Source organism: Microbacterium sp. RD1, from assembly GCF_052220165.1.
Lineage (GTDB): Bacteria > Actinomycetota > Actinomycetes > Actinomycetales > Microbacteriaceae > Microbacterium.
Genome location: NZ_JBQPOL010000001.1, coordinates 1,678,161 through 1,790,940 on the forward strand (window position 1 = coordinate 1,678,161; position 112,780 = coordinate 1,790,940).

Annotated in this window: 110 protein-coding genes and 3 tRNA genes (2 of these 113 only partly in view); 62 read left to right on the forward strand and 51 right to left on the reverse strand. The window is 70.3% G+C overall.

Features of this window, described 5'->3' with window-relative positions:
• From ACTU3I_RS08180 to ACTU3I_RS08215, 8 genes are all read left to right on the forward strand, one after another.
• Positions 1–492: the 3' portion of an alpha/beta hydrolase gene (locus tag ACTU3I_RS08180; protein ID WP_442925166.1), read on the forward strand. It extends 1,032 nt beyond the left edge of the window; 492 of the gene's 1,524 nt are visible here — the last part of the coding sequence; its start codon lies beyond the left edge, outside the window; it ends in the stop codon at positions 490–492.
• A gap of 71 nt (positions 493–563) precedes the next feature.
• A tRNA-Thr gene (locus tag ACTU3I_RS08185) sits at positions 564–639 on the forward strand.
• 24 nt (positions 640–663) lie between these two features.
• Positions 664–1,056 carry a hypothetical protein gene (locus tag ACTU3I_RS08190; RefSeq protein ID WP_442925167.1) on the forward strand — a complete coding sequence of 131 codons (393 nt, stop codon included), beginning with the start codon at positions 664–666 and terminating at the stop codon, positions 1,054–1,056.
• 40 nt (positions 1,057–1,096) lie between these two features.
• Positions 1,097–3,382, forward strand: a complete 2,286-nt coding sequence (locus tag ACTU3I_RS08195) for an MMPL family transporter (RefSeq protein ID WP_442925168.1) — start codon at positions 1,097–1,099, stop codon at positions 3,380–3,382.
• Positions 3,383–3,489: 107 nt separating this feature from the next.
• The gene (locus ACTU3I_RS08200; RefSeq protein ID WP_442925169.1) at positions 3,490–4,332 is read left to right on the forward strand and encodes a helix-turn-helix transcriptional regulator; all 843 of its coding nucleotides are present in this window, start codon (positions 3,490–3,492) and stop codon (positions 4,330–4,332) included.
• Between the two features lie 115 nt (positions 4,333–4,447).
• Positions 4,448–5,392, forward strand: coding sequence for an SDR family oxidoreductase (locus ACTU3I_RS08205; protein WP_442925170.1), 945 nt, complete (start codon positions 4,448–4,450; stop codon positions 5,390–5,392).
• 42 nt (positions 5,393–5,434) lie between these two features.
• The gene (locus tag ACTU3I_RS08210) at positions 5,435–6,013 is read left to right on the forward strand and encodes an isochorismatase family protein (protein ID WP_442925171.1); all 579 of its coding nucleotides are present in this window, start codon (positions 5,435–5,437) and stop codon (positions 6,011–6,013) included.
• 5 nt (positions 6,014–6,018) lie between these two features.
• Complete coding sequence (locus ACTU3I_RS08215; RefSeq protein WP_442925172.1) at positions 6,019–7,551, forward strand: hypothetical protein; 1,533 nt, start codon at positions 6,019–6,021, stop codon at positions 7,549–7,551.
• Positions 7,552–7,564: 13 nt separating this feature from the next.
• Here the strand turns inward: ACTU3I_RS08215 and ACTU3I_RS08220 are convergent, their stop codons facing one another.
• Positions 7,565–8,905, reverse strand: coding sequence for an ATP-binding protein (locus ACTU3I_RS08220; RefSeq protein WP_442925173.1), 1,341 nt, complete (start codon positions 8,903–8,905; stop codon positions 7,565–7,567).
• Positions 8,902–10,149: a Glu/Leu/Phe/Val family dehydrogenase gene (locus tag ACTU3I_RS08225; protein ID WP_442925311.1), complete on the reverse strand. Its 1,248-nt coding sequence runs from the start codon at positions 10,147–10,149 to the stop codon at positions 8,902–8,904. Before ACTU3I_RS08225 ends, ACTU3I_RS08220 begins: the two co-directional genes overlap by 4 nt.
• 520 nt (positions 10,150–10,669) lie before the next feature.
• On the opposite strand from ACTU3I_RS08225, the gene ACTU3I_RS08230 reads away from it, so the two are divergent.
• The 11 genes from ACTU3I_RS08230 (at position 10,670) to ACTU3I_RS08280 (ending at position 25,003) form a co-directional block, all read left to right on the forward strand.
• The gene (locus tag ACTU3I_RS08230) at positions 10,670–12,703 is read left to right on the forward strand and encodes a hydantoinase/oxoprolinase family protein (protein WP_442925174.1); all 2,034 of its coding nucleotides are present in this window, start codon (positions 10,670–10,672) and stop codon (positions 12,701–12,703) included.
• A gap of 1 nt (position 12,704) precedes the next feature.
• Positions 12,705–14,399 carry a hydantoinase B/oxoprolinase family protein gene (locus ACTU3I_RS08235; protein ID WP_442925175.1) on the forward strand — a complete coding sequence of 565 codons (1,695 nt, stop codon included), beginning with the start codon at positions 12,705–12,707 and terminating at the stop codon, positions 14,397–14,399.
• Between the two features lie 38 nt (positions 14,400–14,437).
• Positions 14,438–15,439 (forward strand): sugar ABC transporter substrate-binding protein, encoded by a 1,002-nt coding sequence (locus ACTU3I_RS08240; RefSeq protein ID WP_442925176.1) that lies wholly within the window; start codon positions 14,438–14,440, stop codon positions 15,437–15,439.
• 91 nt (positions 15,440–15,530) lie between these two features.
• Complete coding sequence (locus ACTU3I_RS08245) at positions 15,531–17,021, forward strand: sugar ABC transporter ATP-binding protein (protein ID WP_442925177.1); 1,491 nt, start codon at positions 15,531–15,533, stop codon at positions 17,019–17,021.
• 10 nt (positions 17,022–17,031) lie between these two features.
• Entirely contained in the window at positions 17,032–18,018 is a 987-nt protein-coding gene (locus ACTU3I_RS08250) for an ABC transporter permease (protein WP_442925178.1), read from the forward strand.
• 56 nt (positions 18,019–18,074) lie between these two features.
• The gene (locus ACTU3I_RS08255) at positions 18,075–19,355 is read left to right on the forward strand and encodes a hypothetical protein (protein ID WP_442925179.1); all 1,281 of its coding nucleotides are present in this window, start codon (positions 18,075–18,077) and stop codon (positions 19,353–19,355) included.
• Positions 19,352–20,443: a DUF917 domain-containing protein gene (locus tag ACTU3I_RS08260; protein ID WP_442925180.1), complete on the forward strand. Its 1,092-nt coding sequence runs from the start codon at positions 19,352–19,354 to the stop codon at positions 20,441–20,443. Before ACTU3I_RS08255 ends, ACTU3I_RS08260 begins: the two co-directional genes overlap by 4 nt.
• Entirely contained in the window at positions 20,440–21,912 is a 1,473-nt protein-coding gene (locus tag ACTU3I_RS08265; RefSeq protein ID WP_442925181.1) for a PucR family transcriptional regulator, read from the forward strand. The genes ACTU3I_RS08260 and ACTU3I_RS08265 overlap by 4 nt, the downstream gene beginning before the upstream one ends.
• Positions 21,913–21,939: 27 nt before the next feature.
• Positions 21,940–22,407, forward strand: coding sequence for a GAF domain-containing protein (locus ACTU3I_RS08270; RefSeq protein ID WP_442925182.1), 468 nt, complete (start codon positions 21,940–21,942; stop codon positions 22,405–22,407).
• The gene (locus tag ACTU3I_RS08275) at positions 22,404–23,618 is read left to right on the forward strand and encodes an amidohydrolase family protein (protein WP_442925183.1); all 1,215 of its coding nucleotides are present in this window, start codon (positions 22,404–22,406) and stop codon (positions 23,616–23,618) included. Before ACTU3I_RS08270 ends, ACTU3I_RS08275 begins: the two co-directional genes overlap by 4 nt.
• Entirely contained in the window at positions 23,615–25,003 is a 1,389-nt protein-coding gene (locus ACTU3I_RS08280; protein ID WP_442925184.1) for a M17 family metallopeptidase, read from the forward strand. The genes ACTU3I_RS08275 and ACTU3I_RS08280 overlap by 4 nt, the downstream gene beginning before the upstream one ends.
• A gap of 37 nt (positions 25,004–25,040) precedes the next feature.
• On the opposite strand, the gene ACTU3I_RS08285 is transcribed toward ACTU3I_RS08280, so the two are convergent.
• A complete protein-coding gene (locus ACTU3I_RS08285; RefSeq protein ID WP_442925185.1) occupies positions 25,041–25,409 on the reverse strand; it encodes a RidA family protein in 369 nt (122 codons plus the stop codon).
• 116 nt (positions 25,410–25,525) lie between these two features.
• Here ACTU3I_RS08285 and ACTU3I_RS08290 point away from each other — a divergent pair, with 116 nt between their 5' ends.
• Positions 25,526–26,479, forward strand: a complete 954-nt coding sequence (locus tag ACTU3I_RS08290) for an ornithine cyclodeaminase family protein (protein ID WP_442925186.1) — start codon at positions 25,526–25,528, stop codon at positions 26,477–26,479.
• A 1-nt stretch (position 26,480) separates the two neighbouring features.
• Here ACTU3I_RS08290 and ACTU3I_RS08295 read toward each other — a convergent pair whose 3' ends face one another.
• The 6 genes from ACTU3I_RS08295 to ACTU3I_RS08320 form a co-directional block, all read right to left on the reverse strand.
• Positions 26,481–28,148, reverse strand: a complete 1,668-nt coding sequence (locus ACTU3I_RS08295) for an alpha-amylase family protein (protein WP_442925187.1) — start codon at positions 28,146–28,148, stop codon at positions 26,481–26,483.
• Complete coding sequence (locus ACTU3I_RS08300) at positions 28,145–29,110, reverse strand: TIGR03885 family FMN-dependent LLM class oxidoreductase (RefSeq protein WP_442925188.1); 966 nt, start codon at positions 29,108–29,110, stop codon at positions 28,145–28,147. Before ACTU3I_RS08300 ends, ACTU3I_RS08295 begins: the two co-directional genes overlap by 4 nt.
• A 78-nt stretch (positions 29,111–29,188) precedes the next feature.
• Positions 29,189–29,491 (reverse strand): hypothetical protein, encoded by a 303-nt coding sequence (locus tag ACTU3I_RS08305; protein WP_442925189.1) that lies wholly within the window; start codon positions 29,489–29,491, stop codon positions 29,189–29,191.
• Positions 29,488–30,057: a hypothetical protein gene (locus tag ACTU3I_RS08310; RefSeq protein ID WP_442925190.1), complete on the reverse strand. Its 570-nt coding sequence runs from the start codon at positions 30,055–30,057 to the stop codon at positions 29,488–29,490. The genes ACTU3I_RS08305 and ACTU3I_RS08310 overlap by 4 nt, the downstream gene beginning before the upstream one ends.
• Before the next feature lie 21 nt (positions 30,058–30,078).
• Positions 30,079–30,873 (reverse strand): MOSC domain-containing protein, encoded by a 795-nt coding sequence (locus ACTU3I_RS08315; RefSeq protein ID WP_442925191.1) that lies wholly within the window; start codon positions 30,871–30,873, stop codon positions 30,079–30,081.
• Positions 30,874–30,913: 40 nt separating this feature from the next.
• Positions 30,914–31,084: a hypothetical protein gene (locus tag ACTU3I_RS08320; RefSeq protein ID WP_442925192.1), complete on the reverse strand. Its 171-nt coding sequence runs from the start codon at positions 31,082–31,084 to the stop codon at positions 30,914–30,916.
• 172 nt (positions 31,085–31,256) lie between these two features.
• Between ACTU3I_RS08320 and ACTU3I_RS08325 the strand changes: the two genes are divergently transcribed.
• Positions 31,257–33,038, forward strand: a complete 1,782-nt coding sequence (locus ACTU3I_RS08325; RefSeq protein WP_442925193.1) for a sensor histidine kinase — start codon at positions 31,257–31,259, stop codon at positions 33,036–33,038.
• Positions 33,039–33,055: 17 nt separating this feature from the next.
• On the opposite strand, the gene ACTU3I_RS08330 is transcribed toward ACTU3I_RS08325, so the two are convergent.
• The 12 genes from ACTU3I_RS08330 to ACTU3I_RS08385 all read right to left on the reverse strand — a co-directional run bounded on the left by ACTU3I_RS08330 (position 33,056) and on the right by ACTU3I_RS08385 (position 48,144).
• A complete protein-coding gene (locus ACTU3I_RS08330; RefSeq protein WP_442925194.1) occupies positions 33,056–36,742 on the reverse strand; it encodes an SCO7613 C-terminal domain-containing membrane protein in 3,687 nt (1,228 codons plus the stop codon).
• Complete coding sequence (locus ACTU3I_RS08335; RefSeq protein ID WP_442925195.1) at positions 36,739–36,978, reverse strand: helix-turn-helix domain-containing protein; 240 nt, start codon at positions 36,976–36,978, stop codon at positions 36,739–36,741. Before ACTU3I_RS08335 ends, ACTU3I_RS08330 begins: the two co-directional genes overlap by 4 nt.
• On the reverse strand, positions 36,978–37,445 hold the full coding sequence (locus ACTU3I_RS08340; protein ID WP_442925196.1) for a DUF2975 domain-containing protein: 468 nt from the start codon (positions 37,443–37,445) through the stop codon (positions 36,978–36,980). Before ACTU3I_RS08340 ends, ACTU3I_RS08335 begins: the two co-directional genes overlap by 1 nt.
• Before the next feature lie 108 nt (positions 37,446–37,553).
• On the reverse strand, positions 37,554–38,981 hold the full coding sequence (locus ACTU3I_RS08345; protein ID WP_442925197.1) for a DUF222 domain-containing protein: 1,428 nt from the start codon (positions 38,979–38,981) through the stop codon (positions 37,554–37,556).
• A gap of 164 nt (positions 38,982–39,145) precedes the next feature.
• Positions 39,146–39,703: a hypothetical protein gene (locus ACTU3I_RS08350; protein ID WP_442925198.1), complete on the reverse strand. Its 558-nt coding sequence runs from the start codon at positions 39,701–39,703 to the stop codon at positions 39,146–39,148.
• Positions 39,704–39,871: 168 nt separating this feature from the next.
• Positions 39,872–40,756, reverse strand: a complete 885-nt coding sequence (locus ACTU3I_RS08355; RefSeq protein WP_442925199.1) for an alpha/beta fold hydrolase — start codon at positions 40,754–40,756, stop codon at positions 39,872–39,874.
• Positions 40,757–40,802: 46 nt separating this feature from the next.
• Positions 40,803–42,221, reverse strand: coding sequence for an MFS transporter (locus ACTU3I_RS08360; protein ID WP_442925200.1), 1,419 nt, complete (start codon positions 42,219–42,221; stop codon positions 40,803–40,805).
• A 46-nt stretch (positions 42,222–42,267) separates the two neighbouring features.
• Positions 42,268–43,605, reverse strand: a complete 1,338-nt coding sequence (locus ACTU3I_RS08365) for an MmgE/PrpD family protein (RefSeq protein ID WP_442925201.1) — start codon at positions 43,603–43,605, stop codon at positions 42,268–42,270.
• Positions 43,602–44,954 (reverse strand): lyase family protein, encoded by a 1,353-nt coding sequence (locus tag ACTU3I_RS08370; RefSeq protein WP_442925202.1) that lies wholly within the window; start codon positions 44,952–44,954, stop codon positions 43,602–43,604. Before ACTU3I_RS08370 ends, ACTU3I_RS08365 begins: the two co-directional genes overlap by 4 nt.
• A complete protein-coding gene (locus tag ACTU3I_RS08375; protein WP_442925203.1) occupies positions 44,951–45,862 on the reverse strand; it encodes an NAD(P)-dependent oxidoreductase in 912 nt (303 codons plus the stop codon). The genes ACTU3I_RS08370 and ACTU3I_RS08375 overlap by 4 nt, the downstream gene beginning before the upstream one ends.
• A gap of 28 nt (positions 45,863–45,890) precedes the next feature.
• Complete coding sequence (locus tag ACTU3I_RS08380) at positions 45,891–47,375, reverse strand: aldehyde dehydrogenase (protein ID WP_442925204.1); 1,485 nt, start codon at positions 47,373–47,375, stop codon at positions 45,891–45,893.
• 64 nt (positions 47,376–47,439) lie between these two features.
• The gene (locus tag ACTU3I_RS08385; protein WP_442925205.1) at positions 47,440–48,144 is read right to left on the reverse strand and encodes a FadR/GntR family transcriptional regulator; all 705 of its coding nucleotides are present in this window, start codon (positions 48,142–48,144) and stop codon (positions 47,440–47,442) included.
• A 669-nt stretch (positions 48,145–48,813) separates the two neighbouring features.
• Here ACTU3I_RS08385 and ACTU3I_RS08390 point away from each other — a divergent pair.
• The 5 genes from ACTU3I_RS08390 (at position 48,814) to ACTU3I_RS08410 (ending at position 53,141) form a co-directional block, all read left to right on the forward strand.
• On the forward strand, positions 48,814–49,794 hold the full coding sequence (locus ACTU3I_RS08390) for an ABC transporter substrate-binding protein (protein WP_442925206.1): 981 nt from the start codon (positions 48,814–48,816) through the stop codon (positions 49,792–49,794).
• Entirely contained in the window at positions 49,791–50,576 is a 786-nt protein-coding gene (locus ACTU3I_RS08395; protein ID WP_442925207.1) for a class I SAM-dependent methyltransferase, read from the forward strand. Before ACTU3I_RS08390 ends, ACTU3I_RS08395 begins: the two co-directional genes overlap by 4 nt.
• Positions 50,573–51,634: a FecCD family ABC transporter permease gene (locus tag ACTU3I_RS08400; RefSeq protein ID WP_442925208.1), complete on the forward strand. Its 1,062-nt coding sequence runs from the start codon at positions 50,573–50,575 to the stop codon at positions 51,632–51,634. Before ACTU3I_RS08395 ends, ACTU3I_RS08400 begins: the two co-directional genes overlap by 4 nt.
• Positions 51,631–52,419 (forward strand): ABC transporter ATP-binding protein, encoded by a 789-nt coding sequence (locus tag ACTU3I_RS08405; protein ID WP_442925209.1) that lies wholly within the window; start codon positions 51,631–51,633, stop codon positions 52,417–52,419. The genes ACTU3I_RS08400 and ACTU3I_RS08405 overlap by 4 nt, the downstream gene beginning before the upstream one ends.
• 134 nt (positions 52,420–52,553) lie before the next feature.
• Positions 52,554–53,141, forward strand: a complete 588-nt coding sequence (locus ACTU3I_RS08410) for a YdeI/OmpD-associated family protein (RefSeq protein ID WP_442925210.1) — start codon at positions 52,554–52,556, stop codon at positions 53,139–53,141.
• Positions 53,142–53,234: 93 nt separating this feature from the next.
• On the opposite strand, the gene ACTU3I_RS08415 is transcribed toward ACTU3I_RS08410, so the two are convergent.
• Positions 53,235–53,307, reverse strand: a tRNA-Lys gene (locus tag ACTU3I_RS08415).
• 359 nt (positions 53,308–53,666) lie between these two features.
• On the opposite strand from ACTU3I_RS08415, the gene sigK reads away from it, so the two are divergent.
• From sigK to ACTU3I_RS08435, 4 genes are all read left to right on the forward strand, one after another.
• Positions 53,667–54,269, forward strand: coding sequence for an ECF RNA polymerase sigma factor SigK (gene sigK / locus ACTU3I_RS08420; protein ID WP_442925211.1), 603 nt, complete (start codon positions 53,667–53,669; stop codon positions 54,267–54,269).
• Complete coding sequence (locus ACTU3I_RS08425; protein ID WP_442925212.1) at positions 54,266–55,033, forward strand: anti-sigma factor domain-containing protein; 768 nt, start codon at positions 54,266–54,268, stop codon at positions 55,031–55,033. Before sigK ends, ACTU3I_RS08425 begins: the two co-directional genes overlap by 4 nt.
• 137 nt (positions 55,034–55,170) lie before the next feature.
• The gene (locus ACTU3I_RS08430) at positions 55,171–55,809 is read left to right on the forward strand and encodes a DNA-directed RNA polymerase subunit beta (RefSeq protein WP_442925213.1); all 639 of its coding nucleotides are present in this window, start codon (positions 55,171–55,173) and stop codon (positions 55,807–55,809) included.
• A 368-nt stretch (positions 55,810–56,177) separates the two neighbouring features.
• A complete protein-coding gene (locus ACTU3I_RS08435) occupies positions 56,178–57,062 on the forward strand; it encodes an aminodeoxychorismate lyase (protein WP_442925214.1) in 885 nt (294 codons plus the stop codon).
• 131 nt (positions 57,063–57,193) lie between these two features.
• Here the strand turns inward: ACTU3I_RS08435 and pstB are convergent, their stop codons facing one another.
• The 7 genes from pstB to ACTU3I_RS08470 all read right to left on the reverse strand — a co-directional run bounded on the left by pstB (position 57,194) and on the right by ACTU3I_RS08470 (position 65,217).
• Positions 57,194–57,973: a phosphate ABC transporter ATP-binding protein PstB gene (gene pstB, locus ACTU3I_RS08440; protein ID WP_442925215.1), complete on the reverse strand. Its 780-nt coding sequence runs from the start codon at positions 57,971–57,973 to the stop codon at positions 57,194–57,196.
• Positions 57,974–57,995: 22 nt separating this feature from the next.
• Positions 57,996–59,090: a phosphate ABC transporter permease PstA gene (gene pstA, locus ACTU3I_RS08445; protein WP_442925216.1), complete on the reverse strand. Its 1,095-nt coding sequence runs from the start codon at positions 59,088–59,090 to the stop codon at positions 57,996–57,998.
• A gap of 1 nt (position 59,091) precedes the next feature.
• Positions 59,092–60,045 (reverse strand): phosphate ABC transporter permease subunit PstC, encoded by a 954-nt coding sequence (gene pstC / locus ACTU3I_RS08450; RefSeq protein WP_442925217.1) that lies wholly within the window; start codon positions 60,043–60,045, stop codon positions 59,092–59,094.
• 80 nt (positions 60,046–60,125) lie between these two features.
• Positions 60,126–61,223, reverse strand: coding sequence for a phosphate ABC transporter substrate-binding protein PstS (locus ACTU3I_RS08455; protein WP_442925218.1), 1,098 nt, complete (start codon positions 61,221–61,223; stop codon positions 60,126–60,128).
• A 142-nt stretch (positions 61,224–61,365) separates the two neighbouring features.
• Positions 61,366–62,304, reverse strand: a complete 939-nt coding sequence (locus tag ACTU3I_RS08460; protein ID WP_442925219.1) for an NUDIX hydrolase — start codon at positions 62,302–62,304, stop codon at positions 61,366–61,368.
• Positions 62,301–64,469 carry an RNA degradosome polyphosphate kinase gene (locus ACTU3I_RS08465; RefSeq protein WP_442925220.1) on the reverse strand — a complete coding sequence of 723 codons (2,169 nt, stop codon included), beginning with the start codon at positions 64,467–64,469 and terminating at the stop codon, positions 62,301–62,303. Before ACTU3I_RS08465 ends, ACTU3I_RS08460 begins: the two co-directional genes overlap by 4 nt.
• 52 nt (positions 64,470–64,521) lie before the next feature.
• Positions 64,522–65,217 carry a response regulator transcription factor gene (locus ACTU3I_RS08470; RefSeq protein ID WP_442925221.1) on the reverse strand — a complete coding sequence of 232 codons (696 nt, stop codon included), beginning with the start codon at positions 65,215–65,217 and terminating at the stop codon, positions 64,522–64,524.
• A 115-nt stretch (positions 65,218–65,332) separates the two neighbouring features.
• Between ACTU3I_RS08470 and ACTU3I_RS08475 the strand changes: the two genes are divergently transcribed.
• The 3 genes from ACTU3I_RS08475 to ygfZ all read left to right on the forward strand — a co-directional run bounded on the left by ACTU3I_RS08475 (position 65,333) and on the right by ygfZ (position 67,482).
• Positions 65,333–65,623 carry a hypothetical protein gene (locus ACTU3I_RS08475; RefSeq protein ID WP_442925222.1) on the forward strand — a complete coding sequence of 97 codons (291 nt, stop codon included), beginning with the start codon at positions 65,333–65,335 and terminating at the stop codon, positions 65,621–65,623.
• A gap of 168 nt (positions 65,624–65,791) precedes the next feature.
• Positions 65,792–66,391: an FABP family protein gene (locus ACTU3I_RS08480; protein ID WP_442925223.1), complete on the forward strand. Its 600-nt coding sequence runs from the start codon at positions 65,792–65,794 to the stop codon at positions 66,389–66,391.
• A 2-nt stretch (positions 66,392–66,393) separates the two neighbouring features.
• Positions 66,394–67,482, forward strand: a complete 1,089-nt coding sequence (gene ygfZ / locus ACTU3I_RS08485) for a CAF17-like 4Fe-4S cluster assembly/insertion protein YgfZ (protein ID WP_442925224.1) — start codon at positions 66,394–66,396, stop codon at positions 67,480–67,482.
• Between the two features lie 67 nt (positions 67,483–67,549).
• On the opposite strand, the gene ACTU3I_RS08490 is transcribed toward ygfZ, so the two are convergent.
• Entirely contained in the window at positions 67,550–68,362 is an 813-nt protein-coding gene (locus tag ACTU3I_RS08490; RefSeq protein WP_442925225.1) for a class I SAM-dependent methyltransferase, read from the reverse strand.
• Between the two features lie 40 nt (positions 68,363–68,402).
• On the opposite strand from ACTU3I_RS08490, the gene ACTU3I_RS08495 reads away from it, so the two are divergent.
• Positions 68,403–69,152 (forward strand): phosphoglyceromutase, encoded by a 750-nt coding sequence (locus tag ACTU3I_RS08495; RefSeq protein ID WP_442925226.1) that lies wholly within the window; start codon positions 68,403–68,405, stop codon positions 69,150–69,152.
• Positions 69,153–69,211: 59 nt separating this feature from the next.
• Here the strand turns inward: ACTU3I_RS08495 and phoU are convergent, their stop codons facing one another.
• Positions 69,212–69,886, reverse strand: a complete 675-nt coding sequence (gene phoU, locus ACTU3I_RS08500; RefSeq protein ID WP_442925227.1) for a phosphate signaling complex protein PhoU — start codon at positions 69,884–69,886, stop codon at positions 69,212–69,214.
• A gap of 167 nt (positions 69,887–70,053) precedes the next feature.
• Between phoU and ACTU3I_RS08505 the strand changes: the two genes are divergently transcribed.
• Both ACTU3I_RS08505 and ACTU3I_RS08510 read left to right on the forward strand, forming a co-directional pair.
• Complete coding sequence (locus tag ACTU3I_RS08505) at positions 70,054–71,265, forward strand: sensor histidine kinase (RefSeq protein ID WP_442925228.1); 1,212 nt, start codon at positions 70,054–70,056, stop codon at positions 71,263–71,265.
• Complete coding sequence (locus ACTU3I_RS08510; protein WP_442925229.1) at positions 71,262–71,945, forward strand: response regulator; 684 nt, start codon at positions 71,262–71,264, stop codon at positions 71,943–71,945. Before ACTU3I_RS08505 ends, ACTU3I_RS08510 begins: the two co-directional genes overlap by 4 nt.
• Before the next feature lie 21 nt (positions 71,946–71,966).
• Here ACTU3I_RS08510 and ACTU3I_RS08515 read toward each other — a convergent pair whose 3' ends face one another.
• Positions 71,967–72,446 carry a DNA modification methylase gene (locus tag ACTU3I_RS08515; RefSeq protein ID WP_442925230.1) on the reverse strand — a complete coding sequence of 160 codons (480 nt, stop codon included), beginning with the start codon at positions 72,444–72,446 and terminating at the stop codon, positions 71,967–71,969.
• A gap of 154 nt (positions 72,447–72,600) precedes the next feature.
• Here ACTU3I_RS08515 and ACTU3I_RS08520 point away from each other — a divergent pair, with 154 nt between their 5' ends.
• Both ACTU3I_RS08520 and ispD read left to right on the forward strand, forming a co-directional pair.
• Entirely contained in the window at positions 72,601–73,083 is a 483-nt protein-coding gene (locus ACTU3I_RS08520; protein WP_442925231.1) for a CarD family transcriptional regulator, read from the forward strand.
• A 20-nt stretch (positions 73,084–73,103) separates the two neighbouring features.
• Positions 73,104–74,306: a 2-C-methyl-D-erythritol 4-phosphate cytidylyltransferase gene (gene ispD, locus ACTU3I_RS08525; RefSeq protein ID WP_442925232.1), complete on the forward strand. Its 1,203-nt coding sequence runs from the start codon at positions 73,104–73,106 to the stop codon at positions 74,304–74,306.
• 83 nt (positions 74,307–74,389) lie between these two features.
• Here the strand turns inward: ispD and ACTU3I_RS08530 are convergent, their stop codons facing one another.
• Together ACTU3I_RS08530 and ACTU3I_RS08535 are read right to left on the reverse strand one after the other, a co-directional pair.
• Positions 74,390–74,851 carry a GNAT family N-acetyltransferase gene (locus ACTU3I_RS08530; protein WP_442925233.1) on the reverse strand — a complete coding sequence of 154 codons (462 nt, stop codon included), beginning with the start codon at positions 74,849–74,851 and terminating at the stop codon, positions 74,390–74,392.
• Positions 74,851–75,768, reverse strand: coding sequence for a DMT family transporter (locus tag ACTU3I_RS08535; protein ID WP_442925234.1), 918 nt, complete (start codon positions 75,766–75,768; stop codon positions 74,851–74,853). The genes ACTU3I_RS08530 and ACTU3I_RS08535 overlap by 1 nt, the downstream gene beginning before the upstream one ends.
• 61 nt (positions 75,769–75,829) lie before the next feature.
• Between ACTU3I_RS08535 and cysS the strand changes: the two genes are divergently transcribed.
• Positions 75,830–77,251, forward strand: coding sequence for a cysteine--tRNA ligase (cysS, locus tag ACTU3I_RS08540; protein WP_442925235.1), 1,422 nt, complete (start codon positions 75,830–75,832; stop codon positions 77,249–77,251).
• Complete coding sequence (gene rlmB, locus ACTU3I_RS08545; protein WP_442925236.1) at positions 77,244–78,242, forward strand: 23S rRNA (guanosine(2251)-2'-O)-methyltransferase RlmB; 999 nt, start codon at positions 77,244–77,246, stop codon at positions 78,240–78,242. The genes cysS and rlmB overlap by 8 nt, the downstream gene beginning before the upstream one ends.
• A 24-nt stretch (positions 78,243–78,266) precedes the next feature.
• On the opposite strand, the gene ACTU3I_RS08550 is transcribed toward rlmB, so the two are convergent.
• Positions 78,267–79,688, reverse strand: coding sequence for an amidohydrolase family protein (locus ACTU3I_RS08550; RefSeq protein WP_442925237.1), 1,422 nt, complete (start codon positions 79,686–79,688; stop codon positions 78,267–78,269).
• A 299-nt stretch (positions 79,689–79,987) separates the two neighbouring features.
• Between ACTU3I_RS08550 and ACTU3I_RS08555 the strand changes: the two genes are divergently transcribed.
• A complete protein-coding gene (locus tag ACTU3I_RS08555; protein ID WP_442925238.1) occupies positions 79,988–80,695 on the forward strand; it encodes an SDR family NAD(P)-dependent oxidoreductase in 708 nt (235 codons plus the stop codon).
• A gap of 66 nt (positions 80,696–80,761) precedes the next feature.
• Here the strand turns inward: ACTU3I_RS08555 and ACTU3I_RS08560 are convergent, their stop codons facing one another.
• A complete protein-coding gene (locus ACTU3I_RS08560) occupies positions 80,762–81,655 on the reverse strand; it encodes an NAD(P)-dependent oxidoreductase (RefSeq protein WP_442925239.1) in 894 nt (297 codons plus the stop codon).
• On the reverse strand, positions 81,652–83,034 hold the full coding sequence (locus ACTU3I_RS08565) for a M24 family metallopeptidase (RefSeq protein ID WP_442925240.1): 1,383 nt from the start codon (positions 83,032–83,034) through the stop codon (positions 81,652–81,654). Before ACTU3I_RS08565 ends, ACTU3I_RS08560 begins: the two co-directional genes overlap by 4 nt.
• Positions 83,035–83,270: 236 nt before the next feature.
• On the opposite strand from ACTU3I_RS08565, the gene ACTU3I_RS08570 reads away from it, so the two are divergent.
• Entirely contained in the window at positions 83,271–83,957 is a 687-nt protein-coding gene (locus ACTU3I_RS08570) for a helix-turn-helix domain-containing protein (protein ID WP_442925241.1), read from the forward strand.
• Between the two features lie 11 nt (positions 83,958–83,968).
• On the opposite strand, the gene ACTU3I_RS08575 is transcribed toward ACTU3I_RS08570, so the two are convergent.
• Positions 83,969–85,024, reverse strand: a complete 1,056-nt coding sequence (locus ACTU3I_RS08575) for a zinc-dependent alcohol dehydrogenase (protein WP_442925312.1) — start codon at positions 85,022–85,024, stop codon at positions 83,969–83,971.
• 5 nt (positions 85,025–85,029) lie between these two features.
• Entirely contained in the window at positions 85,030–85,341 is a 312-nt protein-coding gene (locus ACTU3I_RS08580) for a Dabb family protein (RefSeq protein ID WP_442925242.1), read from the reverse strand.
• 144 nt (positions 85,342–85,485) lie between these two features.
• Between ACTU3I_RS08580 and ACTU3I_RS08585 the strand changes: the two genes are divergently transcribed.
• Positions 85,486–86,514, forward strand: a complete 1,029-nt coding sequence (locus ACTU3I_RS08585) for a ketopantoate reductase family protein (RefSeq protein ID WP_442925243.1) — start codon at positions 85,486–85,488, stop codon at positions 86,512–86,514.
• A 127-nt stretch (positions 86,515–86,641) separates the two neighbouring features.
• A complete protein-coding gene (locus ACTU3I_RS08590) occupies positions 86,642–87,283 on the forward strand; it encodes an NAD(P)-dependent oxidoreductase (protein ID WP_442925244.1) in 642 nt (213 codons plus the stop codon).
• Here the strand turns inward: ACTU3I_RS08590 and ACTU3I_RS08595 are convergent.
• Together ACTU3I_RS08595 and ACTU3I_RS08600 are read right to left on the reverse strand one after the other, a co-directional pair.
• Entirely contained in the window at positions 87,280–88,587 is a 1,308-nt protein-coding gene (locus tag ACTU3I_RS08595; RefSeq protein WP_442925245.1) for a DUF4032 domain-containing protein, read from the reverse strand. The genes ACTU3I_RS08590 and ACTU3I_RS08595 overlap by 4 nt on opposite strands.
• Positions 88,588–88,655: 68 nt before the next feature.
• Positions 88,656–89,759, reverse strand: a complete 1,104-nt coding sequence (locus tag ACTU3I_RS08600) for an ABC transporter ATP-binding protein (RefSeq protein ID WP_442925246.1) — start codon at positions 89,757–89,759, stop codon at positions 88,656–88,658.
• Positions 89,760–89,976: 217 nt separating this feature from the next.
• On the opposite strand from ACTU3I_RS08600, the gene ACTU3I_RS08605 reads away from it, so the two are divergent.
• From ACTU3I_RS08605 to ACTU3I_RS08625, 5 genes are all read left to right on the forward strand, one after another.
• Entirely contained in the window at positions 89,977–90,954 is a 978-nt protein-coding gene (locus ACTU3I_RS08605; protein ID WP_442925247.1) for a DsbA family protein, read from the forward strand.
• Between the two features lie 53 nt (positions 90,955–91,007).
• Positions 91,008–91,238, forward strand: coding sequence for a hypothetical protein (locus ACTU3I_RS08610; RefSeq protein WP_442925248.1), 231 nt, complete (start codon positions 91,008–91,010; stop codon positions 91,236–91,238).
• 337 nt (positions 91,239–91,575) lie between these two features.
• Positions 91,576–91,648: transfer RNA gene (locus ACTU3I_RS08615), tRNA-Thr, on the forward strand.
• Between the two features lie 149 nt (positions 91,649–91,797).
• Positions 91,798–92,232 (forward strand): hypothetical protein, encoded by a 435-nt coding sequence (locus tag ACTU3I_RS08620; RefSeq protein WP_442925249.1) that lies wholly within the window; start codon positions 91,798–91,800, stop codon positions 92,230–92,232.
• A gap of 83 nt (positions 92,233–92,315) precedes the next feature.
• Positions 92,316–93,263 carry a DMT family transporter gene (locus ACTU3I_RS08625; protein ID WP_442925250.1) on the forward strand — a complete coding sequence of 316 codons (948 nt, stop codon included), beginning with the start codon at positions 92,316–92,318 and terminating at the stop codon, positions 93,261–93,263.
• Here the strand turns inward: ACTU3I_RS08625 and ACTU3I_RS08630 are convergent.
• Complete coding sequence (locus tag ACTU3I_RS08630; protein WP_442925251.1) at positions 93,260–93,823, reverse strand: nitroreductase family protein; 564 nt, start codon at positions 93,821–93,823, stop codon at positions 93,260–93,262. The two genes, ACTU3I_RS08625 and ACTU3I_RS08630, sit on opposite strands and share 4 nt — an antisense overlap.
• A complete protein-coding gene (msrB, locus tag ACTU3I_RS08635; RefSeq protein ID WP_442925252.1) occupies positions 93,820–94,227 on the reverse strand; it encodes a peptide-methionine (R)-S-oxide reductase MsrB in 408 nt (135 codons plus the stop codon). Before msrB ends, ACTU3I_RS08630 begins: the two co-directional genes overlap by 4 nt.
• Before the next feature lie 63 nt (positions 94,228–94,290).
• Here msrB and ACTU3I_RS08640 point away from each other — a divergent pair, with 63 nt between their 5' ends.
• The 5 genes from ACTU3I_RS08640 (at position 94,291) to groL (ending at position 98,291) form a co-directional block, all read left to right on the forward strand.
• Entirely contained in the window at positions 94,291–95,280 is a 990-nt protein-coding gene (locus ACTU3I_RS08640; protein ID WP_442925253.1) for a DUF2332 family protein, read from the forward strand.
• Positions 95,281–95,289: 9 nt separating this feature from the next.
• Positions 95,290–95,535, forward strand: coding sequence for a DUF3263 domain-containing protein (locus ACTU3I_RS08645; RefSeq protein ID WP_442925254.1), 246 nt, complete (start codon positions 95,290–95,292; stop codon positions 95,533–95,535).
• A 29-nt stretch (positions 95,536–95,564) separates the two neighbouring features.
• Complete coding sequence (locus ACTU3I_RS08650; protein WP_442925255.1) at positions 95,565–96,158, forward strand: LytR C-terminal domain-containing protein; 594 nt, start codon at positions 95,565–95,567, stop codon at positions 96,156–96,158.
• 130 nt (positions 96,159–96,288) lie between these two features.
• On the forward strand, positions 96,289–96,489 hold the full coding sequence (locus tag ACTU3I_RS08655) for a cold-shock protein (protein ID WP_442925313.1): 201 nt from the start codon (positions 96,289–96,291) through the stop codon (positions 96,487–96,489).
• A gap of 182 nt (positions 96,490–96,671) precedes the next feature.
• Positions 96,672–98,291, forward strand: coding sequence for a chaperonin GroEL (gene groL / locus ACTU3I_RS08660; RefSeq protein ID WP_442925256.1), 1,620 nt, complete (start codon positions 96,672–96,674; stop codon positions 98,289–98,291).
• Positions 98,292–98,418: 127 nt separating this feature from the next.
• On the opposite strand, the gene ACTU3I_RS08665 is transcribed toward groL, so the two are convergent.
• The 6 genes from ACTU3I_RS08665 to ACTU3I_RS08690 all read right to left on the reverse strand — a co-directional run bounded on the left by ACTU3I_RS08665 (position 98,419) and on the right by ACTU3I_RS08690 (position 105,042).
• Complete coding sequence (locus tag ACTU3I_RS08665) at positions 98,419–98,706, reverse strand: WXG100 family type VII secretion target (RefSeq protein WP_442925257.1); 288 nt, start codon at positions 98,704–98,706, stop codon at positions 98,419–98,421.
• A gap of 135 nt (positions 98,707–98,841) precedes the next feature.
• Positions 98,842–100,470, reverse strand: coding sequence for a sensor histidine kinase (locus ACTU3I_RS08670; protein WP_442925314.1), 1,629 nt, complete (start codon positions 100,468–100,470; stop codon positions 98,842–98,844).
• A gap of 132 nt (positions 100,471–100,602) precedes the next feature.
• A complete protein-coding gene (locus tag ACTU3I_RS08675) occupies positions 100,603–101,295 on the reverse strand; it encodes a response regulator transcription factor (protein WP_442925258.1) in 693 nt (230 codons plus the stop codon).
• A 56-nt stretch (positions 101,296–101,351) separates the two neighbouring features.
• Positions 101,352–103,001, reverse strand: coding sequence for a DNA repair helicase XPB (locus ACTU3I_RS08680; RefSeq protein ID WP_442925259.1), 1,650 nt, complete (start codon positions 102,999–103,001; stop codon positions 101,352–101,354).
• 50 nt (positions 103,002–103,051) lie between these two features.
• Positions 103,052–104,773 carry a helicase-associated domain-containing protein gene (locus tag ACTU3I_RS08685; RefSeq protein ID WP_442925260.1) on the reverse strand — a complete coding sequence of 574 codons (1,722 nt, stop codon included), beginning with the start codon at positions 104,771–104,773 and terminating at the stop codon, positions 103,052–103,054.
• 2 nt (positions 104,774–104,775) lie between these two features.
• Positions 104,776–105,042 (reverse strand): multidrug ABC transporter ATPase, encoded by a 267-nt coding sequence (locus tag ACTU3I_RS08690; RefSeq protein ID WP_442925261.1) that lies wholly within the window; start codon positions 105,040–105,042, stop codon positions 104,776–104,778.
• Between the two features lie 107 nt (positions 105,043–105,149).
• Here ACTU3I_RS08690 and ACTU3I_RS08695 point away from each other — a divergent pair, with 107 nt between their 5' ends.
• Together ACTU3I_RS08695 and ACTU3I_RS08700 are read left to right on the forward strand one after the other, a co-directional pair.
• Positions 105,150–105,533 carry a cold-shock protein gene (locus ACTU3I_RS08695; RefSeq protein WP_442925262.1) on the forward strand — a complete coding sequence of 128 codons (384 nt, stop codon included), beginning with the start codon at positions 105,150–105,152 and terminating at the stop codon, positions 105,531–105,533.
• A complete protein-coding gene (locus tag ACTU3I_RS08700) occupies positions 105,517–106,095 on the forward strand; it encodes a DUF3027 domain-containing protein (RefSeq protein WP_442925263.1) in 579 nt (192 codons plus the stop codon). Before ACTU3I_RS08695 ends, ACTU3I_RS08700 begins: the two co-directional genes overlap by 17 nt.
• Positions 106,096–106,200: 105 nt before the next feature.
• Here ACTU3I_RS08700 and serC read toward each other — a convergent pair whose 3' ends face one another.
• Positions 106,201–107,313 (reverse strand): phosphoserine transaminase, encoded by a 1,113-nt coding sequence (serC, locus tag ACTU3I_RS08705; RefSeq protein ID WP_442925264.1) that lies wholly within the window; start codon positions 107,311–107,313, stop codon positions 106,201–106,203.
• A 106-nt stretch (positions 107,314–107,419) separates the two neighbouring features.
• Here serC and ACTU3I_RS08710 point away from each other — a divergent pair, with 106 nt between their 5' ends.
• The 3 genes from ACTU3I_RS08710 (at position 107,420) to ACTU3I_RS08720 (ending at position 110,037) form a co-directional block, all read left to right on the forward strand.
• Positions 107,420–108,121: a metal-dependent transcriptional regulator gene (locus ACTU3I_RS08710; RefSeq protein WP_442925265.1), complete on the forward strand. Its 702-nt coding sequence runs from the start codon at positions 107,420–107,422 to the stop codon at positions 108,119–108,121.
• 238 nt (positions 108,122–108,359) lie between these two features.
• On the forward strand, positions 108,360–109,220 hold the full coding sequence (locus ACTU3I_RS08715) for a M23 family metallopeptidase (RefSeq protein WP_442925266.1): 861 nt from the start codon (positions 108,360–108,362) through the stop codon (positions 109,218–109,220).
• 319 nt (positions 109,221–109,539) lie between these two features.
• Complete coding sequence (locus tag ACTU3I_RS08720; protein WP_442925267.1) at positions 109,540–110,037, forward strand: HNH endonuclease; 498 nt, start codon at positions 109,540–109,542, stop codon at positions 110,035–110,037.
• A 141-nt stretch (positions 110,038–110,178) separates the two neighbouring features.
• Here ACTU3I_RS08720 and ACTU3I_RS08725 read toward each other — a convergent pair whose 3' ends face one another.
• The gene (locus ACTU3I_RS08725; RefSeq protein ID WP_442925268.1) at positions 110,179–110,676 is read right to left on the reverse strand and encodes a MarR family winged helix-turn-helix transcriptional regulator; all 498 of its coding nucleotides are present in this window, start codon (positions 110,674–110,676) and stop codon (positions 110,179–110,181) included.
• 39 nt (positions 110,677–110,715) lie between these two features.
• On the opposite strand from ACTU3I_RS08725, the gene ACTU3I_RS08730 reads away from it, so the two are divergent.
• From ACTU3I_RS08730 to ACTU3I_RS08740, 3 genes are all read left to right on the forward strand, one after another.
• Positions 110,716–111,603, forward strand: coding sequence for a DMT family transporter (locus ACTU3I_RS08730; protein ID WP_442925269.1), 888 nt, complete (start codon positions 110,716–110,718; stop codon positions 111,601–111,603).
• A 127-nt stretch (positions 111,604–111,730) separates the two neighbouring features.
• Complete coding sequence (locus ACTU3I_RS08735) at positions 111,731–112,456, forward strand: hypothetical protein (RefSeq protein ID WP_442925270.1); 726 nt, start codon at positions 111,731–111,733, stop codon at positions 112,454–112,456.
• A 1-nt stretch (position 112,457) separates the two neighbouring features.
• Positions 112,458–112,780, forward strand: the 5' portion of a protein-coding gene (locus ACTU3I_RS08740) for a DNA polymerase Y family protein (RefSeq protein WP_442925271.1). Its footprint extends 1,267 nt past the window's final position; the window shows 323 of its 1,590 coding nt (coding positions 1–323); the start codon lies at positions 112,458–112,460; its stop codon lies off the right edge, out of view.

A 112,780-nucleotide genomic window follows, 5' to 3' on the forward strand; every position in this document is an offset into this window, starting at 1 on the left:
ACCGATCTCGAGGACGGCGACCCCGCCCTGATGTTCCAGGCCGCCGACGCGTACAACGGCCGTGCGGACGGCGGCTATGCGAACAACTCCACCGAGGCCTTCACGGCGTACAACTGCGTCGACTACCCCGACGAGCCCGAGGAAGCGCACGTGGCCGCGGAGGAGCGTGTCCGCTCCGCCGCGCCGACCACGGCCGACTACTGGTTCGGGCCGGATGTGTGCGCCGCCTGGCCGGTCCCGCCGACGGGCGTGCGCGAGCCCGTCTCCGCCGATGGGGCAGCGCCCATCCTCGTCATCGGCTCGACCGGCGACCCGGCGACACCGTACGAGTGGGCCCAGTCGCTCGCCCAGCAGCTCTCATCCGGGGTGCTCATCACGCGCGTCGGGGAGGGGCACACCGGATACAACGCCGGCAGCTTTTGCGTCGACGACGCGGTCGACGCGTACTTCCTCGAGGGCGCCGTCCCCGACCGCGACCTGGTCTGCGAGTGAGTCCGGCCGTGTTCGCGACCCCTGTCGCGAACAGGTAAGATCGGTGATCGTGCATCGCGCGAGCGAGGCGCGCCACCTTAGCTCAGTCGGCAGAGCGATTCACTCGTAATGAATAGGTCAAGGGTTCGATTCCCTTAGGTGGCTCCACTTCCCCCACACCCGGAGTGGACCATGACGAACGCGCTCGAGGCGGTCGTCGAGATCTTCTCGTGGGTCGGAATCGGCGCCGGCGTCCTCCTCGGCGGGATCGCCCTGCTCGTCCTGCTGGCCGATGGCAGGTGGGCGCCCGTGCGCGGATTCATCGAGCACGAACCCGAAGGCGCGGTCATCCGCTGGTTCGATGAGGACGGCGACGTGAACTCCGCCCCGCTGACACCCGAGCAGGTCGCCGCGCTCGGCGACGGCGACGCCGCCGACGTCTACGCCCTCCGGGGGGCTCCGGACCGGATGCGGATTACCCGCCGATCACCGGCGCTGCGGGGCCTCGCGGGGCTGGCAGGCGTCTTCCTCGGGGTCGGGGTGCTCGCCCTCGTCGTGTCGATCGTGCTGCTCTTCGTGGAGTGACCGGATAGCGCGGAGGGATATTGCTAGATAAGCTAGCTATATGTCCGCGCCTCGCACCGCCCCCTCACGCCCCCCGCGATGGCTTCGCGTTCTGCTGCCCGCGGCGCTCATCCTGATCTGGGTCGCCGGGGGCGCCGTCGGAGGCCCGTACTTCGGCAAGGTCGACGAGGTCGCGACGAACGACCAGTCGACCTTCCTTCCGCAGTCCGCCGACGCGACGCAGGTGAACGAGCGCCTGCCCGACTTCCTGGGCGAGGGCAGCATCCCGGCCGTCGTGGTCGTCGAGGGCGGCACCGCGCTGACAGAGGAGCAGCTCACCGACCTGCAGGCGCTGGCGGACGATCTCGCGGCCGTCGAAGGGGTCCTGGACGAGGTGTCGCCGCCCATCGTGAGCGAAGACGGCCAGGCGGTGCAGATCTTCGTGCCGATCGACGGCTCCGGCGAGGTGCGGGAGACGGTTGTCGAACTGCGCGACGTGGTCGCCGCCGACGTTCCGGAGGGGCTCGAGGCGTGGGTCACCGGACCGGCCGGATTCACCGCCGATCTCGCGGAGGGCTTCCTCGGCATCGACGGACTCCTCCTCCTCGTCGCGCTCGGCGCCGTGTTCGTGATCCTCGTGATCGTCTACCGCTCGCCGCTGCTGCCGATCCTCGTCCTCATGACATCCCTGTTCGCGCTGTGCGTGGCCCTGCTGACGGTGTGGTGGCTCACGAAGGCCGAGATCGTGGTGCTCAACGGGCAGGTGCAGGGGATCCTCTTCATCCTCGTGATCGGCGCGGCGACCGATTACGCCCTGCTGTACGTCGCCCGATTCCGTGAGGCGATCGCCGAGGGGCGCGCGAGATGGGACGCGATGTGGCGCGCGTGGCGGGGGGCCTGGGAGCCGATCCTCGCATCGGGCGGCACGGTCATCGCGGGGCTCCTGTGCCTCCTGCTGTCCGATCTCGCGAGCAACCGCGCTCTCGGACCCATCGCCTCCATCGGCATCGTGTTCTCGATGCTGTCGGCCTTGACGTTCCTCCCCGCGCTTCTCGTGGCCTTCGGCAAGGCGGCGTTCTGGCCGTTCATCCCGAAGAGGCCCGCGGCCGAACTCGCGGACGATCTCACCGGGCCCGTCACCGGCGTGTGGGCTCGGCTCGCCCGGTTCCTCACGCGCCGCGCACGCCCGGTGTGGATCGTCAGCACGGTCGTCCTGCTCGTGGGCTGCGTCGGTGTGACCCAGCTCCAGGCCGAGGGGGTCCCGACGAGCGAGTTCGTCCTCGGATACTCCGAGTCGCGCGACGGGCAGCAGGTGCTCGCCGACCACTTCGCCGCCGGATCGGGCAGCCCCGCGTACGTGCTCGCGGGCGAGGGGAAGGCATCCCACGTCCTGGCGGCTCTCGAAGACGCCGACGGTGTCGACAGCGTGTCGATCGTCGTCGAGGACTCGGCCACCGGCCAGGCACCCGTCGCGCTCGAAGACGGCGAGCTTGCCGTCACGGCGCTCGGTCCTCCCGGAACCCCGGCTCCGGAGCCGACGGTGTCGGCTGGCGAGGTCCTGTTCGCGGTGACGCTGTCGGATGCCGCCGACTCGGATGCTGCGGAGCAGACGGTGCGGGAACTGCGCATCACGTTGGCCGACCGCGGTGCGGGTGCGGCGCTCGTCGGCGGTGAGACCGCCATCGACGTCGACACGAACGACACGTCGATCCGCGATCGCACGGTCATCATCCCGGTGATCCTGCTCGTCGTGCTCGTCATCCTCATGCTGCTGCTGCGAGCGATCCTCGCGCCGCTGCTGCTGATCCTGAGCACCGTGCTGTCGTTCGGGACGGCCCTCGGAGTGAGCGCCCTGGTGTTCACCTCTGTGTTCGCGTTCCCCGGCGCCGATCCGGCGGTTCCGCTGTACGGCTTCGTCTTCCTCGTCGCCTTGGGCATCGACTACAACATCTTCTTGATGTCGCGGGTGCGGGAGGAATCGCTCACGCACGGAACCCGCGCGGGCATCCGGCGCGGGTTGGTGTCCACCGGCGGCGTCATCACCTCGGCGGGTCTCGTGCTCGCGGCGACCTTCGCGGCGCTCGGGGTCATCCCGATCCTGTTCCTCTCCCAGATCGCGTTCATCGTCGCGTTCGGCGTGCTGCTGGACACGTTCATCGTGCGCTCCCTCCTCGTGCCGGCACTCGGTCTCGATATCGGACGGGCGATCTGGTGGCCGTCGAAGCGGCTGTGGCGCGAGGGCCCCGAGACGGGTGGCGGAGCCGCGGCCGGGAGCGCTCCCCACGACACGAACTCAGGCTCCGAGCTCGCCGCAGCCCCGACACGCCGATCGCTGCGGCGGCGGTGACCGAGCCTGCCTGAGTACGTGCACGGGGGAGGGGTGGATCGAGAAGTCGTGGTTGCCGTCGCCGGCCTGCGCTAGACACGGAGGGTGACAGCAAAGCGACCCTCGCCGTGATCGACCGCACCGCACTGGCGGACTTCCTCCGGCATCGGCGCGAGTCGCTGCAGCCGGAGGACGTCGGGCTCTCGCGGGGCCCCCGTCGGCGCACGCGCGGGCTTCGCCGCGAGGAAGTCGCCGCCCTCGCCCACATGTCGACGGACTACTACGCCCGGCTCGAACGCGCCACCGGGCCGCAACCGTCCGAGCAGATGATCGCATCCATCGCGCAGGGTCTCCATCTGTCGCTCGATGAGCGCGACCACGTCTTCCGCCTCGCCGGTCACCGTCCGCCGGTCCGAGGCTCCTCCAGCGATCACATCAGCCCGGGGTTGCTGCGGATCTTCGATCGCCTCAGCGACACGCCCGCCGAGATCGTGTCCGAACTGGGCGAGAGTCTTCGTCAGACGCCGTTGAGCATCGCCCTCACGGGCGACAGCTCGCGGTACACCGGCTCGGCGCGCAGCTTCCCCTACCGGTGGTTCGCCGACCCGGCGGTGCGTGCGGTCTACGCGCCGGAGGACCACACGCGGATGTCGCGCTTGTACGCCTCGGGGCTGCGGGAGCTCGTCGCCGCGCAGGGCCCGGCGTCCCGCGCCGCGCAGCTCGCGGAGGCGCTCCAGCGCGAGAGCCCGGAATTCCGCGCGTTGTGGGACACGCAAGAGGTGGGCGTGCGGCCGACCGAGCTGAAGCGCTTCCGGCATCCGGCCGTCGGCGCCCTCGAGCTGTACTGCCAGACGCTGCTGGATCCGGATCAGTCCCATCGGCTGCTCGTCTACACGGCGGTGCCGGGGAGCGAGAGCTACGAGAAACTGCAGTTGCTCGCGGTTGTCGGCGCCGAGCGGATTCTCGCCTGACCCGCCGACGCTGATCCGGGAGCCGTGGATCGTCAGGTCCTGGATGCCGCGGACCCGGCGTTCGAGCATGGAGGGACAGGTCGCCACAGCGACTCCCGACACGAAGGAACCCCGCATGCCTCGTCGATACGACATTCCCCTCCCCGATCTGACCGGCACGCGCGCGGTCGTCACGGGCGCGAGCGACGGGATCGGCGCGGTGCTCGCCCGCCGGCTCGCCCAGGCGGGCGCGGAGGTGATCCTGCCCGTGCGATCCGAGGCCAAGGGCGCGGCCGTGATCGACGCCATCCGCCGGCAGGTCCCCGGTGCGGCCGTGACGCCACGGCCGCTGGATCTCGCTTCGCTCGACTCCGTGTCGCGGTTCGCCGCGGGGCTGGTCTCCGAGGGCCGGCCCATCCACCTCCTGATCAACAACGCGGGCGTGATGCGTCCGCCGCAGCGACAGGAGACCTCCGACGGCTTCGAACTGCAGTTCGGCGTCAATCATCTGGGCCATTTCGCGCTGACGCTGGGGCTTCTGCCGCTGCTGCGCGAGGGGCGGGCGCGGGTCACTTCGCAGACCAGCGTCGCCGCGCGGCGGGGGAGTGTCGCCTGGGACGACCCCGACTCCGAGCGCAGCTACGACGTCATGAAGGCGTACGCCTCGTCGAAGATCGCGGTGGGACTGTTCGCCCGCGAGCTCGACGCCCGCAGCAGAGCCGCCGGATGGGGCATCTCCAGCAACCTCGCACACCCGGGGATCTCCCCCACGAACCTCCTCGCCGCACAGCCCGGAATGGGGCGGCGCCGGCCGTCGCCGGCGCGGCGGGTGATCGGGCTGCTGTCGTGGCTCGGCGTCGCCGGTACCCCCGAGAGTGCGGCCCTGCCGGCGCTCCTGGCCGCCACCGATCCCCGGGCGGCGGGTGATGAGTTCTACGGCCCCGCGCGGACGGTCGGCGGGCCGCCGACGCGGCAGGAACTGTGGGGGCCGCTGTGGAGCAGAGACGACGCCCGACGCGTCTGGGAGCTCTCCGAGCGGATGCTGTCCTCCACCGCGTACGCTCCCTCCGCTCTCGGCTGACCACACGCGGCCTCCGCCGACGGCCGCAGGTACGCTCGGAGCATGACGCGCGCCCTGTTCATCGTCGACGTGCAGAACGACTTCACCGAGCGCGGTGCGCTGGGGGTCGCCGGCGGCGACGAGGTCGCCGCGCGCATCACGCGCTTCCTCGCCGCGCACGCGGACGACTACGCCCTCGTCGTCGCGTCACGGGATTGGCACGACGGCGACAACGACAACGGCGGGCATTTCTCGGACACCCCCGACTTCGTCGACACGTGGCCGGTGCACTGCGTCGCGGGAACGTTCGGCGCCGAGTACGACGAGGTCTTCGACACGGCCGGCATCACCCATCACCTCAAGAAGGGGCAGGGGAAGCCGGCGTACTCCCTGTTCGAGGGGGTCGGCGACGACGGCGAGACGGCGACGCAGCTGCTGGAAGACCACCGCATCCGCGATATCGACGTGGTCGGGCTCGCGACGGACTACTGCGTCCGCGCATCGGCGCTGGACGCGCTCGCCGCCGGGCGTCGTGTCCGCGTGTTCACCGACCTCGTTGCGGGGGTGCATCCCGAATCGAGCGCCGCAGCGCTCGAGGAGATCCGCGCCGCGGGTGGCGAGGTCGTCGAGTCCGCACGCTGATCGCCGTGGCCGGTCGCGACATCCGCCCCTGGTGGGAGTCGGAGGGGGCGGGGTGGGGGGCCGCCCTCGCCCTCAGCATCGGGGTGATGGCCGTGGTCGCCTCGGTCAGCGCCGACCTGCTCTTCACCGACGGCGACTCGCTGATCGTCGCGATGGTCGCGCGCTCCCTCGCTCTCGGCGAGCCGCAGGACTGGGCTCTGTCGCCCGTGCTGTTCCTTCCCGAGACCGTCCTCTACGCGGTGCTGTCGCTCCTGGGCCTCGGCATGCGGGCGACGCTGCTCCTCAACGGTATCGTGAACCTCCTCGCCCTCTACGGGGCGCTGCGCGTGGTGAGCGGTCGCCGGGGTCCCGGCCGCGCGCCCGTGGCCGGGGCGCTCGCGGCCTTCACGGTGCTCGCCGTGCTTGCGGTGCTGGAGGGCACCGCGAGGCGCGACGGCGCGCAGTTCGTGACCCTGTTCACCACGACGACGTACTACTCGGCCACCGTGGTCGCCATGATCTTGAGCGTCGGGATCGTCGCACGGGCCTTCGCGCGCGACACCGCGACGCCGTGGGGGGCGGGTGCGCTCCTCGCGGTGATCTCCGCCGTGTCGGTGCTGTCCAATCCGCTGTTCGCGGCCTGGGCGACCCTCCCTCTCGTGCTCGTCCTGAGCGTGCTCGCGATCGCGCGGCGGAGCGGGTGGCCCGGGACGCTCATCCTCGGCGGAGGGCTCGTGGCCGGGGCGATCGGAGGATATGCCGCACGCGGCATCTTCGCCGGGACGATCGTCGCCCAGAGCGGCAACTACCTGCGATTCGGCGAGCTCGGACGCTCGGCGGGTGCGTACGGCCAGGCCCTCGCGGATCTGTTCTCCCGCGTCAACGGCGTCGTCTGGCTGCTGATCGTCGCGGCGCTGTGGCTCGGATGCCTGCCCCTGCTCACCCGGGCGTGGCGGGGCCGGGACCTCTCGGGCGCCTTCGTCGCGCTCGTCGCCCTCGGCGGGACACTCGTGCTGACGGTCGGGGCTTTCCTCCTCGGGACGGATGCGGTGCGCTACCTGCAGCCGTGGCTGTTCCTGCCTGTGGCCGCCCTGGCGCACGCGGTCGCCGCGCGGCCGGCTCCCGCTCTCCGCCGCCGCGCGGGAGGGCAAGCGGTGGCGATCGTGGCCGCGATCATCGCTGTCGTCGCGGTCCCCGTCGCGGTCGCGGCCGCGACAGCCCGCGACGACGATCTCGACTGCGTCGTGCAGTGGGTCGACGCCTCCGGGCGCACGGGGGCCGGGCAGTTCTGGACCGTGCGTGCGCCGAAGGCCCATCTGGACGACCCGAGGCAGCTCATCCAGGTCGACCACACCCTCCGCGTGTACACCTGGCTGACCAATCGCGCCGACGCGGACGACGACGCCGCCGTCACCTTCCTCGTCACGGATGCGGCGACATACCCGTTCGACCCGCCCGCGGGCGTCGTCCTCGGCGACGCCGAGACGGTCGGATGCGGCCGCTACACGATCCTCGACTTCGGCGACCGGATGCTTCCGCTGGGACCGCCGCGCGACTGAGGCGAGGGCGCCGTCATGTGCGTGCGAGGGCGCGGATGTCGTCCTCGAACTCACTCAGCGCCGCCGCGGTGACCGTGGGACGAGTGGCGGCGATGGCCTCCAGGTAGGCCACGGTGTCGAGATCCGCCGCCCCCACCGCATCCGCGGGGGCGCCGCCGACGACGCGCTCGAACGCCGCTTGCGAAGCCGAACGTGCGGCGAACTCGATATCCGCCGGCGAGAAGCGTTCGCTGGCCTGCGCGAGGACCGCCAGGTCGACGGCCTCGGCCGACAGCGGCACGTAGCGGCGCCAGATCGACTGCCGCGCCTCGAGGTCGGGGAGCCCGATCGGGAGGACGTAATCGAACCGTCCGTGACGAAGGAATGCCGGATCGAGGTTGCGGATGAAGTTCGTCGCGCACACCAGCAGCCGCCCTTCGCGCTCGCGGAAGAGAGGAATGGACTTCAACATCTCGTTCGTCGCCGCCTGCTGCAGCGGTGAGGCCGCCCGGTCGCGCCGCGAGGCGATCTCATCGACCTCGTCGATGAACACGACGGCGTGCTCCAGACCGGCGATCTCCACGAACCGGGAGCGCAGCGCGTTCGCCAGCCCGCCGCTCTCGCCGGCCAGACGGGAGGGGTGCAGCTCGACGAACGGCCACCCCAGCCGGCTCGCGATCGCGCGGGCGAACGTCGACTTGCCGGTGCCGGGCGGGCCGAACAGCATGGCGGCGCGCGGCGGGCGCACGCCGAGCTGGTCGGCGAGGTCTGCGCGGGCGAGGGGCAGGATGAGGCGGGACTCGACCAGGCGCTTCGCCGCGCTCATCCCGGCCAGCTCGCGCCAGAGCGTGCGGGGAAGCAGCGACGCACCCAGGCGGGTGAGCGGCTCGAGATCGGACCGGTGGACGGCGATCCGCCGCTCGAAGTAGCGCAGGGTCGTCTCCGGCGAGAACTCGCTGTTCTCGAAGGCGCGCAGGCGCGTCTCCGACTGAGGAAGCAGCGCGCAGATGCGCGAGACGCCGCGCGCGATCAACCGTTCCTCCAGACCGCCCAGGAGTGCGCTCCCGAGCCCCTGGTCACGCCGGCTGGGATCCTGCGCCAGCAGCATGATCCACGCGCGATCGTCCTCGACGCGGGCGACTGCCGCGCCGAGGACCGCGGAGCCGTGCGTGATCACGACTCCCAGTCCGTCCTCGCACGCCGCGACGATCTCGGCGAGCGTGTAGACCGGATCGTCCTGACCGCTCGTCCACTCCTGCCAGACGCGTACGACACCCTCGAGATACTCGGGGCGATAGTCCCGCGCACGCCATGCCGGCGTCCACGTGGACGACCCCGGGAGAGCGAGAGGCCGGGTCTCCGACGGGACGCTCACGGATACAGCCCTCGGATGCGGTGCGCTTCGGCCACGCGGGACACCGCGATCGCCGTCGCCGCCGCGCGCAGGGTGACATCGTTGTCCCGCGCCGTCTCGGTGACCAGGTGCCAGCCCGCGAGCATCCGTTCTTCCAGGCGCTCCTCGACCTGCTGCGTCGACCACCAGTACGCCTGGTTCGCCTGCACCCACTCGAAGTAGCTCACGACCACGCCGCCGGCGTTCGCGAGGATGTCGGGGACGACGAGCACGTCGCGATCGCGCAGGATCTCGTCGGCGTCCGGAGTCGTCGGTCCGTTCGCCCCCTCGACGACGATGCGCGCGCGAACCGCATGCGCGTTATCGGCGGTGAGGACACCCTCGATCGCACAGGGGAGGAGCACGTCGACGTCGGCGGTGAGCAGCTCGGCCGGGTCGATCGCCTCCGCTCCCGGAAAAGCCCGGACCGAGCCCGTCGCCCGCACGTGATCAGCGAGGGCAGCCACGTCGATCCCGGCGGTGTTGAGGAGGGCGCCGTACTGGTCGCTGACGGCGCGGATCGCCACGCCGGATCCGGCGAGCAGGCGGGCGACGCCCGCTCCGACCTTGCCGAATCCCTGGATGGCCGCGCTCGCGCGAGATGCGCGGAGCCCGCGGCTCTCGAGGGCGGCCAGCGCGATCCGCGCGACCCCGAGCGACGTGGACTGGGTTCGTCCCCGCGAGCCGCCGATCTGCAGCGGCTTCCCGGTCACGACCCCCGGGACGGTGTATCCGCGGCTGACGGATACCGTGTCCATCATCCACGCCATGGTCTGCTCGTCGGTGCCGATGTCCGGCGCGGGGATGTCGCGTTCGGGGCCGATGAAGCCGGCCAGCTCCGACGTGTAGCGACGGGTGACCCGTTCCAGCTCGGCGGGGGAGTGCGTCCGAGGGTCGATCGCCACACCGCCCTTCGCGCCGCCGTACGGGATGTCCACCAGGGCGCACTTCCACGTCATCCACATCGCGAGGGCGCGGACCTCGTCGAGGTCGACGCCCGGAGCGAACCGCACGCCGCCCTTCGCCGGACCTCGGGAGAGATTGTGCTGGACGCGATAGCCCTGGTACAGCGCGATCCTCCCGTCATCTCGCCGGAGCGGCACGCTCACCGCCATCTCGCGACGGGGATGCGCGAGGAGCGCGGAAAGCCCCTCGGAGATGCCGAGGAAATCTGCCGCCTCGGAGAGCTGGCGGCGCGCGGCGGCGAGCGGGGAGTCGGCGCGCATCGTGAGCGGGGTCACCGGGGCGCCCTCAGTTGTAGCCGAGGACCACGAAGGTCCCCGTCGCCGGCGGCGCGGGGCGCGGGCCGGACGGAGAATCGGGGCGCGGTCGCGGAGCTTCGGTCGGATGCAGCTGGGTCATCATCGATCCCTCGAAGTCGTCGTGCGGTGAACGAGAACGACCCCATCGTGGCCCGCCCATCCATGCGACAAAAGCGACTAATGGTCATCGGTATTCATCGATCACGGCGATCAGTGGTCGCAGCGGTGCCGCGTCGGGACCGGGCCGGAGGCGCGCTCCGCGTTTCTTTTACGTGCGCGAAACAACAGCCCGGACGCCGCGAAAAACCGGCGGGGTTCCCGCGGTCGGGCCCGCGCGGTCGAGGCGGGGCTTGCAGAAATGTGCACGACGCACACGCGCCGGCGCCAGAGCACCGTCACTTTGCACAGCGAGAGCGGGAGCCCCCTCGTAGCATCGCCCCATTCAACGTGCAGGAGGCATGAAGTGACTAGCTACAGGGTGTCCATGGACATCGGCGGGACGTTCACCGACATCGTGACGTTCGACGAGACGACGCGTGAATTCCGCGCGACCAAGGCGTCGACCACTCCCGGTCACCTCAGCAAGGGTGTGCTGAGCGGGCTCGAGTCGATCATCGATGATCTGGCCGACATCGACTTTCTCGTCCACGGCACGACGCAGGGCCTGAACGCGTTCCTGGAGCGTCGCGGCGTGCGCGTCCTCCTGCTCGCGACCGATGGGGTCCAGGACGTCTACCACATCGCCCGCGGGCCGCGTCATCGCCTCTATGACGCGCAATACCGCAAGCCCGAACCGCTGGTCGAGCGCAAGGATGTCGTCGGCATCCCCGGGCGCTTCCAGTACGACGGCAGCGAGCTGACGCCGCTGGACGAATCCGCCGTCCGGGCCGCCGCGCAGCGGGCCAAGGAAGAGGGCTACGGGGCCGTCGCGGTCGGCTACCTCTTCAGCTACCGCAACCCCGCGCACGAACTGCGCACCCGCGAGATCCTCCGCGAGGTGCTCGGCGATGACTTCACCGTGTCGCTCTCGCATGAGGCGGCGAAAGAATGGCGTGAGTACGAGCGCACCTCCTCCGCCGTCATCGAGGCGTACACCGGGCCCGTGGTGCGCTCCTATCTCCTCGACCTGGAAGACCAGCTGACCGAGCGCGGCGTCGACGCGCCGCTGCACATCATGCAGTCCTCGGGCGGAGTCCTCACCGCGAAGTCGGCGCGGGAGCGACCGCTGCAGACCCTGCTGTCCGGCCCCGTCGGCGGCGCCATCGGCGGCGAGGCGCTCACGCACATCGTGGGCAACAAGAACCTCATCGGCGTCGACATGGGCGGCACCTCCTTCGACGTCTCCCTCGTCGTCGACGGAACGCCCGACGTCTCCACCGAGGCCGTGCTCGAGGGCCTGCCGATGCTCATGAGCATCGTCAACATCCACACCATCGGAGCCGGCGGCGGTTCCGTCGCCTGGATCGAGGCCGGCGGCCTCCGCGTGGGTCCGCGATCCGCCGGTGCCCAGCCGGGGCCGGCGTGCTACGGGCGCGGGGGGACGGAGCCGACCGTCACCGACGCCAACTTCATCCTCGGCCGCGTGGACGCCGACAATTTCGCCGGCGGTCAGATGCGCCTGGACCGCGACGCGGCAGTGCGTGCCCTCGAGAGCGTGGGGGCGCAGCTCGGCTACGACGTCGTCCAGATGGCCGAGGGCATCTGCAACGTCGCCAACTCGCAGATGGCGCAGGCCATCCGCACCATCACGATCTCGCGCGGCATCGAGCCGCGCGACTTCTCGCTCGTCGCCTTCGGTGGCGCGGGGCCCATGCACGCGGTGTTCCTCGCCAAGGAGCTCGGAATCAAGGAGACCATCGTCCCGCGCTTCCCCGGCGCCTTCTCGGCGTGGGGGATGCTGCAGGGCGACATCCGGCGCGACTTCACCGAGCCGTACTACTTCCTCGACGAGGACATCGACACGACCGACATGAGCCGCGTGCTGCGCGCCGTCGAGGCCGAAGCGCTCCACTCCCTCGAGAGCGAGGGTGTACCGGCGGCGAGCCGCTTCGCGCAGCACTCCGTCGACGTGCGGTACCTCGGCCAGGAGTACTTCCTCACCGTCCCGCTCGAAAGTGCCGATGAGCCGCTGCGAAGCGGATTCCTCGACTCTCTCGGGGCGCGGTTCGCCACGGCGTACGAGGCCCGCTACGGACACTCGACGCTGGGCGCGCCGATCGAGATCGTGACCCTTCGCACCCGCGTCGTGGGAGAGCTCGAGGGCGTGAGCGCCTTCACCGTCGACGCGGCGACCTCGCCCGAGTTCGCGCACGAGATCCGCAAGGTGATCTTCGACGGTCGGGAACTCGACACGATCGTGACCGAGCGTGACGGCCTCCGCGGTGGGCACTCCTTCACCGGGCCCGCGATCGTCATCGAGCCCACGGCGACCACGGTCGTCCCTCCGGGCTTCCGGGTCGACGTCGACGCCCACGGATCGCTTCTCATCACCAACCTCGAAATCGAAAGTGAGGCCTGACATGGCATCCACCGTTCTGGACCCCACGGTCACGGTCGACCCTGTCACCGTCGAGATCCTCCGCAACGCCCTGACGAGCGCCGCTGAGGACATGAATGCCACCCTCATCCGGTCGGCGTACTCGATGATCATCTACGAAGGCGGCGACTGCGTGGTCGCCCTGCTGGACCAGAACCACCAGGTGCTGGGTCAGTCGGCGGGCCTGCCGCTGTTCCTCGGGAACATCGAGACGTGTTCCAAGGCGGTCGAGGAGAAGTACGGGCGCGACGTGTGGCGCGAGGACGACGTCTGGATCCTCAACGACTCGTACATCGGCGGCACGCACCTCAACGACGTCACGATCTTCGCCCCGGTCTTCGTCGACGGCGTGCTCGTGGGCTTCTCCGCCACCCGCGCCCACTGGATGGACGTGGGCGGCAAGGACGTCGGGGCGTCGATGGACTCGATCGACATCTTCCAGGAGGGCTTCCGGATGGGCCCGGTCAAGCTCCTCGAAGCCGGCGTCGAGACCGACGTCGTCGAACTCATCCAGACCAACACGCGCTTCCCGTACCAGACCATCGGCGACATGCACGCGATGGTGGCCGCCCTCCGAATGGGGACCGTGCGGATGCAGGAGCTCGTGCGCAAGTACGGTCTCGAGGTCATCGAGGCAGCCCGCGACGAGATCTTCCGCCAGACCGAGGAGCTCGAGCTCGAGCGCGTGCGCCAGATCCCCGACGGCGTCTACACCGCCGAGGGCGTGCTCGACAACGACGGCATCAACCTCGACACCCCGATCCCGATCAAGCTCAAGGTCACCGTGTCGGGCAACCAGATCGAGTTCGACGTGACGGAGTCGGCCGATCAGACCCAGGGCCCCGTGAACTGCGGTGTGGCCCAGGCGATCTCCGCGCTGCGCGTCGGGTACAAGATCCTGGTGAGCCCCGAGACCAACTCCAACGGCGGGTCCTTCCGGCCGCTCACGGTCAAGGTGCGCGAGGGATCGGTGCTCGGTGCCGTGGCCCCGGCCGCCTGCCAGTGGTACTTCTCCCACCTCGGGATGCTGATCGACATGGTCTCGCGCGCCCTCGCGCCGGCTCTGCCCGACCGCGTCGCCGCGGCCAGTCATGGTGACTCGATGATCATCACCAGTGCCGGCTTCGACCCGCGGGTCGGACGCAACTGGGTCTCGATGGAGGCGACCCTCGGCGGTTGGGGCGCGTGGGAGGGAGAGGACGGCGAGTCCGCCCTCATCAACAACGTCAACGGCTCGCTGCAGGACTTCCCCATCGAGATGGTGGAGACCAAGTGGCCCTTCCGCATCCGCGAGTACTCGATCCGCACCGACTCGGGCGGCGCGGGGCAGTGGCGCGGGGGCAACGGCGTCATCCGTGAGTACGAGTTCCTCGCCGACGGCGTGGTGGGGCTGTGGTTCGAGCGCTCCAAGACCCCGGCGTGGGGCCTGTTCGAGGGCAACGACGCGGTCGGGCCCGAGGTCATCGTCAACCCCGGCAAGCCCGACGAGCTTCGCACGCTCAAGATCAACGCGCACCCGGCGAAGAAGGGCACGATCGTGCGACTCACCGTGGGCGGCGGCGGCGGCTACGGCGACCCGAGCAAGCGCGACCACGATGCGGTCCGCTACGACGTCGAGAACGGCTATGTCTCGGCCGAGCGGGCACTCGCCGACTACGGCTACACGCACTCCTCCTGAAATCACCCGAAAAAACACTCAAGAGAAACGGCACTGCCATGAAAAAGAAGTACCTCGCACTTCCCGGGCTCCTTCTCGCCTCCGCCGCTGTGCTCGCCGGTTGCAGCGGCGCAGCCCCCGAGCCGGCCGCCGGCGGTGACGACGAGGCGCTGAGCATCGGCTTCTTCGGCTTCGCCGCAGCGAACTCCTTCGCGCAGGGCGTCTACGACGGCGTCGAAGCCGCCGCCGAAGAGTACGGCGCCACGTCCGAGTTCGTCGACTCGAACTTCGACGGACAGCTCCAGGCCCAGCAGATCACCGACGCGACCACGTCGGGCCAGTACGACATCATCATCATCCAGGCCAACGACAACCTCGTCGTGCAGAAGCCGCTCGAAGACGCCATCGCGGCCGGCATCACCGTGGTCGTGGAGTTCACCGCGGTGGGCCCCGACTTCGAGACCGTCGATCCGCAGATCGAGGGCGCGATCTCCATCGTCGACCCGGCCGTGGTGAACGGCGAGAAGCTCGGCGAGATGGGCCTGCTCGCGTGTGAAGAGGCCGGCGCCGACCCGTGCCAGGTGGGATACATGGAGGGCTTCCGCGCCCTGCCGCTGGACAACGCCCGCACCAAGGCCGTGGTGGACACCCTGACCGCCGGCGGCGCCGAGGTCGTGGCGCAGGTCGAGGGCGGGTACACCGCCGACGCCGGTCAGGCAGCTTTCCAGGACATCATCACCGCGAACCCGGACGTGGATGTCGTGATCGGGTCGTCGCAGGCGGTCGGCGGTGCACGCCTCGCGGCGGGTGCCGACAGCGACGTCAAGTTCATCGGCAACGGATCGTCGAAGCAGGCCGTGCAGGCAGTCCTCGACGGTGACTGGTTCGCCGCGTACGCGCTCGACGTCTACCTCAACGGCTTCACCGCCGCGGAGCTGGGCATCCAGAAGCACAACGGTGAGGACGTCGAGGTCGCCATCTCCGAGGCCGACCTGACCCCCAGCAAGGGAATCGGCACGGCCGAGAACCTGAAGGACTTCGTCGCCACCTACGACGACTGATCCTGCCCGCGTCGACGGGGCCCGCTGCGGCGGGTCCCGTCGACCGGTCATCCGCGTCCGCATCCGCAAGGGGGAAACAGTGACTCCGTCGATGACGCAAGAGAAGACCCCGCTCCTCGGGCTCGAGGGGGTCGGCAAGTCCTACAACGGCATCGCGGTGCTCCGCGACGTGTCCCTGGAGATCGCGCCCGGCGAGATCCACGGTCTCCTCGGCGAGAACGGCGCGGGAAAATCCACGCTGCTGAAGATCCTCGGCGGCGCCATCACGGCGGATGCCGGGTCGGTCACGTTCGACGGCGCCCCGACGCGCCTGGGCACTCCGCGCGATGCGATCGCGCACGGCGTCTCCCTCATCGCGCAGGAACTCGCGTTGGTTCCGCAGCGGACGGTGCTGGAGAACGTGTTCCTCGGCCGCTGGTCGCAGGCCGGGGGAGTCGCCGTCCCCGCCGCCGACCGCCGCCTGTTCGACACCCTCTGCGCCGACAGCGGGTTCGACCTCGATCCGCACGCCATCGTCGGGTCCCTCCCGCTCGGCAAAGCCCAGCAGGTCGAGATCCTCAAGGCGCTGGCCCGCGGATCCCGCATCCTCTGCCTGGACGAGCCGACCGCCGCTCTCGGCGAGGCCGAGACCGAGCAGCTGCTGAGCGTCCTGCGCGTGCTGGCCGCACGCGGGACGACCATCATCATCGTCTCCCACTTCCTCGAGGAGATCCTCGGCCTCGCAGACCGCGTCACTGTGCTTCGGGACGGGGCCCAGATCGCGACCGACGACGCCGCCGCGCACACAACGGAGTCGCTCGTGCGCCTCATGGTCGGACGCGAGGTCGCGGCGCTGGCTCGCACGCCGCTTCCCGTCCCGCCCGGCGCACCCGTCGTACTCCGTGCCGAGCACCTCACCACCGACCGCATCACGGACGTCAGCCTCGATGTCCACGCGGGGGAGGTGCTGGGGCTCGCCGGTCTGGTCGGAAGCGGCCGCTCCGAGACCCTGCGGGCGATCTTCGGTGCCGACCGCGTCCGCTCGGGCACCCTCACCATCGACGGGACGCGGGTGCGTACCGGCTCCATCCGCCGCATGATCTCCCGAGGACTCGCGCTCGTCCCGGAGTCGCGCAAGGACGGCGGCCTGATGCTCGGCCGCGACGCCTCCGAGAACATCGCCCTGCCCTCGCTGGGGGCGCGGCAGGTCGGGGGCGTCGTGCGCCGGAGCGCCGAGCACGCCGCCGTGGATCGGGTCGTCACGACCGTCGACGTGCGCGGAAGCGTGCGCCACGTCCCGGTCGGTGCGCTGTCGGGAGGTAACCAGCAGAAGGCCCTCTTCGGAAAATGGCTCGTCGAGCCGCCCCGGGTCTTCCTGATCGACGAGCCCACGCGAGGCGTCGACATCAACGCGAAGGTCAACATCCACAACCTGATCCTCGATCTCGCCGCGGCGGGGACGGCCGTGATCGTGGTGAGCTCCGAGCTCGAGGAGGTCATGGCGCTCTCTCACCGGATCATCGTGATGCGCCGGGGCCGCGTCGCCGCCGAGTTCACCAGCCCCGCCGCCCGCGAAGACATCCTTTCCGCCGCCTTCCTGTAGGAGAAACCCCGTGAGCACTGGAACATCAGAGACCGCCGTCGCCCGGCGCCGTAAGCGGATCGACCTGAAGGACTTCGGCATCCTCGGCGGGCTGGTCGCCATCGTCGTGTATCTCAGCCTGGCGACCAGCACCTTTCTCACCGGGCAGAACATCGTCAACCTCCTCGACCAGGCCGTGGTGATCGGGCTGCTGGCGGTGGGCGCGACGCTGTGCATCGTGTCGGGGGTCTTCGATCTGTCGGCATCGGCGAACCTCGCCGTCTCGGCGATCGCCGGCGTGTTCCTCACCGCGCATTTCGGCGTGGCCGGCGGCTTTCTCGCGGCGCTCGTCGTGGGCGCGATCCTCGGTGCGATCACCGGCACCCTGATCGTCCTCACGCGCGTGAACTCGTTCATCGGGTCGCTGGCCGTCAGCATCATCTACCGCGGGGTCGCGATCGTCCTTACCGGAGGGGCCATCGTCGCGGTGCCGGCCGACCAGCTCGCGGCCTTCCGGGTGTGGGCGCTCCCGGTGTTCGGGGGGATCTCCGGCGGCACCATCCTTCTCGCCGTCGTGGCGCTCGTTCTCGGCTTCGTGCTGTGGGGCACGACGTTCGGGCGTCGCATCTACGCCGTCGGCGGCAACGAGGAGGCGGCGCGGCTGAGCGGTGTCCGCACGCCCCTCATCCACATCTCTGTCTTCGCGATCAACGGCGTATGCGCCGCGGCGGCGGGGATGGTGCTGGCCTCCCGTGCCGGGTCGGCGCAGCCGGCCATGGCCATCGGAATGGAGCTCACGGCCATCGCGGCCGTCGTCATCGGCGGCACCAGCATCCTCGGCGGTTCCGGAGCGGTGTGGCGGACGGTGGTCGGCGTCATCATCCTCACCGTGATCGGAAACGGGTTCAACCTGCTGCGGTGGGACACCACCTACCAGCAGGTGGTCACCGGCGCGCTCATCCTCGTCGCCGTCGCGGGCGACGCCTGGTTGTCGCGGCGGTCGCGTCGCGCGGGATGATTGACAGCGAGCTCTCTGTCCCCGCTCGGAAGGACGCCATGCGGATCGGTGTACGTGTGACGGCCGACGAGGTGTCGGCGGCGGCCCTCACCGCCGACGGCAGGACGCACTTCGCCTCCCGCCGATTCCGCGGCGCGCTCACGCGCCCCGTCGCGCAGGTTCTCACCGAGGTCCGCCGCGCGCTCGAGGAGCCGGTCGCCGTCGTCGTCTTCGACGTCAGCGGAGTGCTGCGCCGGGATGCCGGTGCCCGCGTGGTGTCGATCCTGATCGAGCCGCGGCGACCGATCCGCCCGCGCCGGCACCTGTGGGCGGCGGAGGCGCTGCAGGTGACCGCCGCACACGTGCGCGGCGGTCACAACGCCCTCGGACAGGAGCTGTTCCCGCTCGACGAGGACGCCCTGTCCGCCCTGGCTGCGGGAATCCCCGACGGTTCGCACATCGTCGTGTCGGCGGCCGGGTCGCCCGGCAACGGTGACCATGAGCGCCGGGCGGCAGAGGTCCTCCGGTGCGCGGTGCAGCCGGCGAGCATCACCGAGTCGCGTTCCTTCTACGGCGACAGCCTGCTGGTGCGGGAGTACACCGCGGTGCTCAACGCGGTGCTGGCCGCGAGCGCCGAGCGGATCGCCTCCGATCTGACCGACGCGGTCCGCAGATCCGCGGGGGAGGCCGTGCGTGCCTTGGTCGCGACCAACGAGGGCGGCTGCACTCCGCTCACGCGCCTGCCCATCACCCCGGTGCACTCCTTCCGCGCCGATGTCGCCGGGGAGATGCTGGGCGCTGCGGTGCTGGGGGAGCGCTCCGACGGACGCCTCATCGTCGCGCGACCCGGTGCCGTGCGCATCGCCGAGTTCATCGACGGTCTTCCCTCGGTGGTGAGCCGCACCACCCTTCCCGACGGCACGTCCCTGGCATCGAGCATCGCGCACGTGGTGCCGCTGACCGATCTGCTGGTGTCGGGGTCGGGGGACCCGGCGCTCACGGTGCTCGTCGCCGGCGCGGAGGAGGAGTTGACGCCCTTCGGGTTGACGCCCGCAGTGACCACGGACCGGGATCTCGTGGCACTCGGAGCGGCGGTCGCCCCGATGTCCTACTGGCACAATCGCCTGGTCGAGGTGGCGAGCGCCTCCGACATCGCCCGGGCACTCTCCGACGGCGAGGCGATCGCGCGGGCGAACCTCGTGGCGGCGGGTGCGGATCCCGGGGATGTCCGCGTCCGCGAGTCCCGCGTGCTCGCGACGACCTACGGCGAGGCGCAGATGGTCCGCATCCGCGTGGGGGCGGTTGCTGCCGCGGTCCCCTCGGCGTCGTCGGTGGAGCCGGGACGGGGCGCGGCATGACCCGGCGGGAACTCACCGCCGCCGACATCGGGCATCTCTCCACCGGCGCCACGTTCGTCGCGTCGACGATCGAGCATTCCAGCAGGGTGCAATACCGCGACATGGCGCTGGAGCTGATGGCGGAAGAGGGACGCGGCCCCGTGCTGACCGCGGTCGAGGACCTGCCGTCGGAGTCGATGACCACCTCGATCGGATTCGTCAACAAGGGCCTCATGCTCGCCGAGATGATCCCGGTGGGCGACGAGTTCGCCACGGCACTGACGCTGCTCGAGCGTCGCCTGGAGACCCGGCTGGCGGGCATCTTCCCGCTGGCAGCGGCCAGCGTGAACGCGATGGTGCCGGCCTACGTCGCCCTGCAGACCGGTCTCCCGCTCATCGACGCCGACCCGATGGGGCGGGTGTTCCCGCTCCTGCATCAGACGACCCTCGCGCTGGGCGGGCTGAGTGCCGGCCCCATCGGCCTGACGGGCCCGACGGGGGAGACGGCGGTCATCGACGTCTCCGATCCCGTGCGGGCCGAACGCATCGTCCGTGCCATGGCAGCCGAGCTCGGCGGCTGGTCGGCGACGGCGTCGTATCCCGTGACCGCGGCGCAGCTGCGGCAGCACGGTGTGCTCGGCAGCATCAGTCGGCTGATCGAGATCGGGAAGATCCTGGACTCGACCGAGCACACGCAGGCCAAGTACGCCTCTCTGACGAATCTCCTCGGTATGCGCAAGGTCATCCGTGCCCGCGTGGCGGATGTGGAGGGACTGTCGCGCCCATCGCTGCACGGAATGCCGGATCGGCCCTCGAGCGTCACCCTCGTCGACGAGGCACAGGGCCGGATCATCCGGCTCGAGATCCAGAACGAGATCCTGATGATGCTCGTCGACGGCGCCGTGCACGCGATCATGCCCGACATCATCACCATGGTCCGCCCCGAGGATGCGAGCGTGGCCAGCGTCGAAGACCTCTGGGTGGGCAACAAGCTCGACCTGATGTCGTTCCCGGCGGCGCCGCAATGGTATTCGGCCGAGGGGCGAGCGCTCGTCGAGCCGATGGCGGTCCGGATCGTCGGCCGAGGACGAGGAGGACCCCCATCGTGACCGCTTCCCGCCGCGGGGTCACCCTTCGCGATCTGCTGACCGCGCACGACGGGGGAGGACTCACTCCTCATCACCTCCCCGCCCACGCCCAGTCGGTGAGAGACATCGTGCTCGTCACCGATGTCGATCGCATCCTGTCCGTCGGACCCGACAGCGTGGTCCTGCTCGGTGAGGAGCTCGCCCTCGGCGGCTGGGTCGTTTCCGTCGCGCTGCGGTACGCGTGGGAGCGGCGAGCGGTCGCCCTGATCGTCTCGGACTCGTCGATCTCCGACACCGTCGTCGAACTCGCCCGACGCTTCGGTGTCGGTCTGTTCACGACGGCCGCCGGCATCGACCGCACGGCGCTCGAACTGGCGAGGGAGCTCGGGGCGCTGGAGGCGGGCGTGCTGACCCGACTCGACGCACTCCACGCGCGGGTCGTGCGCGCGACCACGCCGGCCGAGGTCCTCGCGCAAGTGTCGCAGGAGCTCGGAGACGCCCGCGTCGATCTGCTCATCGGCGGGATCAGCCTGTGGTCGGTGGGGAGCGAGGCCGAGAACGCGGACGAGATCCGCATCCCGCTGTCCCCCGGCTCGCCTCGGGAGCTGGCCGTCCGTGCCCCGAAAGCACAGCTCGAGATCGCCGCGCAGGTGCTCTCCCGTGCAGCCCCCACCCTGCGCGCCCTTCTGCTGGCGCAGGAGATCGACGATCTCGCCGGCGCGGCACCGTTGCTGTCGTTCACCGCGCTCACGGGCCTGCGCGACCCCGAGCTCGACGAGGTGCCGCTCCCCTCGGGCGGCCCGGTCTCCCCCTGGCCTGCCGGCGCCCCCGTAGCGGCGGTCGTGCTTTCTGCGGCCCGCAACTCGGCGGATCACGCAGGCCGGGTCGGGCCCCTGCTCAGCAGCCACTGGCGCGCGACGTTCCCCCGCGCACCGCTGGCCCGCACGCAGTCGGGGTGGTTCGCCTTCCTCCCGCTGGAGAACGCGGCGTTCGACGTGCATGCGCCGCTGGACAGCCTGGCGCGCACGGCCCTGCGGGGCCTCGGGCTCGCGATCGGGGTGGCCGCGGATGCGGACGGCACGGTCGAGACCGGGAGTCTCCTCCGCCGCGCGTGGCTGGCCGCCCGTCTGGCCGAGCCGGAGGGCGAGGTCATCGACTTCCACCGGATGGGCATGGCGATGGTGGAGCGACTGCTCCCGCCCGATGTCGCGCACGACATCGCCGAGACGGCTCTGCCGCTCCTGACGGCCGACCCGCACGCCCCGGAGGTGATCGGCGCAGTGCTCGCGTATCTGGACTGCGCGGGCTCCGTGGTGGGAGCGGCCGAGCGGCTGGGCATCCACCGCAACACGATGCAGGCGCGGCTGCGTCGCGCCGCCGAGCTGGGACTCCGTCTGGACGACCCCGATCAGCTGCTCCCGACCCACCTCCTTCTCGCCTCGTTCGCGCGCGGACAGAACCCGCCCTCGAGCGCGAACACCGACATCTGACCATCCACCTCACGGAAAGCATCACCAATGACTCCTCTCTCCCTCGCCGAAGCAGCAGACCAGGCCCGCGAGCGCCTCGGCACCATCCTGTTCACCGTCACCGTGCTGACCCCTGACGGCGGGGAGATCTCCCGCGTCTACTCCACGCACCCCGACGTCTACGCGGTGGGCGGCCGCAAGCGCACCGACCCCAGCCAGACCTCGCCGATCTGGGCCGAGCAGGTGATCGCCGGCCAGAACCCCTTCCTGGGGGCCGACCGGGCGGCGGTGCGGAGTTTCTTCTTCGACTGGGAGACCATCGAATCCCTCGGATGCGGTGCCATCGTGAACACTCCCGTCGTCCACGAGGGGCGCACGATCGGCTCCATCAACTTCCTCGGGCCGGAGGGAAGCCTCGACGAGGCGTCGGTGGCGACCGCCGTGGAGATCACGCAGCAGAGCGCGCCTGCTGTCGCGCAGGCGCGCGCCGAGGTCTTCCCGGAGACGGCGCTGTGACGACCTTCCGCGCGCGAGGCGGCTCGGTGCGTATCCGCAACGGCGTGGTCTTCGACGGGGAGTCGGCAGAGCTCCGCGCCGAGGACGTCGTCATCCGCAACGGTGTTCTCGTCGCCGACGAGCCCGCGCCGGATGCCGTGGAGATCGATGCCCGGGGCGGTCTGGTCACCCCGGGCTTCATCGACGCCCACCTCCACGCCTACGCCGTGTCTCTCAACCTCCTCACCAACGAGACCCGGCACCTCAGCTACATCGCTCTCATGGCCGCCCGCCGCCTGGGCTCGGCGCTGGCGCGCGGGTTCACCACCGTGCGCGATGTCGCCGGCGGCGACGCGGGCCTTCACACAGCCATCGAGGAGGGTCGCCTCGTCTCGCCGCGGTACCACTACTCCGGCGCGGCGCTCAGCCAGACCGGCGGGCACGGGGATCCGACCGCACCGGATGACACACTGTGCTTCCACGCCGGCCCGAGCCTGGAGATCGTCGACGGCGTCGACGCGTTGCGGGTCGCGGTGCGCAGTCGCCTGCGCGGCGGAGCCTCGGTCATCAAGATCATGGCGTCGGGAGGCGTCATCTCACCGTCGGATCCGCTGCGCATCCCGCAGTACTCCCTCGAGGAGATCCGGGTGGTGAGCGAGGAAGCGCATCGACGAGGAAGCTACGTCGCCGCCCACGCCTACTCGCCCGAGGCGATCGGACACGCTCTGGAGGGCGGTGTCCGCTCCATCGAGCACGGCAACCTGCTGGACGACGCGACCGCGCAGAAGATGGCGGCCGCGGAGGCGTACCTCGTGCCGACCCTCGTCACGTACGACGCGATGTCGCGCCATGGCGCGTCTCTGGGCATGACCGCGGTCGGACTCGCGAAGAACGCCGAAGTCCTCGGCCATGGCATGGCGGCGATCGAGCGGGCGCGCGCAGCCGGAGTCCCGGTCGGCTTCGGCTCCGACCTCATGGGCGATCTCGAGACGGAGCAGCTGCAGGGGCTGCGGCTGCAGAGCGAGGTGACCGGGGTGCTGGACCTCCTGCGCAGCCTCACCTCCGTGAACGCCGCACTCCTTCGCGAAGACCGCCTCGGCCGGATCGCCCCGGGCGCGGCGGGAGATGTGCTCGTCTTCGACGGCAACCCGTTCGACGACCCGTCGCTGCTGTGGCGCGACGAGCGCCCGCTCGTCATCCTCGACGGCGTCCCCGTGACCGCCTCGTCATGACGACGATCGCGATCCGGGGGGTGTGGGCCGACGATGTGTCCTGCGGGGTGGTCGACGCGCGCTCGGTCGACGGCTTCACCGGCGAGATCGGCCAGTCGCGCATCGAGCAGGACGGGCCCCAGGTCGTGGCCCTGACCGGGCTCGGCCGGCGCGGCGACGCGCAGACGGCGGGCCTCCGTCGCGCCGCGAGCGTGGCGGCACGCCGGATCGCGGCGGCGCTTCCCGCCGATGCCGAGCCGGCGCCGTTGACGCTCGACGCGGAGTCGTTCGCGTGCGCGGTGGATCCCGGCGCCGCGCACGCGGCGCTCGTCGAGGGGGCGCTGTCGGGCGGCTACCGGTTCCGGATGACCGGTCCCCGCGCCTTCGTCTCCGCCTCGGTGCCGCTCCTCGCCGGCGGAGCGACCGACCCCGCCGGATGGCGGCGGGGGAGCGCCGTCGGGGCGGCGGTGAACGCCGCGCGCGACCTCGTGAACCTTCCCGCCGCGGCCCTCACGCCCTCGGGTTTCGCGGAGCATGCGCGCGAGACGCTGGAGCCGCGAGGCATCCGCGTGAGCGTGCGGGGACGGGACGAGCTCGTCGCCGGCGGATACGGCGGGATCGTCGCGGTCGGCCAGGCGGCGGCGAATCCGCCCCGCCTGCTCGAGCTGGCCGTCGGCGACGGCCGGCCCGAGTACGCCTTCGTCGGAAAGGGCGTCACCTTCGATTCCGGCGGACTGTCGTTGAAGTCGGCCGACGCACTCATGGACATGAAGTCCGACATGGCGGGGGCGGCGGCCGTCGTCGCGGCTTTCGGTCTTCTTCCGACCCTCGCTCCCGCGCGGTCGTTCGCGGCCGTGATCCCGCTCGTGGAGAACATGCCGGGCCCGGGCGCCACCCGCCCCGGCGACGTGGTCACCCTCCGCAACGGCTCGACGCTGGAGATCCTCAACACCGACTTCGAGGGGCGGGTCATCCTCGCCGACGCCCTCGCGCGGGCAGCCGAACTGCACCCCGCGGCCATCGTCGACATCGCGTCGCTGACGTACGCCTCGCGCCACGCTCTCGGTGACGACTACGCCGCGCTGGTGTCGACCGACGACGCACTGGCCGCGGCGATCGTGGCGGCGGGGGAGCGATCGGGCGACCGCGCATGGCGGATGCCCCTCCAGCCGCAGCTGCACGCGCAGATCCGCTCCGACCTGGCCGACTACAAGAACTTCCCCGGCGTCCCGCACGCACGCGTGTCGAGCGCGGCGCTCCTCCTCAGCCGGTTCATCGGAGAGGTGCCCTGGGCGCACCTCGACATCTCCGGCCCGTGCTACCGGCACGTCGCCGGCGTCGAGGGCGCCGCCGGCGGGACGGGGTTCGGCGTGCGGCTGCTGGCCGAGCTGGTGCGGCGTGCGTGAGCGGCCGGGACGGCGCGGCGGACGCGGCGTCGTGGCGTCAGGCGACCACCGCGGTCGCGACGAGCTCCACCCGGTAGCCCGGCGCCAGTGCAGCGCCGTGCGTGTACCGGGCAGGCAGGTCGGAACCGAGGTGTTCGCGGTAGACCCGGTTCATGACGGCGAAATCGGCCATGTCGGTCAGCATCACCTGGATACGCAGCACGTGGGCGAAGTCGCTTCCCGCGGCTTCGAGCACGGTGCGAAGGTTCGTCAGAGCAAGCGCCACCTCGTCGTCGAAGGAGTCGGGGACGGTGCCGTCGGCGCGCTCGCCGACCTGCCCGGCGGGGAACACCCATCCGCCGGCGATCGTCGCCGCGCTGAAGGGCGAGCCATCGGCTCCGGCCAGGCGTGCGATGTCCTCGGTCATGTTCCTTCTCCTTCGCGACGACGTCCGGCGGGGTGCCGGGCGGGCGCGGTGAGGTTAGCAAGCGCGCGCCCCCGAGGGCTGTGCGTTTCGCACAACGGAGTGGAGGAGAGCGGAGGATGAGCCTCGCGGATCTGGTGCTTCTCGACGAGGAGCAGGTCTTCGCCGCGGTGCCGTGGCGCGCCGCCGTGGATGCGCTGCGCGCCGCCCTCCTGGCCGGCCTGGACCCCGCCGCCCAGCCGGCGCGCACCGCGGCACCGGTGCGCCGAGGTGAGCTGCTCTTCATGCCCGCCGAGCACGGGAAGACGACCGGGGCGAAGCTCCTCTCCGTCGCGCCGCACAACGCCGGCCTCTCCCGTCCGCGGATCCAGGGGATCTACCTCCTGATGGATGCGGAGACCCTCACCCCGCGCGCCCTCCTCGACGGCACCGCGCTCACGACCCTGCGGACACCCGCGCTCGCGGCCGTCGCCGTCGATGCGCTCGCCCCCGCCGACGCGCACCGCCTTGTGGTGTTCGGATCCGGCCCGCAGGCCGAGGGCGCCGTGCACGCGTTCCGCGCGGTGAGACCGATCGACAGCATCCGCATCGTCTCCCGCCGCCGCGAGAGCGCCGATGCGCTGGTGCGGCGTTTGGCTGCGCAGGGGATCGCCGCGGACGCCGGGGAAGCCAGTGACGTCGCGGGAGCCGACCTCATCGCCGCTGCCACCTCCTCGGTCGTCCCCGTCCTGGACGGCACTCTCATCCCCGAGCACGCGGTCGTGACCGCGGTCGGGTCGCACCATCCTGACGCCCGCGAGCTGGACGCGGCGCTCCTGGCGCGTGCGGCGGTGGTCGTCGAAGACGCCGGCACCGCGCTCCGCGAGGCGGGCGACGTCGTGATGGCGATCGCGGAGGGCGCGCTGCGCGCCGAACATCTCGTCACGATCGGCGAGGTCGTCCGCGATCGCGCACACCCCGCGCGCGCCGACCGGCGCCGCGGTCCGGCGGTGTTCAAGTCGGTGGGGCAGGGCTGGCAGGACCTGGTTCTCGCCCGCGCCGCCTACGATGCCGGCAAGGCGCTGCGCGGGTGACTCAGGTGACGCGTCCGTCCCCCGGGCGCGACACCCTCAGCCAGCGGTAGCCGTAGGCGGGCACCTCGAACTCCACGTCACCGCGCCGCCCCAGCTCGAGGCGATCGGAGTTCAACAGGTCGACGAGCGCGACCCCTTCGCCCTCGTCGGCGAGAGCGAACGAGGCGATCGCGGGCGTGCCGGCGAAGTTGTGCACGGCGACCATCCGGCCGACGTCGGCGCGCAGCGAATGGATGAGAAGCGCGGGCTCATCGTGTTCGAGCAGCTCGAACCGGCCCCATCCGAGCTCGGGCGAGATGCGATACCGCGAGATCAGGTCGCGGAAGAAGTGCAGCAGGGAATCGCGGTCTTCGATCTGGTCGGCGACGTTCACGTGCGTCGGCGCGTATCCGTCTCCCGGGGGAGGGGCGACCAGCCGCGAGGGCGGTGCGGTCGAGAAACCGCCGTTGCGCTCGGGCGACCACTGCATCGGCGTGCGCACCGCCATGCGCTTGTCGAGCTCGGCGTTCTCGCCCATTCCGATCTCTTCGCCGTAGAACAGCACGGGTGTTCCCGGCAGGGTGAACAGCAGGCTGTACGCCATCCGGATGCGTCGCGGGTCTCCCTCGAGCATCGTGGGGATCCGCTTGGTGATGCCGCGGCCGTACACGCGCTGGCGCTCATCGGGGGCCAGCGTCTCGAAGACCTCCTGCCGTTCGTCTTCGGTCAGCTGGTCGAGAGTGAGCTCATCGTGGTTGCGGAGGAAGTTCGCCCATTGGGCTTCGACGGGGAGCTCGGGCCGGGCGCGCAGCGCCGCCGCGAGCGGCGCGGGGTCGTGTCGCACGAGCGAGAGGTAGAACGCCTGCATCCCCGCGAAATCGAACTGCATCGTGAGCTCCTGGCCGTCGTTGCCGACGCCGAAGAACGCGAGCTGCTGGTCGTAGGGGAGGTTCACCTCCCCGAGGAGCACTGCTTCGCTCGAGCGGCGCTGCAGGAATCGGCGGATGTCGCGGAGCATGTCGTGCGGATCGGCCATCTGCGCACCCTCGGGGATCTCCAGGAGGAACGGCACCGCATCGACGCGGAATCCCGTGATCCCGAGCTGCAGCCAGAAGCCGATGGTCTTCGCGATCTCGTCCCGCACCGCGGGGTTGGCGATGTTGAGGTCGGGCTGATGCGGATAGAAGCTGTGCTGGTACCACTGCCCCGACCTGTCGTCCTTCGTCCACAGGCCGCCCGCGTCGCCGGGGAACACCGGGTTCTGCTGGCCCTTCGGGGGCGGGTCGCTCCGCCAGACGTAGAAGTCCCGGTACGGCGACGAGGTGCTCCGCTTGGCCGCCTGGAACCACGGATGCCGATCCGACGTGTGGTTCACGACGAGGTCGGCGATCACCCGCATGCCGCGGTCGCGGGCGGTGCGGATCACCTCCACCAGGTCGCCGTGCGTTCCCAGGCGCGAGTCGACGCCGTAGAAGTCGGTGATGTCGTATCCGTCGTCGCGGTCGGGGGTCGGATAGAACGGCATGAGCCACAGGCATGTCACCCCGAGCTGCGCGAGATAGTCGATGCGGGACGCGAGGCCCTGCAGATCGCCCATACCGTCCCCGTCGGAGTCGAGGAACGTCTCGACGTCGAGGCAGTAGACGACGGCGGACTTCCACCACAGGTCGCTGGTGTCGGTGATCCTCACAGCAGCTCCCGCAGTCGCGGCAGGAGGGTCTCTCGAGCCACGCGCAGGAACGGCGCCTGGTCCTTCGAGACGTGGTGCAGATACACGCGGTCGAAACCGAGCCGCGCGTGCTCGGCGATGCGCTCGGCGAGCTCGTCGAGATCGGCGGAGATCAGCAACGCCTTGCGGAGGGCATCGTCGTCGGGCTCGCCCGCCAGGGCGTCGAAGTGCTCGGGCTGCTCGATGTCCCACGGCGACGCCCCGGACATCGCGCCGTTGCGCCACTGGTCGCGAGCGATCGCCACCGCCTCTGCATCCGTCTCGGCCCAGCTCAGATGCACCTGCAGGATCAGGGGCCCGGCGCCGTCGGCCGATCGGTACGCGCCGACGACGTCGCGGAGTGCTTCCGGGGCCTGGAGGACGGTGGCCAGCCCGTCTGCCCACGACGCCGCCCACCCGGCGGTCTCGGCGCTGACCGCGGTTGCGTACAGCGGCGGCGGCTGATCGGGGAGGGTCCACAGCCGCGCCTCGTGGACCCGCACGTGGCCGTCGTGATCGACCGCCTCGCCGCGGAGCAGCCGCCGGATGACGTCGACGCTCTCGGCGAGGCGCTCGTTGCGTTCGTGCTTCGGCGGCCAGGGGTCACCCGTGACGTGCTCGTTCATCGCCTCGCCGCTGCCGAGTGCGGCCCAGAAGCGCCCGGGGAACATCTCCTCCAGGGTGGCGTACGCCTGCGCGACGATCGCGGGGTGGTAGCGCTGCCCCGGCGCGTTGACGAATCCGATGGAGAAGTCCGTTCGCGCCAGGGCCGCGCCCAGCCAGCTCAGCGCGAAACCCGACTCGCCCTGCCGGACGCCCCACGGCGCGAGATGGTCGGAGCACATCGCGCCGTCGAAGCCGGCCGACTCGGCCTGCACGACGTCGTCGAGGAGCCTGCTCGGGGGGATCTGTTCATGGGAGGCGTGGAATCCGAGGAAGACCATGCCTTCGAGTCTTCGCGATCGTGATGCCGCGAGAAACGCGTTGCCCTTCGGGCGGGAGTGCGGTATCCGGTGAGGCGCTCACCCAGGGAGAGCGCGCCACGCCGGCGCAGGCAGACCGTCGCGCTGGTACCGCGCCGTGTACACCGAGCGGTGACGCGCGGCCAGCACGTCGTGCCACGCGTACGCTGCGGCAGCCACCTCCGCCAGCGGTGCGAGCAGCTCCGCATCCAGGACATCGGGGCCGGCCTGGGAGGTGTCGAACGGGATCAGGCGGACGCCGTCCTGCATGGCGAGCCCCACCTGCATCCACACGGCGTCGGGGCCGTCGTCCTGTGGCCAGATGCTCAGCTCTACGACAGGGAACCGCTGATACCGGATCACCGAGATGTGGTCGGGGAGGCGGTGCGAGCGGCTGTCGGCACGGGTGCCGAGCGTGGAGGGCGCTCCGCCGTTGACGCGGGCTGCGGGCCACCCGGGCTCCCGCTGGAGCGCCCAGACGGCCGACGATCGCGCGCGCACCCGGGGAGCGCGAGGTCGGTCGCATACGACCGGCGGTAGCCCCAATCTCGCTCGAAGCGCTCCAGAACGCGCTGGAAGTCGTCGCTGAGAGCGGGATAGCGGGCGTCGATCTCGAGCGCCAGGTGATCGGCGATGAGTGCGGAGGTCTCGCCACCGGGGTGTACGGCCAGCTCGCTCAGTCGTTGCGTGGCTCGATCCCGCAAAGCCTCGCGCACCGCCCACGCGGCGGGGTCGACGGCGCCTACGAGGAGCTCGTCGAAATCGCCGGTGGCGATGAGATCGTCGACCACCCGGGTCACCGTGGCATCGGCGCCCGGGCGGGTGGACCCGCGCTCCGCGGCGCGCCGGTGGGCGTTGGCGATCAGGACTCCGGGCGGTAGCTGCCTGTCATCGAGAATGCGCTCGGTGTAGTCAGCGATCGATCGCATGGGACTCCCTTCGTCGTGGTGTCAGCCGACCGACACCGTATCGCCGACCCGGATGCGGCCGGGCCCGTCGGCGGGGAGCAGGAGGACGCCGAAGGTGGGCGCGGCCTGATCGAAGTGCGCCGTGAGGGTGCGGAGCAGCCGCGCGTCCCGCTCACCCGTGTCGGGGTTGGCCAGAATGGCCGCGCATCGTCCGATCGGGTTCTGCACCTCGAACGCCACTTCGCCGATCCGGATGCGGCCGGTCCAGGCGAGCTCCTCCCACGGCGCCGTGCCGGAGACGACGATGTTGGAGCGGAAGCGGCGGTCGTCGACCGGCGCTTCGACGGCGCCATCCACCGCCGCGACCGACGCGGTGCCGTGGAGGGAGACGTATCCGCGGGGGCGGTCCTGAAACCGTGAGGTCACCCCGTCGCCGACGAGGCGGAGCGGGAGGATGCCGTCGCGGGCGATGCGGGCGGCGTCAGGGGAGCCGGCGAGGAATGCGGTGACGGCGTCTTCCAGCACTCGCCGTCCATCCGCGCTGAGATCCGCGTCGGCGAGCACACGCTCGCCGTCCCGGATGCGCACCCGCCTCGTCCCGGAGTCGTACTGCAGCCGTAACCGGGCCAGCGAGGGGAATTGCATCAGGGCGAGACCCTCGTCCTTCGGCCAATAATCCAGCCCGTCGCGCTGCTGCGGAGTGGCCGCCGTGGCGAATCGAAAGGCGAGCACGCGGTCGCCCTGCACCCGCCCGTCGGGTTCGATCAGCAGGTCGTCTCGTGGTTCGGGGGTGAACCCCTTCGCGGGGTAGCGGTAGAGCGCGGCAACGGACGGCACGCGTCCATCCTCTCAGCGCGTCCCCGCCGCTGCGGTCAGGTCAGCTGTGCGCGCCGCCGAGCTGGCGCAGGATGCTGTGCTTGTCGTCGCGGACGATCTCCTCGACCATCCGGCCCGCATCGTCGAAACGGAAGATATTGATCAGATCCCACTGCACCCGGCCGCCGGTCGGCTCGAGATGACCCACCGGCGAGTGAGTGAATGGACGCACGAATGTGCCCTCGGAATACGACCTCGAGGGCCTCCGACTCACCGAGCTTCGCAACGCGGTTCGGGAAGTGAAGCCGCCGGGCGCGTGACCGGGGCGTTCATCGTGGCGGCTCATCTACGATGTGACCTGAGACGCACGCTCCAGAGCCGGGGCGACGTGGTGCGGGGGAGATGTGACCGGTGCCGTCGAGGCGGGTGGAGAGGCGGCGGCAGTCGGTGCCGTCGGACCCAGCCTCGGCCAGCACCCATCGACACGAGGCGCAGGACTGAACCGCGCGATCCGGGCTCTTCTCCTTCTCACCATCGCTGTCAACGCGATCTATCTCGGCGCGCTCCTGCTGCCGGGGGACCCGGCGAGCACACTGGTCAACATCTGGCTGTCGATCATCGCTCAGTGGGTGCCGGTCGGGGTCTTCTGGCTCGTCGCCGTGCGGACGCGTTTCGCCCGCTGGGAGGTGATCCTCGCTGCCGCGGGGATCACCTGTAACGCCGCGGGCGACACGTTCTACGCGCTGGCGATGGATTCCTCCGGGAACCTGCCGTCGCCGTCGCTTGCCGATGTCGGATACCTCCTCTACTACCCGCTGACCATGGCTGCTCTTCTCGTGCTCGTCCGGCATCAGTCGCGCCACTCGATGAGGCCGGTGCTCTTCGACGGCGGCGTGGCATCCCTCGGGGCGGCAGCCGTCCTGGCTGTCATCCTCGCCCCCGTCTTCACCGACGCGACAGCCGATGCGTCGCCTCTCAACGGTGCCATCGCGGCCCTCTACCCGCTCTTCGACCTGCTCCTGATCACCGCTGTCGTGGGTGTCTCCGCCTCGCCGGCGTTGCGACTGGGCCCTCGGTGGCAGTTCCTCGTCTTGGGGTTCCTCCTGTTCACGGGTGCGGACATCGCCTATGCCCTCCTCAGTCACGCGGGGGCGTACACCTCCGGCACGCCGCTCGACGCAGCCTGGACGGCGGGCGTGGCTTTCTCTGCGATCTGGGTGGACGGGGTGACCGGCGGTGAACCCGAACCCCGCCCGGCCCCCGCGCTCACGCGGATCCTGCCGGTGCCGGCGCTCGCCGTTCTCGCGGGTCTCGCGGTACTGCTCATCGCGACGCAGACGCCGCTGCCGCCCGTGGCTCTGGTGCTCGCGGCCGCCACCGTCGCGCTCGCGGCGGTGTCGGTCCTGCTCCGGCAGGCGACCCTCACCCGCCTGCTCGATGCCCAGGAGCAGCTCGTCGGGCAGCTCAAGAGGCTCGACAAGTCCAAGAGCGACATGATCGACACGATGAGCCATGAGATGCGGACCCCGCTGACCTCCATCCTGGGCTACCTCGACCTGCTGCTGGACGACGACTCGAGCCTCCCCGCGGAGCGGAAAGACATGCTTCGAGTCGTCGAGCGCAATGCGCGTCGGCTCCAAGATCTGGCCGGCAACATGCTGGTCCTCGCGGGGCTCGAATCCGGCGGCGCGGCGCCCACGATGGCACCGATCGACATCGGACGGATGCTGCGGCGGGTGGCGGAGTCACTGGAACCCTTCGTGCACTCCCGGCGGGTGAGCCTTCGGATTGCCGCAGGTTCCGGCGAGATGCTCGTCGAGGGTGACGAGTCTCAGCTGGAACGCGCCGTCACGAACGTGGTCGAGAACGCCGTGAAGTTCACCCCGCCGGAAGGATTCGTCCGCGTGGGGGCGGCTCCGGCTGCGGGTTCGACCGGACGCCCGGCGGTGGTCATCGACATCACCGACACCGGCATGGGGATTCCGGCAGACGAGATCCCGCAATTGTTCGGGCGCTTCTTCCGTGCCACCAATGCCCAGGACCAGGCCGTACAGGGGACGGGCCTCGGGCTGGCCATCGTGCGCGAGATCGTGCAGGCGCACGGGGGCGAGATCTCGGTTTCCTCGGTTCTCGGCAAAGGAACGACCGTCCGCATCTCGCTTCCCGAACACTCCGAAAGCTCCTGACGCCGCGGGAAGCAGGTTCAGCGCAGGTCTCGCAGACGCGCCACGATGCCGGCATTCTCGCCTGCGCGGCGTTCGTAGCTGACGGCCACCACGAGGAGCACCGCTCCGACCACCGAGAGCGTGATCCACCACGGCATCGCTGCGATGCCGCGGCCGATCTGCACCAGGAAGGCCAGCACGTTCTCGACCGGCAGCACGATGATCCCGAGAAGGAACGGCGCGGCCAGTCGGCGGGTCGCTCCGACCACGATCGCGCCGAGGGCCAGCACGATCACGAGGATGGCGCGCCACGTGAGCGGGTCGGTGTACGTCGACGCGACCGAGGCGCCGAAGAGAACCAGCATCCCCGGTGCCAGGAGTGCCCAGGAACCGTGCCACCGCGCCGGCCACGAGTCGAGGGTGCGCGGATGCGGAGCGTCCGGGGGTCTCGCGCTGAGGGCCAGCGCGCCGGCGGAGAGCAGGCCGAATCCGAGCGGCAGCGAGAACCACTCCACGCGCAGGTCGCGGGGGCTCCACGCCACCACGGCGGTGACGAAGGCGATCGCGAAGAGGAACCACACCGGCGGAAGCCCGGTCGGGCGCCGGAGGGCGCGCACCGCGGTGATTCCCAGGAGGCACACATACGCGAGCATGAGCGCCCACATCGCCCAGATCGTGAACCAGTCGCGCTCGATCGCCGTCCACGTCCCCGCCGCGACCGATAGCAGAGCCGGGGCGAGCAGCCACCGGCTCGCGGCCGCGCGCGAGTTCTCCTGAGCTGAGGCACGGATGCTTCGCGCCGCGAGCGCCGACGGCAGCGCTCCCGCCGCACTCGTCGCCAGGCACACGAGCAGGAGCGACGTCACCGCCGGCGCCGGGTCGGCGGCGAGGCCCCAGCGCAGGCCCTGCACCGCGCCGGCGAGACCGGCGAGCATCGCCGCGGCGAGCGTGGGCGTGCGAAGCATCCGGAGGCGCCGCAGACGACCTGGCGCGCGTCTCATCCACCACGCGATGGCGAGCAGTCCCCACGCCGACAGGATCAGTCCGTACGCGCGCCAGGGCACCGCGCGGTCGGTGCCGGTGACGGCGAGAAGCACGAGGAGGGGAGCGATCGCCATGGAGAGCCCGGCGAGGTAGAGGGCCGGCGCGGGGGAGCCGCGGACCGTCAGCACCGCGGCGATCAGGGCCGCCCCGAGGGCCGGGGGCAGAAGGTACGGCTCGACGAGGACGACGCCGGCCAGGCCCCAGGCGCACCAGAGCGCCCCCGTGAGCGCGGCGCCGCACAGCCACCACCCGTACGTGCGCCCGGCGATCCGCGCGGTGAGGCCGAACCCGGCGGCGAGGATCACGAGCACCGTCAGGGTCGTCCCGAGCCCGGCGGCTTCGCGGACAAGGGCGAGGAGCACGACGATCGCGACGGTGAGGAGTGTCGACGCCTCGATCGCGAGAGTCGCCGTCGCCGCATCCCTTCCGCCGATACGGCGGTTCAGTGCCGTCTGGACAAGGCGGCGCGAGGGCAGAGCCAGTGCTCCGAGGGCGGCGATGATCGGCAGCACGACCGGTGAGCCGCTCGTGGCGAGCAGCTGCGCGCCGAGGCATACGACGACGACCGCGAGCGACGGGACGAGGATCCCCGCCGCGGCGGTGCGGATGCCGACGCTCAGCCCCGTGCGTCGCGTTCCCGTCAGTGCCAGAGCGAGGAGGAAGATGACGCCGGTGGACAGGGCGGTCCAGCCGCTGCGCTCGAACACGACCTGTACCACCCCGATGCCGAACGGCACCGACGTCACCGCGAGGATGGCGTACCACGCTCGCGGCGTCACTGACGGGGTGAAGGTCGCCGTGATCGCGCCCGCGCCGCCGAGCGCCGTGGTGAGGCAGACAAGCGCGATGCCGTCCATGCCCGCGACGCTCAGCGCGGTGGCGAAGACGAACAGGCCGTAGGCGTAGGCGGCGCCGACGTGGACGAATCTCACACGCGCAGGGAGTGTGCGAGTCAACAGCAGCAGCACCCCCACGATGGCGATGCCGGCGACGACGGTCGCCGCCGACGTGGCCCATGACAGCAGCGCGGATAGGGCGACGAGCGCGTGCGCACCCGCGATCAGCGGCAACCGCATCCGCAGGGGTGCGCGACGGAGCGTCGGCAGGGTGACGAAGGCGACTGCCGTCGCCGCGGCCAGCGCGATTGCGAGAGCGAGGCGGCCGAGAAGTGCCATCGCCGGGACGGTCGCGAGGGTCAGTGCGGCGAGCACGGCGAACCACTCGGCGAGGGCCAGGGCCCAGTGCCGCGCGATCCCCGCCGCCGATCCTCGGGTGTCGACCGCCGCGAGCGCGCCCAGCGCGAGAGCGACGGCGGTGAGGCCGATGGTGCAGGTGATCTCGAGCGCGGTGGGGATGAGCCAACGGCCCGTGAGCGTGACCCACACCGACAGCCCGCCCGAGAGCAGGGTCAGCCCGAGGAGAGGTGTCACCGCGATCGCGGCCGTTATCAGCGCGCCGCCACGGAGCAATGCCCGGTGCACGGCGGCCGGCAGCGGGAGAACCGCTGCGACCACGACGACACCGAGCGCGGCTGCCGCGGGGACGGCGGCCACCGGCCACTGACCGGGAACGTGCCCGGCGACGGCGAGGGGGATCAGCGTCGCGGTGGCCACACCGGCACCTCCGACGACGAAGCTCCAGAATGCGCCGCCGGGGTGCATCATGGACGCCACACCGAGAGCCGCGATGGCGAACAGCACGACGCACAGCGCCGCAGCGATCGCGTTCGGCCAGGCGAGGGGCAGCCACAGGGCATTCGTCAACGCCACGACGAGGAACACGGCCTGCGCCACGGACAGCGTGACCAGCTCCGCCGCCAGCCGGCTCGAGAAGCGCGCAGCGATACGGGGCACGGCGGCGATGATCGCGAAGGCGGCGCCTGCGCTGCACAGCGACCCGGCGACGACGCCGAGGGTGCCGCCGGCGAGACCGAGGAGGAAGGGGACGACGGCCAGGGCGAGCAGTGAGGTCCACAGCCACACGCGCATCCGCACGCGGATGCCGAGAGCCGCCATCGAGCCGCCGGTCACGAGTGTGGCGATCCCACCGACGACCCACGGGTCGGCCTCGCCGAGAACGCCCGTCAGGGTGATCGAGCCGAGCGCGAGGAAAACGAGTCCGAGCCCGCCGACAGCCTCGGCCGAGAACTGCAGCCGCCGCCGCGACAGGGCGATCGCGGCGAGCACGAAGACGATCGCGATCCCGAGGAGGATCGACGTCCGCGCCACGCGATCGGTCAAGTCGGGGCTGAAGAACGCGAACACGATCGCGGCGACGCCGAACAGGCCCGCTCCCGCGGTCGCCAGCACCGATTGCACCGTCGTGTTCGACCCCGCCGGCGGAGTCGGGCTCATCGGCGCCGATGCGGGTGCGGGTGCCGGAGATGTCGCGACCGGCGGGACCGCGGGGGCCGGCGCGGATGCGGCGGGCGCGGATGCGGCGTCGGGGCGCGGGACGGATTCCAGCAGACGCTGGCGCGCCTCCAGGGCTTCGGCGGCGGTGAGCGACGCGTTCCACAGCTGACTGCCGACCGTGCGGAAATCCGCACCGCAGGTGCGGCAGCGCGCGTCGTCCACCGTCGCGGATGCGCACACCGGGCAGAGGGTGGCGTCGCGGAGCGCGTCGATCGCAACGCGGCTCCACGACGGCATGGACGACGTCGCGCTGTGAGGCGCGCTCACGCCGGCTTCCCCGCATCCGGGACTCGCGGTGAGTCTGGCACCCACTCGAGGATGTCTCCCGGCTGGCACTGCAGCACGCGGCAGATCGCGTCCAGCGTCGTGAAGCGCACGGCCTTGGCGCGGCCGTTCTTGAGGACCGACACGTTCGCGGGGCTGATGTCGATGGCGGCGGCGAAGTCCTGCACCGACATCTTGCGCTTGGCCAGCATCACGTCGAGCGTGATGACGATCGGCATCACACCACCTCGGACAGGTCGTGCTCGAGCTGCGACGCTTTACGCAGCAGTCCCCGCAACACGACGATCAGCAGCGTGAGACCGAGCCCCACCACGACGCCGAGGAGGCACAGCAGGGTGATGGAGGGTGTGGAGAAGCCGGTGGTGAGGAAGGTCACGAGGGCGACGAGCACGAGAAGGGTTGCCACTCCCACCGCCGCCAGGCTGATGTCGACGGCGGGGTACGCGCTCTCGCTGAAGATACTGTCGGCGCGGACGAGCGACAGCAGCCGCCAGACGCAGAGCAGGACGACCTGCGTGCAGAGGAGGAAGGTGATGCCGACGAGGATCCCGGGCAGCTCCAGGTAGGCGATCTCGGCGTATCGCACGGCCGATTGCGCGGCGACCTGCGGGACGACGACGACCTGGCAGAACAGCAGCAGCGCCAGCAGCACCGCGATCAGGGACTTCAGGACGGTGGTCGTCACGTTTGACATGCGATACCTATCGTTTCTCGAGGTTCCTACATCGAGAAACAATAGGGGGCGCGAGGAGTTGGCGAGGGAGCGCACGGGAAACTCCCAGCCGGGTGTTCCTCAGTCCCGCGGTGGTGGGGCGCCGGCGAGAGCCTGCAGCCGCCGAACCGGCGAACCGCTCGCGGGGCGCCATCGTCGGGTGTGGTCGATCCAGCGGGGAGCTTTGACCCACGGCACTCCTCGGATCATCCGGATCTCCCACCCGCCGGTATCGATCGTGCGGTGATGGAACCAGCACAAGAGGACGCCGTTGTCGATGTGGGTGGGGCCGCCGGCAGCGGCAGGTGCCACGTGGTGGATCTCGCACCACGCGGCCGGGACGTGGCATCCGGCGATGACGCATTCGCCGTCTCGGATGCCGATTGCCCGGCGCTGGTGCGCGGTGAAGATGCGCTGCGGAGAGCCGAGGTCGATGACGCGACCGAGACCGTCGAGCACGACCCGTTGGATCTGACCCGCGCATCCGACGCGCCGCGCGGCGGCGGCGGGGGTGGCGTCGGTCTGGTCGGGGTGGCGAGCGGGGAGGAACGCGACCCCGTCCGGCTTGCTGAGCTCTTCGGCGGCGACGGTGACGATGAGGGTCGGCGGCGCCCCGCCCTGCACCGGCGCGGTCTCGACGCCGGCGGCGATCGTGAGGATGCTGGCGAGGGCGTCGTGGCGGCGCTGAGCCGGGGTACGGCGCTCGATCAGGTCGTCATCGCGGTCGGGATCGGCGCCGTCGGGCCGGAAGCGAGGTGCACGGGTGCGCGGGTTCTCGACCGCGTCCAGGAGGGTTTCGAGCTGAGAAGCGATCTCGGGGAGGAGTCCGCCACGCACAGGGATGACTCCGTCGCGCAGGCGTCCGAGGGTGAAGAAGCGGTGTCGGAGAGCTTGATGCTCGTCGCCGAGGGTGCCGTCGGGATCGAGGAACAGCGCCCAGGTTCGCGCCATGATCGTCACATCGTCCGCCGTCGCAGCCGCGGTATCCGCGGCGCCGGTCGCTGCCGCGACCAGTTCTGTCTCTGCCGCAGCGAGAGCGCCGGGTTCGGCGGCGCCGCGCGCGGCGATGGGAGCGAGAGCGGCGACGATGGCGGATGCCGCATCCACTCCCAACGCCCCGGAGGCCAGTGCACGAGAGACCTCGGGGAACGCGGCCGGAAGCTCCTCGCCGGTGAGTCCCTGACGCGGGCGCAGAGGTTGAGCGGTCCGAATCCGCAGGCTCGCGGTGGCGGCCGAGACGCGCGTGACACGTTCGAGCAGTTCGCTCGCGTTGCGGCATCCGAGTCGATGCGCCAGTCCGTCGGCGGCGACGGTCGAGCGGCTGCGGTCGGCGATCTCACCCGCGGCACGTACTCGCGCTGCATCGACGAGACGTCCGAGCTCTTCCAGCTCGCCGGTGTGGGCGAGGAGCGCGTCATCGCTGGCGAGCGCAAGGTCGAAGCCCTCGATCAGGCGGTGCAGACCGGCGCGGATGTCGTCCGCGAGAGGGGTGTGCCGGCTGTCTGCCATGCCCCCATTCTGACGAGGGCCACCGACATTCAGACCCCGATTCGGCCCAGATCAGCAGCAGATTCGGAGAAGTTTTTCCCGGCCCGTGCGGGTCTCGCGATCAGGGCCCTCGCTCTCGACGCGCTCGTCGTGCGGGTGGCGGATGAGCGGGCACGCCTCCGGGTTCATCCTTGCCCCGGTTTCCCGAGCGAGGTGCCGGGCGGCAGCGACGGGCAGACGGCGGACTCGGTGAGGGCCGCGATCTGCGCACGCACGGCGACTCCGTCATCCCGCTTCGCGACGGTGTAGACGATTCCCTGTTGCGAGTCGTCCGACGGTATGTAGCCGACGTTCACCTCACCGATGTCCGCGACGTCCGGCACGGGTCCCACTCCGGTCGAGACGAGATCGGCGGTCGGGTTCGCCATCAGCCAATTGGCCGCTTCGGCAACGGTGAGATCCGGGACGGTCCAGAACGCCTCCAGGCGTGCGGTCGGCCCGCACGGCCACCCTTGATACGAGGTGAAACTGCCCGTGGCCACGGACGAGCGGACCGCTCCTGGCGGGAGCGTCGCCGCATCCAGCCACGCCTGAGCCTGCTCCAGCGCGGCGGCCTCTTCGCTCCCCGAATCGGTCGCTGTCGAGCTCGAGGTCGGAGCGCCCTCGCCGGCGGCGGTCGTGCAGCCGACGAGGGGCGCCAGCAGGAGGAGCATCGTCCCGATTGCTAGGGCAGGGTGTCGCATAGCCACACCCTAGAGGCGGCGGGTCACCGTCTCACGCAGGCCCGACGGACGGTGCTGTTCATACGCAGACGGCTGGATGGCTCGACCGCGTTCCGCGCGATCGAGGCGAGCGATGCGGATCGATGTGCGGCCGGCGCCGCGGGCAAGCCCGACCGGCTCGCACGAGCCTCATCGCGCGGGCGTCGGTGCGTAGGCGGATCGCCCGAGAAAATCCGTGATCAGGCTCGCCACCTCATGCGGGCGTTCCTCCGGGGCGAAGTGGCCGCACTCGTCGATGATGTGCAGTTCGCTGCCGGGGATGGCTCGATTCAGCCGGTGCGCCCAATCCACGACCTGCCACGCGTCATCGGCTCCCCAGATCAGCTGGACGGGGGTGTCCACCAGCTCGTTCAGCCGGTCGCCGACCTCCAGAGTGTGTTTCGGGTCGTAGTGAGTGATCTGGTGCTGGAAGAGGCTCGGTTGGCCGATCGGGCCGCTGATGTAGCCGATGTACTCATCGAGCGCGGCCGGGTCGAAGCCCGCCGGGTCGCTGTGCGTGGAGAGCAGCCACTCCGTGAAGTGCGCGCGGTGCTCCTCGTCCGACCTCTTCGCGAGGATCTCGAGACCGACGGCCATCTGCTGCCTGGTGCGCGCGGAGGGATAGCTGTCGAAGCTGACCACGTCGATCATCGTGAGGCTGCGCAGCCGCTCGGTGTTGTCGACCGCATAGCGCTGGGCGACGCCGCCGCCGATGTCGTGTGCGACGAGGTGGAAGGTGTCCAGACGCCAGACATCCAGGAGTCCCTCGAGAATCGTCACGTTGCCGGTGATCGATGTGTCGGCGTTCGGGTCCCACGGACGTTCGGACAGTCCGTAGCCCAGCAGGTCGAACACGTGGGTCTGATAGCCGGCGCGCACCAGGTCGGGCACGACGTTCCGCCAGATGTAGGACGACGAGGGGGTGCCGTGGACCAGGACGACCGGCTCCCCGGCCCCCTGCACGCCGTGCGCGACGCGGTAGCCGCCGACGATCGCGTTGGCATCCAGGAGGGGATTTCGCTCAGACAGGCTCATGATGGTTCCTTCGGTGGAGGGGCGAGAGTGCTTCGACTCGATGAGATCAGCGCTGGCTCGCAGCGGGGGCGGTGTCGGGCGCCGGGTCGCCCGCCGTCTCGTCGGTCGTGCGCATCGCGGGTGAGCCGGGGAGGGGTCGTCCCGCGCTCTCGGTGATGCGCCACAGCGCGACGATGCCGACGACGGCGGCGAACATCATCCAGTACGCCGGCATGAGGTTGTTCCCCGTCGCCGCGATGAGCGCCGTGACGATGAGCGGAGTGGTCCCCCCGAACAGCGAGACCGACAGGTTGTACGAGATGCCGAGGGCGCCGTTGCGGACGGTCGTCGGGAACAGGGCCGGGAGCGTGGAGGGGATCACGCCGGTGAAGCACGTGAAGATCAGGCTGAGGAGAACCACTCCGAGCACGGTGAGGATCCCCCCGGCCTGCATCATCAGGAAGGCGGGAACGGACAGGGTGATGAACGCCACGCATCCGGCCGTCAGGATGGGCTTCCGGCCGATGTGGTCCGACAGGAGTCCGACCCAGGGGTTGGCCAGCAGCATTCCGACCATGATCACGAGGGTGAGCAGGAGGCCGGTGGACTCGTCGAGACCCACCTCGACGTTGAGGTACACGGGGAGATAGGTCAGCACGAGGTAGTAACCGACGTTGAAGACGATCACCAGACCGGCGCACTTGAGCAGCTGCCTCCACTGCTTGCCGACCGTCTGCTGAATCTGGATGGCGGCTGTCGTGCCCGACAGGGTTTCCTCGCGCTTCTCCGCTTCCACGAACGCCGGGGTCTCTTCCAGACGCTTGCGAAGGTAGAAGCCGATGAGGGAGAGCGGGCCGGCGATGAGGAACGGGATGCGCCAGCCCCACTCCTCGGTGGCCTCCGGACCGAGGAACAGCAGGAGAGAGGTCACCACGCCGGCGCCGAGGGTGAATCCGCCGAGGGTCCCCACCTCGAGCCAGGCGCCGTAGAAGCCGCGACGGTTGTCGGGCGCGTATTCGGCGATGAAGGTCGTCGCGCCGCCGTACTCGCCGCCGGTGGAGAAGCCTTGCACCAGCCGGCAGAGGAGCAGCAGGATGACGGCCCAGGCGCCGATCGTCTCCGGGGACGGAATCAGCCCGATCGCGAGGGTGGCCGCCCCCATCATCAGGATCGTCAGTGACAGCACGCGCTGACGACCCACCCGGTCGGCGAGGGGCCCGAGGATGATGCCGCCGAGCGGCCGGACGAGGTAGGCCACGGCGAACAGGGCGAAAGAACTGATGAGCTGCACCGGCTCCGGCTGGCCCGCGAAGAACACGTGGCCGAGAACACCGGCGATGTAGAGGTAGACCGCGGCGTCGTACCACTCCACGGTGTTTCCGAGGGCGGCTGCGGTGATCGCGCGGCGTACCTGCCGGCGATCGAGCGCCAGGTGAGGGGAGCGCGGGGTCGCGCCGCGAGGAGCGGAAGAGGAGGAAGCGGACATGGGTGACTCCTTCGTCGTCGATGACTGATGGGGTGAGAGGGGATGGTCAGGGCCGGGGATGCAGCCGGAATCGTTCGTTCCAGCGCGTGGGCTCGCCGAGTGAGCGAGCAGATTCCCACCACGCCGCGGCATCGGGATCGGGGCCGGCGCAGAGGTCGAACTTTCGCCGGATGTCAGGCCAGGGCCACAGTGCGCCGCGCGGGGCGTCTGCGCGCTCACGGATGGTCCGGCCGTCTGTGGTGGTCGCTGTCACGACCGCGTACGCGTCATGCCAGTCGCGAACGCCGGTAGGCGGCGTTGCGCTGGTGTCGGCCGTCACCCGTGCGGCGAGACGCTGCACGAGGGGCCGGGCGAGTGCCTCGGGGGAGAACGATTCCACCGTCACGTCGTGGTCGACCAGTGCGAGCGAGACGAGCGCGGGAAGGCTGAACCGTGCTTGGTCGGGCGTCTGCGGATCGGGGTGGACGAGGGCATCCAGGCCGCCGGGCTCGACGACGACGGAGACCGACTCGATCATTCCGGGGTCGATCCGGAGACGTCGGGCAGCATCGATCGCGCACCGCGCTGCCGAGCAGGCGGGGTACGGCTTGAGGTCCGGCCCGTGCGTGCGAAGCGCCCAGGGGAGCTCGAGGCCGGCGGCGACCTGCGCGGCGTCGGCCCTTCGGCCGAACATGTCGAGCAGGCCTCCGGCGCCTCCGAGCGGATCGTCGCCCGCGGTGACGCCGCGGCGCGCCAGCACCGCCGACGAGAGACCGTCCGACGCGCTCTGCGCAACGGTGAGGGGTTTCGCCATGGCGCCGAAGTTGGCCAGCGAGCCGCCCGCGCGAGCCGTGGCCAGTCCCAATGCCGCGGAGGTCTGCTCCTCGCTGAGGCCGAGTAGGCGGGAGGCCGCCACGGCGGCCGTGAGGGGACCGATGAGGCCGGAGGCATGCCATCCGCGGGCGTAGGCGCTGCGAATGGGGAGCGTCGCGGCAAGGGCGTGCTCAACCTGGTACGCCACCGCGTACGCCTCGATCACCGCGCCCTGCGTGAGGTCGCGAGCGTCGCCGGCGGCGGCGATCACCGGAACGAGCGTTGCGCTCGGATGCGTGTACGCGCGTTCGGAGACGTCGTCGTAGTCGAGGACGTGCGCGGCGAAGCCGTTCAGGAGGGCCGCGGTCTGCATGTCGGTCCGGATGCCGCTCCCGTACACCTGACAGGGTCCCGCGGGCAGCGGATGCAGCGCGTCGACGAGAATACGGAAGGCCGGGAGCCGTGACCCTGCGATCGCGACGCCGACCGTGTCCGCGACCAGTGCGGCGACCCGCTCGGCGAGGGCTTCCCGGTCGTCGGTGATCGTGGCGGTGACGGCGAAGTGTGCGACCGCTGCAGTGAGGCCTGTCACCGTCGACCGGCCGTCTGATCGAGTGCCGCGTCGGCGCCGTACGCCACCGTCGCGTACCCGACCCGTTCCGAGCGTTGCACCTGCTCCAGGAGTGACCCGGACAGGTGCTCCCCGAGCACGTCGGTATTCCATGCCAGCCCGGCCAGGCACTCCCGCGCGAACACCGTTGCCGTCTGGGTGAGTTTCACGATGCCCGGATGCAGCTGCGCGAGGATGACCGGCTCCATGACGTTCAGCTCCAGCTCGCCGGCGCGCACGGCTGCCTCGACGACGTGATCGACGCCCGACATCTCCATCGCGACCTGCATGACGAGCTCCGGGATGGCCGGGTTGGTCTTGCCCGGCATGATCGACGATCCCGCCGAGACGGCGGGGAGCTGCACCTCGTTGAAGCCTCCGCGGGGTCCGGACGACAGCAACCGCAGGTCGCCGGCGATACGAGCCAGCGTCGCCGCCGCCTCGGCGACCGCATGACCGATGTCGGACATCGCATCGAGGTGGGCGAGCGCGTCGAAGTAGTCCTCCGACGGGCGCAGCGGCCGATCGACGACCTCGGCCAGGAGAACGACGGCGACCTCGCCGAAGCGGTCCGGCGCACCGGCTCCGGTTCCGACGGCGGTCGCCCCGAGAGGGACGCTCTGCAAGGCGAGGGCCGCTGCATCCAGTCGTCGCATCGCGCGGCGGACCGCAGATGCCTGACCGCGGTGGGTGTCGGCGACGTCCACCGGCAGGGCATCCCGAAGACAGGTGCGACCCAGTCGCTGCGTGCCCTCGTACTCGCTCGCTTTCGTCTCGAGAACGCCGGTGACCTCCTGCAGCGCGGCGATGAGGCGCTCGACGAGCACCATCGTGGAGATGGCGACCGCCGTGGGGTAGGTGTCGTTGGTCGACTGCGAGCGGTTCACGTGGTCGTTCGGATGCACACGCGCGTACTGTCCGCGCGCGTCCCCGAGCAGTTCGGATGCCCGGTTCGCCAGCACTTCATTGATGTTCATGTTGGTCGACACCCCGCCCCCGCCCTGGAGCACCGGGGAGGGGAACTCCTCGTTCCAACGGCCGGCGCGGACTTCTTCGCCGGCGACCCGGATCGCGTCCGCGACCTCCTCCTCGAGAAGTCCGTACGATGCGTTCGCGCGCGCGCACGCGATCTTCACCGCGGCGTAGGCCCGGAGAAGCTCGGTGAAGTCGCCGAGGCGAGGTCCCGCGAGCGGGTAGGCGCGCAGGGCGCGCACCGTGTGGACCCCGTACAGGGCGTCGGCGGGGATCTCGACAGAGCCGATCGCATCCCGCTCCACCCGCGTTCCGGCGGGCGGGTCGGTGCTGTGAGGGAGCGTGGCGGGGGAGCTCATGAGGCGTGTCCTGGCCGCAGCTTGATACCGGCGAGATCTTCGTACAGCTTCACGGGGCTCATCTCTCCGGCACGGGGGCCGTACGTGAGCGCTGCTCGGCGGTAGATCTGCTCCACCAGAGCCGACAGCTCGACGGAGACGCCGAGCTCGCGCCCGAGACTGACCGCGAGCCCCGAGTCCTTCGCCGCGAGCGACACCGCGAAGGACTCGTCGTAGTCGCCCTCGTACACGCAGACGATGTCCTTCTCGATGAGCGTGCTGTTCGAGGGGGACGCGGCGATCGTCTTACGCAGCAGCTCGACGTCGACGCCTGCCTTCGCGCCGAGCGTGAGGACTTCTGCGGTGGCGACGAGATGGGAGAACCACAACTGATTGCCGACGATCTTCGTGACATATCCCGCGCCGTGGGGGCCCATGTGGAACACCGTCTCGGGGCGGCCCAGAACATTGAACACCGGCCGGACCCGCTCCACGATCTCGCCGTCGCCGCCGACGAAGATCTGCAGTGTCCCCTCCGTGGCGCCGCGGACCATGCCGCTGACGGGGGCGTCGAGGCGGTGCACACCGCGGGAGTCCAGCGCCGTCTCGGCGACGAGTTGCGCGGTCTCGGGTGACGACGTCGACATGTCCACCCACACCGCGCCCGGGCGGAGCGCGGCGGCAGCGCCGTGGCGCAGCAGCACATCCTCGACCTGACGTGGACCGGGCAGCATCGTGATCAAGAGATCGGCGTCCGCGGCAGCGGACGCGGGGGAGTCAGCCCACCGCGCGCCCGCGGCAAGGTGCGGCGCGGCCGCGTCTCGTGAGATGTCGAAGACGCTGACGTCGCGGCCGTCTCTCAGGAGGTTCATGGCGATGGGCGCGCCCATGTTGCCGAGTCCGATGAATCCGATGCGCTCTGTGGTCATTGGTGTTGCTCCGTTGCGTAGGGGGATCTCAGCCGGGGTAGGAGAACGGGTCGGCCAGGTCGCCGTCGTCGTAGTTGACCCAGACGCTCTTCAGCCGGCTGTACTCGAGGATCGCCTCGATCCCGTTCTCCTTGCCGATTCCGCTCTGTTTGAAACCGCCGAAGGGGGACAGGGCGGACTCGTTGCGGTAGGTGTTCACCCAGACGATCCCGGCGTCCAGCGCGGCTGCCATCCGATGTGCGCGAGAGAGGTCAGATGTCCAGATGCCCGCGGCCAGCCCGAACTCGCTGTCGTTGGCCATCTCGAGAACCTCCTCCTCGGTCTCGAAGGGGATGACGCTCAGCACCGGTCCGAAGATCTCGGTGCGCGCCACCGACATGTCGTTGGTCACGCCGGTCAGCACCGTTGGCTCCAAGTACCACCCGCGATCGAACCCGTCCGGCCGGGTGCCGCCGAAGGCGACGACGGCGCCCTCCTCGACCCCCTGCGCGATGCAGCGGGTCACGTGGGCGTGCTGCGCCCCGTTGACGAGCGGGCCGAGCTCCGTCTCCGACTCCAGAGGATCGCCGATCGTGATGGCCCGTGCCCGTTCCACGATGCGCGCGACGATCTCGTCGTGCACGGATGAGTGGACGAACAGGCGTGAACCCGAGGTGCACATCTGGCCCGCGGCGGCGAAAACACCGGCCACCACGCCGGTGGCGACGTTGTCGAAGTTCGCGTCCGGGAAGACGATGCTCGGCGACTTCCCGCCGAGCTCCAGGCTGACCTTCGCCAGTCGTTCGCCTGCCCGGCCCGCGATCCGCCGGCCGACCGGAGTGCTGCCCGTGAACGCGACCTTCGCCACCCGGGGGTCGTCGACGAGGAGGTCGCCGATCTCGCGCCCGTGGCCGCTGATCGCGTTGACGACGCCCGCGGGGAAGCCGGCCTCGGTGAAGTAGGACGCGAGCAGCAGGCTGGCGGCACTCGTGTACTCGCTCGGCTTGAGGACCACGGTGTTGCCCATCGCGAGAGCCGGCGCCAGCTTCATCGCCGCGAGATACAGCGGGGAGTTCCACGCGGTGATCGCCACGACGACGCCGAGGGGTTCGCGGAGGGTGTAGTTGAGGGCGTCGCGTGCGACGCCCTGGATGAGGTCACCGCGCACCTTGTCGGCCAGGCCCGCGTAGAAGCGGAAATAGTCGGGGAGCGACCGCAGCTGCGCCTTCATCTCGCGCAGCAGCTTGCCATTGTCGCGCGCCTCGATCTCGGCGAGCTCATCGGCGTGGGATGCGACGACATCGGCGAGGCGGGAGAGCATCTGGCCGCGCTCGGTGGGGGTGGTTCTCGACCACGGGCCCCGCGTGAAGGCGGTATGCGCCGCGGTGATCGCCGCATCGACGTCGGGGGCGGTCGCCCGGGCCGCCTCGTACCAGGGCTCGCCGGTGACCGGGTTCTCGCTGGGGAAGAACGACGCTTCAGCCGGTTCGATCCATTCTCCGTCGATGAAGAGCCGATGGCGGGTGAGACTCACGTTGTCCTCCAAGTTGACTGGCTCGAAGAACATACCACTCAAGTGGATTTATGAGCAAACCAATTTATCGACCCTGTCCGTTCAGCATCTCCCGCCGGTAGATCACGAGGTGATCGCGCCAGATGTCGGCGGCGTCTCGGGTGCGGCCGTCGCGGACGGCCTCCACGAGTGCCCGGGCCTCCTCCAGATGTCCACGCACGGAGGCGTGAGATTCCAGTGCGCCTCGCTTGAGCTGCCGCCACATCGGTCCGTTCGTATAGCGGAGGGTTTCCCGCAGTGCGTTGGCGAGGATGGGGTTCTGAGCTGCGTCGGCAATGGCGAGGTGGAAGAAGTGGTCGTCGTAGTCCAGGCCGGCCTGGTCTCCCTGGGCTTCCAGTCGCTCCAGAGCCTGCTCGAGTGCCGCGACTGTCTCGGGTGTGCGCTTCGACGCTGCCAGGGCGGCGAGTTCGGGCTCGATCAGCATCCGTACCTCGAGGATCTGCGGCGGGAGGATCTGCTGACCCCACGACGCCAATTGGTCGGCGTTGGCGACGACCGTGGTGCCGCTGCCGTGCTGGGCGCTGACGATCCCGGCCAGCTCGAGCGTGGCCAACGCCTGACGCAGGCTCGACCGGCTCACCCCCAGGACCGACGCCAGCTCGCGCTCGGCGGGCAGTCGCGACCCGGTCGGATAGTCGCCGCGGGTGATGGCCGCGACGATTGACTCCGCGATCTGCGCGGGAACGCGCTTCTGCTGCAGCGGCTCGAACGTTCCGGGCTCGCTCGTCATTCTGATCCTCCCGATTGGGTTCCCCTGAGTACCAATGTACGCATGCCACGGGTCACGGACCACCAGGACGATCTGAGTCGATACCCGTTCCGGTGAGCTTCATCTGTCCCCGCATCAGGCTGACGATCAGGCCCGCACCGCCGGCGGCGGCGCGTGCAGGAGAGACGGCGTCGTCGGGGCCAGGGACGCCTCTCGGCGAGGTGGATCTCGTTCTCGCGGCTATGGCGGCGTGCAGCAGACTCGGAAATGGGCGCCGGATTCGGACATCGTCGGCCGGAGCATCCGAATCCGCGTGCGATCTCCTAGTTCGCCGTCCCCCGATCGGGCAGGGCCGGGCGCAGCGGATCTCGACCTGTTGCGGTGGGATGCGGCCTCGCCACTGTTGCCCCGAAAGCCCGCAGGAGCGGGTGCCCCAGTGTCGCGTCGGAACGGCCACGGCGGTCAGGATCAACACGACGCACCAGGCCTGAGGGCGAGAACGGCACATGCGGGCTCGGGAGGATAACCCCGCGATGCACGTCGAACGCTCGTCGCAGATCTGGACATCCGGACCACCGAGGCGTGATGCGCCTTTGAGCAGGCGTCGATTGTGCACGAGCGGTGCCGAGACAGTACGCTCACTACGTGCAAATGAGAATCGTTATCATTACCGGACTAGGGGCAGCGTCTTTGGCGCTTGCCGGGTGCGGCGCGACGTCCTCGGCAGGGAGCGCACCAGCCCCTGCGTCGACCGACGGCTACCCTCTCACCGTCGACAACTGCGACGCCGAGATCACGATCGACCACGCTCCCGAGCGAGCGGTCTCGCTGAACCAATCCGCGACCGAGATCCTGCTTGCCCTGGGGCTGGAAGATCGCATCGCGGGAACGTCCTATGAGACCGACCCCGTCCCCGACGAGGCTGCAGAGGCGTACGGCAGTATCCCGCTGCTCACGGACGGCGTCCTGGGGCACGAGAAGCTGCTCGAAGCCCGGCCGGACTTCGTGTACTCCTCCTTCGCCTCGTTCCTCACCGCCGAGAACGCCGGTGAGCGCGCCGAGCTGCAGGAGTTGGGCGTCCCGTCGTACCTGAGCGAGTTCGACTGCACGTACCACGCCGCCGTTGAAGGCGGAGCCACCTTCGACATGCTGTTCGACGAGATCGAGACCATCGCGCGGATCTTCGACGTTCCCGGTGCGGGTGCGGACGTCGTCGCTGCGCAGCAGGAGACCCTCGACGAGGGTCTCCAGATCGCGGAGTCGATCGAGGGCACGCCGAAGCTGGTGTGGTTCTATTCCACGGCGGCATCCGCGGCGACTCCCTCGGTGGCCGGCCCGGGTGGGCTCCCGCAGACCGTGACGGAGATGCTCGGCGCCGAGAACCTGTTCTCCGACGCCGCGACCAAGTGGCCTGAGGTGAGCTGGGACGAGGTCGCCGTCCGCAACCCGGACGTCATCGTGCTCGCCGACCTCACCCGTGGGTACCCCGGCGACACCGCCCAGGAGAAGATCGATTTTCTCAAGAGCGATCCGCTGACCTCGACGATGGATGCCGTCATCCACGACCGCTTCATCATCGTTCCCGGCCAGTACATGGACCCTTCGATTCACAGCGTTCAAGCCTTGCCCGTCGTGGCGCAGGGCATCGTGGATCTGGGGTGGGGCGGATGATCGGACAGATCAAGGCACTCATCCAGTCCTGGGATGACCAGCAGGCGGCGTACATCACGAACCGGGAGCAGCGTTTCGACGTCATGCTCGATGTGATCGCCCGCGTGTGCGACAGCTCCGCGACTTTCGGGGGCGACGGCACGGGTCTCACCGTCCTCGATCTCGCGTGCGGGCCGGGAAGCCTCTCGCAGCGCATTCTCGACCGGTTTCCCGCGGTCGATGTGATCGGCATCGACTACGACCCCGTGCTCCTCGCGCTGGCATCGGCCTGGCTGGGGGAGCGGCACGGGTCGCGTTTCACGCCGCTGGATGCTGACCTGGCCGCATCCGGATGGGCGTCCATGCTCCCGGCGGGGGGCGTGCACGTCGCCGTGTCCTCGACCGCGCTGCACTGGCTGGAGCCTTCGGAGCTCGTCGCGCTGTACGGCACGCTCGGCGGCGTGCTGCCAGAGGGCGGCGTCTTCATGGATGCCGACCACCTGCGGTACGACTCCGCCGCGCAGCCGATGCTGACCGAGCTCGCCGCTGCCGATGATGAACGCACTCGCCGTGCCGCGTACGGGCGTGGGGTGCAGACGTGGGATCAGTGGTGGGCGGATGCGGTCGCGCTTCCTCTCCTCGCGGAGCACAGCGAGGAACGCACACGCCGCTTCGCCGACCGGCCGCCCACTCCGCACGCACCGTTGGAGCTGCATCTGAGCGCTCTGCGCACCGCAGGATTCGTCGAGACCGGTGTGGTCTGGCGGCTCTACGACGACGTCGTGATCCTCGGGCGACGATGACGACGGTGGAGGTCGCGCCTGCGCCAGCGCGGCGTCCGCTGCGATCGTCCGCCATCATCGCTTGCTTCGTCGCGGCCCTCGCGGTGTCCGTTGTCGCGGCGGCCTTCGTCGGCACGGCGAACATCGGGTTCGCGGAGGTGTTCGGCATCGTTCTCCAGCATCTCGGCCTGGGCGCTCTGGCACCGGTACCCCCGGTTGCCCCCCTCATCGACGCGCTCATCTGGGAATCGCGCCTGCCGCGGGTTCTGCTTGCGGCGACCGTCGGGTCGGGTCTCGCCGTGGCTGGAGCCGTGCTGCAGTCGATCACCCGCAATCCGCTCGCCGAGCCGTACCTGCTCGGTGTCTCGTCGGGCGCGTCGACGGGCGCGGTCGCGGTGATGATCCTCGGGCTCGGCTCCGGAGCGGTCACGCTCTCGATGGGGGCGTTCGCCGGGGCGCTCCTCGCGTTCGGGATCGTCCTGCTCCTGATCGGTGGCGGTCGTGTGTCGAACCCGGCCAGGGTGGTGCTCACCGGCGTGCTCGTCTCGCAGTTCTTCTCGGCTGTCACCTCGCTCGTGCTGATGCTGAATGGCGACGCCGACTCGACCCGCGGATTCACGTACTGGCTGCTGGGCTCGCTCGGCGGCGCACGATGGGAGCCGCTGCTCGTCGCCTCGACCGTGATCGTGGTGTGCATGCTGCTGTGCCTGCTGTTCGCCCCTGCGCTCGACGCGTTCACTTTCGGCTGGGACACAGCGGCGTCGCTCGGCATCGATGTCGCCCGGGTTCGCGTGATCCTTATGGTGCTCACCGCGCTCATGACGGCCGCGGCGGTCGCGGCATCCGGAGCCATCGGCTTCATCGGACTGCTGGTGCCCCACATCGTCCGGTTGCTCGGCGGTCACGCCCATCGGATGCTGCTGCCGCTGTCGGCGCTCGGCGGCGCGGTCTTCCTGATCTGGGTGGATGCCTTCGCTCGCTCCGCATTCGCGCCGCACGAGATCCCGGTAGGAGTGGTCACCGCGCTCCTGGGCGCGCCGATGTTCGCCATCGTGCTCCGCAAGGCGGCCGCGCGATGACCGAACTGGCTGCGCGCGACGTCGTCTGGTCAGCCGGCGGTCGTCCGATCCTGAAGGGAATCACGCTCGAGGTGCGCTCCGGAGAGGTGCTCGGCCTGCTCGGCCCGAACGGCGCCGGCAAAACCTCGTTGCTGCGCGTCCTCGCCGGTCTCCGTCGGCCCGCGTCCGGAGACGTGCGGCTCGGCGGCGCCGACGTGGCGCGCATGCGCCGCAGAGCGCTCGCCCGGCGCCTCGCGATCGTCGAACAGTCTCCGGAGGTGCACGAGGACGTCACGGTCCAGGAGACCGTGGCTCTCGGCCGCACTCCGCACCGCCGTCGATTCGCGAATCTCGCTCGCGACGACCATCGTGCGATCGATCGCGCGCTCGTGCTCACCGGGCTGTCGACCTATCGCACGCGGACGTGGAGAAGCCTGTCCGGCGGGGAGCAGCAGCGAGCACAGCTCGCCCGCGCCCTGGCGCAGGAACCCGAGGTCATCCTCCTCGATGAGCCGACCAATCACCTCGACATCCGCTACCAGCTCGAGGTGCTCTCCCTGCTCTCATCGCTCGACATGACCGTGGTGACTGCGCTCCACGACCTGAACCTCGCTGCCCGGTACTGCGACTCGGTCACGGTGCTGCAGGACGGCGTGACCCGAGCATCGGGTGCGCCCCGCGAAGTGCTCACGGTCGAGATGCTGCGCCGGGTCTACGAAGTCGATGCCGTTGTCGAGACATCGGTGCACACCGGCGCGCCGGTCGCGACATATCTGGGGGGTGCGAAGGAGTCGAGGCTGCGCTGAGAGGTGCCCCGTTGCCCCGCGCAGTCGCTTCCCGGTTCGGCTCGCGAGCGTCGGCCCGCCGTGCGGGGCTCCGCTATCTGAGGGGTAGATCGAGTAGCTCGGCGAGAGAGCGCGCGACGTCGGCGGTTGCGGATATGCTCCGGGGCACGATGGTCGACCGCGCGACCAAGCCCGTACTGCACCTGGATACCGTCGCGGAATGGGAAGCCTGGCTGGAGTCGTCCCCGGATCCGACAGGGATCCGACTCCGACTGCGGAAAGCGGCCACGACGCAGCCGGGGATCACGTACGCCGAAGCCCTCGATGTCGCATTGTGCTTCGGATGGATCGATGGGCAGAAGCAATCCCTCGACGTCGACTACTTCCTGCAGACCTTCACGCCCCGACGACCGCGGAGTGTGTGGTCGAAGGTCAACATCGGTCACGTGAGCCGGCTGATCGAGGAAGATCGTATGCGCCCCCAGGGTCAGCTCGAAATCGACCGTGCCAAGGCGGACGGACGATGGGACCGGGCGTATCGGCAGCGCGACGGCGACCTGCCCGAAGAATTGCGGGCCGCGCTGGACGCGGACCCGAAGATCGCGACCGCGTTCGCGTCCCAGTCGGCGCAGAACCGGTTCGCGATGTCGTTCCGCGTGGCCAACCTGAAGCGGCCCGAGTCGCGAGCTGCACGCGTCGCAGAGTACGTCGAGATGCTGAAGCGAGGCGAGACCCTCCACTGACGCCGGTCGGATCGTCGCCTGGCAGTGGAGGACGTGTTCGCTGGCGCCACCGTCAGCGGTGGAGGGGCCCGGAAAGGTCGGATGCGATCACGGTGGGCCCCGTGGGGCTCGAACCCACGACCCGCGGATTAAAAGTCCGATGCTCTACCGACTGAGCTAGAGGCCCGTACCGTCCAGCCTACTGGGACCGGCGTGGTGCCACCGTCGAGATGACATGGTCTTCGCGAGCGCACATCGTGCGAGGGCGAACCGGGTGTGTGCTCGGTGATGGGATATGCGTTCGGTGCCGGCCCCGGTCGGCGCCGGCACGGGGGAGAGCAACGCGGCCGCCGTGCCCCCTCGCCAAAGACGGTCGGCGGCCGCGCGGTCCGGCGGACGGCGCTGCGTGGCAGCATCCGTGACCGGACATCTCACGCCCCATATGTCTTCGGATGCCGGCTAGAAACGGATTGGCGCGGCGCTGGCCAATCCGCAAACCACCTCGGACACGAACACAAGGGGAGGGCGGATGCGGGGGAGTGAGGCATGCTGGGGGATGTGGTGATCGACGGCGTTGAGGTGTCCGAAGACGCCGACGCCCCGGTCGATCACGTCGCCGTGCTCCTCGGGAAGGTCGCCGAGGGCGACCGGATCGCGTTCGCCGAGCTGTACGACATGCTCTCCTCGCGGGTGTTCGGCCTCATCCTGCGCGTGCTCGTCGACCGTTCGCAGAGTGAAGAAGTGCTGCAGGAGGTCTTCCTCGAGGTGTGGCAATCCGCTTCCCGGTTCGTTCCGAACAAAGGCCAGGGGAGATCGTGGCTCCTGACGATCGCGCATCGTCGGGCCGTCGACCGCGTGCGGTCGTCACAGGCGAGCTCCGACCGCGACATCCGGGCGGGCTTTCGTAACATCGAGGTTCCGCGCGACGATGTCGCGGAGAGTGTCGAGTTGCGACTGGAGGGCAAGAGGGTGGTGGAGGCGCTCGCGACGCTCCCCGAAGCGCAGCGCGAGGCGCTCACCCTCGCGTACTACGGCGGATACAGCCAGAGTGAGATCGCGGCGCTCGTCGGAGCGCCGCTGGGAACGATCAAGACACGGATGCGGGACGGACTGACCCGTTTGAGGAACGAGATGGGGGTGACCGCATGAACATGGACGACTTCGCCGAGCTGTCGGCTGCGGCCGCTCTCGGCGCTCTCGGCCCCGACGATCAGCGTGCCTTCGACGCCGCCCTGGCGGAGCATCCGGAGTGGGCAGACATCGTCGCGGCCGATGCGGCGACCGCCGCACAGCTCGCGGAGGCGGCTCCCGAGGTCGCACCGCCGCCGGCGATCCGCGATGCGCTGCTCGCGCGCATCGCTGCGCCGGCGCCGCATCCGGATGACGCGGAGGACTCCGCCGCAGCAGGCCCCGCCCCGGTCATGCCGGATGCTCCGACGGCCGGGTCGAGCGGATGGGGGGCACGTCGCTGGTTCGCGCTCGCCGCATCCGTCGTTCTTCTCGTCGCGCTCGGGTTCGGGGCTGTGACGGTCAGTCAGTTCCTCAATCGTCCGGCTGCCGTCGTGGCGATGGAGGAGATCCGGTCGGCTCCTGATGCGCAGTCGGCGCAGGTGGAGCTCGCCGAGGGCGGCGAAGCCACGGCGTACTGGTCGGCCGAGCGCGGGCAGGCGGTGCTCGTCGCCGACGGACTGCCGCGGATCGAGGACGATCGCACGTTCGAGATGTGGCTCATCAACGAAGATGCGGGCGCCGTGTCGGCGGGACTCTTCTCGACGGACGACGGCGACGCGACGGCCGTGCTGGCCGGGGAGTACCAGCCGGGCGACGTCATCGCGGTGACGGTCGAGCCCGCCGGGGGAGCGCCCGGCGGCGTCGCCACGGGCGAGCCGATCGTCGTCATCCCCACGGCGTAGCGCTCCCGCCCCTCTCTCTGTCTTGCGTCTTGCGTGAAGTGGCGGCTAAATCGCGCGCGGAGGCAGCCGATTCACGCAAGTGGCGGGGCGGGCGCGCGGCGGGGGTCGCGGACGGAACCCGCGGGTAGCCTGGAACGATGACCGATCAGCCGCGTGATTTCCACAAGCCGGTGCGCCGGCCCGCGGAGCTGTTCGACCGGCTCTTCGCCGCCGACGACCCGGCGGAGGTGTCGCGCGTCGCGCACAGCACCGCTCAGGCGCTCCTCTCCCGCGTGCGGGAGGATCCCTCCACGGATGTCGTCGGACGCCTGGTGTCGTTCACCGATCAGCACGGCATCGACGACATCGCCGAGCTGTGGTCACGGTCGCCCGCGCGCTCCCTCCCGGGCGCGCTGTGGCGGCTGTACCTGCTGCAGCTGATGATCCACGACGACCCCGCGACGGCGGCGCTGCTGTTCGAGCGCGGGCGCACGCAGATTCCATCCGTCGACCCTGTGGTCGTGGGCGCGCCGGCGCCGGCGAGTCCCGAGGAGCTCGTACAGCTCATCGACACGATCCTGCGCGGGCTCTTCGAGGGCGACTTCGCGGTGGCGCTGGAGCGGGCAGCGGCGTTCTGCCGCGTGCAGGCGGCCGGGGCGACGTATCTCGCCGACGACTACGAGCAGACGGAGTCCGACCGGGCGTCCGCGCTCACCACGCGGGCCCTGCGCCTTTCGACGTATGCCAACGACTTGGCCGCGTGCGCGGCGTTGTGGCGGCGCGAAGCGCTGACCTGACGCACCCGGGCACAGAGGTGCCGGGCCGCAGAACGCCCGGTGCCGGATGCCGCTTCGCGGGAGAGGCCTTCCGCGGCCCGGGCACAGAGGTGCCGGGCCGCAGAACGCCCGGTGCCGGATGCCGCTTCGCGGGAGAGGCCTTCCGCGGCCCGGGCACAGAGGTGCCGGGCCGCAGAACGCCCGGTGCCGGATGCCGCTTCGCGGGAGAGGCCTTCCGCGGCCCGGGCACAGAAGTGCCGGGCCGCAGAACGCCTCTCGGCGCGAGGCCGCTCAAAGCGGCAGAAGATGGAGCCCGGGGTTACTGCGGCCCGGCTATAGAAGTGTAACGGGTGAGGGCCGGGGGTATTCCCGGACCGTAGGCTCGGTGCATGGCCTGGAGCTACGCACTCGTGATCGACCCGGCGGCAGCGGATGACGCGCGCACCGATTTCGCCGGCTCGTTCACGCCGATCGACCCGACGGCGCCCGCCCTGAGCGTCGGCGAGCTTTCGACACAGCGCGGCGACGGCATCTTCGAGTCCATCGGTGTCGTCGACGGGCACGCACAGGAGACGCAGGCGCATCTCGAGCGCCTCGCGCACTCCGCGCGCCTGTGCGATCTGCCCGCGCCGCACCTGGAGCAGTGGCGGCAGGCCGTCGCGGCCGTCGCGCGCACCGCGGAGCCGGGAGAAAGCGTGCTGAAGCTCATCCTCAGCCGCGGCGTCGAGCACGGGCCGTCGCCGACCGCGTGGGTGACGCTCGCTCCCGCGCCCGACAACACGCGCGCGCGGGTCGACGGCATCCGCGTGGTGACGCTCGATCGCGGCTTCGACAGCGAAGCGCCCGCGCGCGCGCCGTGGCTGCTCCTCGGCGCGAAGACGCTGTCGTATGCGGTCAACATGGCGGCGATCCGCGAAGCGCGGCGGCGCGAGGCGGATGACGCGTTGTTCGTCTCGAGCGACGGCTTCGTGCTCGAGGGGCCGACCTCATCCGTGATCCTCCGCTTCGGCGATCGGTTCGTCACCCCCGAGCCCGGCGCCGGGATCCTTCACGGCACCACGCAGGTGAGCCTGTTCGAGCACCTGGCCGAGCGCGGCTTCGAGACGACCTACGAGCGTGTCGCCGCGTCCGCTCTCTCGAACGCGGATGCGGCGTGGCTGGTGTCGAGCGTGCGCCTGGCCGCACCCGTCCGCGCGATCGACGCCCGCCCGCTCGCGGTCGACGCGGACTTCACCGCGTCGCTGAACAGGTACCTGCTCTCCCCGCGCACGTAGCCCCGCTCATCCGCCCCCCAGCGCACACTCGATCCGCGAGCGCACATCGAATTCGGCCGTGCGGGATGTGCGCTCGGCGACGGGATGTGCGCTCGAGGTAGCGGCCGGGCGCGGCGGGCGGATGCGGCGGCTCAGCCGAAGCGGCCGGAGACGTAGTCCTCTGTTGCCTGCACCGACGGCGTGGTGAAGATCGTTGCGGTGTCGTCGTACTCGATGAGGTTGCCGGGCTTGCCGGTGCCGGCGATGTTGAAGAACGCCGTCTTGTCCGACACCCGCGAGGCCTGCTGCATGTTGTGCGTGACGATGACGACGGTGTAGTCGTTCTTCAGCTCCGCGATCAACTCCTCGATCGCGTACGTCGAGATCGGGTCGAGGGCCGAGCACGGCTCGTCCATGAGGATGACGTCGGGGGACACCGCGATCGCCCGTGCGATGCACAGGCGCTGCTGCTGGCCACCCGACAGGCCAGAGCCCGGCTTGTCGAGGCGATCCTTGACCTCGTTCCAAAGGTTCGCGCCCTTGAGCGACTTCTCCACGAGGGCGTCGCTGTCCGACTTCGACAGGCGGCGGTTGTTGAGCTTGACGCCGGCCAGCACGTTCTCGCGGATCGACATCGTGGGAAAGGGGTTCGGCCGCTGGAACACCATGCCCACCTGGCGCCGCACCAGCACCGGGTCAACGCCCGGGCCGTACAGGTCGTCGCCGTCCAGCAGCACCTGACCCTCCACGCGTGCGCGGGGGATCACCTCGTGCATGCGGTTGAGCGTGCGCAGGAACGTGGACTTGCCGCATCCGGACGGACCGATGAAGGCGGTGACGCTCCGCGGCTCGATCTGAAGGGAGACGCCCTCCACGGCGAGGAAGTCGCCGTAGTAGACGTTGAGGTCGTTTACTTCGATGCTCTTGGACACGAGTGTCTTCTTTCGGGTGGGTTCAGCGACCGGTCTTGGGAGCGAACGCGCGCGCGATGACCCGCGCGACGAGGTTCAGCAGCATGACCAGGACGATCAGGGTGAGGGCGGCGGCCCACGCGCGGCCGACGTAGGCCTCGGCGGGGATGCCCTGGTTCATGTACTGCGTGTACGTGAACACCGGGAGGGTCTGCATCCGACCGCTGAAGAGGTCGTAGTTCATCGATGCGGTGAATCCGGCGGTGATGAGCAGCGGCGCGGTCTCGCCGATGACACGGGCGATCGACAGCATGATGCCGGTCGTGATTCCCGCGATCGCCGTGGGGAGCACCACCTTGGCGATCGTGAGCCATTTCGGCACTCCCAGGGCGTAGGAGGCCTCGCGGAGTTCGTTCGGCACGAGGCGCAGCATCTCCTCGGTCGAGCGGACGACGACGGGGATCATGAGCACGGCGAGTGCGACCGATCCGATGATGCCCAGCCGTACGCCCGGCCCCAGGAAGATCGCGAACAGCGCGTAGGCGAACAGCCCCGCCACGATCGACGGGATGCCGGTCATGACGTCGACGAGGAACGTGATGCCGCGGGCCAGGCGGCGGCCCTCGCCGTACTCGATCAGGTAGATGGCGGTGAACACGCCGATGGGGATGGAGATCACGGCTGCCGCGAGCGTGATGAGGAGCGTGCCGATGATCGCGTGCAGCGCCCCGCCGCCCTCGCCGGTGACATTGCGCATCGAGGAGGTGAAGAACTCGGCGCTCCAGTGCGGTGCCCCCAGGCTCACGACGGTGATCGCGACGGAGACGAGCGGCACCATCGCGATGACGAAGGCGACGGTCACCAGTCCCGTGACGAAGCGGTCGACGGCCTTGCGCCGCCCCTCCACGATCCCCGAGATCGAGAAGACCAGCGCGAGGTAGACCAGAGCGCCGACCACTGCCCAGCCGGCGACGTTGAAGCCGCCGTCGCCGGAGACGGCGAGGATGCCGAACAGCACAGCAGACACGGCGAAGGCGGCGAGAAGCAGGAACCACGGGCTCCAGCGGGGGAGCTGCCCGTTGGTGAGGCGCCGATCTTCCGCGGGCGCCGTGCTCGGCGGAGTGAGGGTCGTGGTCATGTCAGTTCGCCCCCGAGAATTCCTTGCGCCGGCCCACGATGTAGCGGGCGAGCGCGTTGACCGCGAAGGTCACGACGAAGAGGATCAGGCCGGTCGCGATGAGCACGTTGATGTTCAGCCCGAACGCCTCGGGGAAGCTCAGCGCGATGTTCGCGGCGATGGTGTTGGGGTTGTCGGGTGTGAAGAGCTTGAAGGTGATGCCCCCCGACACCGACAGCACCATGGCGACCGCCATCGTCTCGCCGAGGGCGCGGCCGAGGCCCAGCATCGCGGCCGACACGATGCCGCTTCGGGCGAACGGGAAGACGGCCATGCGGATCATCTCCCACCGGGTCGAGCCGAGGGCCAGCGCCGCCTCCTCGTGGAGGACGGGGGTCTGCAGGAAGATCTCGCGGCAGATCGCGGTGATGATGGGCGTCACCATGACGGCGAGCACGATCGCGGCGGTGAAGATCGTCCGCCCCGTGCTCGACAGCGGGGGTGCGAACAGCGGGAACCATCCGGCGTTCTCCACCAGCCAGCTGTAGATCGGCTGGACGGCGGGGGCGAGCACGCCGATCCCCCACAGGCCGAAGACGACCGAGGGCACGGCGGCGAGAAGGTCGACGATGTAGCCGAGCGCCTGGGCGAGACGACGCGGTGCGTAGTGCGAGATGAACAACGCGACGCCCAGCGACAGCGGCACCGCCATCAGTAGAGCCAAGAACGCCGCCCACACCGTGCCGAACACGAGGGGGCCGACGTACGACCAGAAGTTGGAGGGGAGGATCGAGGCGTCCTCGTTGGTGGCGAACAGCGCCGGGACCGACTGCACGATCAGGAAGATCGCGACGGCCGCGAGCGTCACGAGGATCATCGAGCCGGCGAACAGTGCCGTTCCCGAGAACCAGCGGTCGCCAGGGCGCTGCTTTCCCCGAGGAGACGCGGTTCGGGTGACCGCGGGAGTGGTGGTCATGGGTTCGATTCTGTGGGTTCGGATCGGCTTCCGCACGGGTGCCCGGCCCGGTGGAACCGGACCGGGCACCTGAGGCGTTGTTACTGAATCGCCTCGATGGCGGCGTTCACCTGCTCGCGCAGGGTGTCGGAGATCGGCGCGCTGCCCGCGGCCTCGGCCGCAGCGTCCTGACCCTCGGCGCTGGCGACGTAGGTGAACAGACCCTTCACGAGTTCGGCCGTGGCGTCGTCCTCGTAGTCGGCGCAGCCGATCATGTAGCTCACGAGCACGATCGGGTAGGTGCCCGCCTCGGTCGTGGTGCGGTCGAGCTCGATCGCGATGTCGGTGTCGGCGCGGCCCTCTTCCTCGGGCGATGCGTCCACGACGGCCGCGGCGGCCTCCGGCGAGTACTCCACGAACTCCTCGCCCACCTGGATGGCGACGGTGCCGAGCTCGCCCGCACGCGAGGCGTCGGCGTAGCCGATCGTGCCCTGGCCGCCCTCGACGGCCGAGATGACACCCGAGGTGCCCTGAGCGGCCTCGCCGCCCGCCAGCGGCCAGACGCCGTCGGGCTCGCTCGTCCACACATCGGGCGCCGCCTGGAACAGGTAGTCGGTGAAGTTCTCGGTCGTGCCCGAGTCATCCGAGCGGTGGACCGGCGTGATGGCGGTGGCGGGAAGCTCGACGTCCTCATTCAGCGCCGCGATGGCCGCGTCGTCCCACGAGGTGATCTGACCGGCGAAGATGCCCGCGACGGTGGCGGCGTCGAGGTTGAGCGAGTCGACGCCCTCGAGGTTGAAGACCACCGCGATGGGCGAGATGTAGGTGGGGAGCTCGACGATGTCGGAGTCCGCGGCGCACGCGTCGAACGGACCCGCCTCGATCTCCTCGGCCTTGAAGGCGCGGTCGGAGCCGGCGAACTGGAACGCTCCGGCCTGGAACGACTCGCGGCCCGTGCCCGAGCCGGCCGGGTCGTAGTCGATGGTGAGGTCGGGGTTGACGGTCTGGAGCTCGGCGGCCCAGGTCTGCACAGCGACCTCCTGGGACGAGGCGCCGCCGCCGACGAGGTTTCCGGACAGCGTGCCGGCCGCCTCGGAGCTGCCCCCTTCCGGGGCGGCTTCGTTGGAGGCGCAACCCGCGAGCGCGAGGGCCGCGATCGCGGCGACAGCGCCCAGCTGGGCGAAACGAGTGATCTTCACGTGTTGGATCCTTCGGGTGTCGGAACTGTGTGGAACCCGGTGCAGGGCTCGCCAGAACGGTAGACAGCGGCTCTTAATCGATGGCGCTGCCCCGGTGAACGGCAGGTGAACGGGTCGGGGCGTCCCGACGCCGATCACACGCTCAGATGGCGGGCTCGTGCGTCTCGATCGCGACGATGCCCGACCCCGGATGCTCCGCCGACAGGTGCGCGACCGAGAACCCGGCGGTCGCGAGCGTCGATGCGCTCCCGAGGTACGAGCCGGCGAGCGTGCCGGTGGCGAGGGCGAGCTCGCTGAGGATGTCCGGAAGCACCGGCCGGTGGCTGCAGAGCACCGCCGCCCGTCGCGCGCGCACGCGCTCGCCGATCACCGTGCGGGGGTCGGCGGCGCCGTCCTCCCAGGCGTCCTGGCTCAGCAGCTTCGTCTTGTCGACCCTGATCTTCAGGGCCGCCGCGAGAGGAGCCACGGTCTCGACGCAGCGCACCGCCGGGCTCGACACGATCTTGCGGACACCGAAGGCCTGCAGCGGCCCGGCGACGGCCTGGGCCTGCGCCCGTCCGCGGGAGGTGAGAGGCCGATCGGCGTCGGCTCCCTTCCATCCGTCTCGCGGCTTCGCCTTGGCGTGCCGCAGCACGATCAGCGGGAAGGTGCGGAGGATCCCCTGCTCCAGCAGGGCGGAGAAGGCGTCGAGGATCTCGATGTCGACGGGGTAGCTCAGACGCTGACGCGCCTTCTTCATGCTCGTCCACTCGATCGCCGCGATCTCGCGGTTGGGGACGAAGGACGACGCCGCCACGGCGGCATCCGTCGCCTCCGCCGCCCAATAATGCACGATCTTCTCGCGCTTGTTGGGGAGCCGGTATCGCGAGATCCCCACGGGGACGCCGAGCGCTACCCGGACGCCGGTCTCCTCGTGGATCTCCCGCACCGCCGTCTCGGCGAGCATCTCGCCGGGGTCGACCTTGCCCTTGGGCAGCGTGATGTCGCGGTACTTCGTGCGGTGGATGAGGAGGACCCGGAGCTTCCCCTCGACCAGACGCCACACCACCCCGCCGGCTGCGTAGACGGCGGTTTCCGTCATCGCACCGCCCGCGCCCGACGCTGGCGAGACACCGACGCCATCGTCTTCTCCTGCAGGTCGACCAGGGGCTTGCCGTCCTCGTCCTGGCTGTGGCGCACCCACTCGCCGTCGTCTCTCAGGCGCCACGAACTGGTGCCGTCGCTCATGGCGAGGTCGAACAGCGCGTTCAGATCGTGCAGCTGCGCCGGGGCGGTCACGCGCACGAGAGCCTCGACGCGGCGGTCGAGGTTGCGGTGCATGATGTCGGCGCTGCCGATGTACACCTGCGGGTTGCCGTCGTTCTCGAAGGAGAAGATGCGCGAGTGCTCGAGATAGCGACCGAGGATGCTGCGGACGGTGATGTTCTCGCTGAGGCCGGGCACGCCCGGCTTCAAGGAGCAGATCCCGCGCACCCACACCTCGACCGGCACACCGGCCAGGCTCGCGCGGTAGAGCGCATCGATGATCTGCTCGTCGACCATCGAGTTGACCTTGATGCGCACGCGTGCGGGCTTGCCGGCGAGGGCGTTCCGGCGCTCCTTGTCGATCTGACGGATGAGGCCCTTGCGCAGATGCAGCGGGGCGACGAGGAGCCGCTTGAACTTCTTCTCGATCGCGTACCCGCTCAGCTCGTTGAACAGCCGGGTAAGGTCGCGGCCGACCTCGTTGTCGACGGTGAACAGGCCGAAGTCCTCGTACAGCCGGCTCGTCTTGGGGTTGTAGTTGCCCGTGCCGACGTGGCTGTAGTGACGGAGGACGCCGTCCTCTTCCCTGATGACGAGGGCGAGCTTGCAGTGGGTCTTCAGCCCCACAAGGCCGTAGACGACGTGGACGCCGGCCTTCTCGAGCTTGCGCGCCCACACGATGTTCGCCGCCTCGTCGAAGCGCGCCTTCACCTCCACCAGCGCCAGCACCTGCTTGCCCGACTCGGCGGCGTCGATGAGCGCCTGCACGATGGGACTGTCGCCCGACGTGCGGTACAGCGTCTGCTTGATGGCGAGCACGTGCGGGTCTTTCGCCGCCTGCTCGAGGAACGCCTGCACGCTCGTCGCGAACGACTCGTAGGGATGGTGCACGAGGACGTCGCTGCGACGGATGGCGGCGAACAGGTCGGCGCGGGAGCTGCCCTCCGTCGGCTGGAACGCCACGGCGGTCTTGGGCACGTGCGGCGGGTAGTGCAGGTCGGGGCGATCGATGCGCGACAGGTCGAACAGGCCGCGGAGGTCGAGGGGGCCGGGGAGGCGGTAGACCTCCTGCTCGGTGATGTCGAGTTCGCTCAGGAGCAGGTCGAGCGTGAGGTCATCCATGTCGTCGGTGATCTCGAGGCGGATGGGCGGTCCGAACCGGCGGCGCAGCAGCTCGGCCTCGAGCGCCTGGATGAGATTTTCGGTCTCGTCCTCCTCGATCGTGACGTCTTCGTTGCGGGTGAGGCGGAAGGCGTGGTGATCGAGCACCTCCATGCCTGGGAAGAGGTCGCCGAGGTGGTTCGCGATGAGGTCTTCCAGCGGCAGGTAGCGCACGGTGTTCCCGTCACGGGGCACCAGGACGAGGCGCGGCAGCATGGGCGGCACCTTCAGACGCGCGAACTCCTGCCGCCCCGACCGGGCGTTGCGCACGCGGATGGCGAGGTTCAGCGAGAGGCCGGAGATGTAGGGGAACGGATGCGCCGGGTCGACGGCGAGCGGCATCAGCACCGGGAACACCTGCGCCTGGAAGTACTCCGACAGCCGCTCGCGCTCATCGTCGGACACTTCGCTCCACGTCACCACCTCGATGCCGGACTCGGCGAGCGCCGGGCGCACGTGATCGGTCCACGTCGCCGCGTGCCGCAGCTGCAGCCGGTGCGCCTCGGCGGAGATGTCGGAGAGCACGTCCTGGGCGGAGCGGCCCACGTTGGTGGGGACGGCGAGCCCCGTGACGATACGGCGCTTGAGGCCGGCGACGCGCACCATGAAGAACTCGTCGAGGTTGCTGGCGAAGATCGCCAGGAAGTTCGCGCGCTCCAGCGTCGGCACCAGCGGATCCTCGGCGAGCTCGAGCACCCGCCGGTTGAACGCCAGCCAGCTCAGCTCGCGATCGAGGTAGCGGTTCTCGGGCAGCTGCGCGTCGGCTGCCTCTACGGCCTCGTCGAAATCGTCGTCGTCAGCGTCGCCGAGGCCGGCGTCGAGCACGTCGTGTTCGATCATCCCCACATCATTGCAGGGCGAAGGAACCAGCGGGTGACCCGTTGACGACAGTTCAGGACGAGCGGGGTGAGGACGCGGGCAGCTGGTCGTCCTCGTACACGTTGAAGCGGTACCCGACGTTGCGGACGGTGCCGATGAGCTGCTCGAGGTCGCCGAGCTTCGCGCGCAGGCGCCGCACGTGCACGTCCACGGTGCGCGTGCCGCCGAAGTAGTCGTAGCCCCACACCTCGCTCAGCAACTGCTCGCGCGTGAAGACGCGGGAGGGGTGGGTGGCGAAGAAGTGCAGGAGCTGGAACTCCTTGTACGTGAGGTCCAGCGGCTTGCCGTGCACCTTCGCGGAGTACGACGACTCGTCGATGGTGATGCCGGAGGTCTGGATGCGCGTGGAGACCTGCTCCTTCGACATGCGCCCGATCGCCAGGCGCACGCGGGCGTCGACCTCAGCCGGACCGGCCGTGACGAGGATGACGTCGTCGATGCCCCAGTCCGTGGAGACGGCCGTGAGGCCCCCCTCAGTGACCACGAGAACGAGCGGCGCGTCGAGGCCGGTGGTGTTGAGGATCTTGCACAGCGACTTCGCGCCGACGAGGTCGGTGCGCGCGTCGATGAAGATGACGTCGGCGCTGGGAGCATTGACCAGCTGGGCCGGCTCCGCCGGAATCTGGCGCACGCGGTGGCTCAGCAGCTCGAGCGAGGGCAGCACGGGACCCCCGCTCTGCGCGGAGCTCAGAACCAGAAGCTGTGCCAAACGGACCTCCCCGGACGCGGCGGACCGCGTCGATTCCCCACATTCTAGGGCGCGGAAGGCACCGCTCCCGCCGCGCCGGATGCGGCGGAGGTCGCTGGTGCGCGAGAATGACGGGATGTCCGTTCCGGAACTCGCGCCGCGGCGCACCGTGTGGGGCGTCGTCGCGGTCTGGATCGTCTCCGCGCTCGCCGGGGTCGCGATCGGTGTCTTCGTCCCCGAGCCGTGGCGCGCCGCGTGGCTCACCGTGGCCCTCGGCGGGATCCTCGCCCTCGCCTTCGGGGTGCAGCTCTGGTACGGCCGGTCGCACGAGTTCATCTTCCGCGTGGCGGCGAGCGTGCTCGGAGCGATGATCATCATGGCCGTCATCAGCGCCGGGTTCGGTCTCGCCGCGATCATCCCAGGCTGAACGGCACCCGGCCCCCGTGCCCGGTGGGATAAACTCGCGGCATGGATCTCGTCGCGCTCGAACTCTTCTTCGTGGGGTTGCTCGGCCTCGCGTCCCTCGCCATCGCGTTCGTGTCGGGCACCGTGGTCTGGAACCTCTTCCGCGGCCAGCGCTGACCGGCGGCGCGGCATGCTCGAACTGCCGACCGATCTGCCGGCCGATCTCGTTCCGCTCTCCTGGCTCGTGGGCGTGTGGGAGGGCACCGGCGTGCTCGACTACGCCGCCGCCGGCGAGCACTTCTCGGGGGAGTTCGCGCACCGCGTGAGTTTCAGCCACGACGGCGGCGGCTATCTCAACTACTCCGCCGACGCCTGGCTGCTCGACGGCGAGGAGCGCACGCCGCTCGTGGCGGAGATGGGCTACTGGCGTCTGAGCCGTCGCGCCACGGACGCCGATGCCGGGCCGGGCCTTCTTCCCGCCGTGGCCTCCGCCCCCGCGCGCACCGTCGACGACGTCGAGTCGCTGCGCAACGCGGAGGGCGGCTTCGACATCGAGGTGTCGCTCGTGCACGCCGACGGCGTGAGCGAGCTCTACCTGGGGCAGGTCCGCGGACCCCGGATCGATCTCGCGACCGACGCGGTGATCCGCACCGCCAGCGCCAAGTCGTATGCCGCGGCCACGCGGATGTACGGGCTCGTCGACGGGCACCTCCTGTGGGCCTGGGACATCGCCGCGCTCGGCGGTGAGCTCGCGTCGCACGCGTCGGCGCGACTGGCACGAGCGGAGTGAGCATGGATATCGCAGCAATCCCGGGGGCCGTCTCGGACGAGCGCGGCCTCCGCCATCTCGGCAACCCCTTCGCCGAGCAGCGCTCGCTCGCCGCCGGCGGCGCGCTGGCGCCGTTGGGCGACCGGCGCGTCGTCACCGTCGCCGGCGAAGACCGGCTCTCGTGGCTCGATTCGCTGTCGTCGCAGGCTGTCGCGCATCTGCCGGCGGGGGTCTCGACCGAGCTCCTCATCCTCGACCCGCAGGGTCACGTCGAGCACGCCGCATCCGTCGTCGACGACGGCGCCACGACGTGGCTGATCGTCGACGCCGCGGATGCCGCGGGCCTGGCCTCCTGGCTGCAGCGGATGCGATTCCGCCTGCGTGTGGAGATCGCCGAGCGTCCGGACCTCGAGGTGGTCGGCGGCACCGCTGCCGCGATCGCCGCCGTGACGCCGGTCGCACCGGCCGGCATGCCGGTGCTGTGGCGCGATCCCTGGCCGGAGGTCTCACCCGGCGGCCACGCGTACGCCACCGTGGCGGCGCATCCGGGCGCCGAGCGCGACTGGGTCGAAGCCGTCGTCGATGCCGAGGAGGCGGCGCGAGTGGCGGATGCCGCCGTGTCGGGGGCGGTGACCTTGGCCGGTCTCGACGCCGCCGAGGCGCTCCGCGTCGCGGCGTGGCGCCCGCGGGTGGGCGTCGACGCCGACGAGCGCGTGCTGCCCCACGAGCTGGACTGGCTGCGCACCGCGGTGCACCTGTCGAAGGGCTGCTACCGCGGTCAGGAGACGGTCGCCAAGGTGCACAACCTCGGACACCCTCCGCGCCGGCTCGTCGCACTTCAGCTCGACGGCAGCGACAGCATCCTCCCGGCACGCGGCGACGCGGTCCGCGCCGGAGAGACGGTCATCGGCGCCGTGACCTCCGCCGCGTGGCACTTCGAGGACGGTCCCATCGCCCTGGCGCTGGTCAAGCGCACCGCCCCCGCCGACGTCGACCTCGTCGTCGACACGGAGCAGGGCGCCGTAGCGGCGGCGCAGCAGGTCGTCGTACCGGCCGATGCCGGCGCGACGGCGTCGGTGCCGCGCCTTCCCCGGCTCTCCCGCCGAACCTAACCCCTCGACTCGCCAACAAGCGTCGTTTCTTGACGCGAAAGTCGACGGATGCTGGCGAGTCGACGGGTCAGGTCGGCGCGATTGCCTCCCACGGCACGCCGACCTCACCCAGGCGCCACCGCGCCCGCCCGACGAGCGGCCATCCCCGAGCGGCCAGGGCGTCCAGTGCCGTCCGCCAGCGGTGCACCGGGCCGAAGGGGGCGACGACCGCGGCCCGCTGCCACTCGTCGTCGAGGCCCTGCAAGAGCGCGTGGATGCGCTCCCCGGGCACATTGCGGTGGATGAGGGCCTTCGGGAGGCGCTCGGCGGCGATCGCCGGCGAGTCGAGCCCGGCGAGACGCAGCGAGATCGTGAGCGAGCGCGGTGCGGCATCCGCGCCGATCTCGACCCACGTCACGATCCTGCCCCGCTCGTCGCACGTGCCCTCGACGAGCACACCGTCCGGCGACAGACGCGCGGCCATCCGCTGCCACGCCGTCGCCACCTCCGCCTCGTCGTACTGACGCAGCACATTCATCGCGCGGATGACCGCGGGGCGGCGACCGGGCGGCAGCGGCACCTCGAACCCGCCGCGGACGAACGTCACCCGTTCCCGTGTGCGCGGCGGAGCGAGGGCGAGCTGCGCGCGGGCGCGCGCCACGCGGTCGGCGTCGATCTCGATCCCCCGCACCTCCACGTCCGGACGCGCCGGAGCGAGCCGCGCGTACAGCTCGAGAGTCGTGACGGCGCTCGCCCCGAACCCGAGGTCCACGACGAGCGGATCGTCGGCGCGGCGCAACGCGGGGTGGCGGGCGATCCAGCGGTCGACGCGGCGCAACCGATTGGTGCCGGTGGTGCCGCGCGTGACCTGACCCTCGACCCCCGTGCGCACGCGCCCCATGATGCCAGGCCGGGTGGCACGCGATCGATAGGATGGCGGCATGAGCGCCCCCTACACGTTGATCCTGCTGCGCCACGGCCAGAGCGAGTGGAACAAGACGAACCAGTTCACCGGGTGGGTCGACGTGCGGCTCACCGACCAGGGCAAGGCCGAGGCCGCCCGCGGCGGCGAGCTGCTGGCCGAATCCGGCATCCTGCCCGACGTCCTGCACACCTCGGTGCTCAGCCGTGCCATCCAGACCGCCGACATCGCGCTGGACGCGGCGGACCGCCTGTGGATCCCGGTCAAGCGCTCCTGGCGCCTCAACGAGCGCCACTACGGAGCCCTGCAGGGCAAGGACAAGGCGCAGACGCTCGAGGAGTTCGGCGAGGAGCAGTTCATGCTGTGGCGCCGCTCATTCGACGTGCCGCCGCCTCCGCTCCCGGCCGACGACCAGTACAGCCAGGTCGGCGACCCGCGCTACGACGGCATCGACGGCGAAGTGCCCGACACCGAGTCCCTGAAGATCGTCATCGACCGCATGCTGCCGTACTGGCACGGCGAGATCGTGCCCGACCTGAAGGCCGGCAAGACGGTCCTCGTGACGGCGCACGGCAATTCGCTGCGCGGTCTCGTGAAGCACCTCGAGGGGATCAGCGACGACGACATCGCCGCGCTGAACATCCCCACCGGCATCCCGCTGGTGTACACGCTCGACGAAGACCTGAAGCCCCGAGGCGCGGGCGAGTACCTCGACCCCGAGGCCGCCGCAGCCGGCGCCGCGGCGGTCGCCGCGCAGGGGAGCAAGTAGCCCGAATCGACGCGAGAGGGCGGATGCGACAGCATCCGCCCTCTGCTCGTCGGTGGTGTTCAGCTCGTCGGCGCGTCGACCGGGACCGGCTCGGCCGTCCAGTCTCCGGTGGCGAGATAGACGACCTTCTTCGCCACCGAGACGGCGTGGTCGGCGAAGCGCTCGTGGTAACGGCTGGCGAGCGTGGCGTCGACCGTGGCCATGGCCTCGCCCTTCCAGTTGTCGCCGAGAACCTTCTCGAACACGCTGATGTGCAGCTCGTCGATGGCGTCGTCGTCGTTGCGGATCTCCTCTGCGAGGCCGAGGTCCTCGGTGCGCAGCAGCTCGGTGAGCTTGCGGGCGACAGAGACGTCGAGCTCTCCCATCCGGATGAAGGTGCCCTTCAGGCCCTTCGGGATCGCGCGCTCGGGGAAGCGGGAGCGCGCGAGCTGCGCGATGTGCTCGGCCATGTCGCCCATGCGCTCGAGCGAGGCGCTCACCCGCAGCGCCGTGACGACGATGCGGAGGTCGCGAGCGACGGGCTGCTGGCGCGCGAGGATCTCGATCGCCAGCTCGTCCAGCGCCACCGCTTTCTCGTCGATGATGCGGTCGGCCTGGATGACCTCCTCGGCGAGGGCGACATCACTGCTCGAGAACGCCCGGGTCGCGCGGTCGATGGCGACGGTGACCAGTTCGGCGATCTCGACCAGACGGTTCTGCACGTCCTCCAGCGACTGGTGGAACACTTCGCGCATCGCGCAACCTCCTGAAATCCGCGGCACGGCACACCCGCCGCGACTTCCGCGATTGTTTCCCGCGATGGTGAACGGACGGTGCCTCCGAGGTGAATAGTAGCCCTCGGAATCGGCTCGGATCCCGCCACCGGCCGAGAGCGGTCGAACGGCGCCCGTACGCTGGGGGCATGGATCAGACGCAGCTCGCGCTGCTCGCTCTCCTCCTCGGGATAGCGGTCGGCGGCTCCGTCGTCCTGCTCCTCGCGTGGGCGGTGCGCGTCCGCGACCGCCAGCGCGCCCGCACCACCACCGAGCTGCCGGAGGGGGTGACCGAGGTGCTCCGCGCCATGGACGACCCCGCCTTCATCTCGGATACGTCCTCCACCGTGCTCGCCGCATCCGCCCCCGCAGAGGTGTTCGCGATGCGGGTGGGCGCCGTCCTCCCGGACGAAGACCTCCGCCGCGTCGCGCGTACCGCACGCGACAGCGGGGCGCCGGTCACCGAGAACCTCCGCCTGCGCCGCGGCGCGGCCCCCGCCGAGCCGCGCCTGGTCGCCGTGCGCGCGACGTCCATCTCGCCGCGGCTGACTCTCGTCGTGCTGCGCGACATCACCGAGCGCGAGCGCGTGGAGGAGATGCGTCGCGATTTCGTCGCCAACACCAGTCACGAGCTGAAGACGCCCGTCGGCGCGGTGAGCCTCCTCGCTGAGGCGATCGAGTCCGCCGCGGACGACCCCGCCCAGGTGCGGGTCTTCGCCGCACGCCTGACCGCGGAGGCGGGCCGTCTGGGAGCCCTGACATCGCGCATCATGAGCCTGTCGCGGCTGCAGGCCTCCGATGAGCTGAAGGAGGTGCGCGACGTGTCGGTGGACGAGGTGGTGACGGCGGCTGTCGAGTCCCACGCGATGCAGGCGGACTCCGCGTCGGTCACGATCGTCCGCGGCGGCACGCGCGGTCTCTACGTGCGCGGTGATGCACAAGTGCTCACCGAGGCCGTCGGCAACCTCCTCGCCAACGCGGTGGCCTACTCGGCCGCGGGATCGAGCGTCGGGGTCGGGGTGAAGGATGCCGGCGGCATCGTCGAGATCGCCGTGACCGATCGGGGGATCGGCATCCCGGAGGGCGACCAGCAGCGCATCTTCGAGCGGTTCTACCGGACCGACCAGGCCCGCTCGCGCAGCACCGGCGGCACGGGCCTCGGTCTCTCGATCGTCAAGCACGCCGTGCAGCGCCACGGCGGGGAGGTGCGGCTGTGGTCCCGGCCAGGGCGCGGCTCCACGTTCACCATCCGCCTGCCTCTCACTCCCGCGCCCGAGCGGGAACCCGCCCGCCAGAAATCCCGACGCAAGAGCCGCAAGTCCGCGGCCCGCGCCACACCCGTGAAGGGGGAATCCGCATGAGCCGTGTTCTGATCGTCGAGGACGAACCCGACCTCGCCGACCCGCTGGCCTACCTCCTACGACGCGAGGGCTACGAGGTCGAGATCGCCGAGGACGGACCGGCGGCGCTCTCGGCGTTCTCCGAGCGCGGCGCCGACATCGTGCTGCTCGATCTCATGCTGCCCGGCATGCCCGGGACCGAGGTGTGCCGGCAGATGCGCGCGGGCTCGACCGTCCCGATCATCATGCTGACGGCGAAGGACTCCGAGGTCGACATCGTCGTCGGTCTCGAGCTCGGCGCCGACGACTACGTCACCAAGCCCTACTCGGCGCGGGAGCTCCTGGCCCGGATGCGGGCGGTGCTGCGCCGCTACGCGCAGATCGAGGCCGACCTCGACGACCGCGTCCTCACCGGCGGCCGCGTGACCCTCGACATCGACCGCCACACTGTCGCGGTCGACGGCGGCGAGATCAACATGCCGCTCAAGGAGTTCGAGCTTCTCGAGGTGCTCATGCGCAACGCGGGGCGCGTGCTCACGCGCGGCCAGCTGATCGACCGGGTGTGGGGGACCGACTACTTCGGTGACACCAAGACGCTCGACGTGCACATCAAGCGCATCCGCTCGCGCATCGAGGAGAACCCGAGCGACCCGTCGATGCTCGTGACGGTGCGCGGCCTCGGCTACCGATTCGAGGCCTGAGGCCCCGGGGCCCGCGAGCGGCTACGGGAGCAGCTCGTTGTAGTAGTCGAGCGAGCCGTCGAGCACCGGCACCTGCCACAGCACGCCCTCGGCGTCGCCGGACTGGAAGTAGACGGGGACCGTCGATCCGGGAAGACCGCCGACGTCGTCGATGTTCAGCGGCGGGGTGTCGTCGGAGGGGTTCCCCAGGCTCACCGTCGACTTGGCCGGCACGCGGACTGTCGCCTTCTGAGCGTCCGAGCCTTCCCCGATCTCGACGTTAAGCGTCTGGCTCTCGTCCGTCTCGTTCACGATCGCCGCGATCATGTTGCCCTCGCCGCCGTCCTCGCCCGTCACGAAGAGCACGTTGCGCACCTTCAGCGGGCCCGAGGAGGGGATGTTCACCCCGTCGGCGGGGGAGTACTGGATCGTGGTCGCCTGCGTGCTGACCAGGGCGCAGCCGCTCGTCCCGAGAAGGACGGCGGCGCCCAGAGCGACGGACGCGATGAGGCGCGAGTTCACAGATCCTCCCGATGGGGCAGTCGACTACCCCTGCATTCTATGGGGTAGCGGGCCGCCGCCACGTGCCCTCGCGCGCGAGCCCCGGGCGCAGGCGGAGAACCTTAGCGCATACTCCGCTGTGGTAGACTGGACGTTGCCGAAAGGACATAACTGCATGCTTTTTGAGGTTGGCGAGACCGTCGTCTATCCGCACCACGGAGCGGCCACGATCATCGAGGTCAAGGACCGCATCATCAAGGGCGAGACGAAGAAATACCTGAAGCTCAACGTCACGCAGGGAGACCTCGTCATCGAGGTGCCCGCGGAGAACGTGGATCTGGTCGGCGTCCGCGATGTGATCGGCAAGGAGGGCCTGGACAGGGTCTTCGAAGTGCTGCGCGCCCCCTTCACGGAGGAGCCCACAAACTGGTCCCGTCGGTACAAGGCGAACCTCGAGAAGCTCGCCTCGGGTGACGTCATCAAGGTGAGCGAGGTCGTGCGCGATCTCTGGCGTCGCGACCAGGATCGTGGGCTCTCCGCGGGTGAGAAGCGGATGCTGGCCAAGGCTCGGCAGATCCTCGTCTCGGAGCTGGCCCTGGCGGAGAAGACCGACGAGGAGCGCGCCGGCGTCGTCCTCGACGAGGTCCTCGCCTCCTGACGTCGCGCTAGCGTAGGGGCGTGAGCATTCCGCCGGTCCCGGCCGTCGCCATCATCGTCGTGGCCGCCGGCTCCGGCAGCCGGCTCGGTGCGGGCGCGCCCAAGGCCTTCGTCGGCATCGACGAGCGCTCCGTGTTGCGCCATGCCCTCGACGGCGTCTTCGCCGCCGCGCCCTCCGCGCAGGTGATCGTCGTGGCCCCGGCCGAGCGGGAGGGCGACGCGTTGACCGAGACCCTGGCCGCATCCGGGCCCTCCCGGGACCTCGCATCCGTCGTCGTCGGTGGAGCGAGCCGCCAGGAATCGGTCGCGGCGGGATTGCGGGCAGTCTGGCCCGACGTCTCCGTCGTGCTCGTCCACGACGCCGCACGCGCCCTGACACCGCCGGACGTCTTCCGGCGGGTGCTCGACGCCCTCGCCGACGGATCGGCCGCGGTCGTGCCGGCCCTCCCGGTCGTCGACACCCTCAAGCGGGTGGAAGGCGAGACCGCCGTGGCCGCCGTCGACCGGTCCGAGCTCGTCGCCGCCCAGACGCCGCAGGGCTTTCCCCGCGTCATCCTCGACGCCGCCTACGCCGCAGCCGACCGGGAGTTCACCGACGACGCCGCCCTCGTGTCGGACGCGGGGCACCCGGTCACTGTCGTGCGCGGGGATGCGCGCGCCTTCAAGATCACCACCCCCGACGACCTCGAGCGCGCGCGGGCGCTGGTCGCGCCGGTAGGCCAGAGCCGCGTGGCGCTGGAGCAGCCGCATCCGCTCCCGCGGGTCGGGGTCGGCACCGACGTCCACGCTTTCAGCGCGGAGGGGCCGCTGTGGCTCGGAGGCGTGGAATGGCCGGGCGAGCCGGGGCTGTCGGGCCATTCCGACGGCGACGTCGTGGCCCACGCGATCGTCGACGCGCTGCTGTCGGCTGCGGGGCTCGGCGATATCGGTGCGCACTTCGGCACCGATCGCCCCGAGTTCGCCGGCGCGCACGCCGACGTCTTCCTCGCGCACACGCTCGGCCTCGTCGGCGAAGCCGGATGGCGCATCGGCAACGTCTCGGTGCAGTTCCAGTCCGCCCGCCCCCGGTTCGCGGCGCGGCGCGGCGAGGCGGAGGCGGCGCTGTCGGCGGCCCTCGGCGGCGCGCTGGTGAGCGTGAGCGCGACGACGACCGACGGTCTCGGGTTCGCCGGCCGCGGCGAGGGCGTGGCCGCGTTCGCCGTCGCGCTGCTCGTCCCTGCCTAGCGGGTCGCACGTCTCGCTCACCCGCACCGTTTGGCGGTTTCAGACCGGCGAAAGCGGCAGATCGGTGCGGGGGAAGCGGCGCCTCAGAGGCGACGGGTCATGAAAGTGGAGAGCGGATCGGGCGCGTACGGCTCGAAGGGGGCGCACTCGACGAAGCCCTCGCTGGCGTACAGCGCGCGGGCCGGTGCGAACTCGGCGGCGCTTCCGGTCTCCAGCCACACGCTCGTCATGCCGCGAGCGCGTGCCGCGGCGACGAGGTGACGCACGAGCGCACGCCCGATGCCGCGGCCGAGGAACGCGTCGACGACGCGCATCGACTTGATCTCCCCGCGATGGGCGTCCAGCGCCTTCAGCGCAGCGATGCCGGCGAGATCACCGTCGACGCGGGCCGCCCAGACCGTGACATCCGGATGCTGCAGCTCCGCCGCGCCCAGCGCGTGAACGCTCTCGGGAGGAGTGGCCGCGAGCATCCCGGCCAGGTGCGTCGCGACGAGGGCTCGGGTGTCCTCCGACGACAGGTCGTCGACGTCGATCTGCAGCGTCATCAGCCCTCCACCGCGAAGGGCCGCGGGTCACGGGGGGCGCGCGAGCCCCACGCGAGCACGACGAGGCCGATGCCGAGCACGACCAGCCCGGCGATCGCCGCGGGCGACAGGCGCTCGCCGAGGAGCGCGATTCCGAGGATCGCGGCGGTGAGGGGCTCGGCGAGCGTCAGGGTGGCCGCCGTCGAGGCGGTCAGGCCCTGCAGTCCCCACGTGAACAGCGTGTAGGCCAGCGCGATGGTGGCAAGGCCCAGCCACATCGACATCGTGAGGCCCGACGGGGTCGCGGCCCACCGCAGATCGACGAACGGCACGACCGCCGCGGCCACGATCGCCGAGCCCGCCCCCATCGCCCCGGCCACGGTGAACGGGTCCCACCCGCCGTCCATCAGCCGCCGCTGGGCGTTGGCGAAGACGGCGAAGGACGCACCGGCTCCGATCGAGCCGGCGAAACCGATCGGATCGGCACCGGCCTGCCCCGCGTCGCCGCCGAAGGCGAGGACGACGACGCCCGCCAGTGCCAGGGCGGTGGCGACGATCCACGTCGCGCGGGGGAGGCGGCGGGTGAGCGCCCACTCCAGCAGTCCCGCGATCACCGGCGCGGAGCCCAGCGCGACCACCGTGCCCACGGCCACGCCGTTGCGCTCGGTGCCGAGGAAGAACAACGGCTGGTACACGGCGAGGCTCACACCGGTGAGCGCCATGAGGCCCAGCGCCCGGGCATTCCACCGCGGCGCGCCGGCCCGCCGACGAGCCCGTAGGCCCGCGGAAAGGCCGACCACGGCAAGCGCGGTCCCGCCGATGAGCAGCCGCATCGTGCCGACGCCCAGTGGTGTCGTCTCGGCGGGTCCGAGCGCCTGCGCCGTCCCGGTCGTTCCGAACAGCATCGCGGCGAAGACGACGGCGAGCACGGCGGGCATCCGTCCTTTCTATCGCCTCGCGTCCCCGGATGCACCGCGGGGCCGCCGGTAGGCTGGGACGGTGACGGTCCGGATCTACGACACGAAGGCGCAGGCGCTGCGCGACTTCACTCCCGTCGACCCCGAGAACGTGACGATGTACGTGTGCGGGCCCACCGTGCAGTCCGGGCCTCACATCGGGCACGTGCGGGCGGCGCTGAGCTTCGACATCCTGCGCCGCTGGCTGTCCCATCGCTTCGGCCGGGTGACCTTCGTCCGCAACGTCACCGACATCGACGACAAGGTGCTGGCCAACGCGACCGACGCGGAGCCGTGGTGGGCGCTGGCGTACCGCATGGAACTGGAGTTCTCACGGGCCTACGGCGCCGTCGGCATCCTGCCGCCGACGTACGAGCCGCGCGCCACCGCATCCATCCCGCAGATGCAGGAGATCATCGCCCGGCTCATCGAGGCCGGCCACGCCTACGCCGCCGATCCGGCCTCGGATGCCGCGGGAGACGTGTACTTCGACGTGCGGTCGTGGCCGTCGTACGGCTCCCTCACCCGCCAGTCCGTCGACGCGATGGAGGCCGCAGGCGACGCCGACCCGCGCGGGAAGCGCGCACCGCAGGACTTCGCGCTGTGGAAGGGTGCGAAGCCCGGCGAGCCCGACAGTGCATCGTGGGAGTCCCCGTGGGGACGCGGGCGGCCCGGATGGCACATCGAGTGCTCCGCCATGTCGCGCCGCTACCTCGGCCCCGAGTTCGACATCCACGGCGGCGGACTCGATCTGCGTTTCCCGCACCATGAGAACGAGCTCGCCCAGTCCACCGCAGCCGGCGACCCGTTCGCTCGCTACTGGGTGCACAACGGCCTCGTCACCGTCGACGGACAGAAGATGTCGAAGTCGCTCGGCAACTTCCTCCTCGCCGACGACGTGCTCCGCCGCGTCGATCCGCTCGTCGTGCGCTACGCCCTCGGGGCCGCGCACTACCGGTCGAGCCTCGACCTCTCCGATCGTGCGTTCGCGGAGGCCGAGGCCGCACTCGGGCGCATCCGGTCCTTCCAGGAGCGAGCACTGCGGATGCTGCGCGCCGACGCCGACCGTGCCGTCATGGCGGCCGTGCCCGAGCGGTTCGCCGCCGCGATGGACGACGACCTCGGGGTGCCGCAGGCGCTCGCCGTCGTGCACGAGACGGTACGCGAGGGAAACGTCGCGCTGGAGGCGGGCGACCGCGACGGCGTGCTGCGGGCCTTCGCGGACGTCGCCGTCATGACGGGTCTGCTCGGTGTTGACCCGCTCGATCCGTTCTGGCGGGGCGCGGACGCGGCACCCGAGACCGGTGCGCTCGATGCCCTTCTGACCAGGCTCCTGGCCCAGCGCGCCGACGCGCGCCGGGAGAAGGACTGGGCGACGGCCGACCGCATCCGGGACGCCATCGCCGCGGCCGGCGTGACGCTCGAAGACACCCCCGATGGAACAGTGTGGAGTATCAATGGCTAAGCCAGGAAACCCGTCCGCCGGGCGCGGCAAGAAGGGCCCCAGCAAGGGGTCGGGCGGCAAGAACCGTCGCTCGCTCGAGGGGCGCGGACCGACTCCGAAGGCGGAGGACCGTGCGTGGCACCCCGCCGGTAAGCGCAAGGCGGCCCAGGAGCGCTTCGCCGCTGCCGGCGGCAGGAGCCGGCCCGCCCAGCGCCCCGCATCCGGCGCCCAGAACCGCGGCGGCCGGGCGAAGCAGAGCGATGACACCGAGACGGTGACCGGGCGCAACTCCGTGCTCGAGGCCCTACGGGCCCGCATCCCCGCGACCGCGATGTACATCGCCCAGCGCGTCGAGATGGACGATCGCGTCAAGGAGATGCTGTCGATCGCGACCCACCGCGAGATCCCCGTGCTGGAGGTGACCCGCCCCGAACTGGATCGCATGGCCGGCTTCGACGGCGTGCACCAGGGCGTCGCCCTGAAGGTCCCGCCGTACGCGTACGCCCATCCGCAGGATCTTCTGGAGCGCGCGTCGGAGACGGGCGAGCTCCCGCTGCTGGTCGCGCTGGACGGCGTCACCGATCCCCGCAACCTCGGGGCCATCATCCGCTCGACGGCCGCGTTCGGCGGTCAGGGGCTCATCATCCCGCAGCGGCGGTCAGCCGGCGTGAACTCCGCGGCGTGGAAGACCAGCGCCGGCGCTGCCGCACGGATCCCGGTGGCTATCGCCCCGAACCTCACGAACACCCTCAAGGAGTTCAAGAAGCAGGGGGTGTTCGTCCTCGGCCTCGACGGTCACGGGGATGTGTCGCTGCCCGCGCTCGAGCTCGCCGACCGGCCCGTCGTCATCGTGGTGGGTTCGGAGGGCAAGGGGCTCTCGCGCCTGGTGACGGAGACGTGCGATCAGATCGTCTCGATCCCGATCTCCGCCAGCACGGAGTCCCTCAACGCCGGCATCGCCGCATCCGTCGCGCTCTACCAGGTGGCGACGCTGCGAGCCGTACGCGAGTAGGCCCGCAGCGCCGCCGATCCCGGCTTACTTCTTGTACTGATACGGGTTGTAGAGCACTTCGCTCTCGGGGATCTCGGGGTGCTGACCGGAGATCCAGTCATCGCCGACCTCGCGCTCGAGGTACGCTACGGTCTCATCGAGCTGAGCCCGGACACCGGGGAGGTCCCCGGCAGTCAGCCGGCCCTCCCACTTCACCACCTCACCGCCGACCAGCACGGTGTGCACATCGCCTCGCTGGGCCTGGTACACGACCTGTCCCCACGGGTTGATGAGCGGCGCCCAGGTCGGCGAGTGCTCGTTCTTCAGCAGCACGACGTCGGCGAGCTTGCCCTTCTCCAGCGAGCCGATCTGATCGCCCTTGCCGATGGCGTCCGCCCCGCCGCGCGTCGCCATGTGCACGACGTCTTCCGCGCGCAGCTTGACGTGCGTGATCGTCTCGGCCGGCTCGAGCTGGTGGGCCTGGTAGTGCTCGAGGGCCCGGTCCGCGTTCACGGTGGCACGCATGGCGGAGAACAGGTCGGCGCTGAACCACACGCTCGTGTCGACCGAGAGCGACGTGGGGATCCCGTAGCGGCGGAGGTGATGGATCGGGGGGTAACCCTGACCGCAGGTGTCCTCCGACTCCGTCGCGAGGGAGACGTTGCCGCCGGTCGCCGCGATCTTCTGGTACGACTCCGCCGACAGCGAGGCGGCGTGCACGTACGTGAAGCCCTCTTCCATGACGCCGGCGTCGTAGGCGTTCTTGATCCCCCAGTCGTTCGTGGCGCCCCACACCCCGGCGTGGGTCGTGACCCGGAGCCCCAGGTCCTTGGCCACGCGGTACGCCGCGAGCTCGGGGAAGTTCTCGTCCTGGTTGGGGACGTCGAAGGCGATCTGCGTCCCGAACATGCGGGAGTCGTCGCGGGACTTCGTCAGCAGAGCCTGGACCGCCGGATCGGCCGTCCACTCCCACGGCGACTCATGGATGTTGCCGTACGCGAAGACGAAGCGTCCGGGCGAGGACACCAGGGCGTCGAACGCGGCCTCGGCGTGCTCGACGGTGCGCAGTCCATGCGACCAGTCGAGGCTCGTGGTCACGCCCGATTCGATCGCATCCAAGGCCGAGATGAGGTTCCCCGCGGCGTAGTCCTGCGGGCGGAACTTCGCGCCGTGCTGCAGGTAGTACCAGACGAAGTACTGCGTGAGCGTCCAGTCCGCGCCGTAGGCGCGCATCGCCGTCTGCCACATGTGACGGTGGGTGTCCACCATCCCGGGCATCACGATCCCCCCGGCGGCGTCGATCTCGAACGTCCCGTCGGGGACGTTGAGCTGCTCGCCCACCTCGGCGATCTTGCCGTCGATGACGAGGACGTCGCCGCGGGGGAGGACAGTGTGGGAATCGTCCATCGTGAGGACGATCCCGTTGCGGAATACCGTGGGCTGACCCGGGGTCGGGGTGTCGGGCATGGGCGCTCATCCTCCTTGATTCGCTGTCTCCGTCGGTCGCGCCGGCGCGCGGGACTTCCGATCGGACGTGGACCAAAATTAAGCCATGCTGAACAGGCTTGTCCAGTGTTACTCCGGGGGGTTTCGTCGATGAAACCGCCCCGGATGCGGCCACGGCCGCCGCCACGTCGGCTTGACAAGCCCCGTGCCGGCGGATTGACTTCTGTTAAGCCGCACTGTACATGCCGTGCGGAACAACCATGGACGTGCGCCGTTCTTGCCATGGCGAGCGGGATCGCACTCAGCCTCGAAGGAGAGAAGTGAGCGAAAAGACCATCGTCGTCGTCGGGGGAACGTCGGGCATCGGCCTGGAGATCGCGAAGGACTGCATCGAGCGCGGGGACAGCGTGATCATCACGGGCCGCGACCGCGAGCGTGCCGTCGCCATCGCAGCTGATCTGGGACCGCGGGCACGCGGAATCGCCCTGGACATCTCCGAGCCGCACTCCATCGCCGCTCAGCTCGCCGACATCGATGTCGTGCACGGGCTGGTCCTCGCCGCGATCGAACGCGATGCCAACACCATCCGCGACTACGACATCGACCGTGCCGTGCGTCTGGTCACGCTCAAGCTCGTCGGGTATTCCGAGACCGTCCACACCCTGCTCGACCGCATGGACGCCAGCGTGGACACCGGGATCGTGCTGTTCGGCGGGCGGGCCAAGGACCTTCCGTATCCGGGATCGACGACGGTCTCCTCCATCAACGGCGGAGTGACCGGACTGGTGAACACGCTCGCGCTGGAGCTGGCTCCGATCCGTGTCAACGCGCTGCACCCCGGCATCATCGGTGACAGCCCGTTCTGGGCCAACAAGCCCGCGGGAGTGCTCGAGAACTACGAGAAGCACACGCCGGGAGGCGCCCTCGCGACCATGCGCGATGTCGTCGAGGCCACGCAGTTCCTGATGCGCAGCCGAGGGGTCTCGGCGGTCAACCTCTACGTCGATCGCGGCTCCACACTGCTCTGAGACGGCAGAGAAGGGGGTGCCCGCTTCTGCGGGCACCCCCTTCTCTGCACGCGGCAGGCTCGCCCGTCAGCCGAGGTCGCGGCGGCTGACCTCCGCGATCGCGCTCCAGTCCGCCTCGCGCAACTCCGGATCGGCGAGGGCGGTGTCGAAGACCTCCACGAGGGCCGGCATGGTCGCCGCCGTGACGCCCACGGAGGCGGCGACCTCCGCTGCCAGCCCGAGGTCCTTGCGCCCCAGCGCGATGTGGAAACCCGCGGGCGTGTATTCTTGGCGGGCGATGATCCGGCCGTAGTTCGTGTAGACGACCCCGCCGAAGAGTGTCTGGGAGAGGAGGTCGGTGAGGACCTCGGGAGCGATCCCGAGCCGCTCCGTCATCGCGACGGACTCTCCGATCGCCTGCATCGCATGGATGATGTTGTAGTTCACGACGGCCTTGACGGCGTTGGCGATCTCCGGGCGCTCGCCCAACCGCCACACGCGCTTGCCGAGGGTCTGCAGCAGCGGCTCGAGGGCATCCACGACGGGTCCGCTTCCCGCGGCGAGGACATTGAGCTGGCCGGCCGCGGCGACGTCGGGCCGGCCGAGCACCGGAGCCGCGACGTAGTGCGCCCCCGCCCGCGCGAACGCGGACGCGAGCCGCTCGGCCAGAGCAGGGCTGATCGACGCCGTCATGACGAGCGTGCGGCCCCCGAGCGCCGCGATCCTCTCCGCCGTGAGCACGGCCTCGGTCGCCTCGTCGTTCGCGAGCATCGCGAACGACACCTCCGCCTGAAGGGCCTCGAGCGGATCGGATGCGGCTCTCGCTCCGCGGGCGACCAGGGCCTCGACGGGTTCGCTCGAACGGTTCCACACGACGACGTCGTGCCCGGCGTCCACGAGCCGCGCGGCCATGCCCGATCCCATGGCGCCGAGCCCCAGGAACCCGAGAGTCCGGCGGTCCGACGGCGATGGGGAGGTCATGCCTCGCCGCGTCCCCACGTCGTGTTCCGGTGCGACTGCGCATCACGCTTCAGATTCAGCGGACCGTCGATCGTGTAGTAGCGCCGACCCGCGACGATGAGCTCTTCTGCGGGGAACTTGGTGATGACCTCGCATCCGTCGGCGGTCACGACGACCTCTTCCTCGATGCGCGCCGCGCCCCATCCGTCCGCGGACGGCCAGTACGTCTCCAGCGCGAAGACCATCCCCTCCTCGAGGACCTCGGGGTGGTCGAAGGACGTCAGACGGGAGAAGATCGGCTTCTCCCAGATCGACAGCCCCACGCCGTGCCCGTACTGGAGGGCGAAGGCGGCCATCTCGTCGGCGAAGCCGAACTCCTGCGCGGCGGGCCACACCGCGACGATGTCGGCGGTGGTGGCGCCCGGCCGGACGAGCGCGATGGCGCGGTCCATGTACTCTCGGGCGCGCGTGTAGGCGTCGCGCTGGGCCTGGCTGGCGGAGCCGACGGCGAACGTGCGGTAGTAGCAGGTGCGATAGCCGTTCCAGCTGTGCAGGATGTCGAAGAACGCCGGGTCGCCAGGGCGGATGAGGCGGTCGGAGAAGACGTGGGGATGCGGTGAGCACCGCTCGCCCGAGATGGCGTTGACGCCCTCGACGTATTCCGAACCCAGATCGTAGAGAGTCTTCGCGACGACCCCCACCGCTTCGTTCTCCCGCACGCCAGGGCGAAGGAAGCGGTACAGCTCCTCATACGCGGCGTCGACCATGGATGCGGCCTGGGTGAGCAGCCGGATCTCGTCCGACGTCTTGATGCGGCGAGCCTCCATGAACACCTGCTGCCCGTCGACGACCTCGATGCCTTCCTTCTGCAGCGCGATGAGGACGGGCAGCTCGATGACGTCGACGCCGAGGGGCTCGTTCGCCAGGCCGAACTTCTCCAGCTCTCTCTTGATCTTGCGGGCGACGTCGCCGGCCAGATCCGCGTCGGGCGGGAAGGCGCCACGCAGCGTCGACAGTCCGGCGCGTGCGCCGCTTTCCGCGCGCGGTCGTTTGGCGCCCTCATGCGGCGCGTTCGGATCGGCGTCGAACTCCTGCGTCGTCACGTCGAGCCACGGGTTGTACAGGGCGTGGTGCTTCGCGGCCGATCCGAAATCCCAGACGATCGGGTCACTCTTGCGCGTCAGCAGCGCGAAGCGGATGAGCTTGTCCATCGCCCACGTGCCGATGTGCGTGGCGCTCATGTATCGGATGTTGGAGAAGTCGAACGCCAGCACGGCACCCAGATGCGACGACTCCAGCTGCGCGTGAAGGCGCGCCAGCCGCGCGTCGCGCAGGCGGTCCATGTCGACGCGCTGTTCCCAATCGACCGCATTCGTGCCAGTCGTGCCGGTGCTCTTCATCGAATCCTCCAGAGTCGCTCTTCCCGGAGCGGTATGTACAGTGCAACTTAACACTTGAAGAGCGAGGATCGCCAGAAGACGTCGCGAACCGCCGTTTCGCGCGACGAGCGCCTCCCTCTCGGGGTGCGCGTATCGACCGACGCTTGACAGTGGTCCTGGCATCCGCCATTTACAATGGCGCAAGCACGATCGCTGACCACACGGAGTCGGCCGACGTCGACGGTGGGAGTCACGACATGGCGGACAGTCTCGGGTCACGGCTGCGGCAGGCCCGCCAACAGCGCGGCTTGAGCCTTCGCTCGGTGGCACAGGCGCTCGGTGTCTCGGCCAGTCTCGTCTCCCAGGTCGAGATCGGAAAGACGCAGCCCTCCGTGTCGACGCTGTACGCCCTCGCCAACCACCTGGGCGTCTCGCTGGACGAGCTCCTCGGGCTCGCCGCTCCCGCGGCCCGCACCCCATCGATGTTCGGCCACCACGGCGATGCGCTCCCCGATGTCCAGCACGCCGACGACAACCCCGTCATCGACATGGAGAACGGCGTGCGATGGGAGCGCCTGGCGGCGGGAGCGGGCGGCCCCGCCGACGCCCTGCTCGTCACGTACCAGCCGGGGGCCAGCAGCTCCATCGAGGGCAAGCACATGCGACACGCGGGTGTCGAGTACGCCTACCTGTTGGAGGGTGAGCTCACCCTGCACCTCGATTTCGACACCCACGTGCTTCGCCCCGGCGACTCCTTGCAGTTCGACTCGCTGCGACCCCACCTGTACTCCAACCGCGGGAGCACGGTTGCGCGCGGGGTGTGGTTCGTCGTCGGCCGTCGCCTGCACAACCAAAGCACGCCGGACGCCCCGGGTGCGGAGCTCGGCCGGGGCGCGCCGGCATCCGCCGTGGACGTGCTGCGGGCGATGGACGAGCTTTCCTGACCTCTCGTCGGTCAGGAGCGCGCGTGCTGCGCGGCACGCGGCGACGTGGCCCACGGGTCGATCAGCGTCTTGATCTGGGTGCCGCCCCCCTCGAGCAGCGGGCGCAGCCCGTCGTCGACGAGCCCGTCGAGAGGGACGACCCGCCGGGCGATGTCGGACCAGTCCTCCCGCGTGCCGAGCAACCTGACGGCCTCCGGGAAGTCGTCGCGGAAGACGTGCGCCACGGTTCCGATGATCGTGTACTCGCGAAGGGTCCACGAGCCCAGCGGCAGCGCGGGCTCACCACGCTGGATCCCGACGGGCACGATCGTCGATCCGGGACGGGCTGTCTCCAGAACGGAGGCCAGACCGGGTGCGGACCCGCTCACCTCGAAGAAGACGTCGACGTCGAATCCGAGTTCGGCGACCTTCTCCGCCAGGGGCATGCTGCCCGACAGCAGCGCCTCGCTCGCCCCCAAGGTGAGCGCCAGGTCGAGCCGGCTCTGGTTCAGATCGACCACGAGCACGCGTGCACCGGTCGCGGCGGCGGCGACGGTGATGAAGGCGCCGATACCGCCGATGCCGATGATGACGGCATCCTGGCCGGCGGTCAGTCCGCTCCGGCGCACCGCATGGACGGCGATCGCCATGGGCTGCGCGAGTCCGAGGGTGTCATCGCTCAGTCCCGAGTCGCTGACGTCGAGCACGATCGCGGCCGGCGCGACGACGTACTGGGCCAGACCACCGTCGTGGTGGAACCCGAGCGTCGTGTACGAGCGACACAGATTCGTCCGGCCGCTCCGGCACGGCTTGCACGTTCCGCAGGAGATGCCGGCCCCGCAGACCACGGTGTCACCGACCCGGAGATCGTCCACGCCGGGTCCCAGCGCGTCGACAGTTCCGGTGAACTCGTGGCCGAGGGTCACCGGCGGGGCGGCGAGGACGAGCCCGCGTCCGAATTCGGTGGCGTCGCTGCCGCAGACTCCGCAGACGGCGACCCTGATGCGGACCTCGCCGGGTCCCGGTTCCGGGATCTGGCGCTCCTCGACCCGCAGGTCTCCGACGTCGTGCAGCACGGCGGCGCGCATGGTGCTCACTGGAACGAGCCCTGTGAGACCTCGAGCTGCACGGCGCTTCGCTCCGCGAGCATGTTCCCGAGGAGAGACGCATAGACCTCTTGGTGGAGCGGGTGATCCAGATAGGTGTCGAGCCCCGCCTTGTCATCCATGAGAGCGGCCACCCCGAAATCGCTGCCGCCCGGCCGGAGGTGGAGATTCGCGCCCGCCGAATACGACCGGATCTCCGGGATCTGCGCGGCCATCTCGTGCAGGGCCTGCGTCAGCGCGTCGACGTCGGCCGGTCCGACGTGCTCTTTCCAGCGGAAGGTCGCGATGTGGAGGATCATTCGGTTCTCTCCTCATTGAGGGTGAATGGATGCTGTCAAGTGTAGTTGAACAGACGTCGGGTGAGACCGGCATTTCCGCGCAGAAGTGCGGTCATCGTGTACATCCCTACTGTATCGTTGGCGGCACCGCGAGGGAGGACCGTCATGTCGGATCAGCGGATCGCAGTTCTCGGCGCCGGCGCCAACGGTGCCTCGATCGGTGCGGATCTCATCGCCGCGGGGCGGGACGTGACGCTCATCGAGCAATGGCCGTCGCACGTGGAGGCGATGCGCGCCGATGGGTTGCGCATCCTCTCCGATGCCGGCGAATTGCACGTGCGCCCCCGAGTCATCCATCTGTGCGAAGTCGCCGAGCTGACGGAGGACTTCGACGTGGTGCTGATGCTCGTGAAGGCGTACGACTCGCGGTGGGCGGCGCAGCTGATCGAGCCGCACCTGGCGTCCGACGGGCTGCTGGCCGGTGTGCAGAACGGCATGACGACATCCATCGTGCGGGACGTCGTCGGGGCTCGCCGGACGGTCGGATCCGTCATCGAATGCTCCGCCACGATGACGGAGCCGGGGATCGTTCATCGGCACACGGGTGTGGATCGGTCGTGGTACGCCGTGGGAGAGGTCCACGGCGGACGCGAGGGCGGCGCCGCCGAGGTGGGGGAGCTGCTGGCGACGAGCGGGACGGTCGCCACCTTCGACGACATCGAGTCGGCCAAGTGGATGAAGCTCGTGAGCAACTGCACCCTGCTTGTGACGTCGGCGATCCTGGGTCTCCCCATGCTCGACGCGCTCGCGCTTCCCGGTTATCGCGAGGTCATGGTCGCGGCCGGCAACGAGGCGCTCGCCGTCGGTCAGGCGCTCGGCCACACCGTCCTTCCGATCTTCGGGCTGCAGCCGCAGGAGATCGCCGACCCCGAGCGCGTCGTGGACATCATGACCGACAAGCTCTTCGCGGGATTCGTCGTGCCGGGCGCGACCACCACGGTGCTGCAGGACTGGCGCAAAGATCGTCGCTCCGAGGCGGGCGAGCTCAACGGCCATGTCGACGCCGAGGGGGCGCGTCTGGGCATACCGACGCCGGTCAACACGCGCGTCGTCGAGCTCGCTCGTCGGATCGAGCGGCGCGAGGCGGTGCCCGACGTCGCCCATCTGGACGCGCTCCGCGACGCTCTCGCGTGACCGGGCGCGTTCCGCGGTGCTGACGATCCCGCACCGCTGCGCGCCGGCGGCGCCGCGGCCGCCGGGAATACCGGGGCGCGTAGCCGTCTTGGCCTGAGTGACCCTGCTTGGACGAAAGGATCTGGACGTGGCTCGTATCGCTGTTCTCGGAGGAACCGGCTACGCCGGAAGTCACATCGTTCGTGAGGCGGTGGACCGCGGCCACACCGTCGTCTCGGTCGCCCGCTCGGTTCCGTCCGAGCGCGTCGAGGGCGCCACGTACATCGAGGGCAACATCCTCGACGTTCCGACCCTCGTTCGCGAGCTCGAGGGCGTGGAGGTCGTCGTGTCGGCGGTGGCTCCCCGCGGCGACATGCTGGGAAAGGTCCGGCCCGCGCTTGCGGAGCTGTTCGCGGCGCTCGCGCCCGAGGTGCGCGTCGGCGTGATCGGCGGGGCCGGCGGCAGCCTCGTCGCGCCGGACGGTCCGCGCGTGGTCGACACCGAGGGGTTCACCGAGGACTACAAGCCCGAGGCCCTCGAGGCCATCGGTGTCCTCGAGGACCTGCAGTCGGGCACCGGTGGGCGCGAGTGGTTCTACGTGCACCCGGCGGGAGGGTTCGGCGTCTGGGCTCCCGGCGAGCGCACCGGCCGGTACCGCGACGGCGGCGACGTGCTCGTCGTGGGGGAGGACGGCGAATCCTTCATCTCCGGATTCGACCTCGCGGTGGCGATCGTGGACGAGATCGAGACCGGGGCGCACACCGGCCGACGTTTCACCGTCGGCTACTAGACGAGATCGCGCCAGTCCACCGCATCCTCGTCGTCGTCGACGACGGGGATCGCTTCGGTGAGCACCGGCAGCGACACGGTGTCGGTGGGCGGTCCCATGACGGTGGCCTCGTCTCGGCGGTGACGGAGGACGTCTTCGACGTAGGACGTCAGCACCTCGGCGATCGGAACCGAGCGCCCGCGCGCCTGAGACATGTACCAGCGGTGTTCGAGCACCTGATGGAACACCTCGGCCGGCTCGAGCTTCGCCCGCAGATCGAACGGGATCGCCATCACCACGGGCTCGAACACGCGCGTCAGCCATTCGTGCGCGACCATCTCCTCGTCGGATCCGAGCCGAGACACCCGGGCGCGGAATTCGTCGAGGTCGTTGAGGAGCCGGCGCGCCTGGTTCTCTTCGACGTCGAGTCCGGTGAGGCGAAGAAGACGCCGCTGATGGTGGCCGGCGTCAACGACCTTCGGCTGGATGGACACCCGCGTACCGTCAGGGGTGGTGTCGATCGACATCTCGCCGATGTCGAATCCGAGCGCGTTCAGGCGCTGCACGCGCTCGGTGATGCGCCAGGACTCATCGACGGCGAACGTCTCCCGGTCGGTGAGCGCCCCCCACAACGAGCGGTACGACGACACGATCCCGTCGGCGATCTGCACGGCGTCGATGCCGCCCTCCAGGCGCCCGCCCGCTTCGAGGTCCATGATCTCGCCGGCGATGTTGGTGCGCGCGACGTCGAGATCGTGCTCCCGCTGTCCCCGCGTCAGCCCGCTCTCGTGCAGCTCGCCGGTCTCGGCATCGACGAGGTAGGCCGCGAACGCTCCCGCATCGCGGCGGAAGAGGGTGTTCGACAGCGAGACGTCACCCCAGAAGAACCCGACGTTGTGCAGGCGCACGAGAAGGACGGCGAGCGCATCCACGAGGCGGGTCGCGGTGTGCGGCCGGAGCACCTGCGTGAAGAGGGCGCGGTAGGGGAGGGAGAACCTCAGATGAGCCGTCACGAGTGCGGCGGGAAGGGCCGCGCCGGAGGAATCCGTCCGCCCCGCCACCACCGCGACGCGCTCGACGCACGGCGCGGCGAGGCGGTGAAGGTTTCCGAGCATGTCGTACTCGCGCCGCGCCATCTCGGCCGTGGTCTCCTTCACGGCCACGACGCGGCCGGAGAGGTTCGCGAAACGGACGAGGTGGCGCGAGATCCCCTTGGGCAGATACACGATCGTGCTGCTGGGCCATTCGCCGAGCGGTGTCGACCAGGGCAGCGACAGCAGGCCGGGGTCGACCGAGCTCGCGGTGATGTTGAGGGACTCGGCCACGGAAACCTCCCGCAGATGCCGACGCGGCGCGGGCCGCTCAGGCCGCCCGCGCCGCGTCAGGATGTCGGTCAGGCCGAGACGACCGGCTTGTCGTTGAGACGCTCGCCGGAGTCGACGTCGAACGCGTGAACGTGGCCGGCGGTGGCGGCGAGGGTCACGGTCTCACCCGCGTTGGGGTGGCTGCGGCCGTCGACGCGCGCGACGAGATCGGTGCGCTTGCCGTTGATGTCGGTGTGCCCGTAGAGGTACCCGTCGGCGCCGAGCTCCTCGACGAGGTCGACATGCACCGAGAGGCCCTTGCCGTCGGCGGGGCCGACCACGATGTCCTCGGGGCGGACGCCGACCGTGACCTGGCTGCCGTTGGCGCGGCCGACCGTGTCGCGATCCAGCGGGACGACCTCATCGCCGAACAGCACGCCGCCCTCGGCGAGGTCGGCCGAGAACAGGTTCATGGCCGGGGAGCCGATGAAGCCGGCGACGAACACGTTGTTCGGCTTCTCGTAGAGGTCGCGGGGGCTTCCGACCTGCTGGAGGATGCCGTCCTTGAGCACTGCGATCCGGTCGCCCATGGTGAGCGCCTCGGTCTGGTCGTGGGTGACGTAGACGGTGGTGACGCCCAGGCGGCGCTGCAGCGACGCGATCTGGGTGCGCGTCTGCACGCGCAGCTTCGCGTCGAGGTTCGACAGCGGCTCGTCCATGAGGAACACCTGCGGCTGGCGCACGATCGCGCGCCCCATGGCGACGCGCTGCCGCTGGCCGCCGGAGAGGGCCTTCGGCTTGCGGGTGAGGTACTCCTCGAGGTCGAGGAGCTTGGCGGCCTCCAGAACGCGCGAGGCGCGCTCTTCCTTGCCGACGCCGGCGATCTTGAGGGCGAAGCCCATGTTCTCGGCGACCGTCATGTGCGGGTACAGCGCGTAGTTCTGGAAGACCATCGCGATGTCGCGGTCCTTCGGCGGGACGTCGGTGACGTCGCGGTCGCCGATGAGGATGCGGCCGGAGTTGACCTCTTCGAGACCGGCGAGCATGCGCAGGGACGTGGACTTGCCGCATCCGGAGGGACCGACCAGGACGAGGAACTCGCCGTCGCCCACTTCGAGGTTGAGCTTGTCCACGGCGGGGCGCGTGCCCCCGGGGTACAGGCGGGTTGCGTTGTCGAACGTGACGGACGCCATGTTTTCTTCTCCTTCACCGGCAGGTACGTGCCGGACGATCCGTAGTGAGGAATGAGCGGGGGCTTGGCCCGCACGCCCGCCAGTGGGCGCGTCCTCAGTATGCCACGCAGCATCCGCGTCTGGGTTTTTCCCAGGCTGCCTGGCTAGCATCGACTCTTGGTCGCTCCACCCGCGCGACCCGCCGGATGCCCGGCCCACGATCGGTTTCAGAGGTTTCATGTCGAACGACGAGACGCCGCAGGTGCCTGCGACACGTCACCGCAGGGAAGCGGTGCGCGAGAAGGCCCAGCTGGTGCAGGCGAAGCAGTCGCGCTCGCGCTGGGTACGCCGGGCGGTCGTGGGTGTCGCGGCGCTGATCGTCGTCGCCGGTGGCACCTTCGCGGTGATCTGGGCCTTCACCGAGATGGGCCCGAAGCCGCTGGTGAAGCCCTTCGCCGCCCAGGACGACGGGTTCGCGATCACCTCGGTGACCGGGGTCGCCGACGGTCAGGACGCGACGGTGGACGACAGCACCGGTCAGGCAGACCCGGAGGTCACCGCCGAAGAGCCGACGCCGACGCCCACCCCGACCGTGGCCAGCGCCGTCGACATCCGCGTCTACGTCGACTACCTCTCCACCGGGGCTCGCGAGTTCCAGATCGCGAACTCCGCGCAGCTGAAGAAGTGGGTCAGCCAGGACGCGGCCACCCTGACGTACTTCCCGGTGGCCATGCTCACTTCCAAGTCCAACGGCACCAAGTACTCGCTGCGGGCGGCGGGCGCGGCAGCCTGCGTCGCCACGTACTCGCCCGACACGTTCTACGCCTACAACGACGAGCTGTTGCGCAAGCAGCCCGCTGTCGACTCCGACGGCATGAGCGACGACGAGCTCGCCGACCTCGCGCAGGCGGCAGGTGTCACGGCCTCGAAGGTGGTGCGCACCTGCATCGAGGAGGGTTCCTTCGCGGCCTGGGCGCGGTCCGCCACCGATCGCGCCCTCAACGGCATCCCCGACACCGATGGGGTGGCGCTGATGGGGACGCCGACGATCCTGGTCAACGGCACCCCGTACGTCGGCGATCTGAGCGACCCGAAGGAGTTCGCCCAGTTCGTGCTGACCGTCGCGAGCGACGCGTACTACCGCACTCCGACTCCGACTCCGACACCGTCGCCGTCGGCCTCGGCGGAGGAGCCGACACCGGCTCCCACGTCCTGATCGAAAGAGCTCACCCGGTAGCCTGAACCGACACCTGCTCGGAAGGCCCATCGATGTCGAACGTTTCCCGCCCCGCACCCTCGCGCGGCAAAGTCCTCCTCACGAGCTTCCTCATCGCGCTGTGCGCGGGTGTGGCCTATGTCGTGGTCACGCTCTTCAGCGGATTCGACCCCCTGTGGACCCCCATCGGTGCGGCGGGCGTCGTGATCGTGCTCACCGCGATCTTCTTCGCCGTGAACTGGCGGCGCGCCAAGCAGGACGCCGCCGCCAGCTCGGAACGATAGACCCGGCGCCCTCGCCCGCGCCACGGCGGGAGTGCGTGTGCCGAGGGGAGTGCGTGTCACGAGGGGAGTGCGGATGCGCGGCATGGGCCCCTCCGCTCGTGACATGCACTCCGCTCGGGACGTGATCACGGGGGACTGACGCCACGCGATGCGGGGAGTGGCTCGCCTCGCAGACCCGTGGCTGAGGATGGGCGTCCCCGTGGCGCAGGCGGCGGTGAGAGGCGCGCGGCCGACGCCCTAGACTCGGTGCTCAGGAGCGGAGTGCGCGGGGTTGGTGCGGCCTGCCTGTCACCTCACCCACGTCCTCTCCCTACGATCCGCGTCGCTGCGCGGGTACGCCGGCTTGGCGCAATTGGTAGCGCACCTAACTTGTAATTAGGGGGTTGCGGGTTCGAGTCCCGCAGTCGGCTCTCTCTGCTCGGTCCCGCTGCGATCCGCAGGCGTGGCGCCTCGACGGGCTAGTGCATCGCGGCGCGGTTGACAAGTCTCTTACCCGCCCGCCGACGGTGGCGTTTCGTGAGCAGGGAGGCGCCGCGGGGCGCCGACCGAAGGAGGAACCGTGGATACGACAGTCCTCATCTGGATCATCGTCGTCATCGTGGTGGTGCTCGCGATCGCGGCCGTCGTTGTCGTCGTCACGTCGAAGGGGCGCCGGGAGCGGCGTCAGCGGCGCCAGCACGAGCACGCGGAGAAGCTCCGGGCCGAGGCCCGGGATGCGGACGCCCGCGCGCGCGAGCACGAGGCCGGTCTGGCGCAGGCCCGTGCCGACGCGGCGGCGGCCACCGCCGAGTCCGAGCGAGCGAAGGCGCAGGCGATCCATGCCGATCTGGAGGCCGAGCAGCGTGCGGCCGACATCGACGTCCACGCGGCGGAAGCGGCGCGCCGGCGTCAGGAACAGGCGGAGACCCTGCGCAAGGCCGACAAGGTGGATCCGTTCGTCGCGACCGACCGCGACGGGGGAGAGACGGGCGCACCACGCCGCAGCGACACCTGACACCGACCGCTCCCACCCTCCCCGCGGCACCACCTCGCTCCGCGGGGCCGTAACATCGTCCCGGCGGATCACCCGGGAGGAACGTGAGCGAGCGACGCATCCCCCTCTGGGTGGCGGTGGCGGCAGCCGTGCTCATCGGCGTGGCCACGGCAGTCCAGGCGCGGGTGAACGGCTCCCTGGGTGGGGCGCTGAACGACGGCTACGCCGCCGCCCTCGTGTCTTTCGGTTCCGGGCTGGCGATCCTGATCGTCCTGTGCGCGGTGCTCCCCGCGGGACGGGCGGGGACGCGCCGCCTGATGCGCGGCATCCGGACCGGACAGGTGCCGTGGTGGGTCCTGCTGGGCGGCCTGGGCGGCGCCCTGACCACGGCGACGCAGGGACTGACGGTCGCCACCGTCGGAGTCGCGCTGTTCACGGTGGGAGTGGTGGCCGGGCAGACCCTGAACGGTCTGGTGCTCGACAGGGTCGGGTACGGGCCGGGAGGCACGGTCGCGGTCACGATGCCCCGCATCGCCGGGGCGGCCCTCGCTCTGACAGGGGTCGTCGTGTGCGCGTCGGCCGCGGGCTCGACGGCATGGTGGATGCTGCTGCTGCCGTTCCTGGCCGGAGCCGGGATCGCGTGGCAGCAGGGCACGAATGGCATTCTCGGATCCCGCATCGGCAGCCCCGTCGTGGCGACCCTCGTGAACTTCTTCGGCGGCACGGCGGCGCTCGCCGTGGCGACGGGGGTGCATGTCCTCGTGGCTGGGCCGCCCGCACCGCCGCCATCCGATCCGTGGCTGTACGTCGGCGGCGCGCTCGGCGTCGCCTACATCGCGCTGTCGGTCGCCGTCGTGCGCACCACGGGGGTCCTGCTCCTCGGACTCGGCTCGGTCGTCGGGCTGCTGCTGTCGTCGGTACTGCTGGATGCCGTGTGGCCGGCGCCGTCCGCCCCGCCCCTCCCCGTCGCGCTCGTCGCCGTCGCGATCGCGCTGGCCGGTGTCACCGTCGCGGTGGTGCCGTGGCGACGCGGCGGACGCAAGAGCGCCTAGGCCTTCGTGCCCTCGCGCTTCTTCCCCGCCGGCATGCGCGACAGGTGGTCGGCGGCCTCGACGGGCTTCCGTCGGCCGGGGCGATCGGTCGGGGGTTTCCCTCCCACGTACAGCCAGCCGAGGAGCGCCTCGTTCTTGCCGAGGCCGTGCGCCTTCGCGACCGCCTTGTGGCGCGTGTACCAGCCGGTGCGCCAGATGACGCCCCATCCGGCTTCATCCAGGAGCAGGCTCAGGGTGTGGGCGACTCCCGAGGCCACCGCCTCCTGCTCCCACCGCGGCACCTTCTCGCTCTTGCGGTAGGTCGCCACGATCGCCACGAGGAGAGGCGCGCGCAGCGGCTTGGACGACCGGCCCTTATCGCCGGAGGCCTTGCTGATCGCGCGGCCCAGGCGATCCCGGTCGCTTCCGCGCAGCTCGATGAGGCGCCACGGGCGGAGCGAGGAATGGTCGGCCACGCGTCCGGCAGCCGAGACGAGTTCCGCCAGCTCCGACGGTGTGGGCGCGTCATCGGTGACGCGAGACCACGAGCGGCGCGCCCTGACGGCCTCGAGGGCCGTCACGCCTCTGACTCGGGTGCGAAGTTCAGCGACAGCGAGTTCATGCAGTATCGGTCGCCGGTGGGGGTGCCGAAGCCGTCGGGGAAGACGTGACCGAGGTGCGAGCCGCAGTTCGCGCAGCGCACCTCGGTGCGCACCATGCCGTGGCTGCGGTCCTCGATGAGTTCGACAGCCTCCGGTCGCACCGACTCGTAGAAGCTCGGCCATCCGCAGTGCGAGTCGAACTTCGTGCCGCTTTGGAACAGCTCCGCGCCGCACGCGGCGCAGGTGTACAGCCCCGCGCGGCTCTCGTCGAGGAGCTCTCCGGTCCAGGCGCGCTCCGTGCCGGCCTGGCGGAGCACGGCGTATTGCTCGGGCGACAGCTCTGCCCGCCACTGCTCGTCGGACTTGTTCACGGCGTAGGTCATGAGGAGATCCCTTCCACCCTCCATTCAACCCGACGCCGGCACCTCGGCGGCGATAATGCCGGGATGGAACAGGATGCGGTCGCCGCCGTCGTGAGCCGCTACGCGAGGTTCGCGCGAGACGAGGCGCCCGGTCGTTCGGAACTGTACGCGGAATGGGCGCGCGGCGTGGCCCGGACCCCGGAGGTGGCGGCCGTGCTGGCGCGGATCCCGCCCACCCGCCGCCAGCCGCCGTTGGTGTTCGCGGTGACCCGCTTCCTCGGGGCCCCCGAGGCGGATTTCGCCTCCTGGGCGTCGTGGCTCCGCGCGCACGCCGACGGGGTCGTGGCGGAGTGCGCGGTGCGGAGCATCCAGACCAACGAACCGCTTCGCTGCGCGGCGATCCTTCCCGCTCTCAGCGCGATCGACGGTCCGATCGCGCTGCTGGAGATCGGCGCCAGCGCCGGGCTCTGCCTCTACCCCGACCGCTACTCGTACCGCTATCGCACGCCTCGCGGCGGCGTCGCGCTCGATCCGCCGGCGGGGGAGAGCGCCGTGGTGCTGGTGAGCGACCTGGACGGCGACCCGCCCCTGCGGCTGCCCGATGTCGTCTGGCGCGCGGGCATCGACCTCGACCCGCGAGATGCCCGTGATGCGGCGGACCGCGCGTGGCTCACCGGCCTGGTGTGGCCGGGGGAGGAGGGGAGGATCGAGCGCATCACGGCGGCGTTGGACATCGCGGCCGTCGATCCGCCGCAGCTGGTGGCCGGTGACGCCGCCGAGCGGCTCGCGGAGGTGGCGGTGACCGCGCCGCGCGACGCCACGCTCGTGGTGACCACTCCCGGCGTGCTCGCCCACATCCCCCGGGCGCGACGCCACGACCTGATCGACCGGGCGCGCGCCGCCGGGCGATGGATCACGCTCGACGAGCCGGGGCTCCATGACGGCTGGGACCGCATCCCCGAGCCCTGGCCGGGCGGGTTCGCCCTCGCACTCGACGGCGTCGTCCTCGCCGCAGTGGACCCTCTCGGCGCTTCCGTGGCGTGGCTCCCCGGTGCGCGGAAGCACCCGTCGTAGCGTGAGCACGTGCCCCTCTCCGACCGCGATCGCGCCCTGCTCGCCTTCGAGGCGGAGTGGCGCCGCCATGGCGGCGCGAAGGAAGAAGCCATCCGCGCGGAGTTCGACATGCCGCCGGCGCGCTATTACCAGCTGCTCGCCCGGTTGATCGACACCGCCGAGGCGCTGGAGCACGATCCGCTGCTCATCCGCCGCCTCCGCCGCCTCCGCGACACCCGCGCCGCCGTGCGGGAAGCGCGAACGGGCGCACGGTGATCTGCGCGCGGCCCCGGTAGCATCGGAGCGTGGCCCGAACGACCTTCCCGCCCGACCGCTTCGACGACATCGCGCCCGAGACGGGTCGCGTGGGCGCTCACCGGGCGGAGAACCCCCGCATGCGCGGCGGCGTGGTCTTCCTCTGGGCGGCCCTGGCCACCGTCGTGCTGCTGGCGGCGGGGATCTTCGGCGCACTGCTGGTGTCGGGGCGCATCTCGCTCGCCCCGGAGGCTGCGCCCTCCTCCACCCCCCTGCCTCCGCAGATCGAGCCGGTCATCGACACGTCGTTCCCGGTCCTGGTCCTCAACGCCACCGGGCAGGAGGGGCTGGCCACGCAAGTGCGCGACGTGGTCGTCGCCGCCGGCTGGCCCGCCGATTCGGTCAACGCGGGAGCGGCCGGCAGCACCGATTTCGAGACGACGACGATCTATTACGCCTCGCCCGATGACGAGGCCGCGGCGCTCGGGCTGGCCGAGGTCATCGGCGGCGCGGAGATCGCCGAGAGCACGCAATACCTGCCGCCCGATGATCCCGCGACCGAGGAGAACGAGGCCGGTCGCCAGCTGACCGTCGTGCTGGGCCTGGATCGCGTCTCGCCGCCCGCGGAGACCCCGGCATCCTGATTTCCGGGCCCGTGTTTCGGGCCGGTAAACAGTTCGATGCGGCCGTGCAACAGTTGCCCGAGCGGGCGATTTCGGCCCGCGCGTCGTGGTTACGATGACGATCGTCCCGTCGCAACAGCAGGAGATCAGCATGGCCCAGGGCACTGTCAAATGGTTCAACGCCGAGAAGGGTTTCGGCTTCATCACCTCCGGCGACGGCCAGGACGTCTTCGTCCATTACTCGAACATCGACATGACGGGCTTCCGCGTCCTCGAAGAGGGTCAGACCGTCGAGTTCACCGTCGGCGCCGGTCAGAAGGGTCCGCAGGCCGAATCGGTCCGCGTGGTCTGACGCGTCCTCGCACTTCGTCCCCGCATCCCGTGTCGGATGCGGGGACGAAACATGTCCGGATGCGACGACTTCCCCCCGGTCGCGGCTTGCACTCCCCAGGGGCGAGTGCCAGAATGATTTAGCACTCGTGTTTGTTGAGTGCTAATGACTGACACCCACCGTCCGGGAGGGACGACACACACATGGCAAAGATCATCGCTTTCGACGAGGAGGCTCGTCGCGGCCTCGAGCGCGGCCTGAACATCCTCGCCGACGCCGTCAAGGTGACGCTCGGCCCCCGCGGTCGCAACGTCGTGCTCGAGAAGAAGTGGGGCGCACCCACGATCACGAACGACGGTGTCTCGATCGCCAAGGAGATCGAACTCGACGACCCTTACGAGAAGATCGGCGCTGAGCTGGTCAAGGAGGTCGCCAAGAAGACCGACGACGTCGCCGGTGACGGAACCACCACCGCGACCGTCCTCGCTCAGGCGCTCGTCCGCGAGGGCCTTCGCAACGTCGCCGCCGGCGCCGACCCCATCTCGCTCAAGAAGGGCATCGAGAAGGCCGTCAAGGCCATCACCGACGAGCTCCTCAACGGCGCCAAGGAGGTCGAGTCCAAGGAGCAGATCGCTGCCACGGCTTCGATCTCTGCCGCTGACCCCGCCATCGGCGAGCTGATCGCCGAGGCGATCGACAAGGTCGGCAAGGAAGGCGTCGTCACCGTCGAGGAGTCGAACACCTTCGGCACCGAGCTCGAGCTCACCGAGGGCATGCGCTTCGACAAGGGCTACATCAACCCCTACTTCGTGACCGACCCGGAGCGCCAGGAAGCGGTCTTCGAAGACCCCTACATCCTGATCGCGAACCAGAAGATCTCGAACATCAAGGATCTGCTGCCCATCGTCGACAAGGTGATCCAGGAGGGCAAGGAGCTCCTCATCATCGCTGAGGACGTCGAGGGCGAGGCTCTCGCGACGCTCGTGCTCAACAAGATCCGCGGCATCTTCAAGTCGGCTGCCGTCAAGGCTCCCGGCTTCGGCGACCGTCGCAAGGCGCAGCTGCAGGACATCGCGATCCTCACCGGCGGCCAGGTCATCACCGAAGAGGTGGGCCTCAAGCTCGAGAACGCGACAGTCGACCTGCTCGGCCGTGCCCGCAAGGTCATCATCACCAAGGACGAGACCACCATCGTCGAGGGTGCCGGTGACTCCGCTCAGATCGAGGGTCGCGTGACCCAGATCCGTCGCGAGATCGAGAACACCGACAGCGACTACGACCGCGAGAAGCTCCAGGAGCGCCTCGCCAAGCTCGCCGGCGGCGTCGCCGTCATCAAGGCGGGCGCGGCGACCGAGGTCGAGCTCAAGGAGCGCAAGCACCGCATCGAGGACGCCGTTCGCAACGCGAAGGCTGCCGTCGAGGAGGGCATCGTCCCCGGTGGTGGCGTCGCGCTCATCCAGGCCGGCAAGGTCGCGTTCGAGGGCCTGTCCCTCGAGGGTGACGAGGCCACGGGTGCGAACATCGTCCGCGTCGCCATCGAGGCCCCGCTCAAGCAGATCGCGCTGAACGCCGGTCTGGAGCCCGGTGTCGTGGCGAACAAGGTCGCAGAGCTGGAAGCCGGTTGGGGCCTCAACGCCGCCACCGGTGAGTACGGCGACCTGTTCGCGCAGGGCATCATCGACCCGGCGAAGGTCACGCGCTCGGCGCTGCAGAACGCCGCGTCGATCGCGGGCCTGTTCCTCACCACCGAGGCGGTCGTCGCCGACAAGCCCGAGAAGGCTGCGGCGGCTCCGGCCGACCCGACCGGCGGCATGGACTTCTGATCCACCGCTGAGACGCACAGAGGGCCTCTTCCTTCGGGAAGAGGCCCTCTGCCGTTCTGCGAGGGGTCGCATCCGGCGGCATGTCGGCGGTGCGTTGCCGCGTGTCGCGACCCCTCGCGGTGTCAGGTCAGCGGAAGAGGCTCGTGCTGGCCTGCTCGACGTCCGCGTACTGCCGCCCGGCGATCGTCAGGGCGCGGTCGATCTCGGCCAGCGAGGCCGCGACCTCCCGCTGGGTGGCGCGCCAGCGCTCCACCACCCCGGCGAACGCCGCCGAGGCACTGCCCGTCCACGAGCCCTGCAGCTGCGTGAGCTGGGCGAGCAACGAGGCGGATTCGGACTCCAGTCGGTCCACGCTCCCGCGGATCGCGCCCGATGCGGCGAAGACGGCGTCGCTGTCGACGGTGAAGACGGCCATGAAGAGCTCCCTTGTTCGGTTCGTCGTCACGCTAGGCGGCCGCGCCGACCGCTCTTCGTCCAAGCGGGAGGCCCGGTGGGCAACGCCTCGCCGATCGCCGCTGGGGAGGAGGGGTGACGCGATCCGGCGCGGCAGTCAGCCGGTGACGCGGGGAACGGGGCGCGTGTCGGCGATCTCGTCCGCTGCGGCGGGCGGCGCCAGCGGGAAGGCCACGCGGAAGGTGGCTCCCCCTCCGGGCGTCTCCGACACCGAGACCGTGCCGTGTAGCGCCTCGACGATGGACGCCACGATGGACAATCCCAGACCCGACCCGCCGGTCTCACGTGCGCGGGAGGTGTCGGCGCGCCAGAAGCGCTGGAAGATCTGCTCGCGGATCTGCTCGGGGATGCCCTCGCCGTGGTCGATGATCTCGATCCACCCGGCATCCGCCTCCGCGCCCGACTCCTCGGCGCGTGTGATGCCGATCCGCAGCCCGATGGGGGAGTCGTCACTGGTGAAGCGGCGAGCGTTGCCCAGCAGGTTCGCCACGACCTGGCGGATGCGATTCTCATCACCCAGCACGATGGGTTCGGGCGGGGCGAGGAGGAGTCGCTCCTGCTCGCCGGTGTCGGTGGGCTCCGAGGCCGTGCGCGGGCGTCGGCGTAGGCGCGAGAGCGTCGCACCCGCCAGGGCGATCGCCGACGTGGCGGCGGGGCGGCGCCGCGCCTCTTCCCTCGGCGAGGAGGACGCCAGCGGCGGATCGACGGTGATCGTCATGGTGACCTGCGGGCCCTCGGCCAGCGTCGTGTCCTCGACGGTGACTTCCCGAAGCGGCGAAGCGGCGCGCAGGTCGAGCGCGGCGTCGCGGGCGATGGGGCGGAGATCCACGGGCACGATCATCACGTCGCGTCGCTCGTCGAGACGGGCGAGGGCGAGGAGGTCCTCGACGAGCACCCCCATCCGGATCGCCTCCTTCTCGATGCGTTCCATCGCCTGGGCGATCTCCTCATCGCCGCGGATCGCTCCCATCCGGTACAGCTCCGCGTATCCGCGCACGGTCACGAGGGGCGTGCGCAGCTCGTGGCTGGCATCGCCGATGAACCGGCGCATCTGCCCGACCGTCGCGTCGCGCTGGCGGATGGCGGCGTCCACTCGGCTGAGCATCGCGTTGATCGCGGCCTTCAGTCGTCCGACCTCGGTCCCGGGGATGACGTCGGTCAGGCGCTGGCTGAAGTCGCCGGTGGCGATCGAGATCGCCGTGTTCTCCACCTGCCCGAGGCCGCGGAAGGTCAGCGTGACGAGCCACCGCGTCAGGAGCGCGCTGGCGACGAGGATCAGCAACGCGAGGATGCCGTAGATGCCGATGTACGACGCTACGACGCGCTCGGTGGAGGCGAGGGGGACGGCCACGAGCTGAGTGAAGACGTCGGTGACGCCGTCGATGGGAAGGACGTCGACGGTCGCCCGGAAGGCCGCGCCCGTATCGGGGTCGTAGTACTCCACCGGCTCGCCGAGCTTGATGTACGTGTCCTGCAGCGGGAAGGTGTCGGGCAGGTCGGGGTGCATCTTAACGGAGGTGCCGTCGTAGATGGCGAGCAACGGCCCGTCCCCCGGCCCATAGACGACGACGATGCTGCCGGTGGGGGCGAGGTCGTCGCGCGGCAGGAACTCGATGACGCCGTCCTTCACCTCGGTCTCGAAGACCGTCTGCGCGATGTTGCTCGACGCCAGGAGGCGCACCTGCTCGTCGACATTGGCCACGAGGGTGGTGCGCAGGAACCACATCGTGCCGAATCCGGCGGCGACGAGCCCGACGGCGAGCAGACCGACGGTGACGCCCGTCACCTTGGCGCGCAGGCTCAGCCCGCGCCACCAGCGGGTCACTGCGTCGTGCTTCTCAGCCAGGAGGTGCTCCGCTCAGGCGGTCTTGCCGGCCTTCAGCATGTAGCCGAAACCGCGCTTGGTCTGGATGAGCGGCTCGGTCGAGTGCGGGTCGATCTTGCGGCGGAGGTAGGAGATGTAGCTCTCCACGATGCCCGCGTCGCCGTTGAAGTCGTACTCCCAGACGTGGTCGAGGATCTGCGCCTTGCTCAGCACGCGGTTGGGGTTGAGCATCAGGTAGCGCAGGAGCTTGAACTCGGTGGGGCTGAGATCGATCGAGACGTCGCCGACGGTGACGTCGTGCGTGTCCTGATCCATCGTCAGCTCGCCGGCGCGGATCACCGACTCTTCGTCGGCCTGCATCGTCCGGCGGAGGATCGCCTGGATGCGCGCGACGATCTCGTCGAGGCTGAAGGGCTTCGTGACGTAGTCGTCGCCGCCGGCGTTGAGGCCGGTGATCTTGTCCTCGGTCTCGTCCTTCGCCGTGAGGAACAGGATGGGTGCGGTGTAGCCGGCGCCACGGAGGCGCTTGGTGACGCTGAATCCGTTCATGTCGGGAAGCATGACGTCCAAGACGATGAGGTCGGGCTCCTCCTCCAGCACGGCAGAGATGGTCGAGGCTCCGTTGGAGACGGCCCTGACCTGGAATCCGGCGAATCGCAGGCTCGTGATGAGCAGATCCCGGATGTTCGGCTCGTCGTCCACGACGAGGATGCGCGGTGCGGTCATAGGGCCATTATCGTGACCCAACCCATGCCGTGGCTGGATATCACCGGTTCGGCGGGTCAGGCGGCGGGAGCGAGCAGGTCGTCGGCGTCGAGAATCGTGTACGCGTACCCCTGCTCGGCGAGGAAGCGCTGGCGGTTCTGCGCGAAATCCTGGTCCACGGTGTCGCGGGAGATGAGCGTGTAGAAGCTCGCGGTGTGACCGTTCGTCTTGGGGCGCAGGAGCCGGCCGAGACGCTGCGCCTCCTCCTGCCGCGACCCGAAGGAGCCCGAGACCTGGATGGCGACGGATGCCTCGGGGAGGTCGACGGAGAAGTTCGCCACCTTCGACACCACCAGCAGCGAGATCGTGCCCTCGCGGAAGGCCTGGAAGAGCTCCTCGCGCTCGGACACCGGCGTGGACCCCGTGATCTGCGGAGCATCCAGAGCCTCCGCCAGGATGTCGATCTGATCGAGGTACTGCCCGATCACGAGGATGCGCTCGCCCTCGTGGCGCTGCACCAGTCCGCGGACCACCTCGATCTTCGCCGGTGCCGTCGCGGCGAGGCGATAGCGGTCTTCGTCGGCGGCAGCGGCGTACTCCAGCCGGTCGCCGTCGGGCAGATCGATCCGCACCTCATAGCAGGCGGCGGGGGAGATGAACCCCTGCGCCTCGATCTCCTTCCACGGCGCGTCGAACCGCTTGGGGCCGATGAGGCTGAACACGTCGCCCTCGCGGCCGTCCTCGCGAACGAGGGTCGCGGTCAGACCCAGCCGGCGACGGGCCTGCAGGTCGGCGGTGAGCTTGAAGACCGGTGCGGGGAGGAGATGCACCTCGTCGTAGACGATGAGGCCCCAGTCGAGCGCGTCCAGGAGCGCGAGGTGGGCGTACTGCCCGCCGCGCTTGGCCGTGAGGATCTGGTAGGTGGCGATGGTCACGGGCTTGATCTCCTTGACCTGCCCGGAGTACTCGCCGATCTCCTCCGCGGTGAGGGAGGTGCGGCGCAACAGCTCGTCCCGCCACTGACGTGCGCTGACGGTGTTGGTGACGAGGATGAGAGTCGTCGTCTTGGTCCCCGCCATGGCGCCCGCGCCCACGAGCGTCTTGCCGGCGCCGCAGGGGAGCACGACGACACCCGACCCGCCTTCCGAGAAGGCCTCCACCGCCTGGAGCTGGTAGGGCCGCAGGTGCCATTCGCTCTCGTCGAGGTCGATCGGATGCGGCGTCCCCGGCGTGTACCCGGCGCGATCCTCGGCCGGCCAGCCGATCTTCAGCAGCTCCTGCTTGATGTGGCCGCGTGCCCACGCGTCGACGACGTACGAGTCGGGGGAGGGATGACCGATGAGCAGCGGGGAGATGCGCTTGTTCCGCGCCACCTCGGTCAGCACCGCCGGGTCGGTCGAGCGCAGGACCAGCACGCCTTCGTCGTCGCGCTCGATCACGAGGCGGCCGTATCGACCGACGGTCTCGCGGATGTCGATGGAGACCGACGCGGGGACCGGGAAGCGCGACCAGCGATCGAGGGTGCCCAGCATGTCGTCGGCGTCGTGGCCGGCGGCGCGGGCGTTCCACAGGCCCAGCCGCGTGATGCGATAGGTGTGGATGTGCTCTGGCGCGCGCTCCAGCTCCGCGAACACGGCGAGCTCGTGCCGCGCGCTCTCCGCATCGGGGTGGGCGACTTCGAGGAGCACAGTCCGGTCGCTCTGCACGATCAAGGGGCCGTCAACCATAGCCTTCGATTCTACCGCCGCCCCGGTCGCCTCGGCTCCACGCGGCCGGGTCAGGGCGCGGGGTGGACGCTGGCGATGCTCGACAGCGGCAGGGTGCGCTCGACATCCGCGCCCCGGTCGCGCCCCCGAAGTCGCCCGCCGCCGAGACCGGTGGCCTCCAGACGGAAGGTGCGCGACGAGCCGTCCGGGAGCCGTACGACCACGTCCACGACCGCCCGTGCCCGCACGGCCTGATCGAGTTCGCGCTCGAGCCATGCGGCGTCGGCGTCCTCGGAGGCGCTCGCCGCGCGAAGGCGCGCCAGCAGATCGGCGTAGGCGCTGCCGGGCGCACCCGCAGGCGTGTCGGCGGCGAGCCGCGCGCGATCGAGGTGCCGCGGTCGTCCATCGTCGTCGACGGCGACGACCGGATAGCGCGCATCGGCCAGCGCCCAGAAGACAGTGTCGTGCGACACGCGGGAGACGAGTTCGTCGCCGTCGCGCACCAGCCCCAGGGCGCGCAGCGCCGAGTCGACGACGAGGGTGCTCACCAGCGCGGGGTCATCACTCGCGACGAAGGTGCGACCGCTCGCGTTGCGCCCGACCCGCAGGGTGCCGTGCCGTTCGGCGCTGCGCGCCAGCACGTACTCGAGCGGCTGCGGGATGCCGGTCAGCGACAGCTCCCGCAGGAACTCGCGGATGGCGTCGGCCGTCTCGCCGGCCGTGATCGCGGCGGCGATCGTGTCGGCGCTGAACCGGTACGTGGAGGCCTGCGCGCGCGACTCGCGCGCGGCCATCGTGCGCAGGCGCACGTCGAGGTGCGGCGCGAGCGGACCAGGCGCGATCGCCGTCAGGTCGTTCTGCAGATACACGCGGTCGACCTCGGCGGGGAGGTACGAGCGGAGGGCGCCGAGGTCGGCGGATCCGCCGGCGGCCATCGGAGCCGCCCACGGCGGCTCACCGCCCGACGGGGTGATGAGGCCCCACGCGACCGCGAACGCTCGCCACAGTCCCGCCCGCGAGGGCCACCCCGTGTCGAACGGATAGGCATCCGCCCACTTCGTCGCCGCGACCCATCCGCCGGCCGGCGCGTGCAACGCCGGCGGCAGCGCGTCGCGGAGGCGCTCGGCCGCGAGGGCCCACCGTTCCGCGGTCGCCGTCGCGACCCAGTCCTTGCCCGCGGGAGTCACCAGCCATGATCGCTCGTCGGCCCGCAGCAGCCCGATCGTGTCGGCGAGACTCACGAGGAGGTCGGCGGTGTCCCCGTCGGTGACGGCGCCGTCCTCGACGAGAGCCCGCCGGTCCGTGGCGCCGAGGGCGCCGTTGCCGATGCGGGTGAGCGGCTCGCCGAGGGTGCGCAGCAGGATGTCGGCGAGCGAGGCCGCCGAGGTGAAGGCGCGCTCGGCGGCCGCGGCGTCCGCGGCGGGCGTCGTGGAGCGGTCGGCCGGGCGGGGGGCGGGAGGAGCCTCGCGGTCACGCACGGCCACGGCGACGGCGGCGAACGGCCGGCCCGCCGCATCCGTCATCGCGGCGGCGGCGAGACCGGCGCGCGCGTCGTCGTCGGCGACGTCGTCGGACGAGACCGCTCGCGCCAGGGGGCGGGCGAGACGCAGCGGCAGCGCGGCGACGCCGCGCGCGACGGAGGTGGGGTCGAGCAGTGCCTCGGCCATGTCGAAGAAGTCGCGCCAGGCGACGGATGAGGCGACCCCTCGCGCGGCGAGCAGTTCAGCGAGAGCGTCGTCGCCCATCGCCTCCAGGGCGGTGGCCAGCGCGCGCTGATCAGAGGTCGGCGGCACCGTCAGGAACCTCGGTTGGCCCGAGCCCTTCGCACCAGACTCATCACGAGCACCGTGATGAGGAGGACGAACGCCAGGATCGGGGCGATGTACACCACGACGCCCACCGTCGGCCAGACGCCGGTGCCGAAATCGGCGCGCGCCGCGGAGCCGATCATGATGGCGAAGAAGCAGATCACCGAAAGCAGCAGCAGCCCCAGCGACATGAACGCCAGGATGCGGTCGATGCGGCGGACCGGAAGATCCTCGCCGGGCGTGCGGGTGCTCATCCGGCTCAGCCTATCGCTTCGCGCGTGTGCCGTAGGGTGGAAGAGCGACGCTTCCGTCGCGATTCACCCTCGTCCGCTCCGGCGGACGCTGTTCAGCGAGGTTTGTCATGCCCACCGGCAAGGTCAGGTTCTACGACGAGGAGAAGGGGTTCGGCTTCATCACCACCGATGACGGCCAGGACGTCTTCCTGCACGCGACAGCCCTGCCCACCGGTGCCCCCGCTCCCAAGGCGGGCACCCGGCTGGAGTTCGGTGTCGCCGAAGGCAAGCGCGGACTGCAGGCGCTCTCGGTGCGCGTGCTGCAGGCGCCGCCGAGCCTCGCCAAGCGCTCGCGCAAGTCGGCCGACGACATGGCGGTCATCGTCGAAGACCTCGTGAAGCTCCTCGACGGCATCGGTGCGGATCTGCGCCGCGGCCGCTACCCCAGCGGTTCTCACGGCAAGAAGGTCGCCGCTGTCTTGCGCAAGGTCGCCGATGACCTCGAATCCTGACGCGATGGCCGAGGGTCGCCCCGACGAGCGACTGCTTGCTGCGCACGATCTGGCCCGGGCGGCCCTGCTCGAGGTGACGCCCGCCGCCACCGTCGGTGAGCCCGCCGGGTACCTCGACGAGGGCGACGGCGTCGTCTCGCTGCGCTTCGCGAATCTCCTCGCCGGATATCCCGGATGGTTCTGGACGGTCAGCGTCGCGCGCGTCGACGACGAGGACCCCACGGTCCTGGAAGTGGAGCTGCTGCCCGGGGACGACGCTCTGCTCGCGCCCGACTGGGTCCCGTGGGCCGTGCGTCTCGCCGACTATCAGGCGGCGCAGGCGGCGCAGGCCGAGATCGCGGCCGGTGCCGACGACGAGGTCGATGACGACGATCTCGACGACGATCTCGACGACGTCATCGACGACGACGACCTCGATGACGACGATCTCGACGAGCTCGGCGACGACGAAGACGACGACGAGCTCGACTCCGACGGCTCGCCCATCCTCCACGCCGGGGATCTCGACGGCGTGGACATCGACGAGCTCGACCCCTCCGCTGCCGACGACGACGACCGGTAACTCACCGCGAGACTGCAGCAGCGCCACGAGACAGCATCCGTCGACCGCAGTCTCGTGGCGCGCGTGCAGTCTCGCGGCGGCGCCGGATCAGCCCGGCGCCCGGCGTCAGAGCCGTTCGATCGTGTAGTCGATCGAGCGGATGAGCTGACGCACGTCGTCGGGCTCGATCGAGACGAACGTCGCGATGCGCAGCTGGTTGCGGCCGAGCTTGCGGTACGGCTCGGTGTCGACGATGCCGTTCGCCCGCAGGCTCGCGGCCACCGCGGCGGCGTCGACCCGCTCGTCGAAGTCGATCGTCACGACGACGGGGGAGCGGTCGGCGGGGTCCGCCACGAACGGCGTGGCGACATCGGATGCCTCGGCCCACGCGTACAGCGCGTCGGACGACTCGCGCGTCCGCGCGTTCGCCCACGTCAGCCCGCCGTTCTCGAGGATCCAGCCGAGCTGATCGTCCAGCAGCAGCAGGGTCGTCAGCGCCGGGGTGTTCAGCGTCTGCTGCAGGCGCGAGTTGTCGAGGGCGTTCTTCAGGCTGAGGAACTCCGGGATGTAGCGATCGGATGCGGCGATGCGCTCGATCCGCTCGATCGCCGCGGGCGAGACCGCCGCGAACCACAGCCCCCCGTCGGAGCCGAGGTTCTTCTGCGGCGCGAAGTAGTACACGTCCGCCTCGGCGACGTCGAAATCGATGCCGCCCGCCGCGCTCGTCCCGTCGATCACGGTCAGCGCGCCCTCGTCGCCGTGCACGCGCGTGATCGGAGTGGCCACTCCCGTGGAGGTCTCGTTGTGCGGCCACGCGTACACGTCGACGCCCGCGACCGGTTCGGCGGAGCTGCGCGTGCCCGGCTCGGCCTTGCGCACGTCCGGCGCCTGCAGCCACGGCGCCTTCGCCGCGCCGGCGAACTTGCCGCCGAACTCGCCGAAGACGAGGTTCTGCGCGCGGCGCTCGATGAGTCCGAAGGCCGCCGCGTCCCAGAACGCCGTCGAGCCGCCGTCGCCGGCGATCACCTCGTAGCCGTCGGGGAGGCGGAGCAGATCGGCCAGGCGCGATCGCACGCTGCCGACCAGGCTCTTCACGGGCGCCTGACGGTGCGAGGTGCCCAGGATCGTCGCCCCGCGGGTGACGAGGGCTTCGAGCTGCGCTCCGCGGATCTTCGAGGGCCCGCATCCGAAGCGTCCGTCGGCGGGCAGCAGGTCGCGAGGAAGTTCCACGTGCGGCATGCCTCGATTCTAGGGCGGTCGCAACCGTGGCCCTGTGCGCCCGGGCCCGGCGTCGCCCGCGTTGGATAGGCTTGAGGTTCACCCGCGACGCTCCGAGGAACCCCTTATGACCGATCTCATCGACACCACGGAGATGTACCTGCGCACGATCCTCGAGCTCGAGGAGGAGAACATCGTTCCGCTGCGCGCACGCATCTCCGAGCGACTGGGCCACTCGGGTCCGACGGTGTCGCAGACGGTCGGTCGGATGGAGCGCGACGGCCTCGTGGTGGTCTCCGACGACCGTCGCCTCGAGCTCACCGACGCCGGTCGCCAGAAGGCCGTCGACGTCATGCGCAAGCACCGGCTCGCCGAGCGTCTGCTCAGCGACGTCATCGGACTCGACTGGGCCTACGTGCACGAAGAGGCGTGCCGCTGGGAGCACGTCATGAGCGAGCAGGTCGAGCGCCGCCTGGTCGAACTGCTCGGGCACCCCACCGAGTCGCCGTACGGCAACCCGATCCCCGGCCTCGATCAGCTCGGCGACAACCCGGCGCTCACGTTCGAGCAGGGCGTCGTGGGGCTGGTGCGCCGGCTGACGGATGCCGGGGAGCCCATCAGCGGCACGGTGCGGCGCCTCGCCGAGCCTGCGCAGGTCGACCCCGAACTTCTGCAGCAGCTGAAGGCGGCCGGCGTCCTGCCCGGCGCGCGGGGTGACTACCGCTTCAACGAGGGCTACGTCTTGGTCGAGATGGAAGGCAGCGACGAGGGGCTGGAGCTGCCCGTCGAGGTGGCCTCGCACATCTTCCTGGTGGACGAGGCACGCTAGTCCCCCCGGTCGCGGATAGCTGGCAGTTGTCCACAGGTCGGGGTCGTCAACGTGACATATTCGTTACCTTCGGGTAGCGTGAACCCGTCCACAGGCGAGAAGCCCGCCGTCGGACCCCTTGCAGATTGCCTCGCCGGCTCGTCGTCTGCACAGGGTGAAGCCCGCACATCGCGCCACATATCGAGTGCCGACGAGCCAGCGCCACCGGCGCAGAGGCGCCGGAGGAAATTTGGCTGGAATGAATGACTCGGTCGGGGATGCACCCGAGCAGCCCGCGACCGACCTGACGCGCCGCTCGCGAGCGCGCACCACCCCCCGCACCAAGGCCCCGCGGCCCGCGCGGGCCGCTCGTCCGGCCCGCAGACCCTCGAAGCCCGCGAGCACCGGCAAGCCGGTTCGCAGCGTCATCATCCTCTCGATGGTCGCCGGACTCGTCGCGACCGTGGCGATCCCCGCCTATGCCGCATGGCAGCCCGAGACGGAGGCGGTGACCCTTCAGCAGATGGCCGCCGACGACGCGCAATCCCTCGTCGTCGCCTCGGACGCCTCGGCCGTGCAGCTCGAGCGCAGCAGCTACTCGGCGACCACGCCCGAAGAGATCGCCAAGAAGAAGGCCGTCGAAGCCGCCGCCGAACGCGCGCGTGCCCGTGCGAAGTCATCCGTCTCGCTGTCCTCGATCGACCTGACGATGACCGCGCCCGGCTCGGGAGAGGTGCGCTGGCCGCTGAGCGGCTTCACGCGCGGCCGCGGGCTCGGCGACTCCGGCTACCACCAGGGCGTCGACCTCCTGACCGGATGCGGTCAGCCGATCTTCGCCGCGGCCGGCGGTGTGGTGCGGACGTCTCAGGAGAGCTACGGCGGGTACGGCGTCGCCATCACCATCGACCACGTGGTCGGCGGTCAGCGTGTGAGCACGCTGTACGGTCACATGACCTACGGCAGCCGCGTGGTCCAGGCCGGCGAGAGCGTCTCCGCCGGTCAGCTCATCGGCCTCGTGGGCAGCACCGGCAGCTCGACCGCGTGCCACGTGCACTTCGAAGTCCGCGTCAACGGTTCGCTCGTGGATCCGTACGCGTGGCTGGAGATCAACGCGAGCTGACCGGGGTCGACCATTCCCGTTCGCCGACACGCCGCCGCGCGTTTGCTTTCCGCGCGTCCCCGGGCGTGTCGCGTGGGTTAGCCTGTCAGCGACGCTGAGAGAAAGCGGGAGAGCCGATGGGGAGCACACCACGCATCCGAACCATGGATGCGCTCGGGCTGCTCGTCCTCCGGCATCGCGTGCCCGGATGCCACGGCCTTACCGTGGCTCCGAAGGCGCTGTCCATGTGACAGCGCCTTTTTTCATGCCCTCCCGCCGTACCGATTCGTCGCACGTCGAATATCCGAGAAGCCGTCCCGGCCATTCGAGAGGAATCGGAATGCGCACTCTGGTGCTGAATGCGGGCTACGAACCGCTCGCTGTCGTGTCGTTCAAGCGGGCGATCGTGCTCGTGATGAACGAGAAGGCCACCGTCGTCGAACGCATCGAGGGCGATCCGGTCTGGGGCAGCGGGGCGAGCGTCGACCGCCCCGCGGTCATCGTGCTGACGCGCTATGTGCGCGTCCCGGGTGGGCGTCGTGTGCCGGTCACGCGGCGCGGCGTGCTCAGACGCGATGGGCACCGCTGCGGATACTGCGGCAAGGCCGCCGCGACGATCGATCACGTCCTGCCGCGTTCGCGCGGCGGCAAGGACACGTGGGAGAACCTCGTGGCGTGCTGCCTGCGGTGCAACAACGTCAAAGGCGACCGCACGCCGCAGGAGATGGCGTGGGAGCTGCGGCTGACGCCCGGTGCACCACGAGGGACGCAGTGGACGGTGCGCGGCACCGACCGCGCCGACCCGCGCTGGGAGCCGTATCTGGCGCTGGCGGCCTGAGCTTCCGGTCGGACAGTCGTCGGCCTGGCGCCGCCTTCGCGCCACAACTCCTCAAGATCGGAGGGGGGCGGTCACCGCATCCGCGGAATGACGCAGCGGCCGGCTGCGGCTGGTGCGGATGTTGAGGAGTTGTGTCGCGCGTCAGTCCGCGCCGAGGGCGCTCAGCCATCGCGTGAGGATGCGCTCGAGGGCTGTCGCGTCGCCGTCGCCGAGGAGGGCCAGGAGGCGGTTCTCGTTGTCGATGTGGGCGGCGAAGGCGCGATCGATCAGGTCTCGCCCCGCAGGGGTGAGCCGCACCGGACGGCGGCGGGCGTCGGCATCCGAGGGCACCCGTTCCACGAGGCCGCGCTCCGAGAGCCGGTCGACGCGCTTGGTGAGTCCGCCGGTGGTGACCATGGTGTGCTCGGCCAGTTCGCCGGCTGTGCGCTCGTAGGGCGCGCCGGCTCGGCGGAGGGTGGCGAGCACGTCGAACTCCGCCTCGGTGAGGTCATGAGCGGCGTAGACGACGTCGAGTTCGCGGGTGAGGGCCAGCGCGGTGCGATGGAGTCGTCCGATGACGCCCTGAGGTGTGACGTCGAGGTCGGGTCGCTCGCGGCGCCATTCCTCCTGGATGCGCCCTGCTCGGTCGAGATCGCTCATGGGTTCACTTTATCTTCCCGGGAAGCTAAAATGTCTTCCATGGAAGATAAGCAACTCCGCTGGGTACTCCTCACCGCGATCGCGCCGGTGGCCTGGGGGAGCACCTACTTCGTCACGCGGCACGCGCTCCCCGCCGATGCGCCGCTGTGGGGCGCGGTCATCCGGTGCCTGCCGGCGGGGATGCTGGTGCTCCTCGTCGTGCGGCGCCTTCCGCGAGGGGGATGGTGGTGGCGTTCGCTCGTGCTGGGAGTGCTCAACGTCGGCGGCTTCAACGTGCTCGTCTACATCGTCGGCCAGCGCCTTCCCTCGAGCCTCGCGGCAACGCTGATGTCGACGTCGGCGGCGGCGATGATGCTCCTCGCCTGGATCGTGCTCCGCCAGCGCCCGCGCCTGCTCGCGGCCGCGGGGGCCGTCGCGGGGATCGGAGGCGTCGCGCTCATGCTCGCCCCCGGCGCAGCGGGCGCGGTCGACGGATGGGGTGTCGCCGCCTCGATCGGGGCGATGCTGTCCTCCTCCCTCGGATTCGTCCTGACCGTGCGCTGGGGATCGGGGATCCCGCCGCTGACGATGACGGCGTGGCAGCTGCTGGCGGGCGCGGTCGCCGTGCTCCCCGTCGCGCTGGTGGTGGAGGGGGGGCCGCCCGCGCTCACCGTCACCTCGCTCGCGGGGTTCGTCTACGTCATCGTCGTGGCCACGGCGCTGGCCTATGCGGTGTGGTTCACGGGGCTGCAGCGGCTCCCCGCCGGGGTGGTCGGGGTGATCGGCCTGCTCAATCCGGTGACGGGCGTCGTCCTCGGGGTGGCGATCGCCGCCGAGCCGTTCGGCCCTCCTCAGATGATCGGCCTCGCGCTCGTGCTCGGCGGCGTGCTGCTCGGGGCGACGCGCGTCCGGTTCGCGCCGCGCGAGGGGTCGCATCGTGCGGCATGACAGTGTCGGGTCGCCGCCGTAGGCGACCCTTCGCGGGGAAAATGCGCGGCGGCGGCGATGTCGGAGGCCGTTCTTATCTTCGAACCACGGGATTGAGTCCTTAGAACAAAAGTTCTAGCCTGTGGGAGTGAGGGCGATCGTGCGAACCGAGGCGGAGGCGCTGCATGACGTCCGCGCGCTGCGCGCTCAACTCGAGCGTATGCAGGGCCGCAGACTCGACGCTCCGGTGGTGCCGACGCATCCGGCCTTCGCAGGTCTTCTTCCCGGCGGAGGGCTTCGCCCGGGGGCGTCGTACTCCCTCACCCCGTCGGCGGCCCTGCTGCTCGCGCTGATGGCACGCCCGTCGCAGGACGGTGCCTGGTGCGCGGCCGTGGGCATGCCCGATCTGGGCGTCGAGGCGGCCGAGCGGTACGGCCTCGATCTCGACCGGCTCGTGCTCGTTCCCGACCCGGGGCCCCGCTGGCTCGCGATCACCGCGGCGATCGCCGAGGTGATGCCCGTCGTGGCCGTGCGCCCTCCGGCGCGCGTCTCCGAGGGCGACGTGTCACGGCTGGCCGCGCGGCTGCGCGATCGCGGCAGCATCCTGCTCGTGCAGGGCGTCTGGCCGCAGGTGGAAGCCTCGATCGAGGTGGCCGATCCGCGCTGGTCGGGCCTGGGGCCCGGTCACGGCTATCTCGCCGGCCGCGAGCTCACCGTCTCGGTCACGAGCAGGCGCTCCCCCTCCGCCCGCCGAGCGCGGATGCTGCTTCCCGCCGCCGACGGCACGGTGTCGTTGCTCGGCCCGGTGGCCGCCGCGGAGAGGCCCCGCTTGGAGACGGTTCCGGACTTCGTCGAGGCGAGGGCGGTGGGATGAGATGGCCGTTCCCGTGCGCAGCCTCGTGCTGTGGTTCCCCGACTGGCCGGTGACGGCGCTGACCCTCGAGAAGGCACCGGCGGCTTCGGACGAGGCATCCGGTGCCGACGCGGCGATCGCGGTGTTCGAGCGCAACGCTGTCGTGGCCTGCTCCGACGCTGCGCGGGCGCAGGGTGTGCGCCGCGGGCAGCGGCGTCGTGATGCCCAGGCGGCGAGTCCGGGGTTGCGGGTGGTCCCCTCCGACGCGGCGCGGGATGCCCGCGCCTTCTCGCCGGTCGTCTCGCGCATCGAGGAGATCGCCCCCGGGGTGCAGATCATCCGTCC

Bases quoted from the DNA above. Each gene is read 5' to 3' on its own strand.
- ACTU3I_RS08235 (WP_442925175.1), top strand. From the start codon at position 12,705: ATGGCATCCACCGTTCTGGACCCCACGGTCACGGTCGACCCTGTCACC.
- ACTU3I_RS08335 (WP_442925195.1), bottom strand. From the start codon at position 36,978: ATGCCGATCGTCATCACGCTCGACGTGATGCTGGCCAAGCGCAAGATG.
- ACTU3I_RS08230 (WP_442925174.1), top strand. From the start codon at position 10,670: ATGGACATCGGCGGGACGTTCACCGACATCGTGACGTTCGACGAGACG.
- ACTU3I_RS08465 (WP_442925220.1), bottom strand. From the start codon at position 64,469: ATGATCGAACACGACGTGCTCGACGCCGGCCTCGGCGACGCTGACGAC.
- ACTU3I_RS08205 (WP_442925170.1), top strand. From the start codon at position 4,448: ATGCCTCGTCGATACGACATTCCCCTCCCCGATCTGACCGGCACGCGC.
- pstC (WP_442925217.1), bottom strand. From the start codon at position 60,045: ATGACCACCACTCCCGCGGTCACCCGAACCGCGTCTCCTCGGGGAAAG.
- ACTU3I_RS08370 (WP_442925202.1), bottom strand. From the start codon at position 44,954: ATGAGCTCCCCCGCCACGCTCCCTCACAGCACCGACCCGCCCGCCGGA.
- ACTU3I_RS08560 (WP_442925239.1), bottom strand. From the start codon at position 81,655: ATGACCTCCCCATCGCCGTCGGACCGCCGGACTCTCGGGTTCCTGGGG.
- ACTU3I_RS08395 (WP_442925207.1), top strand. From the start codon at position 49,791: ATGATCGGACAGATCAAGGCACTCATCCAGTCCTGGGATGACCAGCAG.
- ACTU3I_RS08505 (WP_442925228.1), top strand. From the start codon at position 70,054: ATGGATCAGACGCAGCTCGCGCTGCTCGCTCTCCTCCTCGGGATAGCG.
- ACTU3I_RS08610 (WP_442925248.1), top strand. From the start codon at position 91,008: ATGTCGAACGTTTCCCGCCCCGCACCCTCGCGCGGCAAAGTCCTCCTC.
- ACTU3I_RS08670 (WP_442925314.1), bottom strand. From the start codon at position 100,470: ATGTGGTTCCTGCGCACCACCCTCGTGGCCAATGTCGACGAGCAGGTG.
- ACTU3I_RS08715 (WP_442925266.1), top strand. From the start codon at position 108,360: ATGAATGACTCGGTCGGGGATGCACCCGAGCAGCCCGCGACCGACCTG.
- ACTU3I_RS08530 (WP_442925233.1), bottom strand. From the start codon at position 74,851: ATGACGCTGCAGATCGACGTCGACGACCTGTCGTCGGAGGACACCCGA.
- ACTU3I_RS08405 (WP_442925209.1), top strand. From the start codon at position 51,631: ATGACCGAACTGGCTGCGCGCGACGTCGTCTGGTCAGCCGGCGGTCGT.
- ACTU3I_RS08375 (WP_442925203.1), bottom strand. From the start codon at position 45,862: ATGACCACAGAGCGCATCGGATTCATCGGACTCGGCAACATGGGCGCG.
- ygfZ (WP_442925224.1), top strand. From the start codon at position 66,394: ATGGATATCGCAGCAATCCCGGGGGCCGTCTCGGACGAGCGCGGCCTC.
- ACTU3I_RS08720 (WP_442925267.1), top strand. From the start codon at position 109,540: ATGCGCACTCTGGTGCTGAATGCGGGCTACGAACCGCTCGCTGTCGTG.
- ACTU3I_RS08680 (WP_442925259.1), bottom strand. From the start codon at position 103,001: ATGGTTGACGGCCCCTTGATCGTGCAGAGCGACCGGACTGTGCTCCTC.
- rlmB (WP_442925236.1), top strand. From the start codon at position 77,244: ATGGCTAAGCCAGGAAACCCGTCCGCCGGGCGCGGCAAGAAGGGCCCC.
- ACTU3I_RS08675 (WP_442925258.1), bottom strand. From the start codon at position 101,295: ATGACCGCACCGCGCATCCTCGTCGTGGACGACGAGCCGAACATCCGG.
- ACTU3I_RS08360 (WP_442925200.1), bottom strand. From the start codon at position 42,221: ATGTCCGCTTCCTCCTCTTCCGCTCCTCGCGGCGCGACCCCGCGCTCC.
- ACTU3I_RS08355 (WP_442925199.1), bottom strand. From the start codon at position 40,756: ATGAGCCTGTCTGAGCGAAATCCCCTCCTGGATGCCAACGCGATCGTC.
- ACTU3I_RS08285 (WP_442925185.1), bottom strand. From the start codon at position 25,409: ATGACCGAGGACATCGCACGCCTGGCCGGAGCCGATGGCTCGCCCTTC.
- ACTU3I_RS08520 (WP_442925231.1), top strand. From the start codon at position 72,601: ATGCTTTTTGAGGTTGGCGAGACCGTCGTCTATCCGCACCACGGAGCG.
- ACTU3I_RS08550 (WP_442925237.1), bottom strand. From the start codon at position 79,688: ATGCCCGACACCCCGACCCCGGGTCAGCCCACGGTATTCCGCAACGGG.
- ACTU3I_RS08565 (WP_442925240.1), bottom strand. From the start codon at position 83,034: ATGAAGAGCACCGGCACGACTGGCACGAATGCGGTCGATTGGGAACAG.
- ACTU3I_RS08690 (WP_442925261.1), bottom strand. From the start codon at position 105,042: ATGAGCACCCGCACGCCCGGCGAGGATCTTCCGGTCCGCCGCATCGAC.
- pstA (WP_442925216.1), bottom strand. From the start codon at position 59,090: ATGACCACGACCCTCACTCCGCCGAGCACGGCGCCCGCGGAAGATCGG.
- ACTU3I_RS08345 (WP_442925197.1), bottom strand. From the start codon at position 38,981: ATGGCAGACAGCCGGCACACCCCTCTCGCGGACGACATCCGCGCCGGT.
- ACTU3I_RS08435 (WP_442925214.1), top strand. From the start codon at position 56,178: ATGGCCTGGAGCTACGCACTCGTGATCGACCCGGCGGCAGCGGATGAC.
- ACTU3I_RS08270 (WP_442925182.1), top strand. From the start codon at position 21,940: ATGACTCCTCTCTCCCTCGCCGAAGCAGCAGACCAGGCCCGCGAGCGC.
- ACTU3I_RS08665 (WP_442925257.1), bottom strand. From the start codon at position 98,706: ATGGCCGTCTTCACCGTCGACAGCGACGCCGTCTTCGCCGCATCGGGC.
- ACTU3I_RS08290 (WP_442925186.1), top strand. From the start codon at position 25,526: ATGAGCCTCGCGGATCTGGTGCTTCTCGACGAGGAGCAGGTCTTCGCC.
- ACTU3I_RS08605 (WP_442925247.1), top strand. From the start codon at position 89,977: ATGTCGAACGACGAGACGCCGCAGGTGCCTGCGACACGTCACCGCAGG.
- ACTU3I_RS08730 (WP_442925269.1), top strand. From the start codon at position 110,716: ATGGAAGATAAGCAACTCCGCTGGGTACTCCTCACCGCGATCGCGCCG.
- phoU (WP_442925227.1), bottom strand. From the start codon at position 69,886: ATGCGCGAAGTGTTCCACCAGTCGCTGGAGGACGTGCAGAACCGTCTG.
- ACTU3I_RS08280 (WP_442925184.1), top strand. From the start codon at position 23,615: ATGACGACGATCGCGATCCGGGGGGTGTGGGCCGACGATGTGTCCTGC.
- ACTU3I_RS08490 (WP_442925225.1), bottom strand. From the start codon at position 68,362: ATGGGGCGCGTGCGCACGGGGGTCGAGGGTCAGGTCACGCGCGGCACC.
- ACTU3I_RS08495 (WP_442925226.1), top strand. From the start codon at position 68,403: ATGAGCGCCCCCTACACGTTGATCCTGCTGCGCCACGGCCAGAGCGAG.
- ACTU3I_RS08225 (WP_442925311.1), bottom strand. From the start codon at position 10,149: ATGCGCGCCGACTCCCCGCTCGCCGCCGCGCGCCGCCAGCTCTCCGAG.
- ACTU3I_RS08240 (WP_442925176.1), top strand. From the start codon at position 14,438: ATGAAAAAGAAGTACCTCGCACTTCCCGGGCTCCTTCTCGCCTCCGCC.
- ACTU3I_RS08580 (WP_442925242.1), bottom strand. From the start codon at position 85,341: ATGATCCTCCACATCGCGACCTTCCGCTGGAAAGAGCACGTCGGACCG.
- sigK (WP_442925211.1), top strand. From the start codon at position 53,667: ATGCTGGGGGATGTGGTGATCGACGGCGTTGAGGTGTCCGAAGACGCC.
- ACTU3I_RS08245 (WP_442925177.1), top strand. From the start codon at position 15,531: ATGACGCAAGAGAAGACCCCGCTCCTCGGGCTCGAGGGGGTCGGCAAG.
- ACTU3I_RS08460 (WP_442925219.1), bottom strand. From the start codon at position 62,304: ATGACGGAAACCGCCGTCTACGCAGCCGGCGGGGTGGTGTGGCGTCTG.
- ACTU3I_RS08575 (WP_442925312.1), bottom strand. From the start codon at position 85,024: ATGCGCGCCGCCGTGCTGCACGACGTCGGAGACCTGCGGGTCGAGGAG.
- ACTU3I_RS08535 (WP_442925234.1), bottom strand. From the start codon at position 75,768: ATGCCCGCCGTGCTCGCCGTCGTCTTCGCCGCGATGCTGTTCGGAACG.
- ACTU3I_RS08385 (WP_442925205.1), bottom strand. From the start codon at position 48,144: ATGACGAGCGAGCCCGGAACGTTCGAGCCGCTGCAGCAGAAGCGCGTT.
- msrB (WP_442925252.1), bottom strand. From the start codon at position 94,227: ATGACCTACGCCGTGAACAAGTCCGACGAGCAGTGGCGGGCAGAGCTG.
- ACTU3I_RS08695 (WP_442925262.1), top strand. From the start codon at position 105,150: ATGCCCACCGGCAAGGTCAGGTTCTACGACGAGGAGAAGGGGTTCGGC.
- ACTU3I_RS08640 (WP_442925253.1), top strand. From the start codon at position 94,291: ATGGAACAGGATGCGGTCGCCGCCGTCGTGAGCCGCTACGCGAGGTTC.
- ACTU3I_RS08260 (WP_442925180.1), top strand. From the start codon at position 19,352: ATGACCCGGCGGGAACTCACCGCCGCCGACATCGGGCATCTCTCCACC.
- ACTU3I_RS08600 (WP_442925246.1), bottom strand. From the start codon at position 89,759: ATGGCGTCCGTCACGTTCGACAACGCAACCCGCCTGTACCCCGGGGGC.
- ACTU3I_RS08400 (WP_442925208.1), top strand. From the start codon at position 50,573: ATGACGACGGTGGAGGTCGCGCCTGCGCCAGCGCGGCGTCCGCTGCGA.
- ACTU3I_RS08425 (WP_442925212.1), top strand. From the start codon at position 54,266: ATGAACATGGACGACTTCGCCGAGCTGTCGGCTGCGGCCGCTCTCGGC.
- ACTU3I_RS08480 (WP_442925223.1), top strand. From the start codon at position 65,792: ATGCTCGAACTGCCGACCGATCTGCCGGCCGATCTCGTTCCGCTCTCC.
- ACTU3I_RS08410 (WP_442925210.1), top strand. From the start codon at position 52,554: ATGCTCCGGGGCACGATGGTCGACCGCGCGACCAAGCCCGTACTGCAC.
- ACTU3I_RS08570 (WP_442925241.1), top strand. From the start codon at position 83,271: ATGGCGGACAGTCTCGGGTCACGGCTGCGGCAGGCCCGCCAACAGCGC.
- ACTU3I_RS08700 (WP_442925263.1), top strand. From the start codon at position 105,517: ATGACCTCGAATCCTGACGCGATGGCCGAGGGTCGCCCCGACGAGCGA.
- groL (WP_442925256.1), top strand. From the start codon at position 96,672: ATGGCAAAGATCATCGCTTTCGACGAGGAGGCTCGTCGCGGCCTCGAG.
- ACTU3I_RS08510 (WP_442925229.1), top strand. From the start codon at position 71,262: ATGAGCCGTGTTCTGATCGTCGAGGACGAACCCGACCTCGCCGACCCG.
- ACTU3I_RS08310 (WP_442925190.1), bottom strand. From the start codon at position 30,057: ATGCGATCGATCGCTGACTACACCGAGCGCATTCTCGATGACAGGCAG.
- ACTU3I_RS08300 (WP_442925188.1), bottom strand. From the start codon at position 29,110: ATGGTCTTCCTCGGATTCCACGCCTCCCATGAACAGATCCCCCCGAGC.
- ACTU3I_RS08655 (WP_442925313.1), top strand. From the start codon at position 96,289: ATGGCCCAGGGCACTGTCAAATGGTTCAACGCCGAGAAGGGTTTCGGC.
- ACTU3I_RS08350 (WP_442925198.1), bottom strand. From the start codon at position 39,703: ATGCGACACCCTGCCCTAGCAATCGGGACGATGCTCCTCCTGCTGGCG.
- ACTU3I_RS08195 (WP_442925168.1), top strand. From the start codon at position 1,097: ATGTCCGCGCCTCGCACCGCCCCCTCACGCCCCCCGCGATGGCTTCGC.
- ACTU3I_RS08475 (WP_442925222.1), top strand. From the start codon at position 65,333: ATGTCCGTTCCGGAACTCGCGCCGCGGCGCACCGTGTGGGGCGTCGTC.
- ACTU3I_RS08430 (WP_442925213.1), top strand. From the start codon at position 55,171: ATGACCGATCAGCCGCGTGATTTCCACAAGCCGGTGCGCCGGCCCGCG.
- ACTU3I_RS08210 (WP_442925171.1), top strand. From the start codon at position 5,435: ATGACGCGCGCCCTGTTCATCGTCGACGTGCAGAACGACTTCACCGAG.
- ACTU3I_RS08725 (WP_442925268.1), bottom strand. From the start codon at position 110,676: ATGAGCGATCTCGACCGAGCAGGGCGCATCCAGGAGGAATGGCGCCGC.
- ACTU3I_RS08585 (WP_442925243.1), top strand. From the start codon at position 85,486: ATGTCGGATCAGCGGATCGCAGTTCTCGGCGCCGGCGCCAACGGTGCC.
- ACTU3I_RS08190 (WP_442925167.1), top strand. From the start codon at position 664: ATGACGAACGCGCTCGAGGCGGTCGTCGAGATCTTCTCGTGGGTCGGA.
- ACTU3I_RS08710 (WP_442925265.1), top strand. From the start codon at position 107,420: ATGACCGATCTCATCGACACCACGGAGATGTACCTGCGCACGATCCTC.
- serC (WP_442925264.1), bottom strand. From the start codon at position 107,313: ATGCCGCACGTGGAACTTCCTCGCGACCTGCTGCCCGCCGACGGACGC.